Annotated in this window: 90 protein-coding genes, 3 pseudogenes and 1 riboswitch (2 of these 94 only partly in view); of the genes and pseudogenes, 45 read left to right on the top strand and 48 right to left on the bottom strand. The window is 69.0% G+C overall.

The window, feature by feature from the left end; translation table 11 throughout:
• Both GT347_RS12715 and GT347_RS12720 read right to left on the bottom strand, forming a co-directional pair.
• Positions 1-1,141, bottom strand: the 5' portion of a protein-coding gene (locus GT347_RS12715; RefSeq protein ID WP_229722910.1) for a two-component system sensor histidine kinase NtrB. Its footprint begins 881 nt before the window's first position; the window shows 1,141 of its 2,022 coding nt (coding positions 1-1,141); its start codon is at positions 1,139-1,141; its stop codon lies beyond the left edge, outside the window.
• A gap of 98 nt (positions 1,142-1,239) precedes the next feature.
• On the bottom strand, positions 1,240-2,061 hold the full coding sequence (locus GT347_RS12720; RefSeq protein WP_160552294.1) for a carbon-nitrogen hydrolase family protein: 822 nt from the start codon (positions 2,059-2,061) through the stop codon (positions 1,240-1,242).
• Positions 2,062-2,216: 155 nt separating this feature from the next.
• Here GT347_RS12720 and GT347_RS12725 point away from each other — a divergent pair, with 155 nt between their 5' ends.
• A complete protein-coding gene (locus GT347_RS12725; RefSeq protein ID WP_160552295.1) occupies positions 2,217-3,230 on the top strand; it encodes a hypothetical protein in 1,014 nt (337 codons plus the stop codon).
• A 10-nt stretch (positions 3,231-3,240) separates the two neighbouring features.
• Here the strand turns inward: GT347_RS12725 and GT347_RS12730 are convergent, their stop codons facing one another.
• Positions 3,241-7,485 carry a YhdP family protein gene (locus GT347_RS12730; RefSeq protein ID WP_456119754.1) on the bottom strand — a complete coding sequence of 1,415 codons (4,245 nt, stop codon included), beginning with the start codon at positions 7,483-7,485 and terminating at the stop codon, positions 3,241-3,243.
• A gap of 95 nt (positions 7,486-7,580) precedes the next feature.
• On the opposite strand from GT347_RS12730, the gene glnE reads away from it, so the two are divergent.
• The 3 genes from glnE (at position 7,581) to GT347_RS12745 (ending at position 12,416) form a co-directional block, all read left to right on the top strand.
• Entirely contained in the window at positions 7,581-10,367 is a 2,787-nt protein-coding gene (gene glnE / locus GT347_RS12735) for a bifunctional [glutamate--ammonia ligase]-adenylyl-L-tyrosine phosphorylase/[glutamate--ammonia-ligase] adenylyltransferase (RefSeq protein ID WP_160555330.1), read from the top strand.
• Between the two features lie 31 nt (positions 10,368-10,398).
• The gene (locus GT347_RS12740) at positions 10,399-11,526 is read left to right on the top strand and encodes a septal ring lytic transglycosylase RlpA family protein (RefSeq protein WP_160552297.1); all 1,128 of its coding nucleotides are present in this window, start codon (positions 10,399-10,401) and stop codon (positions 11,524-11,526) included.
• A 116-nt stretch (positions 11,527-11,642) separates the two neighbouring features.
• Positions 11,643-12,416, top strand: a complete 774-nt coding sequence (locus tag GT347_RS12745; RefSeq protein ID WP_160552298.1) for a ferredoxin--NADP reductase — start codon at positions 11,643-11,645, stop codon at positions 12,414-12,416.
• Positions 12,417-12,428: 12 nt separating this feature from the next.
• On the opposite strand, the gene GT347_RS12750 is transcribed toward GT347_RS12745, so the two are convergent.
• The 6 genes from GT347_RS12750 to metH form a co-directional block, all read right to left on the bottom strand.
• Complete coding sequence (locus tag GT347_RS12750) at positions 12,429-13,349, bottom strand: YihY/virulence factor BrkB family protein (RefSeq protein WP_160552299.1); 921 nt, start codon at positions 13,347-13,349, stop codon at positions 12,429-12,431.
• 95 nt (positions 13,350-13,444) lie between these two features.
• Positions 13,445-14,017 carry an outer membrane lipoprotein gene (locus GT347_RS12755; RefSeq protein WP_160552300.1) on the bottom strand — a complete coding sequence of 191 codons (573 nt, stop codon included), beginning with the start codon at positions 14,015-14,017 and terminating at the stop codon, positions 13,445-13,447.
• A gap of 35 nt (positions 14,018-14,052) precedes the next feature.
• Positions 14,053-14,292 carry a hypothetical protein gene (locus GT347_RS12760; RefSeq protein ID WP_160552301.1) on the bottom strand — a complete coding sequence of 80 codons (240 nt, stop codon included), beginning with the start codon at positions 14,290-14,292 and terminating at the stop codon, positions 14,053-14,055.
• A gap of 129 nt (positions 14,293-14,421) precedes the next feature.
• Positions 14,422-15,723 (bottom strand): type II toxin-antitoxin system HipA family toxin, encoded by a 1,302-nt coding sequence (locus GT347_RS12765; RefSeq protein WP_160552302.1) that lies wholly within the window; start codon positions 15,721-15,723, stop codon positions 14,422-14,424.
• A complete protein-coding gene (locus tag GT347_RS12770) occupies positions 15,720-16,025 on the bottom strand; it encodes a helix-turn-helix domain-containing protein (RefSeq protein WP_229722861.1) in 306 nt (101 codons plus the stop codon). Before GT347_RS12770 ends, GT347_RS12765 begins: the two co-directional genes overlap by 4 nt.
• Positions 16,026-16,196: 171 nt before the next feature.
• Complete coding sequence (metH, locus tag GT347_RS12775; RefSeq protein ID WP_160555331.1) at positions 16,197-18,914, bottom strand: methionine synthase; 2,718 nt, start codon at positions 18,912-18,914, stop codon at positions 16,197-16,199.
• A gap of 56 nt (positions 18,915-18,970) precedes the next feature.
• Positions 18,971-19,052, bottom strand: a riboswitch (S-adenosyl-L-homocysteine riboswitch).
• Positions 19,053-19,148: 96 nt separating this feature from the next.
• On the opposite strand from metH, the gene GT347_RS12780 reads away from it, so the two are divergent.
• Positions 19,149-20,207 (top strand): pirin family protein, encoded by a 1,059-nt coding sequence (locus GT347_RS12780; RefSeq protein WP_160552304.1) that lies wholly within the window; start codon positions 19,149-19,151, stop codon positions 20,205-20,207.
• On the opposite strand, the gene yjjJ is transcribed toward GT347_RS12780, so the two are convergent.
• Positions 20,208-21,524: a type II toxin-antitoxin system HipA family toxin YjjJ gene (yjjJ, locus tag GT347_RS12785; RefSeq protein WP_160552305.1), complete on the bottom strand. Its 1,317-nt coding sequence runs from the start codon at positions 21,522-21,524 to the stop codon at positions 20,208-20,210. It lies immediately after the preceding gene.
• A gap of 184 nt (positions 21,525-21,708) precedes the next feature.
• On the opposite strand from yjjJ, the gene GT347_RS12790 reads away from it, so the two are divergent.
• The 3 genes from GT347_RS12790 (at position 21,709) to GT347_RS12800 (ending at position 24,100) form a co-directional block, all read left to right on the top strand.
• Complete coding sequence (locus GT347_RS12790) at positions 21,709-22,185, top strand: FKBP-type peptidyl-prolyl cis-trans isomerase (RefSeq protein WP_160552306.1); 477 nt, start codon at positions 21,709-21,711, stop codon at positions 22,183-22,185.
• 7 nt (positions 22,186-22,192) lie between these two features.
• Positions 22,193-22,543: an SUI1 family translation initiation factor gene (locus GT347_RS12795; RefSeq protein WP_160552307.1), complete on the top strand. Its 351-nt coding sequence runs from the start codon at positions 22,193-22,195 to the stop codon at positions 22,541-22,543.
• A 210-nt stretch (positions 22,544-22,753) separates the two neighbouring features.
• Positions 22,754-24,100 carry a methyl-accepting chemotaxis protein gene (locus GT347_RS12800; RefSeq protein ID WP_160552308.1) on the top strand — a complete coding sequence of 449 codons (1,347 nt, stop codon included), beginning with the start codon at positions 22,754-22,756 and terminating at the stop codon, positions 24,098-24,100.
• Positions 24,101-24,109: 9 nt separating this feature from the next.
• Here the strand turns inward: GT347_RS12800 and GT347_RS12805 are convergent, their stop codons facing one another.
• The 3 genes from GT347_RS12805 to GT347_RS12815 are packed head-to-tail and all read right to left on the bottom strand — an operon-like array spanning position 24,110 to position 27,372.
• A complete protein-coding gene (locus GT347_RS12805) occupies positions 24,110-24,853 on the bottom strand; it encodes a general secretion pathway protein GspB (RefSeq protein ID WP_160552310.1) in 744 nt (247 codons plus the stop codon).
• A gap of 6 nt (positions 24,854-24,859) precedes the next feature.
• Complete coding sequence (locus GT347_RS12810) at positions 24,860-26,503, bottom strand: AAA family ATPase (RefSeq protein ID WP_160552312.1); 1,644 nt, start codon at positions 26,501-26,503, stop codon at positions 24,860-24,862.
• A 5-nt stretch (positions 26,504-26,508) separates the two neighbouring features.
• The gene (locus GT347_RS12815; protein WP_160552314.1) at positions 26,509-27,372 is read right to left on the bottom strand and encodes a hypothetical protein; all 864 of its coding nucleotides are present in this window, start codon (positions 27,370-27,372) and stop codon (positions 26,509-26,511) included.
• A gap of 152 nt (positions 27,373-27,524) precedes the next feature.
• Between GT347_RS12815 and GT347_RS12820 the strand changes: the two genes are divergently transcribed.
• Positions 27,525-28,277, top strand: a complete 753-nt coding sequence (locus GT347_RS12820) for a DUF2076 family protein (RefSeq protein WP_160552316.1) — start codon at positions 27,525-27,527, stop codon at positions 28,275-28,277.
• Positions 28,278-28,467: 190 nt separating this feature from the next.
• The gene (locus GT347_RS12825) at positions 28,468-30,519 is read left to right on the top strand and encodes a PhoX family protein (RefSeq protein ID WP_160552318.1); all 2,052 of its coding nucleotides are present in this window, start codon (positions 28,468-28,470) and stop codon (positions 30,517-30,519) included.
• A 70-nt stretch (positions 30,520-30,589) separates the two neighbouring features.
• On the opposite strand, the gene gap is transcribed toward GT347_RS12825, so the two are convergent.
• From gap to GT347_RS12840, 4 genes and pseudogenes are all read right to left on the bottom strand, one after another.
• A complete protein-coding gene (gene gap / locus GT347_RS27515; protein ID WP_229722911.1) occupies positions 30,590-31,591 on the bottom strand; it encodes a type I glyceraldehyde-3-phosphate dehydrogenase in 1,002 nt (333 codons plus the stop codon).
• Positions 31,592-31,780: 189 nt separating this feature from the next.
• Positions 31,781-32,176, bottom strand: a pseudogene (locus tag GT347_RS27520) (GNAT family N-acetyltransferase); the annotation flags it as partial.
• 20 nt (positions 32,177-32,196) lie between these two features.
• Complete coding sequence (gene tkt / locus GT347_RS12835) at positions 32,197-34,248, bottom strand: transketolase (protein ID WP_160552322.1); 2,052 nt, start codon at positions 34,246-34,248, stop codon at positions 32,197-32,199.
• Positions 34,249-34,324: 76 nt separating this feature from the next.
• The gene (locus GT347_RS12840; RefSeq protein ID WP_160552324.1) at positions 34,325-35,614 is read right to left on the bottom strand and encodes a cytochrome-c peroxidase; all 1,290 of its coding nucleotides are present in this window, start codon (positions 35,612-35,614) and stop codon (positions 34,325-34,327) included.
• A gap of 147 nt (positions 35,615-35,761) precedes the next feature.
• Between GT347_RS12840 and acpA the strand changes: the two genes are divergently transcribed.
• From acpA to GT347_RS12855, 3 genes are all read left to right on the top strand, one after another.
• Positions 35,762-37,909, top strand: a complete 2,148-nt coding sequence (gene acpA / locus GT347_RS12845; protein WP_160552326.1) for an acid phosphatase — start codon at positions 35,762-35,764, stop codon at positions 37,907-37,909.
• 130 nt (positions 37,910-38,039) lie between these two features.
• Positions 38,040-38,750, top strand: a complete 711-nt coding sequence (locus GT347_RS12850) for a nucleotidyltransferase family protein (protein WP_160555332.1) — start codon at positions 38,040-38,042, stop codon at positions 38,748-38,750.
• 27 nt (positions 38,751-38,777) lie between these two features.
• Positions 38,778-40,172 (top strand): aminopeptidase P N-terminal domain-containing protein, encoded by a 1,395-nt coding sequence (locus GT347_RS12855; RefSeq protein WP_160552328.1) that lies wholly within the window; start codon positions 38,778-38,780, stop codon positions 40,170-40,172.
• Positions 40,173-40,178: 6 nt separating this feature from the next.
• On the opposite strand, the gene GT347_RS12860 is transcribed toward GT347_RS12855, so the two are convergent.
• Entirely contained in the window at positions 40,179-41,624 is a 1,446-nt protein-coding gene (locus GT347_RS12860; protein ID WP_160552330.1) for a glycosyltransferase family 2 protein, read from the bottom strand.
• 132 nt (positions 41,625-41,756) lie between these two features.
• On the opposite strand from GT347_RS12860, the gene GT347_RS12865 reads away from it, so the two are divergent.
• Entirely contained in the window at positions 41,757-42,347 is a 591-nt protein-coding gene (locus GT347_RS12865; RefSeq protein WP_160552332.1) for a cytochrome b, read from the top strand.
• On the opposite strand, the gene GT347_RS12870 is transcribed toward GT347_RS12865, so the two are convergent.
• A complete protein-coding gene (locus tag GT347_RS12870; protein ID WP_229722862.1) occupies positions 42,334-43,494 on the bottom strand; it encodes an MFS transporter in 1,161 nt (386 codons plus the stop codon). The two genes, GT347_RS12865 and GT347_RS12870, sit on opposite strands and share 14 nt — an antisense overlap.
• Positions 43,495-43,573: 79 nt before the next feature.
• Positions 43,574-45,523, bottom strand: a complete 1,950-nt coding sequence (locus tag GT347_RS12875) for a bifunctional metallophosphatase/5'-nucleotidase (RefSeq protein ID WP_229722863.1) — start codon at positions 45,521-45,523, stop codon at positions 43,574-43,576.
• Between the two features lie 204 nt (positions 45,524-45,727).
• On the opposite strand from GT347_RS12875, the gene GT347_RS12880 reads away from it, so the two are divergent.
• The 3 genes and pseudogenes from GT347_RS12880 to GT347_RS12890 all read left to right on the top strand — a co-directional run bounded on the left by GT347_RS12880 (position 45,728) and on the right by GT347_RS12890 (position 49,285).
• A complete protein-coding gene (locus GT347_RS12880) occupies positions 45,728-48,037 on the top strand; it encodes an NADP-dependent malic enzyme (protein ID WP_160552338.1) in 2,310 nt (769 codons plus the stop codon).
• Between the two features lie 395 nt (positions 48,038-48,432).
• Positions 48,433-48,746: pseudogene (locus GT347_RS12885) on the top strand (ribonuclease domain-containing protein).
• Between the two features lie 107 nt (positions 48,747-48,853).
• Entirely contained in the window at positions 48,854-49,285 is a 432-nt protein-coding gene (locus tag GT347_RS12890; RefSeq protein WP_160555333.1) for a barstar family protein, read from the top strand.
• 245 nt (positions 49,286-49,530) lie between these two features.
• Here GT347_RS12890 and rsmA read toward each other — a convergent pair whose 3' ends face one another.
• The 3 genes from rsmA to GT347_RS12905 are packed head-to-tail and all read right to left on the bottom strand — an operon-like array spanning position 49,531 to position 54,167.
• A complete protein-coding gene (rsmA, locus tag GT347_RS12895; RefSeq protein ID WP_160552340.1) occupies positions 49,531-50,295 on the bottom strand; it encodes a 16S rRNA (adenine(1518)-N(6)/adenine(1519)-N(6))-dimethyltransferase RsmA in 765 nt (254 codons plus the stop codon).
• Entirely contained in the window at positions 50,292-51,674 is a 1,383-nt protein-coding gene (locus GT347_RS12900) for a peptidylprolyl isomerase (RefSeq protein ID WP_160552342.1), read from the bottom strand. The genes rsmA and GT347_RS12900 overlap by 4 nt, the downstream gene beginning before the upstream one ends.
• A gap of 60 nt (positions 51,675-51,734) precedes the next feature.
• Positions 51,735-54,167, bottom strand: coding sequence for an LPS-assembly protein LptD (locus GT347_RS12905; RefSeq protein WP_160552344.1), 2,433 nt, complete (start codon positions 54,165-54,167; stop codon positions 51,735-51,737).
• Between the two features lie 132 nt (positions 54,168-54,299).
• On the opposite strand from GT347_RS12905, the gene GT347_RS12910 reads away from it, so the two are divergent.
• Both GT347_RS12910 and GT347_RS12915 read left to right on the top strand, forming a co-directional pair.
• On the top strand, positions 54,300-55,394 hold the full coding sequence (locus GT347_RS12910) for an aminoglycoside phosphotransferase family protein (RefSeq protein ID WP_160552346.1): 1,095 nt from the start codon (positions 54,300-54,302) through the stop codon (positions 55,392-55,394).
• Between the two features lie 11 nt (positions 55,395-55,405).
• Positions 55,406-56,116, top strand: a complete 711-nt coding sequence (locus tag GT347_RS12915) for a 16S rRNA (uracil(1498)-N(3))-methyltransferase (RefSeq protein ID WP_160552348.1) — start codon at positions 55,406-55,408, stop codon at positions 56,114-56,116.
• Positions 56,117-56,122: 6 nt separating this feature from the next.
• Here GT347_RS12915 and GT347_RS12920 read toward each other — a convergent pair whose 3' ends face one another.
• A complete protein-coding gene (locus tag GT347_RS12920; protein WP_160552350.1) occupies positions 56,123-57,610 on the bottom strand; it encodes a M20 family metallopeptidase in 1,488 nt (495 codons plus the stop codon).
• Positions 57,611-57,713: 103 nt separating this feature from the next.
• On the opposite strand from GT347_RS12920, the gene GT347_RS12925 reads away from it, so the two are divergent.
• Entirely contained in the window at positions 57,714-58,535 is an 822-nt protein-coding gene (locus GT347_RS12925) for a DUF72 domain-containing protein (RefSeq protein WP_160552352.1), read from the top strand.
• Positions 58,536-58,547: 12 nt separating this feature from the next.
• Here GT347_RS12925 and GT347_RS12930 read toward each other — a convergent pair whose 3' ends face one another.
• The 3 genes from GT347_RS12930 to metX form a co-directional block, all read right to left on the bottom strand.
• Positions 58,548-59,138 carry a bactofilin family protein gene (locus GT347_RS12930; RefSeq protein WP_160552354.1) on the bottom strand — a complete coding sequence of 197 codons (591 nt, stop codon included), beginning with the start codon at positions 59,136-59,138 and terminating at the stop codon, positions 58,548-58,550.
• Positions 59,139-59,317: 179 nt separating this feature from the next.
• Positions 59,318-59,908, bottom strand: a complete 591-nt coding sequence (gene metW, locus GT347_RS12935) for a methionine biosynthesis protein MetW (RefSeq protein ID WP_160552355.1) — start codon at positions 59,906-59,908, stop codon at positions 59,318-59,320.
• Complete coding sequence (metX, locus tag GT347_RS12940; RefSeq protein WP_160552357.1) at positions 59,905-61,038, bottom strand: homoserine O-succinyltransferase MetX; 1,134 nt, start codon at positions 61,036-61,038, stop codon at positions 59,905-59,907. The genes metW and metX overlap by 4 nt, the downstream gene beginning before the upstream one ends.
• A 565-nt stretch (positions 61,039-61,603) precedes the next feature.
• Here metX and GT347_RS12945 point away from each other — a divergent pair.
• A pseudogene (locus GT347_RS12945) lies at positions 61,604-62,160 on the top strand (RNA recognition motif domain-containing protein).
• 63 nt (positions 62,161-62,223) lie between these two features.
• On the opposite strand, the gene GT347_RS12950 reads toward GT347_RS12945, so the two are convergent.
• From GT347_RS12950 to GT347_RS12965, 4 genes are read right to left on the bottom strand one after another with little or no spacing between them, the layout of a single operon-like run.
• Positions 62,224-63,009 (bottom strand): SDR family oxidoreductase, encoded by a 786-nt coding sequence (locus GT347_RS12950; protein WP_160555334.1) that lies wholly within the window; start codon positions 63,007-63,009, stop codon positions 62,224-62,226.
• A gap of 16 nt (positions 63,010-63,025) precedes the next feature.
• The gene (gene lptC, locus GT347_RS12955; protein ID WP_160555335.1) at positions 63,026-63,649 is read right to left on the bottom strand and encodes an LPS export ABC transporter periplasmic protein LptC; all 624 of its coding nucleotides are present in this window, start codon (positions 63,647-63,649) and stop codon (positions 63,026-63,028) included.
• 59 nt (positions 63,650-63,708) lie between these two features.
• Positions 63,709-64,299, bottom strand: coding sequence for a KdsC family phosphatase (locus tag GT347_RS12960; protein ID WP_160552359.1), 591 nt, complete (start codon positions 64,297-64,299; stop codon positions 63,709-63,711).
• Positions 64,300-64,308: 9 nt separating this feature from the next.
• Positions 64,309-65,325 carry a KpsF/GutQ family sugar-phosphate isomerase gene (locus GT347_RS12965; protein WP_160552361.1) on the bottom strand — a complete coding sequence of 339 codons (1,017 nt, stop codon included), beginning with the start codon at positions 65,323-65,325 and terminating at the stop codon, positions 64,309-64,311.
• Positions 65,326-65,394: 69 nt separating this feature from the next.
• Between GT347_RS12965 and GT347_RS12970 the strand changes: the two genes are divergently transcribed.
• A complete protein-coding gene (locus GT347_RS12970; RefSeq protein WP_160552363.1) occupies positions 65,395-67,377 on the top strand; it encodes a monovalent cation:proton antiporter family protein in 1,983 nt (660 codons plus the stop codon).
• Positions 67,378-67,387: 10 nt separating this feature from the next.
• Here GT347_RS12970 and GT347_RS12975 read toward each other — a convergent pair whose 3' ends face one another.
• The 6 genes from GT347_RS12975 to rpmH form a co-directional block, all read right to left on the bottom strand.
• Complete coding sequence (locus GT347_RS12975; protein WP_160552364.1) at positions 67,388-70,024, bottom strand: EAL domain-containing protein; 2,637 nt, start codon at positions 70,022-70,024, stop codon at positions 67,388-67,390.
• A gap of 121 nt (positions 70,025-70,145) precedes the next feature.
• Positions 70,146-71,558, bottom strand: coding sequence for a tRNA uridine-5-carboxymethylaminomethyl(34) synthesis GTPase MnmE (mnmE, locus tag GT347_RS12980; RefSeq protein WP_160552365.1), 1,413 nt, complete (start codon positions 71,556-71,558; stop codon positions 70,146-70,148).
• Between the two features lie 74 nt (positions 71,559-71,632).
• Positions 71,633-73,357: a membrane protein insertase YidC gene (gene yidC / locus GT347_RS12985; RefSeq protein ID WP_160552367.1), complete on the bottom strand. Its 1,725-nt coding sequence runs from the start codon at positions 73,355-73,357 to the stop codon at positions 71,633-71,635.
• Positions 73,354-73,629, bottom strand: coding sequence for a membrane protein insertion efficiency factor YidD (yidD, locus tag GT347_RS12990; protein ID WP_229722912.1), 276 nt, complete (start codon positions 73,627-73,629; stop codon positions 73,354-73,356). The genes yidC and yidD overlap by 4 nt, the downstream gene beginning before the upstream one ends.
• Positions 73,630-73,658: 29 nt before the next feature.
• Positions 73,659-74,105 carry a ribonuclease P protein component gene (locus GT347_RS12995; protein WP_160555336.1) on the bottom strand — a complete coding sequence of 149 codons (447 nt, stop codon included), beginning with the start codon at positions 74,103-74,105 and terminating at the stop codon, positions 73,659-73,661.
• 44 nt (positions 74,106-74,149) lie between these two features.
• Positions 74,150-74,284, bottom strand: coding sequence for a 50S ribosomal protein L34 (rpmH, locus tag GT347_RS13000; protein ID WP_006299042.1), 135 nt, complete (start codon positions 74,282-74,284; stop codon positions 74,150-74,152).
• 314 nt (positions 74,285-74,598) lie between these two features.
• Here rpmH and dnaA point away from each other — a divergent pair, with 314 nt between their 5' ends.
• From dnaA to GT347_RS13035, 7 genes are all read left to right on the top strand, one after another.
• Positions 74,599-76,026 (top strand): chromosomal replication initiator protein DnaA, encoded by a 1,428-nt coding sequence (dnaA, locus tag GT347_RS13005; RefSeq protein WP_160552371.1) that lies wholly within the window; start codon positions 74,599-74,601, stop codon positions 76,024-76,026.
• A gap of 77 nt (positions 76,027-76,103) precedes the next feature.
• Positions 76,104-77,225 (top strand): DNA polymerase III subunit beta, encoded by a 1,122-nt coding sequence (gene dnaN / locus GT347_RS13010; protein WP_160552373.1) that lies wholly within the window; start codon positions 76,104-76,106, stop codon positions 77,223-77,225.
• A gap of 115 nt (positions 77,226-77,340) precedes the next feature.
• Positions 77,341-79,956: a DNA topoisomerase (ATP-hydrolyzing) subunit B gene (gene gyrB, locus GT347_RS13015; protein WP_160552375.1), complete on the top strand. Its 2,616-nt coding sequence runs from the start codon at positions 77,341-77,343 to the stop codon at positions 79,954-79,956.
• 123 nt (positions 79,957-80,079) lie between these two features.
• Entirely contained in the window at positions 80,080-80,625 is a 546-nt protein-coding gene (locus GT347_RS13020) for a Csu type fimbrial protein (protein WP_160552377.1), read from the top strand.
• Positions 80,625-81,335 (top strand): fimbrial biogenesis chaperone, encoded by a 711-nt coding sequence (locus GT347_RS13025; RefSeq protein WP_160552379.1) that lies wholly within the window; start codon positions 80,625-80,627, stop codon positions 81,333-81,335. Before GT347_RS13020 ends, GT347_RS13025 begins: the two co-directional genes overlap by 1 nt.
• 8 nt (positions 81,336-81,343) lie before the next feature.
• Positions 81,344-83,647: a fimbria/pilus outer membrane usher protein gene (locus tag GT347_RS13030; RefSeq protein ID WP_160552381.1), complete on the top strand. Its 2,304-nt coding sequence runs from the start codon at positions 81,344-81,346 to the stop codon at positions 83,645-83,647.
• Complete coding sequence (locus GT347_RS13035; RefSeq protein ID WP_160552383.1) at positions 83,644-84,090, top strand: Csu type fimbrial protein; 447 nt, start codon at positions 83,644-83,646, stop codon at positions 84,088-84,090. Before GT347_RS13030 ends, GT347_RS13035 begins: the two co-directional genes overlap by 4 nt.
• A gap of 19 nt (positions 84,091-84,109) precedes the next feature.
• On the opposite strand, the gene GT347_RS13040 is transcribed toward GT347_RS13035, so the two are convergent.
• On the bottom strand, positions 84,110-84,463 hold the full coding sequence (locus GT347_RS13040) for a DUF3892 domain-containing protein (RefSeq protein WP_160552385.1): 354 nt from the start codon (positions 84,461-84,463) through the stop codon (positions 84,110-84,112).
• Between the two features lie 166 nt (positions 84,464-84,629).
• Here GT347_RS13040 and GT347_RS13045 point away from each other — a divergent pair, with 166 nt between their 5' ends.
• Positions 84,630-86,702 (top strand): NAD(+) synthase, encoded by a 2,073-nt coding sequence (locus tag GT347_RS13045; protein ID WP_407704154.1) that lies wholly within the window; start codon positions 84,630-84,632, stop codon positions 86,700-86,702.
• Here GT347_RS13045 and GT347_RS13050 read toward each other — a convergent pair.
• Together GT347_RS13050 and GT347_RS13055 are read right to left on the bottom strand one after the other, a co-directional pair.
• A complete protein-coding gene (locus tag GT347_RS13050; protein WP_160552387.1) occupies positions 86,699-87,304 on the bottom strand; it encodes a hypothetical protein in 606 nt (201 codons plus the stop codon). The genes GT347_RS13045 and GT347_RS13050 overlap by 4 nt on opposite strands.
• Before the next feature lie 96 nt (positions 87,305-87,400).
• Positions 87,401-88,450: an NAD(P)-dependent alcohol dehydrogenase gene (locus tag GT347_RS13055; RefSeq protein WP_160552389.1), complete on the bottom strand. Its 1,050-nt coding sequence runs from the start codon at positions 88,448-88,450 to the stop codon at positions 87,401-87,403.
• A gap of 340 nt (positions 88,451-88,790) precedes the next feature.
• Here GT347_RS13055 and GT347_RS13060 point away from each other — a divergent pair, with 340 nt between their 5' ends.
• Complete coding sequence (locus GT347_RS13060) at positions 88,791-92,210, top strand: prealbumin-like fold domain-containing protein (RefSeq protein ID WP_160552391.1); 3,420 nt, start codon at positions 88,791-88,793, stop codon at positions 92,208-92,210.
• Between the two features lie 49 nt (positions 92,211-92,259).
• Positions 92,260-93,171 (top strand): cation diffusion facilitator family transporter, encoded by a 912-nt coding sequence (locus GT347_RS13065; protein ID WP_160552393.1) that lies wholly within the window; start codon positions 92,260-92,262, stop codon positions 93,169-93,171.
• A 7-nt stretch (positions 93,172-93,178) separates the two neighbouring features.
• On the opposite strand, the gene pdxR is transcribed toward GT347_RS13065, so the two are convergent.
• Positions 93,179-94,690, bottom strand: a complete 1,512-nt coding sequence (gene pdxR, locus GT347_RS13070) for a MocR-like pyridoxine biosynthesis transcription factor PdxR (protein ID WP_160552395.1) — start codon at positions 94,688-94,690, stop codon at positions 93,179-93,181.
• 103 nt (positions 94,691-94,793) lie between these two features.
• Here pdxR and gabT point away from each other — a divergent pair, with 103 nt between their 5' ends.
• A complete protein-coding gene (gene gabT, locus GT347_RS13075; protein ID WP_160552397.1) occupies positions 94,794-96,080 on the top strand; it encodes a 4-aminobutyrate--2-oxoglutarate transaminase in 1,287 nt (428 codons plus the stop codon).
• Positions 96,081-96,090: 10 nt separating this feature from the next.
• Positions 96,091-97,569, top strand: a complete 1,479-nt coding sequence (locus tag GT347_RS13080; protein WP_160552398.1) for an NAD-dependent succinate-semialdehyde dehydrogenase — start codon at positions 96,091-96,093, stop codon at positions 97,567-97,569.
• 7 nt (positions 97,570-97,576) lie between these two features.
• Here GT347_RS13080 and GT347_RS13085 read toward each other — a convergent pair whose 3' ends face one another.
• Positions 97,577-98,740, bottom strand: coding sequence for a hypothetical protein (locus tag GT347_RS13085; RefSeq protein ID WP_160552399.1), 1,164 nt, complete (start codon positions 98,738-98,740; stop codon positions 97,577-97,579).
• A 137-nt stretch (positions 98,741-98,877) separates the two neighbouring features.
• Between GT347_RS13085 and GT347_RS13090 the strand changes: the two genes are divergently transcribed.
• A complete protein-coding gene (locus GT347_RS13090) occupies positions 98,878-99,072 on the top strand; it encodes a heavy-metal-associated domain-containing protein (protein WP_160552401.1) in 195 nt (64 codons plus the stop codon).
• A 1-nt stretch (position 99,073) separates the two neighbouring features.
• Here GT347_RS13090 and GT347_RS13095 read toward each other — a convergent pair whose 3' ends face one another.
• Complete coding sequence (locus GT347_RS13095; protein WP_160552403.1) at positions 99,074-100,090, bottom strand: recombination-associated protein RdgC; 1,017 nt, start codon at positions 100,088-100,090, stop codon at positions 99,074-99,076.
• 216 nt (positions 100,091-100,306) lie between these two features.
• Between GT347_RS13095 and GT347_RS13100 the strand changes: the two genes are divergently transcribed.
• On the top strand, positions 100,307-100,888 hold the full coding sequence (locus GT347_RS13100; protein ID WP_160552405.1) for a Spy/CpxP family protein refolding chaperone: 582 nt from the start codon (positions 100,307-100,309) through the stop codon (positions 100,886-100,888).
• Positions 100,889-100,952: 64 nt separating this feature from the next.
• On the opposite strand, the gene GT347_RS13105 is transcribed toward GT347_RS13100, so the two are convergent.
• Positions 100,953-101,354, bottom strand: coding sequence for a hypothetical protein (locus GT347_RS13105; RefSeq protein ID WP_160552406.1), 402 nt, complete (start codon positions 101,352-101,354; stop codon positions 100,953-100,955).
• A gap of 245 nt (positions 101,355-101,599) precedes the next feature.
• On the opposite strand from GT347_RS13105, the gene GT347_RS13110 reads away from it, so the two are divergent.
• The 7 genes from GT347_RS13110 (at position 101,600) to GT347_RS13140 (ending at position 109,249) form a co-directional block, all read left to right on the top strand.
• Positions 101,600-102,169, top strand: a complete 570-nt coding sequence (locus GT347_RS13110; protein ID WP_160552408.1) for an acyloxyacyl hydrolase — start codon at positions 101,600-101,602, stop codon at positions 102,167-102,169.
• Positions 102,170-102,288: 119 nt separating this feature from the next.
• Complete coding sequence (locus GT347_RS13115) at positions 102,289-103,053, top strand: endonuclease/exonuclease/phosphatase family protein (RefSeq protein ID WP_160552410.1); 765 nt, start codon at positions 102,289-102,291, stop codon at positions 103,051-103,053.
• On the top strand, positions 103,050-104,333 hold the full coding sequence (gene clsB / locus GT347_RS13120; RefSeq protein WP_160552411.1) for a cardiolipin synthase ClsB: 1,284 nt from the start codon (positions 103,050-103,052) through the stop codon (positions 104,331-104,333). The genes GT347_RS13115 and clsB overlap by 4 nt, the downstream gene beginning before the upstream one ends.
• The gene (locus tag GT347_RS13125) at positions 104,323-105,366 is read left to right on the top strand and encodes a lysylphosphatidylglycerol synthase domain-containing protein (protein WP_160552419.1); all 1,044 of its coding nucleotides are present in this window, start codon (positions 104,323-104,325) and stop codon (positions 105,364-105,366) included. The genes clsB and GT347_RS13125 overlap by 11 nt, the downstream gene beginning before the upstream one ends.
• Positions 105,367-105,404: 38 nt before the next feature.
• Positions 105,405-106,712 carry a putative DNA modification/repair radical SAM protein gene (locus GT347_RS13130; protein WP_160552421.1) on the top strand — a complete coding sequence of 436 codons (1,308 nt, stop codon included), beginning with the start codon at positions 105,405-105,407 and terminating at the stop codon, positions 106,710-106,712.
• Between the two features lie 22 nt (positions 106,713-106,734).
• Positions 106,735-108,213, top strand: coding sequence for a UdgX family uracil-DNA binding protein (locus GT347_RS13135; RefSeq protein WP_160552422.1), 1,479 nt, complete (start codon positions 106,735-106,737; stop codon positions 108,211-108,213).
• Positions 108,214-108,520: 307 nt separating this feature from the next.
• Entirely contained in the window at positions 108,521-109,249 is a 729-nt protein-coding gene (locus GT347_RS13140; protein WP_160552423.1) for a TraB/GumN family protein, read from the top strand.
• A 4-nt stretch (positions 109,250-109,253) separates the two neighbouring features.
• Here GT347_RS13140 and bla read toward each other — a convergent pair whose 3' ends face one another.
• Positions 109,254-110,114, bottom strand: coding sequence for a class A beta-lactamase (bla, locus tag GT347_RS13145; protein WP_160552426.1), 861 nt, complete (start codon positions 110,112-110,114; stop codon positions 109,254-109,256).
• A 325-nt stretch (positions 110,115-110,439) separates the two neighbouring features.
• Positions 110,440-111,363 (bottom strand): LysR family transcriptional regulator, encoded by a 924-nt coding sequence (locus tag GT347_RS13150; RefSeq protein WP_160552428.1) that lies wholly within the window; start codon positions 111,361-111,363, stop codon positions 110,440-110,442.
• 119 nt (positions 111,364-111,482) lie between these two features.
• On the opposite strand from GT347_RS13150, the gene GT347_RS13155 reads away from it, so the two are divergent.
• Complete coding sequence (locus GT347_RS13155; protein ID WP_160552430.1) at positions 111,483-112,460, top strand: Bug family tripartite tricarboxylate transporter substrate binding protein; 978 nt, start codon at positions 111,483-111,485, stop codon at positions 112,458-112,460.
• A gap of 30 nt (positions 112,461-112,490) precedes the next feature.
• A complete protein-coding gene (gene dgoD, locus GT347_RS13160; RefSeq protein ID WP_160552431.1) occupies positions 112,491-113,654 on the top strand; it encodes a galactonate dehydratase in 1,164 nt (387 codons plus the stop codon).
• Between the two features lie 7 nt (positions 113,655-113,661).
• Here the strand turns inward: dgoD and GT347_RS13165 are convergent, their stop codons facing one another.
• Both GT347_RS13165 and GT347_RS13170 read right to left on the bottom strand, forming a co-directional pair.
• Positions 113,662-114,654, bottom strand: coding sequence for a Bug family tripartite tricarboxylate transporter substrate binding protein (locus GT347_RS13165; RefSeq protein WP_160552434.1), 993 nt, complete (start codon positions 114,652-114,654; stop codon positions 113,662-113,664).
• A gap of 38 nt (positions 114,655-114,692) precedes the next feature.
• A protein-coding gene (locus GT347_RS13170) for a hydroxymethylglutaryl-CoA lyase (RefSeq protein WP_160552436.1) crosses the window boundary here: on the bottom strand, positions 114,693-115,076 show its end. It continues 621 nt past the right edge of the window; 384 of the gene's 1,005 nt are visible here — the last part of the coding sequence; its start codon lies beyond the right edge, outside the window — the gene reads right to left on this strand; it ends in the stop codon at positions 114,693-114,695.

A 115,076-nucleotide genomic window follows, 5' to 3' on the forward strand; every position in this document is an offset into this window, starting at 1 on the left:
CGCGCCGCATGAAGACCGATTCCACGCCCTCCTGCGGCGGCGGCGGGGCGTCGCCCGAGATGCGGTAGGCCTGGCGCCGGCGGTTCTCCTCGGCGCGTTCGGGCGGCCAGTAGGGCAGGTCGCCGTCGTGGCCCAGCAGTTCGTGCGAATCGAAGCCCACCATCTTGCAGAAGGCCGGATTGATGTAGGTGATGCGGCCCTGCAGGTCGCGCGCGCGCAGGCCGGTGACCAGCGAATCTTCCATCGCCTTGCGAAAGGCCAGGGCCTCGGCCAGGTCGTGCTCGGCCTGCAGGCGGCGCCGGTTGTCCTTGGACAGCAGCACCAGCACCGATACCAGGGCGATCGACATGAAGGTGACCAGCGCCGTCAGCACATTGGGGAACACGCTGGGCGCGCCGTGCCAGCTGTCCATGCGCAGCACCAGGGCGGTGCCCGGCAGGTCGAGCAGCTGGTGCGCGGTGAACAGTCGCGTGCCGCGCCTGGTCGAGCCATGGCGCGCGGCCAGGCGGGTGCCGTCGGGCTCGGTGAAGGAGATGTCCTGGTGGCGGATGATGTTGGGCCCGACCAGGTCCGACAGGATCTCCTGCAGCGCGAAAGTGGCCACCACATAGCCCGCCGGCTGCAGGCCGCGCTGCACCGGCACGCAGAGTTCGACCACCTCGAAGCCCAGGCCGTCCTGGCGGCGCATGAAGTAGCTGGGCGAATACATCGGCGTGCCGGTGCGCCGCGCGGTGGCGCAGGTGAGCGATTCCTCGATGCTGCTGAGCCTTTCGGACTCGCTGCGCAGCGGCGGCGGCCGGTAGGGGCTGTCGATGCCCGAGAGCAGGCGCAGCGAGCGGTCGCGCGACTCGATGCGCACCAGCTCCCGGCGTTCGCGCAGCAGCTGCCGGGCGGCATCGCTCCAGGCCTCCGGCGGCGCGGCGGCGCTGGCCGGGCCGGCCGAGGACTGCAGGGCCTGAAGGCTCTGCATGTCGCGGCCCAGGCCCAGGCGGATGTCGGCCACCGCATCGGCCACGTCGCGCTCCACCCGGCCCTGCACCTGGCTGGCCTCGTAGCGGCCGGCCAGCCAGACCAGGGTGACCAGCATGGACACCACCAGCACGATCAGCACCGGCCACAGCGACCAGCGGCGCCAGGCCATGGGCCGGCCGACCGGGAAGAACACTCCCGGCTTCAGACGCGGCAGGCTGATCGGCGAGAAGTTCATGGTGGCAGGCGCGGCCCGGCGATCGGCCATGCCTACAGCCGGCGGTGGGCCAGCGCCGGCAGGCGCCCGCGCACCGCGGCGAGTTCGGCGATATCGAGTTCGGCCGAGGCGACGCCCGCGCCGTCCTCGCCGCGTTCGGCCAGCAGACCGCCCCAGGGCCCGATCAGCATCGAATGGCCCCAGGTGCGCCGGCCGTTGGCATGCACGCCGCCCTGGGCCGCGGCGGCGACGAAGGCCAGGTTCTCCACCGCCCGCGCGCGCAGCAGCAGCTCCCAGTGCGCCTGGCCGGTGACATGGGTGAAGGCCGAGGGCACCAGCAGCAGATCGCAGCCGGCGGCCGAGTACGCGCGGTAGAGCTCGGGAAACCGCAGGTCGTAGCAGATCGACAGTCCCACCCGCCAGGTGTGGCCGTCGCGCGAGGGCAGGTCGAACCAGGCCGGTGCGGCGCCGGGCAGCAGGGTGCGGGATTCGTCGTAGGCCTTCTGGCCATCGTCGAAACAAAACAGGTGCATCTTGTCGTAGCGCGCCACCGCCCGGCCTTCGGGGTTGAACACGGCCAGGGTGTTGGACACCCGTGCCGGCTCGCCGGTGCTCACCGGGAAGCTGCCGCCGGCGATCCACAGGCCGAGCTCACGCGCCGCCTCGGAGAGGAATTCCTGGATCTCGCCGCCCTCGCCCCAGGTCTCCTGGATCGCCAGCTTGTCGGTGTCCTGCTGGCCGAACAGGCAGAAGTATTCGGGCAGCACGGCCAGCTCGGCGCCCTGGCGCGCCGCCTGTTCGAGCAGGCCGCGGGCGCTGGCGAGATTGGCCGGCAGATCGGGGCCGGAAACCATTTGCAGGGTGGCGACTTGCATGGCGAACTCGGTGGGGTGGAAGGGATGGGGCGGCAGGCGCGATTGTCGCGCGCGCCGGGCGTGGGGCCTTTCGGCTGCACGGGCGGCCTTGCGCGCGCGGGCCGCGGCCCTGCCGCCGGGGCAGCACACCATGGCCGATTTCGCTGCAGCACACCATGCATCCATTGCCACCACCCCGGACTCTCAGCGTGTGGCCCGCCGGCCATCCCGCGCATACGACGATCGACCGCACGGCCCGGGCGGCCCGCCGGCCGACGACCCCGGCAGCAGCGCACCACGGCCTGCCGCGCGTGCTCGACTGCCTGCTGGGCCTGTGTCCGCGCCGGCCGCGCGGCACGACGGCGCCGGCCCGGTCGCCCGACCTGGCGACGATCCCGGTGCCGGCGGCGTCCATCGAACTCAAGGACTTCAGCCCGCCAAGCGGCCCGGCGCCGCAGACCCGCTCCATCCAGGCCACGCGCCTGCGGGCACCGGCGGGCGATGCCATGTACCGGCTGCTGCCCGCGGGTTTTCGCGAGCGCGACGAACTGCTGGCCTACAGCCTGCCGGGCGTGGATGGCCGCAAGCGCTATCACGAGCAGCAGAAACCCACGGCCCCGGCCGGACTGGAGATGCTCAACATCCTGACCATGGACTTCAGCGGCCAGGACTTCCGCACCCTCGGCAGCCGCGGCGAACTCGACACCTTCGTGCTCGCCCGGCACGGCCAGCCCGCCGCCCGCAACTACCGGGACGAGGACCTGCGCGACTTCCACAACCAGCCCCACGCCGGCCGCACGGAACTCCGCCTGGCCACCGGCAGCCTGCAGCCCGACGGCTCGATGGTCTTCGGCAAGCCCTGCGGCAACGAGCTGGTGCCCGCGATCAATGCCTCGTCCTCGGTCGGTCTGCGTTTCCTGGTGCGGACGGCCGATGGCCAGCCGCAGCGGCATGCGGTGGTGGTGCGCTGCAACGGCGGCCCGCTCTACGAGTTGACCGATCCGCGCCAGCGTGTGCCGCGCTACCGCTCGGCAGGTTCGATGCTGACCGCCATCAAGGCCTGGCTGCACGAACTGGGCCTGCCCGGAGAAACCACCCAGCCCTTCAGCCTGTTCTACCGGGCGCCCCGGCCGGCCTCGCCCGAGCCGGCGGGCCCTGCAGCGACCCTGGCGCGCGCTGGCCGGTTCTGAGCTGCCTGGATCAGGGCGTGGCCGCGGGCCGGGCCACCTTGACGATGTGCGGCGTCGTCCAGCCGCCGGTGATGTCGAACTCCTGCGTGGCCGCCTCAATCAGCGGGCCGCGCAGCACCGCCTGGGCCAGGAAGGTGCTCAGGCCGATGGCCGGATTCACCATGGCCGCCAGCAGCGAGGCGGTGCCGGCATTGATCTCGGGCACCACCACCACCCGCAGGTTCTGGGTCTCACGGCGGATGTCGGCGCTGCCGTCCATCTGCACGGTGGCGGCCACGCCCTTCATCTCCAGCTGGTCGGTATGGGCGATGCCGTCGGCGATCTGCACGTCGCCGCGCACATGGTCGAAGGCGAAGCCCTCGCTGAAGACGTCGCGGAAGTCCAGCGTCAGGCGGCGCGGCAGCGACTGCAGCGAGAGCACGCCCAGCAGCTTGGCCAGGCCGGGATCGGCCTTGAGGAACTGGCCGCTGGCCACATCCAGGTGCAGCTTGCCGTCCATGGAGGCGTAGTCCGGACTGAAGGGCGAGCCCTGCCAGTCGACCTGGCCGCTCAGCTGGCCGACGCCGCGCGCGATCACGCCGGGCATGCCGAGCCGGCCGAGCAGCGCGCCGCTGTCGCGCAGGTCGAGGCGGAAATCGAATTCGGTGCGGCGTGGCGTGCCCGGCGCGCGCCGGCCCCAGCGGCCGGTGGCGGCGAAGGTGGCTTCGGGCATGGCCAGCTGGAGCTTGTCCAGGCGCCATTCGGCGTCGCGGTTGACCGCCTGCACTTCCAGGCGGCCGAGGCGGCGGTCCTTGAGCTGGAAGTCGTCCACCACGATGTCCAGCGCCGGCAGCGGGCCGGCGGCGGCGGACGAGGCGGGCTGCACGCTGCTGTCGGTGAGGGATTCCACATCCTGCGCCGCCGTCTCCGGCACCTGCAGCCGCGCCAGCCGGGCATAGACGCGGGCCGGCGCCGCATCGGCCGCCTGGCGGTATTCGAGGTAGCCGCCGAGTTCGCGTGCGTCGACATTGGCTCGCCACAGTCCGGCCTCGTGCGAACCGCCGACCACCACCTGGTGCAGGGTGCGCCCGGCGGCGGTGAACTCGTCGGCACGCAGGGCCAGGGTGTCGGGCAGGTAGTCGGCGGATTCCGAACGCTGCGTGGCGGCGGCCGCATCGGCCGTGCCGGTGCCGGTGCCCGCCTGCTCCGCCACCCTGCGCAGCACGGCCCGCCAGGCATCCACGTCCAGCTGCGCCAGATGCACATTGGCGGCCACGCCTTCCGTGGGCAGCGGCTGCTCCTCGCCCGGCTGCAGGCCGATGGCCAGGCTGCCGGCGATCACCCGCGGCTTGTCGCCTTCGAGCGAGCGCAGGTAACGCACGGCCACCACATCGCCCAGGTCCATGGTGAGTTCGTCGCGCCGCGTGGCCTCGCCCGGCGCGGCCGGCAGCAGCCGGGTCTGGAAACGCAGCGGCAGGCTGGCTTCTGCGCTCTTGCCCAGGGGGGCGGGCAGGTCCAGCGCCAGGCCCTGCAGGCTGCTGCTGACGCTGACCTGGGGATGGCCGTCCTCGCTCTCCACCGTCACGCTGTAGCTGGTGCCGCCCTGCGCCGCCGCCGCCAGCCGGGGCACGGCGCCCAGCTCCGGCGCATCGCGCAGGCCCTCGGCCGTCAGCGTGCCCCGGGCCTGCAGGGACAGCCGGTGCAATGGGGCGCCCTGGCCATCGACCGCGCCAGGCACCGGCTGCAGGCCGCCTTCGACCTGCAGATCGCCGCCCAGCATGCGCGCCTGCGTGCCGAAGAGCGAGAAGCCGCCCTCGCTGAAGGCCACCGTGCCGCGCGCCTGGCCCAGCAGCGGCAGCTGCGGCGCCAGGCGCAGGTCGTTGCCGCCCAGCACCACCTCGCCGCGCACCCGGCTGTCGTGCAGCGCGGCGACCGGCAGCGACAGGCCCAGTTGCAGCTCGGCATTGCCGTCGGCCGTGGCATGCGAAAGGGCGTGGCGTGTCATGCCGGCCAGCGGCGCCGCGTCCACGATGGCCAGCATCTCGGCCAGCGGACCGCGCGCCCGCGCCTGCACATTCACCACCGTGCGCGACAGGTCGGGAATACGCACGTCGGCGCGCAGCACCTGCACTTCGCCGGCCAGCAGGGGAGGCGTCTTCGCACTGCGCGGCGCCGGCGGCTCGGCCCCGCGCGCACCGGTCGCCCGCATGGATTCGGGGGACTCCAGCCGTCCCGAGGCATTGCGGATCTCCATGCCGCGGCCTTCGAACACCAGCTCGCCCGCCAGCCGCACCAGGGCCGGCCAGGGCAGCGCGCCTTCATGCTCGATCTCGGGCGGGGCATAGGCGTAGGTCACGTCGCGCAGCCTGGCGGCGATGCGGAACTGGCCCAGCTTGGGATCGTCGAAGGGCATGTGCCGCAGGTCGCCCTGGACGCGGAAATCGGCCGAGGTGGCCACGCCGGCGCTGACCGATTCACGCACGTAGTCGCGCGCCTCGGGGGCTATCGATTGCGGCAGGTAGCGCCAGACGCGGGTGCCGTCGGCGCGTGTCATGTGGCCGGTGAGGTCGAGCACGCCGGGCAGGCGCTGGGCGGGATCGGCCTCGTCGCCGCTGCGCCAGCTGGCCTGCAGCGCGCCGGCGGCGTCGGCGTTGGCGAACTCCGCATGCGGGACCTGCACCGCCAGGCGGCCGTCGGCGCCGTGCTGCCAGCGCAGCTCGGCCCTCAGGCTGTCCAGCGGCACGACCGGGTCGGCGAACACACCCGGCACATCGAGCGCACCCGAGCGCACCGCCAGGCTGGCCTTGCCGCCCGTCTGGTCCAGATCGAAATCGAGGTCCGCGCCGCGGATGCCGGGACGGCCCAGGGGCGGATGCACATGGCGGTGGCCGTGCGGGTCCTGCGCCCGCAGGGCGGCCTCGACGGCGGCGGCGGCGGCCAGGTGATCGGCGTCGGGCGGGATGCTGGAGACACTCAGGCCGGTGACGCGGCCGCGCGCCGCATAGCGGGTGGCCGCGCCCTCCCCGCCTTCCCAATGCGCCGTCAACGATTCGACCAGGCCTTGCGGCGCCCGCTCGGCCAGCAGGCGCTGCGCCTGGGCGCCCAGCGGCAAGCCGCTGGCGATGCGGGCCAGCTCGGCCAGGTCAAGCCGGTCGGCGCCGATCTCGGTGCGTCCCGGCGCGGCGTTGAGGTGGCGCAGGGACAGGTTGCCGCCGGGCCATGCATCGCCGTCCGTGGAGACGAAGGCCAGCCGCTCGGTGGCTAGCTCGAAACCCGCCTCGTCACGCCGGCCGGACAGGCGGGCGCTGAACTGCCGCAGGGCCAGCGGCGCGGGGGCTTCGGCAAAACGCAGGGCCAGGTCCTGCAGCGCGACGTCGGCCGTCACGCCGGAAACGGCGCCGGCATCCAGATCCGCCCAGGCTTGCAGCGAACCCTTGCCGGCCGCCTCGGACAGGCCGAAGAGCGGCGCGGGCGATGACAGCGAACCCAGGATGCCGGCCAGCTGCGCATGCAGCCGGCCCAGGTCCACATCCGGCATCCCGGCATAGAACGGCCCCTGCCAGTCGCGCCACTGCCCGGGTCGCAACGACAGCAGCGGCTGGCTGAACTGGCCGACGAGCGTGACACGGCCGCCCAGTTCGGCCGGCGGCGTCGCGGCGATCCGCATGGCATGGCGCCAGCCGCCGTTGCGCAGCAGCAGTTCGATGTCGGTGAGGGATTGCGGCGCGGCAGCGCCGGCTTCGTCGGTCCAGCGCAGGGTGCCGTGGCGCACCACCACCTCGGTCTGCGAGAACAGCCAGTCGGCGCCGCGGCCGCCGCCGGACGGGTCCGGGTGCAGCTCCTGGCCGGCGACGAAAAGCCGGCCATCGGCCGTGCGGCGCACATCGAGTTCGGGGCCCTCGAGATAGAGCTGCTCGAATCCCAGATGCAGCAGCGAGCGCGGCGACAGCGCGGCCACCACCAGCGGCAGCCTCAACGCGGTTCGGCCTTCGCGGTCCAGCACGGTCACGTCCGACAGCGCAAAACTCGGCACCAGCCAGCCCGAACGCGCGGTGATCGTGGCGATGCGCACGGGCGCCCCTACAAGGCGCGAGGCCTGCGCCTCGATGCGGGGACGGTAATCGGCGATTCGCGGCACAATCCAGCCGTGGATCACGCACCATGCGGCCACCAGAGACAACCAGGCGGCCAATAACGACCAGAAGATCCCGCTTGCCACGGCAGATGCTGCCCTCCAGGCCCGCGCAGGGTTCTTCTTATCGGTCGGTTCAGTCATGTAGATGGGCAGTCGCTCGGCATGTCGGAACCGTTTTTTTAGACACTCACGCGTTAGTCGTCGTCAAAAAAGTGCATGGCATGTCCTCAGGAATTATGACCGCCCGATCCGAGCTGGCACCCACGGTGCAAGACGCCGTCGCGCCGTCGGACAGAACGCACGACAGCGACCAGGCCGGCTATTCGCGCTTCGTGCAGCGCCTGCGCCGGCGTTATGCCGACTCCCTGCACCTGCTGCAGGCCGGCGAACCCACCCGGGCCAGCATGGCCGAGGCCCTGGCCGCCCTGCGCGCCCAGGGCGAGGAATGCGGCGCGGCCTTGCGCATCCTGCGCCAGCTGGTGCTGGAGCGCCTCGCCACCCTGGACTGCGACGAACTCGCTCCTTTGGCAGTGGTGATCCGCGGCATGACGGAGCTGGCCGAGCTGGCGCTGGACGCCGCCTGCGCCGAAGCCTTCGCCCAGCTCGACGCCCGCCACGGCGCCCCCACCAACCCCGACGGCAGCCGCTGCGAGTTCTGGGTGGTCGGCATGGGCAAGCTGGGCGGGCGCGAACTCAATGTCTCCAGCGACATCGACCTGATCTACGTCTACGAAGCCGAGGGCGACACGCCCGGCGGCCCGGAAGGCCGCGGCCGCATCACCCACCACGAGTACTTCGCCGGTGTCGTCAAGCTCATCACCCAGCTGATCGGCGACGTGACCGAGCACGGCTTCGTCTTCCGGGTCGACCTGATGCTGCGGCCCAACGGGCGCTCCGGCCCGGCCGCCGTCTCGCTGCCCGCGCTGGAGGAGTACTTCGTGGTGCAGGGCCGCGAATGGGAGCGTTTCGCCTGGCTCAAGAGCCGCGTCGTGGCCCCGCGCGCCTGCCTGGGCGGCACGGCGGTGACCGCGCTGCGCCAGGTGGTGCTGCCCTTCGTCTTCCGCCGCTACCTCGACTACAGCGTGTTCGACGGCCTGCGCAGCCTGCACCGGCAGATCCGCGAACACGCCACCCGCCGCAGCGCCGGCAAGCCCGAACGGGCCAACGACGTGAAACTCTCGCGCGGCGGCATCCGCGAGATCGAGTTCACCGTGCAGCTGCTGCAGCTGGTGCGCGGCGGCCAGTTTCCCGAACTGCGCCACCGCGCCACACTGGAGGCACTGCGCCGGCTGACACACGCCGGCCTGATGGACGCCGAAACCTCCGGCGCCCTGGCCGAGGCCTACACCTTCCTGCGCCGGGTGGAGCACCGCATCCAGTACCTGGACGACCAGCAGACCCATGCCCTGCCCCATGCCGATGCCGACCTCGACTGGGTCGCGCGCAGCATGGGCTACCGGGAGACCTGCCCCTTCCTGCACGCCCTGGACGCCCACCGCGAACGTGTCGCCCAGGAGTTCGACACCCTGCTCGGCGGCAATGCCCCGGGCGGCTGCAACGGCAAGGGCAGCTGCTCGCGCGGCGCCAGCGCGCCGCCGGATTTCGACACCCTGCTCGAACGCCTGCCCGAGCGGCTGCGCGAACGCATCCGAGAGTGGCGCGACCATCCACGCATCAACGCCCTGCGCGAGGAAGACCGCGGCCGGCTGATCAAGCTGATCCAGCGCACCGCGCAATGGCTCAACGACGGCTCCGTCACCGAAGCCTCCGCGGTGGAGATGGTCGAATGGATGGAGCCCCTGCTGCGCCGCCAGAACTACCTGGCCCTGCTGCTGGAGCGCCCGCCGGTGCACCGCCGGCTGCTGCAGCTGCTGGGCGCGGCCAAGTGGCCGGCGCGCTACCTGCGCCAGCATCCGGGCGTGATCGACGAACTGGCCGGCCCCTTCCTGCTGGCCGAGCGCTTCGACGCCGCCGAATACGAAGGCGAGCTGGAACGCCGCCTGACCTCGGTGCAGAACACCGCCGAGGACGACGACGAGACCCTGCTCAACCTGCTGCGCCGCGCCCACCACGCGGAAGTCTTCCGCACGCTGGCACGCGACATCGAAGGCGTGATCGGCGTCGAACAGGTGGCCGACGACCTGAGCGCGCTGGCCGATGCCACGCTGCGCATCACCGCCCGCTGGTGCTGGCAGCGCCTGAAGAACCGCCACCGCGACGACGCCGAGCCGCCCTTCGCCGTCATCGGCTACGGCAAGCTCGGCGGCAAGGAGCTGGGCTACGGCAGCGACCTGGACATCGTCTTCGTCTACCACGACGAGGACGAGCGGGCCGGCGAGGTGTACTCGGCCTTCGTGCGCAAGCTGATCAACTGGCTGACGGTGAAGACGGCCGAGGGCGACATCTACGAGATCGACACCGCCCTGCGGCCCAATGGCAACTCCGGCATGCTGGTGACGAGTTTCGAGGCCTACGCCAAATACCAGCAGCAGCGCGGCAGCAATACCGCCTGGACCTGGGAACACCAGGCCATGACCCGGGCGCGCTGCGTGCTGGCGCCGTCCATGTCGGACGACGGCTTCGACTGGCGCGCGCGTTTCGACGCGGTGCGCGAGGCGGTCATCACCGCGCCGCGCGACGACGCCGCGCTGGCGCGCGAGATCGTCGCCATGCGCGAGAAGGTGCGCGCCGCCCATCCGGTGAAGGCCGGGCGCTTCGACGTCAAGCACAGCAAGGGCGGCATGGTGGATGCCGAGTTCGCGGTGCAGTACCTGGTGCTGTCGGCCTCGGGCCGCTGCGCCGAGCTGCGCGACAACGTCGGCAACATCGCCCTGCTGCAGCGCGCCGAGGCGGCCGGCCTGCTGCCCGAAGGCGTGGGCCAGCGTGCGGCCGATGCCTACCGCGACCTGCGCCGGGCCCAGCACCATGCGCGGCTGAACGAGGCCTCGCCGCAGTTCGCGGAGGATGCGATGTCGGCCGACCGCGATGCGATCCAGGCCTTGTGGAGCGCCGTCTTTGGCTAGTGCGCGCTGGCCGTACCGCTCCGCTGGCCTGATGGCGGCGGTGCTGGCGGCCCTGCTGGCCGGCTGCGCCAGCAAGCCCGGCGGCGGAGCCCGGCCGGGGCGCGACGGGCCGGACGCGAATCCGCCGACCAACCTCTCTTCGGTGCCCGATGCCGAGCCGCGCAGCGAAGCCATCCGCGCCGGCGGCCCCAACAAGCCCTATGTGGTGCTGGGCCGCGCCTACAGCCCGCTGGACCCCAACGCCAGCTACCGCGAAAGCGGCCTGGCCTCCTGGTACGGCCGCAAGTTCCACGGCGCCTCCACCAGCAGCGGCGAGCCCTACGACATGTACGCCATGACGGCGGCCCACACCACCCTGCCCATTCCCAGCTACGCCCGGGTGCGCAACCCGGCCAACGGGCGCGAGGTGATCGTGCGGGTGAACGACCGCGGCCCCTTCCACGACGGCCGCATCATCGACCTGAGCTACACCGCCGCCTACAAACTCGACCTGCTGCGCGGCGTGGCGCCGGTGGAGGTGGAACGCATCACGCCGGTGGAGATCGCCTCGGGCAGCTGGCGGCGGGGCAACACGGGCACCGCCTTGGCCCAGGCGGCGCCGCCACCGCCCGCTCCGATGGTGCAGGTGCCCTCCTCGGCCGTGGCTTCGGTCGCCTATGCGCAGCCGGCACCACCACCGCCGCCGGCGCCTGCACAGTCACTGACCGTCTACACGCCCCCGGCCGTCGAGCCGGGCGACACAGCCGGCTTCACCGCCGTGCCCCTGCCGGCCGAAGCCCGCAGCGCCGACCAGGACGGCGCCAGCCCGCCGCCCCCACGCAGCATCGTCGTGACCACCCTGCCGGCCCTGGCGCCGGCAAGCCCTGCGGCGGCAAGCCCCGCACCTGCCCCGGTCGCCGGCCCTGCCGACATGGCCGCAGCACCGCCGCCCGCCGAATCCGGCTTCTGGGTGCAACTCGGCGCCTTCGCCCGCCCCGAGGGCGCCAGCGCCCTGGCACGCCGCGCCGGCGATGCCGGCACCACCGTCTCCGTCCTGCAGGACGGCGCCTTGAAACGCGTGCAGGCCGGCCCCTATCCCAGCCGCGAAGCCGCCCGCGATGCGGCCCGCCGCCTGGGCGAGGCGCTGCAGCTCGCGCCGGTCGTGGTGGAGCGCCACTGAACCCCTCACGGCGGCACGGCCATATGCATATGGGTGATGACCCGGAGGCAGGCGGCTAACATCGGCGGTTTCGCCGCGCCTTTTCTGCGGCTTCTCCCCATCACAGCAGACCGCATATGAGCGCTTTCAACGAAGAACGTGTTCTCAGTGTCCACCACTGGACCGACCGTCTTTTCACCTTCACCACCACGCGCGATGCCTCGCTGCGTTTCTCCAACGGCCACTTCACCATGATCGGCCTGAAGGTGAACGACAAGCCGCTGCTGCGCGCCTACAGCATCGCCAGCGCCAACTACGAGGAGCACCTGGAGTTCCTCAGCATCAAGGTGGACGACGGCCCGCTGACCTCGCGCCTGCAGCACATCCAGGTGGGCGATTCGATCATCGTCGGCCGCAAGCCCACCGGCACCCTGCTGTGCGACTACCTGCTGCCCGGCAAGCACCTCTACCTGCTGGGCACCGGCACCGGCCTGGCGCCCTTCCTGTCGATCATCCGCGACCCGGAAACCTACGAGCGCTTCGAGAAGGTCATCCTGGTGCACGGCGTGCGCCAGGTCGACGAGCTGGCCTACCACGACATGGTCACCGAGCACCTGCCTCAGCACGAGTTCCTGGGCGAGATGGTGAAGAACCAGCTGCTCTACTACCCGACGGTGACGCGCGAGAGCTACCGCAACATGGGCCGCATCACCGAGCTGATGGAGAACGGCAAGATGTTCGCGGACCTGGGCCTGCCTCCGCTGAACCCGGCCGACGACCGGGTGATGCTCTGCGGCAGCCCGGCCATGCTCGCCGACCTGAAGCACATGCTGGAAACGCGTGGCTTCAAAGAGGGCAACACGTCGAAGCCCGGTGACTTCGTCATCGAGCGAGCCTTCGCCGAAAAGTAAGCCGCAGCCAAGTCAGGCCGGGTGATCCCCCGGCTCGGCCAGCGCCTGCGCGCATCCGGCGGAAAACAGCAGCACCGCCGACGAGAAATAGATCCACACCAGCACCACCACCAGCGACCCCGCCGCGCCATAGGCCGACACCACGGCGGCGGTCGACAGGTAGAAGGCCAGCACATGCTTGCCCACCGCGAACAGCGCGGCGCCCAGGCAGGCCCCCGTCACCAGGAAACGCATGGGCGGCTTCGGTCCGCCCGACATGCGCATCAGCCCGGTGTAGAGCAGCGCGGTGAAGACGAAGGACAGCGACTCGTTGGCCAGCTTGAGCACCGGCGCCAGCACATGCCAGCGCGCCACCTGCACCTCGACCATCTGGAAGGCCGTGGTGACCACCAGCGACACCAGCAGCAGGAAGCCGAAGGCCAGCACATAGGCCACGCCCCGCAGCCGCAGCTTGGCGGTGTTCCACCAGGGTGTATCGGGCGGCTTGCGGCCCTGCAGCCACATGCGTTCCATGGCGGACTCGAGTTCGGCGAACACGCCGGTCGCACCGATCACCAGCAGCACCGTGGCGATCAGCGATGCACGCAGGCCCTGGGACGGCTGCCTGGCGCTTTCCATGGCCTGGCGCACCACCTCCGCGCCACGCTCGCCGACCACACTCTGGATTTGCGAGACCAGGCTGTTCTCCAGCAGGTTGCGGTCCACCCACCAGCCGAACACCGCCACGATCAGCACCAGCAGCGGCGCCAGGCTCAGCATGCCGTAAAAGGACATGGCGGCGCTCATGCGCAGGCCTTCGGCCTCGGTCCACAGCACGGCGGCCTTCCAGAGCGGCGTGACGACGGTCCGCACCGGCCACCACAGCACCTTGAACAGGATCCACAGCCGCCCCGCCAAGGTGGTCGGCGACTGGGTGGAGGGGTGCGCGAACATGGAGCGAGCATGAACCGCCTCGGGCCGGGCCCAAGGCGGACGATCCCCGCTGAATCGGTAGGCGGATGCCGACGCCTCGCGACGCCGACGCCCGCTCAGTAACGGCCGGTGGAGTACTGGCCCTGCGGCTCGTTGACCGTCTGGTAGGCCGGATCGCGCGCCGCCTGCGTGGAATAGGTGTGGCCCTGGCCCAGGCGGAAGCCGTTGCCCTCCACCGTCACCCGTTCGCCCACAGGCACCGGAGCGGTGTGGTTGTAGGTACGCACGGTGCCGTTGTCCATGCGGACCTTGATCTGGTAGGTCGTCGTGGTGCGGGTCCGTTTCTCGACCGTATTGCCCAGGTACGCGCCACCACCCGCGCCCAGCAGCGTGGCCGCCATGCGCCCGTTGCCATGGCCGACCTGGTTGCCCAGCACGGCCCCCAGCACGCCACCGGCGACCGCGCCCACACCGCTGGCCGGCGCGGCCTGCTGGATCGGCGTGACGGATTCGATGCGGCCGCAATCGGCACAGACCGGCGCACGGGCCACGGGCGCCGCGGCCGGCTGCGCATAGCTGCCGGTATAGCCCGTGCCCGAACTACGCGGGGCCGGCGCGGGCGCGGTGACCACCGGGCGGGATGCGGCGACGGCCGGCGGCGCGGTGACCACCGGTGCGGCGGAAGCCACGACAGGCGCCTTCTCCGAAAGCACATCTTCCCGCGTCAGCGCCTGGGCCGATGGATTGCCCGCCGCCGAAGCCAGCGACTGAGGCTGCGCAGCATCGTCGCGATGTACGTTTTGCCACAACAAGGTGCCCCCAGAGCAGCCACCGCCACGGTCAGCACGCCGACGGCAGCCCACAGCGGGCGGTTGACCGGACCGGATGTCGCGCCGGGCGGCGGGGCACTCACGGGGGCGTGGCGGTTGGGCTGGCCGGGGGAGGTGTCGAAGACGGGGTCCATGATGAGAGTCCTTTCGCTGCGGGGCGTTGCCCCTGAAGGGGCCAACGCGCCGATGGGCACCACGGTACACAGGACGGCGGTACCGTCTGTATAGGCTTTGTAAGAGTGGGTAAGGATCGGCCAGGCCCCCTATTGGGTCAATGCGAGGCCGCCGCCCAGTCTTTCGCCCACGCTGCGGCGCACCGCGTCCGGCGCGGATTCCAGCACTGCGGGCCATTCGGCCTGGGCCTGCCGAACCAGCAGCCGTGCCTGACGAAGGTGATTGGGCACGCGCCTCAGGCCTGCCGCCTTCAGCAACGCTTCCAGGTCTCCCCAGCCGAAGGCGCGCAGTTTTTTGTCGATCGCACGATTCACGCCGTAATCTCCCGGCGCCACCGCGTCGAACAGCGCACTGACGCACACCGGGTCGTACAGGGGCGACAGCTGCGGCTGGCGGCCATCCGGATACACCAGCGCCCAGTTCTTGAAATGCGCGTCGGTATTGCCCATCAGCACGAAGGCCACAAAACGGCCGATGAATTCCCGCACGTCCACCACAGGACGCAGCGACAGCGTATCGAGCAGCGCCAGCATGTTGGCGTAGTCGCCCACCAGGTCGCGGCCGTACTTGTGCCGGGGCTCGTATTGCAGCACCTGGGCGAACTCCTCCATGTGCACCCGCAGTCCGTCCGGGCCCCGGTCGAAGCGCTCCACCGCCAGGATCTGCTCGCACGGCAGCGTTTCGGGCAGATCTGCATCCGCGCGGGAGATGACTGTGGCCCGTGCGCAATCCAGCCCCAGGGCCGCGCAGAGCCGGTAGCCAGTGGCTTCGTTGGCGACCAGGTCGGGATGGCGGACGCTGGGAAGCTTGAGGATGGTGGAGCCTGCCGCGCCGTGCTTCTTCACCACGTAACGTCGGCCGTCCTGGATCGCCGAAAACTTGGTCACCACGCCGGGCAGGGAGGCGGCATCCTCCACCGGATATTCGACGAAGCCGGGCTCCAGCACGTCCAGCCCCAGCGCGGTATGCCAGTGCCGCACCGTATCGGGAATGCCCTCCTGCGCGGGGACCGGCTCCACTTCGATCGCCCCCATCAGGTCGTGGCCGGCGGCGGCCAGCAGTTCGAACTCGTCGTCCGGGCCGCAGTGGCGCTCGGCCGCCAGCCGCTCCCGGTTGTGGCCTTCGGGCAGCAGGTTGGCGAACCAGGTCGGCCAGCGTCCGTTGTTGCGCACCAGGCGCTCGTCGCGGGTGGATTGCAGGATCGCGCGGGTGGCCGCATCGTCCCGGCCCTGGTAGGCCAGCGAGAGCGTGGGCCGCTGCGCATCCTCGATGTATTCGCGGTCGAAGGAGGCGCGCAGGATGTCGCCGTACTGCGAGAGATAGCCGATGGGCCGCCGGCTGCGGTCCGGCAGATGCAGGTACATCCGCAGGTATTTGATCGAAGTGCTCACGGCTTGCGGCGCGTGATGTGGTCGACGACGGAAAGCGGCGCACTGGCGCCCGGTGGCTGGCCCAGCAGCCGTCCACCCGAGCGCACGAAAGCCTGGACCTCGGCCTGCAAGGTGCTGGGCACCAGCATCAACTCCATGCCCAGCGCGCGCGCCATTTCTTCCACGCTCGACAGCCGCGGATCGACAGCGCCGGACTCGGTCTTGTTTACCGTCATGCGGGTCAGGCCGGCGGCATCCGCGAGCTGCTCCTGACTGAGTCCTGCTGTTTTCCGGGTACTCGACAGGTCTTGGACAATGCTCATGGGAACGTGCTTTTCGACAATTTTGCTAACGAACATTAGCAATCAGCTGCCGGTCGCGCAAGCTCCATGCACATCAAAGCAATCATTTATAAAATAAAGATCACTATAGTTATCTTAGACGTTGGCGGTGTTCGGCCTTACGGTCGAACGCGCCTCGCGCCAGAGGCCGGCTCAGCTCAGATTCGGCGCCAGCATCCGCGCCACTTCCGCCTCTTCCAGGCCCCGCCTTTTCGCGATGTCCTGCACCTGGTCTTCCCCGATCTTGCCCACGTTGAAATACGTGCTCTCGGGATGCGCCAGGAAGAAGCCGCTGACACTCGCCGCAGGCGTCATCGCCAGCGAATCGGTCAGGCCCATGCCGATCTCATCGCAGCGCAGCACGTCGAACATGGCGCGCTTGACGCTGTGGTCCGGGCAGGCCGGGTAGCCGGGCGCGGGGCGGATGCCGCGGTACTCTTCCTTGACCAGGGCCTCGACCGACAGGGACTCGTCGGCCGCGTAGCCCCACAGGTCCTTGCGCACCCGCTCGTGCAGGTATTCGGCGAAGGCTTCGGCCAGGCGGTCGGCCAGGGCCTTGAGCATGATGGCGGAGTAGTCGTCGAGGTCGTCGGTGAAGAACTTCTCCTTCTTCTCCACGCCCAGGCCGGCCGTCACGGCGAACATGCCGACGTAGTCCTGCCGGCCGCTGTCCCGGGGCGCGACGAAGTCGGCCAGGCAGCGGCTGGGGCGCATCACGCCGTCCACCGCCTGCTTCTCGGTCTGCTGGCGCATGCCGTACCAGGTGAGTTCGGCCTGGCTGCGGCTCTCGTCGGTGTAGAGCACGATGTCGTCGTCGCCCACGGTGTTCGCGGGCCAGAAGCCCATCACCGCGCTGGCCTGCAGCCAGCGGCCTTCGATCAGCCGTTTCAACATGCGCTGGCCGTCGGCATACACCCGCACGGCTTCGGCGCCGACGACCTCGTCCTTGAGGATCTGCGGGAAGGGGCCGGCCAGGTCCCAGGTCTGGAAGAAGGGGCCCCAGTCGATGTACTTGGCCAGTTCGGTCAGGTCGAAATTCCTGAAGACACGGCGGCCGATGAACTTGGGCACGGCGGGGGTGTAGCCGGACCAGTCCAGCGGGGTCTTGTTGGCGCGCGCCTTCGAGAGCGGCCACATCGGCGTCTGCTTGCGGTTGGCGTGCTGCAAACGCACCTTGTCGTAGTCGGCGTTGATCTCGGCGATGTACTGGGCGGCCTGGTCGGACAGCAGGCTCTGCGCCACGCTCACGCTGCGCGAGGCGTCGGGCACGTAGACGACGGGGCCTTCGTAGTGCGGCGCGATCTTCACGGCCGTGTGCACCCGGCTGGTGGTGGCGCCGCCGATCAGCAGCGGGATCTTGGCCATGCGGAAATGCGGGTCCTTCTGCATCTCGCCGGCCACGTACTGCATCTCCTCCAGGCTGGGGGTGATGAGGCCGGAGAGGCCGACGATGTCCGCGCCCTCCACCTTGGCGCGCGCCAGGATCTCGTGGCAGGGCACCATCACGCCCATGTTCACCACCTCGAAGTTGTTGCACTGCAGGACCACGGTGACGATGTTCTTGCCGATGTCGTGCACATCGCCCTTGACGGTGGCGATGATGATCTTGCCCTTGCTGCGCACGTCGCGGCCGGCGGCTTCGTCGAGGCGCTTTTCCTCCTCGATGTAGGGCAGCAGGTGGGCCACGGCGGACTTCATCACCCGCGCCGACTTCACCACCTGCGGCAGGAACATCTTGCCGGCGCCGAACAGGTCGCCGACCACGTTCATGCCGTCCATCAGCGGGCCTTCGATCACATGCAGCGGGCGGCCGCCCTTGGCCAGGATGTTGCGGTAGACCTCCTCGGTGTCCTCGACGATGAAGTCGGTGATGCCGTGCACCAGGGCGTGCGACAGGCGCTGCTCCACGCTGACCGGCGCTTCGGGCGTGCCGCGCCATTCGAGTTTCTTGCTCTCGTCCTTGGCGCCGCTCCTGGCGGTTTCCGCGACCTCGACCAGGCGTTCGCCGGCATCCGGGCGGCGGTTGAGCACCACGTCCTCGACCCGCTCGCGCAGCACCGGCTCCAGGTCGTCGTACACGCCGACCATGCCGGCGTTGACGATGCCCATGTCCATGCCCGCCTGGATCGCGTGGTAGAGGAACACGGTGTGGATGGCCTCGCGCACCGGGTCGTTGCCGCGGAAGGAGAAACTCACATTGCTGACGCCGCCCGAGACCTTGGCGCCCGGCAGGTTCTGCTTGATCCAGCGCACCGCCTCGATGAAGTCGACGGCGTAGTTGTTGTGCTCCTCGATGCCGGTGGCGACCGCGAAGATGTTGGGGTCGAAGATGATGTCCTCGGGCGGGAAACCCACCTCGTCGACCAGGATGCGGTAGGCGCGTTCGCAGATCTCGATCTTGCGGGCGAAGGTGTCGGCCTGGCCCTGTTCGTCGAAGGCCATGACGACGGCGGCGGCGCCGTAGCGGCGCACGAGTTTGGCCTCGTGCTTGAACTTGTCCACGCCCTCCTTCATGGAGATGGAGTTGACGATGCCCTTGCCCTGCACGCAGCGCAGGCCGGCCTCGATGACCTCCCACTTGGAGCTGTCGACCATGATGGGCACGCGGGCGATGTCGGGCTCGGAAGCGATCAGGTTGAGGAACCGCACCATGGCGGCCTTGCTGTCGAGCATGGCCTCGTCCATGTTGATGTCGATGACCTGGGCGCCGTTCTCGACCTGCTGGCGGGCCACCGCCAGGGCCTGTTCGAACTCGCCGTTCAGGATCATGCGGGCGAAGGCCTTGGACCCGGTGACGTTGGTGCGCTCGCCGACGTTGACGAAGAGCGATCCCGCGCCGATGCGCACCGGCTCCAGGCCGGAAAGCTTCATGTCGGGGACGGGGGTGGCGGAAGACGTCATGGAACTCACCTGAGGGGTCGCGGTACTACAGGTGAGCGTCGTTGCGGCGGAACCGGGTTTCCGAGCCTGACGGGGCGCTGGGCCGCCGCTGCAACGCTCCTCGGAAACAACAGGGCATTTTAACGGCGAGGCACCCGCGAACGGCGAAACGGTTGAAATAGCCGCCACCGCGCCGCAACTGCGGTGCAGAAAGCGATGCCCACCATGTCCGTCACCGACACCTCCGCTCCCACCCTGCCCGCCGTGCTGGCCCTGCGCCCGCTGGGCGCGCCGCCCTGGGAGACCGCCGACCCCTTCCTCTTCTGCGTGCACCACGACGACGAGTACCCGCGCGCCAACGGCCGCATGGGGCCGGATGCGTCCCTGGCCGGCCGCGCCATCGGCCAGGACTTCAGCCGCAAGGACGGCTGGAGCATGTACCACGGCCAGCAGGTCCCGGGCTTTCCCGGCCATCCGCACCGCGGCTTCGAGACGGTGACCATCGTGCGCCGCGGCCTGATCGACCATGCCGACTCGCTGGGCGCCGCCGCCCGCTTCGGCCGCGGCGACGTGCAGTGGCTGACCGCCGGCGACGGCGTGGTGCATTCGGAGATGTTTCCGCTGCTCGACGATGCCCAGCCCAACCCGCTGGAGCTGTTCCAGATCTGGCTCAACCTGCCCGCGAAGAGCAAGCGCTCGCCGGCCCACTTCACCATGTTCTGGGGGCCGGACATTCCGAGCCTGATCGCCACCGATGCGGCCGGCCGCAAGACCGGGATCTCGGTGATCGCCGGCCATCTCGACGGCGCGGCCGAGCCGCTGGCGCCGCCGCCGGATTCCTGGGCCGCGCAGGCCGATGCGGATGTCGCGATCTGGACCTTGCGGCTCGAACCCGGCGCCCGCTGGACGCTGCCGGCCGCGAAAGCCGGCATCAACCGCCGCCTCTATTTCTTCGCCGGCCAGGGCCTGCAGATCGAAGGCCAGCGGGTGGACCGGCATGCGGTGGCCGAGTTGCGTCCGGACGCCTCGCCCGAGCTGGTCAACACCGGCGACGAAGTCATCGAATGCCTGCTGCTGCAGGGCCGCCCCATTGGCGAGCCGGTCGTGCAGTACGGCCCCTTCGTGATGAACAGCCAGGCCGAGATCGCCCAGACCATGGCCGACTTCCGCCGCACCGGCTTCGGCGGATGGCCCTGGCCGGACGATTCGCCCACGCACGGCCGCGATCCGGCGCGTTTCGCGGTGCATGTGGGCGGGCGCCGGGAGACGCCGCCCGAGGCCTGATCAGCCGAGGAAGGCGAGATTGGCGGCGGCAATCGCGCGGAAGTCCGCCGAGATGCGTTCGTCGGTAGCCGCCGCCCGCCAGAAGCTGCGGGCCAGGGCCAGCGCGGCCGGCCACTGGTCCAGCGTGGCGCTGGTGGGCCGGGGCTGGCGGGCGGCGAAGTCCTGCGCCACCAGCTCGCCGCCGATCGGTGCGTACAGCATGGGCAGCATGTCGTAGGTGGGCGACAGGGCCCAGTCGTCGCGGTCCAGCAGCAGGGAGATGTTGCCGTAGTGCCGGTCGGTGTTGGCGATGAGCTGGCCGTAGGCCTCCAGCAGCCGCAGGTGTTCGGCGTCGCCGGGGCGCAGCAGGCCGCGCGCAGCCATGCGGGCCGCGGTGGCGGCCCAGTTGTCCATCTCGCCGATGTATTCGGCGTCGTAGGCCAGCAGGGAGACCATGCCGATGCGGCCTGCCCGCGTGCGGTCGAAACGCTCGGACTCCAGGAACACCCGGCCGCCGCCCATGCAGATCTGCGTGCGGGCGGCCGGCAGGCCGGCGCTGGCCAGGGTGTACAGCGCCAGGTGCTCGCAGACCAGCAGGTCACGCACCCGCTGGTCGACCGGCGTGGCGCCGGCCGGCGAGAACTTCACCAGCACATGGCGGTCCACCGAACGCACGCAGAACTTGGGCTGTTCGCCGCCGGCCGAGGAGCCGGGCAGGGTGCCGGACATGGCGCGTTCGGCCAGCGCGGGGTAATCGGCCGGCGAGTCGGCCCGGGCGGCGCGCGCGGCCAGGGTGTGGAAACGCTGGAAGGCCGGCTCGCCCACGATCAGGTTGCCGGGCAGGTCGTCGCCGAAGAGCACCAGGGCGCGCAGCACGTCGTCCTCGCTCCAGTGGCGCGGATCGTTGCCCAGGGCCAGTTCGGGATGGGCATTGGCGAAGGTGCGGCCCATGAAGCCCTGGGGCCGCATGTCGGCCAGGAACCAGGGCAGGCCGTCGTGGCGCTGGCTGACGCCGTCGGCCTCGTCCACCCAGGTGGCGCCGCCCTCCAGCGGCACGAGGCTGGCGAAGGGCGTGGCGGCGCCCTGCCCGTCGATGCGCACCACCGGCACCGCGTCGCCCACGCCGGGCACCCGGCGCGGCAGCACATAACGCTGGCTGCGCGCCGCACCCACCTTGCGCACCGTGCCGGCCTGCAGCAGCGGCGCCAGCGCGCGCGACACCGTTGGCTGGCTGGCGCCCAGCTGCTGCTGCAGTTCCGCGCTGGACAGCACGCCGCCCTGGCGGCGCAGGGCGGCTAGGATGTCGTTTGCCGTGCGGGGAGCGAGCTTGCTTGCCATGAATTGATTTATGAATAGATAATTTTAGGAGAAATTTCTTTCATATCAATGATCTACCTTTATTCATGAATAGATACTGGATAGATCAGGCGTGGCAGTTGCGGGGACAGGCGAACGCCTTTGGCAGCCAGGCCATGCGCTTCGCGGGACAATCGCGGATTCCACCCTTTCCTGCTTCAGCAAAATGAAAATCGCCAAAGACTCGGTCGTCACCCTCCGCTTCACCGTCACAGACGCCAAGGGCCAGGTGCTCGACAAGGGCAGCGAACCCATGGCCTATCTGCACGGCGGCTACGGCAACACCTTCCCCAAGATCGAGGAAGCGCTCGAAGGCCAGGAAACCGGCTTTTCCACCACTCTCTCCCTGGCCCCGGCCGATGCCTTCGGCGAGCGCGACGAATCCCTGGTGCGCACCATCCCCAAGAGCGAGTTCCCGCCCGGCGTGAAGGTCGGCGGCCAGCTGCGCGGCAGCAACGACGAAGGCGGCGAGCAGGTCTACCGCGTGGTCAAGATCAAGGGCCCCGAGGTGCTGCTCGACGGCAACCATGCGCTGGCCGGCCAGGCCCTGCGTTTCGGCCTGAAGGTCGAAGGCGTGCGCGCCGCCACGGCCGAGGAACTGGCCCACGGCCACGTGCACGGCGAGCACGGCCACCAGCACTGATCGTTCGATGGCGCTCGTCTATTCCACAGAAGCCGGTCGCGTCTGCCCCGATTGCCGCCAGCCGATGGCCGGCTGCACCTGCCGCCAGCAGGCCCAGGAGCAGGCCAGGCGCGGCGACGGCACCGTGCGCCTGGCCTACGAGACCAAGGGCCGCGGCGGCAAGGGCGTGACCGTGCTGCGCGGGCTGGCGCTGGATCCCGAGGAGATCGCCAAACTCGGCAAGACCCTGCGCAGCGCCTGCGGTGCCGGCGGCGCGGTCAAGGACGGCGGCACGCTGGAGATCCAGGGCGACCACCGCGACACCGTCTCGCGCCTGCTGGAACAGCGCGGCATCGCTTTCAAACGCACAGGCGGCTGAGCGGCACCTGACCGAAAAGCGCATCCGCCACGCGCGCATGCCGCGCCCACTGGGGCAGGAATACGCCAGAAGCCGCCTGGCGGATTCAATGCGTTGCGCCCATGCCGCGCGCGGCCTTGGCGACGTCACGGGAATGCTGCAAATTGTTGCAATCCCCGTTAACGTCGGCGTTCGGCGCAATCCGCGCCCTCCCCCCCCCGGACCCAAGCCATGAAAAACCAGCGTGTCAAATCGCAGGGCGTACTGGGCAGCCTGCTGAACGCCGTTTCGATGCGTCGCCAGCTCGATGCGCTCTACCGCAACCAGGCGGTGATCGAATTCAGCCCCGAGGGCGTGATCCTCGCGGCCAACGGTGTTTTCGAGGAGACCATCGCTTATTCCGAGGCCTCGCTGAAGGGCCAGCACCACCGGCTGCTGGTGGATCCGGGCGAGGCGCAGTCGCGCGATTACGCACAATTCTGGGAGCGGCTGCGCTCCGGCGAGGCCTTCGTGGGCCGCTGCCGGCGCATCCGCGGCGACGGGCGCGACATCTGGCTGCAGGCCAACTACAGCCCGGTCGTCACCCGCAGCGGCAAGGTGACGCGGGTCGTCAAGTACGCGATGGACATCACCGAGCAGGTGCTGCGCGAAGCCGAGGCGCAGAGCCAGCTGACCGCTGTCGGCCGCAGCCAGGCGGTGATCGAGTTCGCGCTCGACGGCACCATCCTGCGCGCCAACCGCAACTTCCTCGACACCCTGGGTTATGCCGACGAGCGCGAGATCGTCGGCAAGCACCACCGCATCTTCGTGCTGCCCTCGGAGCGCAACTCCCTGACCTACACCCAGTTCTGGCACGAGCTGGCTTCCGGCCATTTCCACCAGGGCCAGTTCTGCCGCCAGGCGCGCGACGGCCGCGAGATCTGGATCGAGGCCAGCTACAACCCGGTGATGGACGAGACCGGCCGGCCCTTCAAGGTGGTGAAGTACGCCACCGACATCACCGCCCGCTTCGAGGCCACCCGCACGCTGCAGGGCGCCTTCGAGCAGCTCACCGCGCTGGTGCAGCAGAGCGCCGAGAAGGCCGCCGAGGCGCACCGGCAGACGCAGGACGTGCTGTCCACCGCCGTCAGCGGCACCGCCGCCACCGAGCGTGCGGTGGAGGCCATGGGGGCGATCCGCCAGGATTCGCAACGCATCTCCGACATCGTCGGCCTGATCGACGGCATCGCCTTCCAGACCAATCTGCTGGCGCTCAATGCGGCGGTGGAAGCCGCGCGGGCCGGCGAGCAGGGCCGGGGTTTCGCGGTGGTGGCGGGCGAGGTGCGCACCCTGTCGCAGCGCAGCGCGGGGGCGGCGCACGAGATCAAGTCGCTGATCGCCGATTCCAGCCAGCGGGTGCGCGAGGGCGACAGCCATGTGCAGGAAACCGGCAAGGTGATGGCCGGCATCCGCAGCTCGGCCTCGCAGGTGTCGGACATCATGGGCGGCATCGCCGAGGCGGCGCAGACGCAGCACGCCCGCATGGGCGCGGTGCACCAGGCGATGTCGCTGCTGGAGGCGGCCGTCGTCCGCAACTGAGCGCCAGGCTCAGTAGGGCGCGCTCCAGCGCTGGCCGTGGCCGCGCAGCACCACCTGGTGCGGCGCGATGGATTCCAGGATCACGCCGGGGGCGGCCAGATCGCCCTCGTGCAGCACCTGGCCGTTGACGATCACCATGCGGTAGGCCGGATTGCTGGAGTAGCTGGCGCCGGAGACGCTGAGCTGCGGCAACTGCTGGCGGGCGGAGGCGGGCAGGTCCTGCAGTTGCGGCACCGGGGCTGGCGCTGCGCTTGCTGCAGGGGTCGGGGCTGGCGCCGGTGCCGCAACGGGGGCCGGCGTTGCGGTCGGCGCAGGCTTTGCGGCTGACGCGGCGGGCGCCGGGGGAGGCGGAGGCGCGAGCACATCGACCGGCTGCGCCTCCACCACCGGCGGCGGCACCGCAGGCGGGGGCGCGGGCGCAGGAACCGGCGCGGTCACCGCAGCGACGGGCGCCACCGGTGCAGGTGCCACAGGTGCCACAGGTGCGACAGGTGCGGCAGGCACGGCCGCCGCAGGCGCCGGCGGCACGGGCACGGCGGCCGGCGATGCACCGCCCGCCCGGCCCGTCCACCAGACACCGGCACCCACCGCCGCCAGCACGGCGACCAGGGCCACCGCGCCCGCCAGCGGCAGGCGCGAACGTTCTTCGGCGAGCGGCGCCACCGGCACGGCCTGCGGCGTATGCAGCCCCGGCACGGCGCCACGGCCGCGTTCGGCATCGGCGCGCCGCAGGGCATCGAGGATCAGGGACATGGGATTTCAGTTTCCTTGCAGACGCGGCTCTTGCACGCCGCTGGCGCGGTTGAGCCGCATGGCGGTGAGCGGTCCGGCCATGCCGTCGGGCGGCAGGCCGTGGGCCAGCTGGAAGCGGGAGATGCGTTCGGCGCGCGGCATGGCCGCGGGCAGATCGGGCAGGGCCTGGGCCAGGCGGGCGTCGAGGGTCGTGCTGTCCTTGGCCGAGGCCCGCCACAGGGTCAGCAGCTCGCCGCGCCACCAGCGCGCCAGTTCGGCGGCGGTGACGCTGCGCGGCTGGCCGTCCAGTTCCAGGATCACGCCCCTGGCATCGAGCCCGCGCAGCAGCACATAGGCCTGGCGCCGGCTGCTGCCGACGCTGAAATGCAGGGTGAGCACGGCGGGCCTGTCGAGCTGGTGCAGCAGGTCCAGGCCGGCGCGGCTGGCGCGGAAGCAGCGCAGGTCGCGGGCGGCGAGCGTGTTGCAGTTCACGGCGGCCGGCGGCAGGCCGGCATCCCAGGCGCCGGCCAGTTCGCGCAGGGCGGTGTCTTCGCTGCCGGCCAGGCCCGGCAGGACGGCGGCGAGGCGGAAATCGGAAGCCGGCGGCGCAGTGGCGGCATCGGGCGCCGCTGCGGTGGCAGCAGGCTCGGGAACGCCGGCCGCCGAGGTCGGCACCGCTTCGATCGCCGGCGCAGCGGCCGCCGCGGCCGGGCTCGCCGCCGCGACGGCATGGGGCCGGTTGGTCCACACCGCGAAAGCCGCCGCGCAGGCCAGGCCGGCGACCGCCACCACGGTCGCCCCGGCACGCAGCATCCGCTGCCCGGCCGGACGTGCCGCACGCTGCGGCATGGCGCCGAAGACTTCGAGCGCCGCACGTCCGAGCATGCGGCGGTCCACGCTGCGCACGCCCGCCGAATAGGCGCCCAGCAGCGCCCGGTCGCACAGCAGGTTGATGCGGCGCGGCACACCGCCGGTCAGCTGGTGGATGCGGGCGAGCACCCGCCGGTCGAACGGCAGCGCGCCGCTCCAGCCGGCCACCGCGAGGCGGTGGCTCACATAGGCCTCGACCTCGGGCAGCGACAGCGCATCCAGATGGAAACGCGCCACCACCCGCTGCGCCAGCTGCTCCAGCTCGGGCCGCGCCAGCAGCTCGCGCAGCTCGGGCTGGCCGATCAGCACGATCTGCAGCAGCTTGCGTTCGGTGGTCTCCAGGTTGGTCAGCAGGCGCAGCTGCTCCAGCACGTCGATCGACAGGTTCTGCGCCTCGTCGATCACCAGCACCGTGTTGCGCCCGGCCGCGTGCGAGGCCAGCAGGAAGGCATTGAGCGGATCGATGCAGTCCTTGATCGTCTCGGCCGAGCCCGGCGCGGCCGGCGCGTGCGGCACCCCGAACTCGTCGTTGATGGTGCGCAGCAGCTCGATCGCGCTCTGCTTGGGGTTGTAGACGTAGGCGACCTGGCAGTGCTCGGGCATCTGCTCCAGGAAGCAGCGGCAGACCGTGGTCTTGCCGGTGCCGATCTCGCCGGTCAGCAGCACGAAGCCGCCGCTGGCGCCCAGGCCGTAGAGCAGATGGGCGAGCGCCTCGCGGTGGCGCTCGCTCATGAAGAGATAGCGCGGGTCCGGCGCGATGGAGAACGGCGCCTGCTGCAGGCCGAAGGCGGATGCGTACATGGCGGCTAGCTCCGGGCGCGGGGCGCGATGGGTGAGATGGCCGCGCCCACCAGCAGTATCAGCAGCCGCCGCAGGCCCCACAGGAAGACCAGCGGAATCACCACCGTCTGCAGGATGAACACGGCCAGCAGGCGCAGCAGGTGGTCGGCCGCGTGGGCGGCGATATCGCGGGCGCGGGCGGCGACTTCGGGCGCCTTGGCGGTCCAGGCGGCGGCTTCGGCGGGCAGGTCGCGCAGGGTCTTCATCCAGCGGCCGAACCAGCCGGTGTCGGCCTGCGGCGCGGCCGCCGGCGTGGGCTCCAGCAGGTCGGGCGCGCCGGCCGTGCCGCCCAGCGCGGCCTGCGCCTGGGTGTATTCGCCCGCCAGGAAAGCGCGGTAGACCAGTTCGTTGCCCGCCGCGATCACCGGCAGCCCGAAACGCAGCAGCAGCAAGCCCACCAGCAGCGGCGCCAGCCGGGCCGCCGCCGGGCGCCGCTGCCAGCGCAGCAGCGCCCAGGCCGCCACCACCAGGCTGAGCGCCAGCGACACCGACCAGTGCGACGCGATCGGCAGCAGCAGCCACTGCACACCGAAGGCCAGGCAGGCCGCCAGCATCAGCGTGGAGAACTGCTCGACCAGCTCGCTCACCGGCTGCAACGCCTGCCCCGGCGCCAGCACCACGCCGACCCCCGCCGGCTCCACCGCCACCTGCGTGCCCTGGGCCACCGCCAGCACCGCATGGATGGCGCGCGCGGTGGCATAGGTGGCGACGGCGCGGGTGAGCCCTTGCTCGGTATCGCGGCGGGCCGCCTGGTCGGGCGGAAACACCCAGGCCAGCAGCAGCACGGCCAGCAGGACGGTGGCAAGAAAGGCGGGACGTAGACGTTGCATGCGCCAAGGATAAAGCGAGGCAGTGACAGCCGGTGCCGGGCGCGCCGCTTAGGCCGGGCTTAAACGCCCTGTCCGCGAAGCCGAAATACACACGCGCGGCCATTCGCGGGTTTATCGTGGCGTCCACGCTTTTCGACCGAAGGAGCCGATTCATGACCCCCCAAGAACACACATTGCTGGACACCTTCCTGGCCCGCCTGCAGGCCGCCGGCCCGGTGGCCAAGGACGCGGAGGCCGACGCGCTGATCCGCTCGCGCCTGGAAGGCCACCCCGACGCCGGCTACCTGCTGGTGCAGCGCTGCCTGCTGGTGGAGCGGGCGCTGGCCGAGGCCAACACCCAGATCGCCGCCCTGCGCCAGCAGGCGCAAGCCTCCGGCGGCGGCAGCTTCCTCGGCGGCGGCGTGCCGGAAGGCTTCGGCCGCCAGCCCTCGCAGGCCTACAACCCCGAGCCGCGCTGGGATGCCCGCCAGGACGCACCGCCGCCGCAGGCCCCGGTGCAGGCCCAGCCGCAGGGCTGGCGCGATCGCCTCTTCGGCGGCGGCGCCGCGCAGCAGGCGGCACCCGCTGCCGCCGGCCCGAGCTTCCTCGGCACCGCGGCCACCACAGCCGCCGGCGTGGCCGGCGGCATGTTCCTCTTCAACGGCATCGAGCACCTGCTCGGCGGCAACCACGGTGGCGGCCTGGGCAACAGCAACAGCCTTTTCGGCGCCAACGATGCGGGCTCGCTCGGCGGTCCGATGACGCAGAACATCACGGAGAACGTGTTTCTGGAAGACGACCGCGCAGGCGGCGACAAGCGCCAGGGCTTTCTGGACGGAGACCTGGACGACAGCGGCGGCAACGCCGACAACTGGGCCGACAACGATGCCGGCAACTACCCGGACGACGGCGACAACTTCATCTGATCCTGTCGCCGACCGGTCGGCCCACCATGCCCGCGAGGTTCCGCCTCGCGGGCATTTTTCTTGGGCTTCAACCCTCCGCCGTCATCCGGATTTCACGGCTTCGTCATCGTTCACAAATACGGTACATGCGCTTGAAGAACCGCATACAAAACAGCCGCGCATTCCTACCCACGTGAACGACGACGTATCCATGACCAAGATCCACGAAGCCTCCGCTACTTCCGCTCATTCCGCTCCCACCCGCCGCGCCGCCCTGCGCCTGTTCGGCGCCGCCCCGATGCTGCCCCTGGGCACCGTGGCCTTCCTGTCCGGCTGCGGCGGCGGCAACGATGCCGTCGTTGTGCCGCCCGCAGGCGGTGGCGTGCCGGTGCAGGCCGCCAACTTCCAGTCCGCCGAATTCATGGCCATGGCCGCGCCCAGCCTGGCCACGCCCGCCGCGATGGCCACGACCACGGTCGGCTCCACGATGCGGATCAGCTACGACAACGGCAGCACCACCGATTTCGCCCTGGCCTACCAGCCCTTCTTCATGACCGGCGACATGGTGCCCAACGGCAGCGGCGGCACCATCCTGGCCGGCGGCTATGTGGATGCCTACAACCAGCCGATCATGGACAACTCGGTGGCCGGCAAGTCGCGCCAGTTCTTCTCCGACTCGCCCGACGGCACCTCGCTGCTGACCCTGGCCAACCCCACCGTGCCGGGCATCAAGGGCAAGGCCGTGTTCGCGGTCGTGCAGTTCGAATACACCACCCGCGACCAGTCCGGCGCCGGCACTTACGGCACCCTGCCCTCGCCGATCGCCGTGCTCACGCTCGATCAGGACCAGGCCACCGGCAAACTCACCCTGGTGAAGTACCACAACGTGGACATGTCGGCCGCCCACGGCCTGTGGATCACCTGCGGCGCCAGCCTCTCGCCCTGGAACACCCACCTGTCCAGCGAAGAGTACGAGCCCGACGCCTACGTCGCCGCCAGCACCACCATGTTCAAGGCCTTCAGCAAGAACGTGTTCGGCAGCGAGACGGTCGCCAATCCCTACCACTACGGCCACCTGCCGGAAGTCACCGTCAACCCCGACGGCACCGGCACCTGCAAGAAGCATTACTGCCTGGGCCGCATCTCGCACGAGCTGGTGCAGGTGATGCCGGACAACCGCACCGTCATCATGGGTGACGACTACACCAACGGCGGCTTCTTCATGTTCATCGCCGACAAGGAAAAGGACCTGTCGGCCGGCACGCTGTACGTGGCCCGCTACGACGCCGGCTACTCGATCGACCCGGCCGCCGCCGCCACCAGGATCAACTGGATCAAGCTCGGCCACGCCACCAGCGCCGAGATCGAACGCCTGGCCAACACCCTCAAGGCCACCGACATCCTGGAAGTCGTCTACGCCGTGCAGAACGGCAGCAACGACGCCGTGCCGCTGACCCCCGCCGGCACCATCGACAGCAGCTTCACGCTGATGTACTGCGACGGCAAGGCCAACTGGGTGAAGTTGAAGCCCGGCATGGAGAAGGCGGCCGCCTTCCTGGAGACCCACCGCTACGCCAACCTGAAGAACGGCTCCATGGCCTTCACCAAGATGGAAGGCACCACCGTCAACATCAAGGACAAGATCGCCTACTCGGCCCTGCAGAACATCCAGGACTCGATGGTCGTCAACGGCAAGGGCTGGCTGGCCCGCAACAACATCGCCCTGCCCACACGTCTGAGTGCAGGCGGCGTGATGGCCCACAACCTGGCAGGCGCGCAGAAGGACAGCGACGCCGCCGCCATCAACAGCGAATGGGTGCCCACGCAGACCCGCGCGCTGCTGGTCGGCGAGGACATCACGGCCGACGCCCTGGGCAACACCTCCAACCCCAACAAGATCGGCAACCCCGACAACCTGAAGTTCTCCGAGAAGATGCGCACCCTCTTCATCGGCGAGGACAGCAGCAGCCACGTGAACAACTTCCTGTGGGCCTACAACGTGGACACCAAGAAGCTGTCGCGTGTGATGTCCATCCCGGCGGGCGGCGAATCCACCGGCCTGCATGCGGTCGACGAGATCAACGGCTGGACCTACATCATGAGCAACTTCCAGCACGCCGGCGACTGGGGCAGCATCCACAGCGTCGTGCAGCCCACGCTGGACCCGCTGATCCGCGCCAACTACAAGGACCGCTTCGGCGCCTCGGTGGGCTACCTCACCGGCGCGGCCACGCAGTTCTCGGTGGGCGCCCGCAAGGCCTGACGACCAGGGGCTGCGGCCCCATGAAAAAAGCCCCGCATCCGCGGGGCTTTTTCGTTGAGGCGCGAGCCGCTTACTTGGCCGCGACCACGCGCACCATCTCCAGGCACTTGTTCGAGTAGCCCCATTCGTTGTCGTACCAGGACACCAGCTTGACGAAGGTGCCGTCCAGCGCGATCGATGCGTCGGCGTCGAAGATCGAGGTGCGGGTATCGCCGCGGAAGTCGGTGGCGACCACCTTGTCCTCGGTGTAGCCCAGGATGCCCTTCAGGGCGCCTTCGGACTGGGCCTTGATCTCGGCCTTGATCTCGTCGAGCGTGGCCGGCGAGTTCAGCTCGGCGGTCAGGTCGACCACCGACACGTCGGAGGTCGGCACGCGGAAGGACATGCCGGTCAGCTTCTTGTTCAGCTCGGGGATCACCACACCCACGGCCTTGGCGGCGCCGGTGGAGGACGGGATGATGTTCTCGAGGATGCCGCGGCCGCCGCGCCAGTCCTTGTTGCTCGGGCCGTCCACCGTCTTCTGGGTGGCGGTGGTGGCGTGCACCGTGGTCATCAGGCCGCGCTTGATGCCCCACTTGTCGTGGATCACCTTGGCCAGCGGGGCCAGGCAGTTGGTGGTGCAGGAGGCGTTGGAGATGATGTCCTGGCCGGCGTAGGTCTTGCAGTTCACGCCGAAGACGAACATCGGGGTGTCGTCCTTCGACGGTGCCGAGATGATGACCTTCTTGGCGCCCGCGGCCAGATGCTTGCCGGCGCCGGCCTTGTCCAGGAACAGGCCGGTGGATTCGATGACGATGTCGGCACCGACCTCGTTCCACTTCAGGTTGGCGGGATCGCGCTCCTGGGTCAGGCGGATCTTCTTGCCGTTGACGATCAGGGTGTTGCCCTCGACCGAGACGTCACCCTTGAAACGGCCGTGCACGCTGTCGTACTGCAGCATGTAGGCCAGGTAGTCGGGCTCCAGCAGGTCGTTGATGCCGACGATCTCGATGTCCGAGAAGTTCTGCACGGCCGAGCGCAGCACGTTGCGGCCGATGCGGCCGAAGCCGTTGATACCGATCTTGATGGTCATGTCTAAGAGTCCTTCAGGGATGATGGGAAACCAGGGGGCGGAAATGAATTCCGGCTTCAGCAATGACAGTTGCAGCACGTCCTGCGGCTGTTCGTTCCAGACCAGGGCCTGGCGCAGCGTGCCTTCCACTTCGAAACCCAGGCCGCGCGCCAGGCGCAGCGAGGCGGTGTTGGTGGGATGGATCTCGGCGCCGATGCGGTTGATCTGCATCGGCCCGAACAGCCAGTCCAGCACCACGACCAGCGCTTCGCGCATATAGCCCAGGCCCCAGGCGAAGCTGGCCAGCGCATAGCCTACCGAGCAACGGCGCCAGGCCGGTACCCATTCGTGCATGCCGCAGGTGCCGATGAAGGCGCCGTCGGACTTGCGCTCCATGCCCCAGCGCAGCGAAGGCGTGGGCGCGCGGCGGTCGGCGGCGAAACGGCTGACCCAGCCGTGCGAGTCTTCCAGATCGCGCATCGGCTCGCAGAACATGTAGTGCATCGCCCGGCTGTCGCCATGGATGCCCAGCAGGGCCGGCGCGTCGGCGTGCACGATCTCGCGCAGCACCAGACGCTCGGTCTGCAGCACGGGGAAGTCGCTCATGCCGGCGGCGCCTGCCGTGTTCAGCGGGACTTTTGCGAGAGCACCTTGCGCACCGTGTCCGCCAGGTTCTCGGCGGTGAAGCCGAACAGCGGGAACAGCACATTGGCCGGCGCCGATTCGCCGTAGCGGTCCAGGCCGATGACGGCGTCGCAGCCGTATTTCCACCAGCCGTCGGTGACACCGGCTTCGATGGCCACACGCGGAATGCCGGCCGGCAGCACGGACTTCTTGTAGGCCACGTCCTGGCGGTCGAACACGGTGGTGCTGGGCACCGAGACGACCCGCACGGCGATCTTGGCGCGCGCCAGGATCTCCTGCGCCTTGATGGCCAGGTGCACTTCGGAGCCGGTGGCGACGATCACCGCCTGCGCCTTCTTCTTGATGCCGACATCCGAAGGCTCGGACAGCACATAGGCGCCGCGGCTGATGTCGCCCAGGTCGCGCTTGGGCAGGTAGGGCAGGTTCTGGCGCGAGAGCAGCAGGGCGCTGGGGCGCGTCGTGTTCTCCAGCGACACGGCCCAGGCCACGGTGGTCTCGGCGGTGTCGGCCGGGCGCCAGACGTCCAGGTTGGGGATCAGGCGCAGGCTGGCCGCATGTTCCACCGACTGGTGGGTGGGGCCGTCCTCGCCCAGGCCGATGGAATCGTGGGTGAAGACATGGATGACCCGCTGCTTCATCAGCGCGGCCATGCGGATCGCATTGCGGCTGTAGTCGCTGAAGGTCAGGAAGGTGCCGCCGTAGGGGATGTAGCCGCCGTGCAGGGCCACGCCGTTCATGATCGCGGCCATGCCGAATTCACGCACGCCGTAGTTGATGTGGCGGCCGATGACCGGCAGGCCGGCGGCCGTGTTGCCCAGCACCACGGCACCGGTCTCGTCGATGCGCAGCGGCGGGGTGCTGCTGGTGTTGGTGAGGTTGGAGCCGGTCAGGTCAGCGCTGCCGCCGAGCAGTTCGGGAAGCGCGGCCGTGAAGGCTTCCAGCGCGATCTGGCTGGCCTTGCGGCTGGCGACGGTCTCGGCCTTGGTGTGCGCGGCCACGGCGGCATCGACCGCGGTCTGCGCGAAGTGCTTGGGCAGTTCGCCCTTCATGCGGCGGGTGAATTCGGCGGCCAGGGCGGGATGGGCGGCCGTGTAGGCGTCGAAACGCTTCTGCCATTCGGCTTCGGCCTTGGCGCCGGCTTCCTTGGCGTCCCAGGCGGCCTGGATGTCGGCCGGGATGTCGAAGGGCACCGAGGTCCATTCCAGGGCGGCGCGGGTCAGTTCGATCTCGGCGGCGCCGAGCGGCTCGCCGTGCGCCTTGGCGGTGCCGGCGCGGTTGGGCGAGCCCTTGCCGATGGCCGTCTTGCAGACGATCAGCGTGGGTGCGGTGGCCGAGGTCTTGGCGCTGGTCAGCGCGGCGGCAATGGCTTCGGCATCGTGGCCGTCGACCGGGCCGATGACGTTCCAGCCGTAGGCGCGGAAACGCGCCGGGGTGTCGTCCACGAACCAGGGCGAGACCGGGCCGTCGATCGAGATGCCGTTGTCGTCGTACAGGGCGACCAGCTTGTTGAGCTTCCAGGCACTGGCCAGGGCGGCGGCCTCGTGGCTGATGCCTTCCATCAGGCAGCCGTCGCCCAGGAAGGCGTAGGTGTGGTGGTCGACGATGGCGTGGCCGTCGCGGTTGAATTCGGCGGCCATCAGCTTCTCGGCCAGCGCGAAGCCGACCGCGTTGGTGATGCCCTGGCCCAGCGGGCCGGTGGTGGTTTCCACGCCGGCGGTATAGCCGAACTCGGGATGGCCGGGCGTCTTGCTGTGCAGCTGGCGGAAGTTCTTCAGCTCGGCCACCGGCAGGTCGTAGCCCGACAGGTGCAGCACCGCGTACAGCAGCATCGAGGCATGGCCGTTGGACAGCACGAAGCGGTCGCGGTCGAACCACTGCGGGTTCGAAGGGTTGTGCTTGAGGTGGCGGGTCCAGAGCGCGGCGGCCATGTCGGCCATGCCCATGGGCGCGCCCGGGTGGCCGGAGTTGGCCTGTTGAACTGCGTCCATTGCCAGGGCGCGGATCGCGTTGGCCAGTTGCGAGGAAGAGACCATGGGAGGGGGTTCCGGCTGTTGGGAGATCGTCGAAGAGCCGGCGATTTTACCCGCCGGGCCCAGGCCGGCGCACGAATCAGGGCGGATGCCAGCCGTCGTTCAATGTTTTCAGGAAGACGACCACGTCGCGGATGTCGGCCTCGCTCCATACCGGACGCTGGCCGGGGCGGCGGCCGTCGAAGGGCGCGTCGGTGTTGAGGTTGGCGTGGTACCGGGCGGGCAGGTCGTCGAACTTGGCCGGTTTGCCGTCCTTGCCGCGCGGATAGAAGCGCCCGGGGTGGGTGTCGCGCTGCACATAGAAGCGTAAGACTTCGTCGAGCGAATGGAACACGCCGTTGTGCATGAAGACCTGGCGGGTGGCCACGTTGCGCAGCGAGGGCGTGCGGAACAGGCCGCAGTACTCGGGCCGGTCCTTCAGGTCGGTGCGCAGCGGGCCGCACAGGCCCAGGTCGAAATAGGCGGGGTCGGCATTGGCCGGGATGGCCGCATTGCGCGGCACGCCGATGGCGATCAGGCCGAAGTCGGAGAACAGCGGAAAACCGCCGTCCGGCGTGATGCGGCTGATGTGGCAGGAGGCGCAGTTGCCCTTCTTCTCGTCCTCGAACAGCGCCAGGCCGCGCGCCTCCTGCGGCGTGAATTTCGCCTGCTTCCGCAGCACCGCATCGAACTTGCTGTCGAAGGGATAGAACTCCTCCGGCGTCTCCTGGAACACCTCCAGCGCCATGCCGGCCCAGCGGAAGGCCTTGGCCTCGTCGTCGAAGATGTCCTGGCCGAAGGTGGCGCGGAACTGCCCGGCGTAGGACGCCTGGCGCAGCTTGGCGACGACGGCGGCGGGCGATGCGTTGGCCATCTCGTAGGCGGACAGCAGCGGCACCGCGGACTGGGCATGGGTGGAATCGGCGCGGCCATCCCAGGTGTGGCCGCCGGTGGGGCCGGCGTCCACGCTGTCGTCGCCGTCGTTGTCGAAATGGTGTTCGCTGAAGGCGGTGACGGTCTGCACATAACGCAGCGAGGGCACGGCACGCACGCCGGGCTGCTGGCCGTCGGGGCCGCCGAGCTGCACCGACAGCGCGTTGGGCGGACCGTATGCGTGCTGCGGACTGTGGCAGCTGGCGCAGGACATCTGGCCGGAGGCCGACAGGCCCTTGTCCGAGAACATCGCCCGGCCCACGGCGGCCATCTCGGCGGCGCTGGGCTGGCGCGCCAGGGTCAGGGCGTAGGTGGCATCGGCCGATGGCGGCTTGGCCTGCGCGACGGGTGCCGCAGGGGCGGCCGGTGCGGCCGCGGGTTCAGCCGGCCGCTGGCAGCCATGCAGCGCCAGGGCGAACAGGACGGGAAGAAGGGAAAGCAGGCGGCGGTTCGGCATGGAGCGCCGCAGGCTATGACGGTTTCATGGCAGTTGCGTGACAGCCGTTGCGGGCAACAGAACGGATACAAAAGGCCATGAATGTGTCATGTCTGCGAAGGACCATGCGCGCCGGCCCATATTCAACATCCAACAGGTCCAGAGCCCATGAACTTCCAAGCCCCTTCGCGCCTCCTGCCCATCGCGGCACTGGTCGCAGGCCTCTCCGCCTGCGGCGGCAGCAACTCGCCCACCGTCGTCAGCACCACCAGCGGCGTGGTCACCGGCAGCTACTACCAGAACGCCCTGGTCTGCCTGGACGCCAACAACAACAGCCGCTGCGACACCGGCGAGACCAGCGCCCGCACCGATGCCAACGGCGCCTTCAGCCTGACGGCCAACGGCACGGCCGCCACCGCCGTGGTCGCCGAGATCGGCACCGACGCCAAGCGCTACGACCCGGACACCAAGGCCACCACCGCCGTGACCTCGGCCCTGGTCTTCCGTGCACCGGCCCAGGCCAATGGCGTGGTCAGCGCGCTCAGCACCGAACTCGTCGCCCTGATGGACCGCGGCCAGGACTTCGCCACCGCCAAGGCCACGCTGGCTGCCCGCCTGGGCGTGTCGGCCGACCTGCTGCTGGCCAACCACAACACCATGACCGATGCCGTCGCCAAGGGCACGATCAAGGGTGAGATCGACCAGATGACCGTGCGCATCGCCGCCGCCGTGGCCGCCGCCGGCACCGGCGACCGCGTGGCCGCGCTCTCCAAGAGCCTGGCGGTGGATGCGGATCTGTCCAACGTGAAGACCGTGGTCGTGATCTACGCGGAAAACCGCGGCTTCGACAACCTCTACGGCCTCTACCCCGGAGCCAACGGCGTGCCCGGCGTGAACCCCACGTCGGACGGCGTCATCACCGCCCAGAAGGACTTCGACAACTCCACCCTGGCCACCCTGCCGCCGGTGTGGAGCGGCGTCACCGCCAGCGGCCAGACCCCCGTCATCACCCAGGCCGAGACCGTGGGCTGGGCCAACAAGCCCTTCCAGATCGACGCCGCCGCGGGCATCCAGGCCACCGGCAAGGTGGTGCCGCAGTCGGTCATCACGCGTGACCTGGTGCACCGCTTCTACAACAACCAGATGCAGATCAACGGCGGCGCCAACGACAAGTTCGCGGCCTACTCCGATGCCGGCGCCCTCTCCATGGGCTACTACGACGGCAGCAAGATGCAGATGTGGAAGCTGGCGCAGGAAGGCGTGCTGGCCGACAACTTCTTCATGGGTGCGTTCGGCGGTTCCTTCCTGAACCACCAGTACCTGATCTGCGCCTGCGCGCCGGAGTACCCGAACGCCGACACCGCCACGGCCAAGCCGACCATCTCGGCCATCGACACCGACGCCAACGGCAACTTCGTGCGCCTGACCCCGGCCAGCAACAACCCGACCAGCGTGCTCAACGGCGCGGCCACCTACAGCGCCGACGGCACCATCACGCCCAAGGACGCGGCCGGCAAGTTCTATGCGGTCAACACCATGCAGCCGCCCTACCAGCCGAGCAGCAACGCACCGGCCTCGACGGACAGCACCCGCCTGTTCGCCACCACGACCAGCGCCACCACCCTGCCGCCGCAGACCGCCGCCAACATCGGCGACCTGCTGACCGCCAAGGGCGTGAACTGGGCCTGGTACGCCGGCGCCTGGAACAGCACCCTGGCCAACGCCACCTCGGCCACGCGCACCAGCTTCGCCAGCCCGCCGAACTTCCAGTTCCACCACCAGCCCTTCAACTACTTCGCCGACCTGGACCCGAGCACCCACGCCGCCGACCGCGTGGCCCACCTGCGCGACTTCGACACCCAGTTCCTGGCCGACGCCGCCGCCGGCACCCTGCCCGCCGTCACCTTCTACAAGCCGCAGGGCAACCTGAACCAGCACGCCGGTTATGCCGACGTGGCCTCGGGCGACCAGCACATCTACGACGTGATCCAGAAGCTCAAGGCCAGCCCGCAGTGGAAGAACATGGTCGTGGTCGTCACCTATGACGAAAACGGCGGCTTCTACGACCACGCCAAGGTGCCGAAGGCCGACCGTTGGGGTCCGGGCACCCGTATCCCCGCGCTGATCGTCTCGCCGTATGCACGCAAGGGCTACGTCGACAAGACCCAGTACGACACCGCTTCCATCCTGCGCCTGATCACCCGCCGCTTCGGCCTGAGCAAGCTGCCGGGCCTGGTGCAGCGGGACAATGCGCTGATCGCCAACGGCTTCGTGCCGATGGGCGACCTGACCGCCGCCCTGGACTTCTCGCAATAACGATAAAGCGCTACGCGGGACCCCGGTCCCGACAGCCTGAGGCCCGCGACCCCGCGGGCCTTTTTTGTGCCCGGATAATGTTGGCGTGCCCTTCACGCCCGCCGACATCCCCCACCTTCAAGCCCCCGCCATGCTGCTGGCCGCCGGCCGCGGATCACGCATGCGGCCGCTCACCGACCGCTGCCCCAAACCCCTGCTGGAACTGCGCGGCAAGCCGCTGATGCAGTGGGCGCTGGAAGCCATGGCGCGTGACGGCATCGAGCGTGTGGTGGTCAACACCGGCTGGCTGGGCGAGTTGATTCCGGCGCGGCTGGGCGATGGCTCGGCGCTGGGACTGGCGCTCGAATATTCCGAGGAGACCCGCGACTTCGGCGATGCCCTGGAGACGGCCGGCGGCATCGCCCGCGCCCTGCCGCGGCTGGGCGAGGTCTTCTGGCTGGCCGCGGGCGATGTGTTCGCGCCCGACTTCGTCTTCGATCCCGCGGCAGTGGCACGTTTTACGGCCGGCGACGCCCTGGCCCATCTCTGGCTGGTGCCCAACCCGCCGCAGCATCCGCGCGGCGACTTCCACCTGGCCGAAGACGGCCGCGCCAGTTCGCCACCCGCCGACGACCCGGCCCCGCGCCTGACCTATTCCACCATCGGCCTGTTCCGCGCCGCCCTGTTCGCGCCGCCGTGGTGCGACATCCCCGCCGGCAACCCGAACGGCGTGGCTGCACCGCTGGCTCCCCTGCTGCGCGCCGCGATGGCGCAGGGCCGCATCACCGCCGAACGCTACGACGGCCGCTGGGCCGACGTGGGCACACCCGAGCGCCTGGACCAGCTCAACCGATCCGACTGAACATCCCACGAACGGAAGCCACCGCACATGACCGAAGCCTTCGACCCCTCGATCTACGCCGCCCGCCGCGCCCGCCTGGCCGCCCAGCTGGGCGCCGACGGCATCGCCATCGTGCCGACCGCGCCGGAGCGCCCGCGCAACCGCGACAGCGACTTCCTGTTCCGCCACGACAGCTACTTCTACTACCTCACCGGTTTCACCGAGCCCAACGCCTGGCTGGTGCTGGCGGGCGATGGCCGCAGCACCCTGTTCTGCCAGCCCAAGGACGTGGAACGCGAGATCTGGGACGGCCTGCGCCTGGGCCCCGACGCCGCGCCGGAAACACTCGGCGTGGACGAAGCCGTGTCGGTCGCCGAACTCGACAGCCGCCTGCCGCGCCTGCTGGAGAACCGCGACACCGTCTGGTACCCCTTCGCCACCCATGCCGGGCTGGAGACCCGCGTCGACGGCTGGCTCTCCAAGGTGCGTGCGCGAGTACGCATGGGCGCCCTGGTGCCGGAGCAGCAGCGCGACCTCTGCGGCCCGCTCGACGAGATGCGGCTCTTCAAGGACGCCTACGAGATCGACGTGATGCGCCGCGCCTGCCGGATCAGCGCCGAGGCCCATATCCGCGCCATGCAGGCCAGCGCCCGGCTGCTGCGCCAGGGCGTGGACCTGCGTGAATACCACCTGGACGCCGAGCTGCTGCACGCCTTCCGCATGGGCGGCTCGCAATACCCCGCCTACAGCTCCATCGTGGCGGCCGGCGGCAATGCCTGCGTGCTGCACTACCGCGCCGATGCCGCGCCGGTGCGCGACGGCGAGCTGGTGCTGATCGACGCCGGCTGCGAACTCGACGGCTATGCCAGCGACATCACGCGCACCTTCCCCGCCAACGGCCGCTTCAGCGGGCCGCAGCGCGCGCTCTACGACCTGGTGCTGCAGAGCCAGTACGCGGCGGTGGATGCCACGAAGCCCGGCGCGCGTTTCAACGACCCGCACGAGGCCACCGTCAAGGTGCTGGCGCAGGGCCTGCTGGACCTGGGCCTGCTCGATGCCGGCAAGGTCGGCGGCGTGGACGACGTGATCGAGAAACGCGCCTACTTCCGCTACTACATGCACCGCACCGGCCACTGGCTGGGCATGGACGTGCACGATTGCGGCAGTTATGTGGAGCCGAGCGAGGCGCACACGCTGATCGAGCGGCGCGATCCGCTGTCGGGCGAGATCGTGAAGAGCCGGCCCAGCCGCATCCTGCAGCCGGGCATGGTCACCACCATCGAGCCGGGCCTCTATGTGCGGCCGGGGGAGGATGTACCCGAGGCCTTCTGGAACATCGGCATCCGCATCGAGGACGATGCTCTGCTGACAGCTTCCGGCAACGAGCTGCTGACCCGTGGCGTGCCCGTGGACGGCGACGAAATCGAATCCTTGATGAAGTAGCCCCGGTTACTCCCCCAGCTGCGCATTGCGCTGCTGCCGCCCCCAGCCGCCGCGCCCGGTCAGGAACATCACCCAGCCCAGCGCAGCGCCGGTATGGCGCAGCAGCTGGAAGGTGAAGGGCTCGGCCAGCGCCGCCAGCAGTCCGCGCGCGAAATCCACCCGCTGGCCGCCGCCGGCCCAGCGCCGGTACAGGTGGATGGACCAGAGGTGGAACACCAGGTCGATCGCCAGCTTGATGCCGATCACCGCGCCGGCGGCCGCCAGCAGGCTGATGCGGCCGCTGGCCAGGTCCCAGACCAGCAGGCCGAAGGCGGTGAGGCCGAACAGGGGCTGCAGGGTGTCGATGGCCTTGACCGGCAGCATCAACGTGCCCATCCAGCCGTAGCGCCGGTCGCCCACCATCTCGCGGTAGCGCAGCTGGGTCTGCAGGAAACCGCCGAACCAGCGGCGGCGCTGGCGCAGGAAGGCGCCCAGGCTGGCCGGCGCATCGGTGCGGGCGCGGGCATCGCCCAGCACCCGCACACGCCAGTCCAGGCCCTTGTGCACGGCGTGCCGGCGCATGCGGTGGGTGAGTTCGTAGTCCTCGACCAGGCTGGCCGCATCGAAGCCGCCCACCTCGATCAGCTCGGCGCGGCGGTAGGCGGCGAAGGCGCCGGAGACCAGCAGCAGGCTGTCCATCCGCATCCAGGCGAAACGCGAGAGGAAGTTGCGCAGGTACTCATAGGTCTGGAACCACTGGAACAGCCGGCCCTGCCAGCCGGCGCGGCAGACGGGGGTGATGACGCCGGTGGCGATCATCAATTCAGGCTCGGCCGCGAAGGCCCGGCGCACGGCGGCGATGGCGCCGGGCTCCAGCAGGGTGTCGCCATCGACGGTGAGCACGATGTCGCAGTCGGCCAGCGGCAGCGCGGCGTTCAGCGCGACGGCCTTGCCGCCGTGGGGCAGCGGCAGCCAGCGCAGCGAGGGATGCAGGCTGCCCGCGCCGCTGCTGCGGCCCGGCTGCGTGGACGGCACGCCGTAGCGGCAGGTGAGCAGCGCGGCGGTGGCGTCGGTGGAGCCGTCGTCCACCACCACGATGCGCTCGGGCGGGTCGGTCTGGCCCAGCAGCGCGGACAGGGTCACCGGCAGCACCGCCGCCTCGTTGTGCGCCGCCACCAGCACCGCCACCGTGGCCGTGCCGCGCGGGGCCGGCAGGGCGGCGGGTTCGCGCGGCGGCAGGCGCAGCATCCAGGTCTGCGTGGCGACGAAGACCAGCAGCAGTGTGTCGTAGCTCACATAGGCCACGCCCACCGACCAGGCCAGCACGCCGCCGTGCGAGAAGGCCATGGCGAACAGCGCCACCCACACCAGCAGCACCGCGCCGTGGATGGCGAGGCTGCGCCAGGGCGTGGGACCGAAACCGGCGGCGGGCTGGGCGCGGGCACGCGCGAGACGGAGCGGATCGTCGGGCATGGAGGGGGGAGGGTTGGTGCTGCGGAACAACCGGTGCGCGCCCCCGGCCACCGGGCGCCATCGCAGCGATCTGAGAGCTTACGCGGCAAAAGGTTCGGCGGATTCCGCGGTCAGCCACTACAGTGCGGTCCCATGTCCCCGGCACCCTCCTCCACCCTCTTGCAGGCCGGCTACACCCGGCCCGCCATCGTGCTGCACTGGCTGATCGCGGCGGCCATGGTGGCCAACGTGGCCATCATCCTGTCGGTCGAGCACCTGCCCGACGACTGGGTGCGGCCCGCCGTCGACACCCACAAGTCGTTCGGCATCACCGTGCTGGGGCTGGCGCTGCTGCGGCTGCTCTGGCGCATCGGCCATAGGCCGCCCGCGCTGCCCGGCGCCTGCGCCCGTTGGGAGGTGGTGGCCGCGCACATCGTGCATGTGCTGCTCTACCTGGTGATGTTCTGGATGCCGCTGTCGGGCTGGCTGCACGACTCGGCCTGGAACGAGGCGGCCACGCATCCGATGAAACTCTTCGGCACCATCGGCTGGCCGCGGGTGGGTTTCATCGAGAACCTGGCGCCGGATGTGAAGGAGCCGCTGCACACCCTTTTCGGCCAGCTGCACACCTGGGGCGCCTATGTGCTCTACGGACTGCTGTTCCTGCACATCGCCGGCGCCCTCAAGCACCAGTTCTTCGACCGCGAGGCGGTGCTGCGCCGCATGTGGTTCAAGCGCGCCTGAGGGCCAGCCCTTCCGACATCGCCCAGCGCAGCAGCGCCAGCACGCAGACCGCCGCGCCGACGATGCAGACGCCGTCCCATTCGGCCGCCGAATAGGCCCAGGCGCCCAGCGCCGAACCCGCCGCGCCGCCCAGGAAATACGAGGACATGTAGCAGGTGGTCAGCCGGCTGCGCGCCGCTGGGTCCAGCGCATAGATCGCGCTCTGGTTGGAGATGTGGGTGCCCTGCACGCCCAAATCCAGCAGCAGGATGCCGCCGACCAGCGCGATCTGCGAATGCCCGCCCAGCCACAGCAGGCCCCAGCCCAGCACCCCCAGCAGGATGAAGCCGCCGGTGGCCTGGCGGTTGTAGCCGGCATCGGACAGCCGCCCCGCCGCCTGCGCGCACAGCGCGCCCGCCGCCCCGATCAGCCCGAAGAGCCCGATGGCGGCCTCGCCGTAGCCGTACTCCTTCTTGAGCAGGAAGGCCAGCGTGGTCCACAGCGCCGCGAAGGCCGCGAAATTGAGCCCGCCGATCAGCGCCCTGCGCCGCAGCACCGGCTGCTGCCCGAACAGGCGCGCCACCGAGCCCAGCAGCGCCGCATAGCTGCCGGTGGACGTCGGCGCGATGGCCGGCAGCAGCCGCCAGCACAGCAGCGCGAAGACCGCCATCAGGCCCGAGGCCAGCAGGTACACCGCGCGCCAGCCGGCGCCGTCGGCGATCAGGCCGGCGAAGGTGCGCGCCAGCAGGATGCCCAGCAGCAGCCCGCTCATCACCAGGCTCACCGTGCGGCCGCGCCGCTCGGGCGTGGCCAGGTGCGCGGCCAGCGGCACCAGGATCTGCGCCGTGACGCTGGTGAACCCCACGCAGACCGAGGCCGCCAGCAGCAGCGAGAAACCCGGCGCCAGCCCCATGCCCAGCAGCCCCGCCGAGGTCAGCGCCGCCGTGCCGGTGATGAGCTTGCGCCGCTCCAGCCGGTCGCCCAGCGGCACCAGGAAAACCAGGCCGCAGATGTAGCCGATCTGCGAGCAGGTCACCAGCAGGCCGGCATGGCCGATGCTGACGTGGAAGACCTGCACGAAGAGCGCCAGCAGCGGCTGCGCGTAGTAGTTGCTGGCGACGGAGAGGCCGCTGCCGACCGCCATCAGGGCGGTCAGCGCGGGGGTCATGCGGGGGGCGGCGGTGGATGTCATCGCCCCGGACGATAGCCGCTGCGCCGCTTTCCTGCCGGCGCGGCGGCTGGCCGGGTCAGGGCTGCACGTAGGACTTGGTGCTGTAGAAGCCGTCGGCCAGCTTGTTGAGGATGGGCAGTCCGCTGGTGCCGTCCTTGGCCTGTTTGTCGATGTAGGTCTGGAACACATCGGCGTCGAGCACGCCGATGTCCAGGCGGCGAGCGGCGGGAACGTCGCGCAGGGTGGTGTAGCCGTCGCCGCCGGTGGCGTTGAAGCTCAGCACGAAGAGCTTGTAGGTCTTGCTCAGGTCCAGCGCACCCCAGCTGCCGGTGGTGGCGGAGGTGGCGGTATAGACCTCCAGGTTGCTGGCGCGCGAACCCTTGGCCTTGGTCGCATCGACGTCGTAGCGCAGGCCGCCGGTGTACGGGTAGGGACCGCTGGTGCCGCCAGGGCCGTAGACCGCTTCCAGGCCGTCCTCGATCATGGCCTTGGCCTCCGCGCCGGTGACATCCAGCCGGTTGAGCATGTTGCCGAAGGGCAGCACCTCGATCACATTGGCCGCGGTGACGGTGCCTTGCAAGGGCACACGCACGCCGCCGCCGCTCTGCAGCGAGATGTCGGCACCGCCGTAGTTGGCCCGGGCTACTTCCAGGTAGGCCTGGGCGACCAGCTGCTGGATGTCGCCGCCGCGGCGGCTCACCTCGCCCAGCGCGTTGCAGCTGGCGCTGGAGCGGCCGTAGTCGGTGCTGGCCGAGTTGCCGGGCACGCGGCGCGAGCACAGCTCCGTGGGCACGCTCGCGACCGTCGTGCGGCTGAAGGCCGCGATCTTGTCCTTGAAAGGCTGCAGCACGGTGGCGGCGGTGGCGTTGGGCGTGGCCACGGTGAGGAAGCCGCTCTTGGCGATGTCCGACAGGATGGCGGCCTTCTGCGTGGCGGTCGCAGCCGTGCCGCCCACGGTGAAGCTGTCGCCGATCAACACGTGCGGAGTGCCGCTGCAGCTGGTGACGTCGCCCTTGGCGTCGAAGGACACCTTGAGCTCGCCGACCACCTGGCTGTACTCCCAGGCATGCACCAGGCAGACCTGCTTGCCGTCCTTGTCGGTCAGCTTGGTGGGATAGGCGCCGGCGGGCGAGCCCACGCCGTAGGTGCTCAGGCTGTCGGGGCCGAGCAGGGTGTGCGAGTCGCCGCCCACCACAACATCGACGCCGCTGAGCTTGGCGATGACGGTCTTGTCGTAGTCGTAGCCGATGTGGCTCATCAGGATGATCTTGTTGACGCCCTTGGCACGCAGCGCATCGATCTCGCGCTGGGCGGCGGTGGCTTCGTCATCGAAGGTGGTGCCGGCGTCGGGGCTGGACGAGGCCTTGGTCTTGCCGGCGATGGTCAGGCCGATCAGGCCGATGTTCTGGCCGCCGCGCTGCACGACGATGGACTTGTTGACGGTGCCGGTGGCGTTGGCGGTGGCCAGCGCCGAGGTGGCCGCGAAATTGACGTTGGCGCTGAGAACCGGGGTCTTGCACGCTCCCTTGTGCAGCAGGTCGATGAAGCCCTTCAGGCCGCTGTCGCCCTTGTCGAACTCGTGGTTACCGAGCGTGAACGCGTCGAAGCAGACCGTGTTCATCATGGCCGCATCGGCCTCGCCGTCGGCGCCGGCGCGGTTGAAGTACAGGGTGCCGGTGAGCGCGTCGCCCGCATGCAGCTTGAGCACGTTGGCCGACTGCGCGGCCAGGGTCTGCATCGCGGCGGTCACGCGCGGGAAGCCGGCTGCGTCGGCCACGACGGCCACGGGGGCGGCACCGGTGGTGGCCTGCAGCTGCAAGGTCTTGCTCTTGCTGTCGAGGTTGGAATGGTGGTCGTCGATGTGCAGGATGGTCAGCTCCAGCGGCTGCGCGGTCGGCACTGTCTGCGAGACGTCGTTGCTGGAGCCGGCCGGGGTGCCGGGTGCGACGATGCTGTTGCCGCCACCGCCGCAAGCGGCGAGCGAGATCGAGAAAGCGGCCGCCCAGGCGGTGGTTCGTAAAGACACTGTCACTAGAATTCCTTTGCTTGTAACAAGAGGAAATGCTGGCCGTAAACCATGAAACGCGAATGACACCGGGCGCGCGGGCCGGCTGCGGTAGTGCTTACAACGGGCCGACCTACAATCGTCTTTCATTCGCGTGAGCGGCAGTCACCAGCCGCCGACCCGGTTGGTCGATTCCAGCCGCGCATCAGGAAAGACGGATCCCGCATGGCCACTACGCCCCCGACCAACATCGAAGAACGCCGCGCCGAACTGCGCCGTGCCGCGCTCGACTATCACGAGTTCCCCAAGCCGGGCAAGATCGCCATCGCCGCGACCAAGCAGCTGGTCAACCAGCGCGACCTGGCCCTGGCCTACTCGCCCGGCGTGGCCGCGCCCTGCGAGGAAATCGTCAAGGATCCGAACAACGCGTTCAAGTACACCGCCCGCGGCAACCTGGTGGCCGTCATCTCCAACGGCACCGCGGTGCTGGGCCTGGGCGACATCGGCCCGCTGGCCTCCAAGCCGGTGATGGAGGGCAAGGGCGTGCTCTTCAAGAAGTTCGCAGGCGTCGATGTGTTCGACATCGAGATCGACCAGAAGGACCCGGTCAAGCTCGTCGAGGTGATCGCCGCGCTGGAGCCCACCTTCGGCGCGATCAACCTGGAAGACATCAAGGCGCCCGACTGCTTCTACGTGGAGCGCGAGCTGCGCAAGCGCATGAAGATCCCGGTCTTCCACGACGACCAGCACGGCACCGCGATCACCGTGGCCGCCGCCATGCTCAACGGCCTGAAGGTGGTGGGCAAGGACATCGGCGTAGTCAAGCTGGTGGCCTCTGGCGCCGGTGCCGCTTCGCTGGCCTGCCTGACGCTGTTGCTGAAGGTCGGCCTGAAGCGCGAGAACGTGTTCGTGACCGACCTCGCGGGCGTGGTCTACGAAGGCCGCACCGAGCTGATGGACGAGGACAAGATCCTCTGGGCCCAGAAGACCGAACTGCGCACGCTCGGCGAAGTGATCGACGGCGCGGACGTGTTCCTGGGCCTTTCCGCTGGCGGCGTACTCAAGCCCGCCATGGTGGCCAAGATGGCGGCCAACCCGGTGATCTTCGCGCTGGCCAACCCCAACCCCGAGATCAACCCCGACGACGCCCACGCGGTGCGCGGCGATGTGGTGATGGCCACCGGACGCAGCGACTATCCGAACCAGGTCAACAACGTCCTGTGTTTCCCCTACATCTTCCGCGGCGCGCTGGATGCGGGCGCGACCACCATCACCGACGAGATGGAGATCGCCGCGGTGCATGCCATCGCCGAGCTGGCCCAGGCCGAGCAGAGCGAAGTCGTGGCCGCCGCCTACGTGGGCGAGCCGCTGGCCTTCGGCAAGGATTACCTGATCCCCAAGCCCTTCGATCCGCGCCTGATGATCAAGATCGCGCCGGCCGTGGCCCAGGCCGCCGCCGACAGCGGCGTGGCCCTGCGCCCGATCCAGGACATGGACGCCTACCGCGACACGCTGCAGAGCTTCGTCTACGCCTCGGGCACGACGATGAAGCCGATCTTCCAGGCGGCCAAGGCCGCCACGAAAAAGCGCGTGGCCTATGCCGAGGGCGAGGAAGAACGCATCCTGCGCGCCGCGCAGATCGTGGTGGACGAGAACATCGCCCGCCCGACGCTGATCGGCCGGCCGGCCATCATCGCCCGCCGCATCGAGCAGTTCGGCCTGCGCCTGGCCGAGGGCCGCGACTACGACGTGGTCAACGTCGAGCATGACGAGCGCTACCGCGACTTCTGGCAGACCTACCACCGCATGACCGAACGCAAGGGCGTGACGGTGCAGATCGCCAAGATCGAGATGCGCCGGCGCCTGTCGCTGATCGGCTCGATGCTGCTGCACAAGGAGCAGGTCGACGGCATGATCTGCGGCACCTGGGGCGGCACCCACATGCACCTGCAGTACATCGACCAGGTGATCGGCAAGCGGCCGGGCGCCAACGTCTATGCCTGCATGAACGGCCTGCTGCTGCCCGAGCGCCAGGTCTTCCTGGTCGACACCCACGTCAACTACGACCCCACCGCCGAACAGCTGGCCGAGATCACCGTGATGGCCGCGGAAGAGATGCTGCGTTTCGGCTTCAAGCCCAAGGCCGCCCTGCTCTCGCACAGCAACTTCGGCAGCAGCAACGAGCCCAGCGCGGTGAAGATGCGCCGCACGCTGGACCTGCTGCGCCTGCAGGCGCCCTGGCTGGAAGTCGACGGCGAGATGCACGGCGACGTGGCGCTCGACGGCGCGCAGCGCATGCAGGTCATGCCGCACAGCGCGCTGACCGGCGACGCCAACCTGCTGGTGCTGCCCAATATCGACGCGGCCAACATCTCCTACAACCTGCTGAAGACGGCCGCCGGCGGCAACATCGCCATCGGCCCGGTGCTGCTGGGCGCGGCCAAGCCGCTGCACATCCTGACGGCGAGCGCCACCGTGCGCCGCATCGTCAACATGACGGCTCTGACCGTCGCCGACGCCAACGCCGTGCGTTGAGCTCACGCTTACCAGGCCTTACCAGGTGAGCGCACGCTCACCGTAGGCGAGGCCTGGATCGGCCGCATGACCGCTGGTGCGTCGGTCCATACTTGCGCGGGCGAGCGCTTTCGGTCACACTAGCGGATTGAAATTTTGGGGGTTAACCCGGTATTTATCGCCTGTTTCGGGGATGAAAACCGGTCGATCAGACAAAATTTCCGGCTAGTGATTTCCGAAAGGTACTGTGCATGTTGCGAAGGTTGGCGCAAATTGCGTTTGACCTGCGGGCCGGCGCCCGCAGCACGGTTGGTTCAGCACCTCCACACGGATTCACCGGGTTTGCCGCAGCGACGCTGCTTTGCGCCTTTGCTTTCACAGGGCTGTTCACCACGACGGCAGCGGCGCGAACGCCGGTGCCACAGGCGCAATCGGCCCCGCAGGCGGGAACGGTCGGCCTGGCTGAACTTCCCCCGAAGGACAGAAGACGTATGGCTTGATCCGCTCCGGCGGCCCCTTCCCTTTCGAAAAGGATGGCGTGGTGTTCGGCAATCGTGAGAAGCAGCTGCCGCTCTATCGACGCGGCTACTACCGCGAATACACGGTGGTGACGCCACAGTCGCGCGATCGGGGAGCCCGGCGCATCGTCTGCGGCGGAGAAGCCCGCAATCCCGAACGCTGCTACTACACGGCCGATCACTACACAAGTTTCCGGGAGATCGTCCAATGATGCTCTTCCAGCCCATTCCGGTGGATAACCGGGCCGATACCCCAGCGAGTCTCGACGACCGCGCATTACAGAATTCTGGCCCCTTGAAGAAAGAAAGAGCAACGGAGATGGACACGCCACTTCGTACGAAAGAACACAACGACACGCCCCTTCGCGGCGTGCGTAGCAACATCGTGCAATCCATCCGCGCGCATCGGGTGTCGGATCTGCAGGAGGCGGCCCTGTCCATGGGCCAGCACTTCCTGTATGCCAACCTGGCCGAGGCCCAGTCCAAACAGGACGTGCTGGATCTGATCGCCAACCAGTTCACCTTCCCGTCGCACTTCGGCAAGAATTTCGACGCGTTGTACGACTGCATGACGGATCCGTTGCATAAATCGGGCCCGCAGCCCGGCTTCATCGTGGTGCTCGAACAGATTCCCGCGCATGCCAAGTTCGACAAGGAAGCGCGCGAACAGCTGCTGGACATCTTCCGCGATGCGTCGGACTACTGGGGCGACCGCAAGGTGGCGTTCCGGTGCTTCTATTCTTTTCTGTAGCCCGTTCTGCATCCACCAGCCAAGCAGAACGGGCGAACGAGGCTACGGCGCCCGAGGCCGTCTCCGGTATCGCGATCGATGCCGAATCAGAGGAAAAGATGCCGACCGACAAGCTCGTCGATGTGTCGCCGCTGGCGCTGCGCATGAGCAGCCCGTTCAACTCGGGCTACTGGCTCAACGCGGCCTGAGAAGCGCCTTCGCCGGGTGCGCCCGGCCCATGAAAAAACCCGCCTCGGCGGGTTTTTTCATTTGGCGACCGCCTGGGCCAGGGCCACGTATTCGTCGACCGATACCTCTTCGGCGCGGCGGGTCAGGTCGAAGGAATGGGCGTGTTCCCGGGCTTCCAGCCAGCGGCCCAGGGTATGTCGCAGCAGTTTCCGGCGCTGGCTGAAGGCCACCTGCACCAGTTCTTGCAGCAAAGGCTGGTTCACGGCGGCAGGCTCGGCGCGCGGGACCATGCGGACCACCGCGCTGTCGACCCGGGGCGGCGGATCGAAACTCTCCGGCGGCACGAAGAGCACGTCTTCCATGGCATAGCGCCACTGCAGCATGACCGACAGCCGGCCGTAGGCCGCCGTCGAAGGCCGGGCGACCATGCGGTCGATGACCTCCTTCTGCAGCATGAAGTGCTGGTCTTCCACCACGCCGACATGGTCGAGCAAGTGGAACAGGATGGGCGTGGAGATGTTGTAGGGCAGATTGCCCGCAACACGCAGCTTGGGCACCTCCATGCGGGCGGCCAGGGCGGTGAAGTCGACCTTCAGCACATCGGACTCGACCACGTCGAGCTGGCTGTGCAGGCGCAGGCGGATGGCCAGGTCGCGGTCGAGTTCGATCACCGTCAGGCGGCCCAGGCGCTCGACCAGGGGCTGGGTCAGCGCCGCCAGGCCCGGTCCGATCTCGACCATGGGCTGGCCGGGCTTCGGATCGATCGCATCGACGATGTCCTCGATGATGCCGCGGTCCGACAGGAAATGCTGGCCGAAGCGCTTGCGCGCGATGTGCTTCACTGCGGCACTTCTCGCAGTTCGACGTAGGCCCGGCCGCGCACTTCCTGCGCCCAGGTGGTGTAGGCCTCGTCGAGCTTCTTCTCGCGGGCGGCGGCACGCACCATGTCGCGCTGTTCGCGCTGGGTCAGGGTGTGCTTGCGGCGCTCCAGCAGCTGGATCAGGTGCACACCGAACCGGCTGACGATGGGGTCGCTGATCTGGCCGGGCTGCAGGGCCTCGATGGCTTCCTCGAACTCGGGCACGAACTGGCCGGGGTTGGCCCAGCCCAGGTCGCCGCCCTGCTTGGCGCTGCCGTCCACCGAGTTCTCGGTGGCCAGCACGGCGAAGTCGGCCTGGCCGTTGTTGACGCGGCGCTTGTAGTCGGCCAGGCGCTGGATGGCGGCGGCCTCGGTCAGCTGCGGCGTGGGGCGCAGCAGGATGTGGCGCGCGTGGTTCTGCATCACCTCGGTGGGAACGGCGCTGCCGTTGATCCGTTCCGCCACCTTCAGGATGTGGAAGCCGGCAGGCGAGCGGATCGGGCCGACGATGCCGCCGACCGGCAGGTCCTGGGTGGCTTCCAGGAACAGGTTCGGATAACGGTCGGCCGGACGCAGGCCCAGCAGGCCGCCGTTGCGGCCTTCGGGCGCGTCGGAGTTCTCGCGCGCCAGCACGGTGAAGTCGGCGCCGCCCTTGGCGCGGTCGGCGATGCCCTGGGCGCGTGCCTGCAGGCTGGCGATCTGCTGCGGCGTGGCGTTTTCCGGCACCAGCACCAGCACGTGCTGCAGGTTGATCTGCGCGGTCTCGGCGGCGTCGCCGCCCTGCTGGTCGCGGATGAACTGGTCGATGTCCTGGTCGGTCACCCGCACGCGGGATTCGACGTCGCGCTCGCGCAGGCGCAGCAGCGTCAGCTGGTTGCGCAGGTCGTGGCGGAAGCGGTCGAGCGAGATGCCGTCGGCGGCCATGCGGCGGTGCAGGCCGGCCAGGTCGGTGTTGTTCTGGCGGGCGACGTTCTCCTCGGCCTGGTCGACGGTGGCTTCGTCGATCTTGATGCCGGCCTCGGTGGCCTGCTGCAGCTGCGCCTTCTCGTTGATCAGGCGCGAGAGCACCTGGCGCAGCAGCTGGTCGCGCGGCGGCTGGGCGGCGCCCTGCTGCTGGATCTGCTGGGCGGTGCGGTCGGCCCGCATGTTGACTTCGCTGTTGGTGATCGGCTCGGAGTTGACGATGGCGACGATGTAGTCGGCCTGCTGCACCTGCGGCGCGGCCGCCGGCGGCGGCGTCAGGCTGCCCGGTGCCGTCAGGCTGTTGGACAGGCGCAGGCCCTGGGCGTTGGCGCCGGTCCCCAGCAGCGCGCAGAGCACGCCGATGGCCAGGGACAGGAAACGGGCATGGTGATTCTTCATGGTGGTGGACGCTCGTCCGTGACGATGGTTGATGGGCTGCCGCCGCAAGGCCGCGGCCACTTAGTCGTAGTTGCTGAACCGGCTCGGGGTGGCCACCTGTTCGTTGAGGAACTGGTAACGCGGGATGTTGCGACGCAACACTTCGAGGGGACTGGATCCGACTCGGGAGAAGCCGAAAAATTCGATCTGGAACAGCACGCGTTTGGTGGCGGTGGTGGTGCTGCTCTGCAGGCGTTCGAACACCACGCGGGCCACCCAGCAGTCGCCTTCGTACTCGACGCCGGCGACGGCATCGACGAGTTTGCTGTCGTACATACTGTAGTTCACCCGGCCGACGCTGTAGAAACGGCCCGGCCCCTGGCCCCGGCCGCGGCCCAGGTCTTCGCCGAAATCGCCCCAGAGGTCGTTGATCGGCCACTGCCAGCCGACGTCGATCAGTTCGCTGGTGCCGCGCTGCAGCCGGTAGGCGGCGCTGATCAGGCGGTAGTTGCTGGGGTTGTAGCGGCCGCCGACGCTGGAGCGGATCGAGCGGTCGGTCTTGGGGTTGTACTGGACGGTGGAGTCGAAGGCCCACTTCTCGGTCCAGTTGACCGAGCCGCCGACCATGATGTCGCTCAGGCGGTCGGTGGTGGGCGTCTCGCCCGGCAGGATGACGTTCTGGTCCTTGAAGCGCAGGCGCTGCGCGATGCCGAACTTGGCCGCCTCGGCGCCGGTGGCCGCGTCGATCAGGCGGCTGGTGACGCCGAGCGTCAGCAGGTTGTTGTCGGAGATGCGGTCGTTGCCGACGAAGGCGTTCTCGGTATAGATCGAGGCGAAGTTGAAGTCGCTGCGCGCCGTGTCGTAGTTGGGCAGGTTGTTCTGGTCGCGGAAGGGCGTGCGCACGTAGAAGGCGCGCGGCTCCAGGGTCTGGATCAGGCTGCGGCCGAGGAAGCTGGTGTCGCGCTCGTAGACCAGGCCGCTGTCCAGGCTGAAGGTGGGTACGGTGACCGAGGCCTGCGTCTGGTTGGTGGAAGCCAGGGCGTAGTCGAACTCGTAGTGGCGGCTGTGCAGCTGCACCTTGGGCGTGACGAACCAGCCGGGCGCCAGGAAGGGCCGGCTGATCTGGCCCAGCAGGTATTCGCGGCGCGCATTGGGCTGGTTGGTCAGCGCGGGGTTGGATTCGAACTGGGTGTAGTCGCCTTCGAGCGAGTAGTCGAAACCGTTGCTGTCGAGCTTGCTGTAGCGCGCCACCAGCTGCGGCAGGCGGTCGTAGGGCGGCACGATGGGCGAGCTGACGTCCTGCAGCACCTGCCACTTGAGCGAGCGGGCGTTGACGTAGAAGTCGCCCTTGCCCCAGGTCAGATTCAGGTCGGTGGGCAGCAGACGCTGAGTCAGCGAAGGACTGGTGCGCGGGAAGTCTTTCCAGTAGTTGTCGTCGCTCGCGCGGTTGATGTTGACGCCCACGCCGAGGTTGCCGATGGCCGGGATGCCGGTTTCCAGGGATCCGCTGTGGGTGGCCGCGATGCCCCAGCGGTCGTTGTTGTCGCGCAGCTTGTCCTCGGGCATGTAGTCGCCCCGGATCTGGCCGCGGTAGCCGTTCTCCAGGTAGCGGAACTCGCCGGCCAGGTCGATGCCGCGCTTGCTCAGCAGCGAGGGGTACAGCGTCGCATCGCGGTTGGGTGCGATGTTCCAGTAGTACGGCAGGATGGTCTCGACGCCGCTGGTGCTGTTGAGCCCGATCACCGGCGGCAGCAGGCCGGACTGGCGGGCTTCGGTCAGCGGGAAGGGCATCGAGGGGATGGCCGGCGTGCTCACGCCCTTGAAGCTCAGCACCGCGTCCTGCGCGATGCCCTGGCCGCTGCCCTGGTCCACCGCGATGGAGCGGGCGGTGATCATCCAGTCCGGCATCCAGCTCGGGCCCGGCCGGCGCTGGCAGGTGGTGTAGGTGACGTCGTGGATGACCATGTGCTGGTCGTCGATGAAGTCGATGCGCGAGGAGTCGCCGTAGGCCTTGGTGCCCAGGAAGCGGTAGCTGGCGCGGTTGAAGAAGCCCTGCATCGCATCGACCTGCAGTTCCAGCTGCGGGCCGGTGAAGACGTCGCCGGCGCGGTTGATGTAGACGTTGCCCAGGGCCTTGGCCAGGTCGTCGGGCTGGGTGTAGTCGAGCTGGTCGGCGCGGATCACCATGTCGGCGCGGCGCATCTCGGCGTTGCCTTCGACGGTGGTGCGGTAGTCGGTCTGGCCGACGGTGTGGTCGCCGGTCACGAAACTCGGCAGCCGGGGCCGTTCGGCCTCGGGGATCTTGTCGCGCAGCAGGGGTGTCCGGCGCAACATCAGGGGTGCGTCGGCCGCGGCGGCGTCGGCGGTCTGGGCCCAGGCCGCGGCGCCCTGCAGCAGGGTGGCGGCGATCAGGCTGCGACTGGCCCAGGCCGTGGCGCGCAGGGAGAACGAAGCGCGTGCCGCACGCAGCCGGGGCTTGGTGCGGGCGGACTGGGCAGATGTCGGGCTATGCATCGGAGCGGCAGGGCCGTGGCGTTTCAGGCGTACAGCAGGAAGAATCGGGAATCGGCGGGAAGCAGACGCGAAAGAACACGTCGACGGACGACGAAGCCGCCTGCGCGGACGGCTTTGTAGAATCGATTATCCATGACCCCAACCCAAACCCCGCCGGCATCGCCCGCCGCCATCGACTGGGCGGATCCGGCCCGGGCCGAGTCCTTCGCCCGCTGGCTGGCCGCCGTCGCCCCCGCCCACGGCCTGCTGCCGGCCAGCCTGCGGCCCGCCTCGGCCGACGCGAGTTTCCGCCGCTACTTCCGCATCGACGCCGCTGGCGAGCCCGCCGGCAGCGCCATCGTGATGGACGCCCCGCCGGACAAGGAAGACAGCCGCCCCTTCGTGCAGGTCGCCGAACTGATGGCGCAGGCCGGCGTGCATGCGCCGCGGGTGCTGGAGTGGGATCGTGAGCACGGCTTCCTGCTGCTCGACGACCTGGGCAGCCGCACCCTGCTCGAAACCCTGGATCCGGCCGACAGCGCAGCCGCCCTGCCCCGCTACCTGCAGGCGACCGAGGCGCTGATCGCCTGGCAGCTGTCCTCCCGCCCGGACGTGCTGCCGGTCTACGACGAGGCTCTGCTGCGCCGCGAACTGGCGCTGTTTCCGGACTGGTACCTGGGCCGCCACCGCGGTGTCGTGCTGGAGGGCCAGGAGGCCGCCACGCTGGCGTCGGCCTTCGACCAGATCGTGGCGCGCAACCTGGCCTCGCCCTCGGTCTTCGTGCACCGCGACTTCATGCCGCGCAACCTGATGGTGAACGACCGCGATCCCTCGGCGCCGCTGGGCGTGCTGGATTTCCAGGACGCGGTTTACGGCCCGATCACCTACGACATCGCCTGCCTGATGCGCGATGCCTTCCTGAGCTGGGACGAGGACATGGTGCTCGACGTCACCGTGCGCTACTGGCAGGCCGCGCGCAAGGCCGGGCTGCCGGTGGGCGACGATTTCGGCGCCTTCTACGCCGATGTCGAATGGATGGGCCTGCAGCGCCACCTGAAGGTGGCCGGCATCTTCGCCCGGCTGACGCTGCGCGACGGCAAACCCAAATACCTGGCCGACACGCCGCGTTTCCTGGCCTACATCCGGCGCACCTGCGACCGCTACCGCGCGCTCGGGCCGATGCTGAAGGTGCTGGACCGGATCGAGGGCACGGAGGCGGCCACCGGCTTCGCCTTCGGCCGCGTCTGAGTCCGCGGCCCATGCCACGCATCTTCTGCCCGCAGCCGCTGGCCAGCGGCGCCGCCTTCGACCTGCCGCCCGGCCCGGCCCGCCATGTGCAGGTGCTGCGCCTGCAGCCCGGCGACACCATCACCCTCTTCGACGGCCGCGGCGGCGAATACGAGGCCACGGTGCGGCGCATGGGCCGCAGCGACGTGGGCATCGAGGTCGGCAGCTTCGACCCGGTCGAACGCGAGGCGCCGCGCACCATCCACCTGGCGCTGGGCATGCCGGCCAACGACCGCATGGACTGGCTGGTGGAAAAAGCGGCCGAACTGGGCGCCGCCAGCATCCAGCCGCTGATGAGCGCCCGCACGGTGCTGCGCCTGTCGGGCGAGCGCGCGGAGAAGAAGGCGGCGCACTGGCAGGCGGTGGCGGTGGCGGCCTGCGAGCAGTGTGGACGCAACCGGGTACCGGTGGTGCATCCGCTGCTGACGCTGTCCGACTGGCTGGGCCAGCATGCCCCGGCGCCCGCGGTGCGGCGCTATCTGCTGTCGCTGTCGGAGCCCTCGCAGCCGCTGCGGGCCGAGGCGCAGGACGAGGCCTGTTTCCTGTCGGGCCCTGAAGGCGGCCTCACGCCGCAGGAAGAGGAAGCCGCGATCGCCGCCGGCTTCCAGCCCGTACGGCTGGGGCCGCAGATCCTGCGCGCCGAAACGGCGCCGCTGGCGGCGCTGATGCGGCTGCTGGGCTGAGCGCCCTCAGGGCATGCGTGCGATGACCTCGGCGACCGCCGCGGTCAGCCGCTTGGCATAGGGCACGTGCAGGAACTCGTTCGGACCGTGCGCATTGCTGCGCGGGCCGAGCACGCCGCAGACCATCATCTGCGCCGTCGGGAAACCCTGGCTCAGCAGGTTCATCAGCGGAATGGTGCCGCCCTGGCCGATATGGCCGCAGGGCGCGCCGAAATGCGCCAGCGAGGCGGCGTCCAGCGCCTGCTCGAACCAGGGCGCGGTGTCGGGCGCATTCCAGCCGGTGGCGCCGCCGCCGTTGAAGGTGACCTTGGCCTGGTAGGGCGCGTTGTCCTCCAGCAGGCGCTTGAGTTCCTGCACCGCATGGCCGGCATCGATCAGGGGCGGCAGCCGCAGGCTGAGCTTGAAGGCGGTGAAGGGCCGCAGCACGTTGCCGGCGTCCTGCAGCGCCGGGAAGCCCTCGGCGCCGGTCACCGACAGCGTGGGCCGCCAGGTGCGGTTGAGCAGGGCCTCCACCGGGTCGGACGTCGTCGGCAGCACCTGCAGCGTGGAGCCGCCGCAGTCGTAATGCGCCCAGGGAAAGCGCTTGGTGACTTCCTCGCCCAGGATGGCGGCGGTGGCGCGGGTCTGCTCCAGGCGCGCGGGCGGGATCTCGCAGTGGAAGCTGGCGGGCAGCAGCCGGCCGGTGGCGCTGTCTTCCAGCCGGTCGAGCAGATGGCGCAGGATGCGGAAGGACGAAGGCACCAGGCCCGAGGCATCGCCCGAATGCACGCCCTCGGTCAGCACCTCCACCCGCAGCGTGCCGCCGGCCATGCCGCGCAGGCTGTTGGTGAGCCAGAGCTGGTCGTAATTGCCGGCGCCCGAATCCAGGCAGACCACCAGGCCGACATCGCCCAGGCGCGGGCGCAGCATGTCGACATAGGGCAGCAGGTCGTAGGAGCCGGATTCCTCGCAGGTCTCGATCAGGCCGACGATGCGCGGATGGGCCGCGCCCTGGCGCTTCAGGGCCTGCACGGCGGCGATGGAGGCGTAGACGGCATAACCATCGTCCGCGCCGCCACGGCCGTAGAGCTTGCCGTCCTCGTACTTGGGTGTCCAGGGGCCGAGGTCGCTGCGCCAGCCGTTGAATTCGGGTTGTTTGTCCAGGTGGCCGTACATCAGCACCGTCTGGGTGCCGGTGCGCGGCGTGCCTGCATCGCCGCTGGAGGCGGCCACCTCGAAGAACAGCACCGGCGTGCGGCCGGGCAGGCGCACGATCTCCAGCGTCAGGCCCTCGACCTTCTGGCGCCCCACCCATTCAGCGGCGTCGCGTACCACCCGGTCGATGTAGCCGGCCGCGGCCCAGTCCTTGTCGAAACCGGGGGACTTGGCCGGCACCGCGATGTAGTCGCTGACCTGGCGCACGATGTCGCCGTCCCACTGGGCGGCGATCTCGGACTGGAGCCGGGCGGAATCGAGCAGCCCGGCGGGCATTTCACGGTGCAGTGGTGCGTTCATGGGGGAATGTCCTTCTTGGCTGGGCGCCATTTTCCGGCGCCAATCGGCAACTCTACGCCCATCATGGAATCCCCACCGCACACCTGAGGAAGCCGCCCCGCCCATGGAAACCAGGCATCGCATACGCACCGGCATCGGCGGATGGACCTTCGAGCCCTGGCGCGGCGGCAACTTCTATCCCGAGGGCCTGCCGCAGAGCCAGGAGCTGCACTGGGCCAGCCGCCGGCTGCCGGCCATCGAGATCAACGGCACCTTCTACAGCAGCCAGAAGCCCGCGACCTTCGCCAAATGGCGCGACGAGACGCCAGCGGGCTTCATGTTCTCGCTCAAGGCCTCGCGCTACTGCACCCACCGGCGGGTGCTGGCCGAAGCGGGGGAGTCGGTGCAGCGCTTTGTCTCCAGCGGCATTGCCGAACTGGGCGAGAAGCTGGGGCCGGTGGTCTGGCAGATGATGCCGACCAAGGCCTTCGATGCGGACGACATGGACGCCTTCCTGAAGCTCCTGCCGCGCCGGCAGGACGGCATCGCGCTGCGCCATGTGCTGGACGTACGCCATGCCTCCTTCCGCGACCCGGCCTTCATCGCCCTGGCGCGCCGCCATGGCTGCGCGGTGGTGTTCACCGATTCGGACAAGTTCCCGTCGATCGCGGACGTCACGGCGGACTTCGTCTACGCACGGCTGCTGATGGCCTCGGCCGACCAGCCGACCGGCTACGACGATCGGCAGCTGGACCACTGGGCCGATTGCGCCCGCAGCTGGAGCCAGGGCCACCGCCCCGCCGGACTGGACGCGGTGACCGAAGAAGACAGCGCCGCACCGGAAGGCCGCGACGTGTTCGTCTATTTCATCAACGGTGCCAAGGAGCGTGCACCCGCGGCGGCCGGCGCGCTCCTGCAGCGGCTCGGCCTGGCGCCGCTCATCTGAGTGTCCGGCGTGTCAGGCGGCGACCACCCGCTCCAGCCGCGCCGGGGAGCTTGTCGCGATGATGGCGCTGGCCGCGGCCGCGGGGCCGAACTGCACCTCGCCGCCGAGCTGCCCGCCCTCCTCGATCACCACGCTGCCGTAGCGCACATGGCCGGTGACCTTGCCGGTGGCGCGGATCACCAGGCGGGTGCGTGCATTGAGCGTGCCTTCGAAGCTGCCGCGGATCTCGGCGAAATCGACCTCGGCCGAACCCTTGAAGGCGCCCTCTTGCTCGACCTGCATGACACGGGAATCCATGGTCGCCTCGACCAGGCCCTCCACCACCAGGGTGTCGCAGTCGGTGATTTCGACGCCCTTGAGCTTGATGCGCGGGCCGACGGTGAGTTTGCTGGGATTGCCCTGCTCGGTCTTGTCGGGCGCCGCGCTCGTCGCCGATGCGGCGGCCGGCTCTCGCACCGTGGCCGTCGTGGCCGTAGCGCTCAGGGGATGGCCGGCCGCAGCGCCGGAAGGCATGGTGACGGAGGCCGCGCCGCTCACATTGCTACGGGCCAATGGTGCGTCGGACTCGCGTTTGTTTCCGAAAAAGTTCGATTGCAATGCCATGGGTACTCCGAGGTAGAAGGGAATGGCAATGCTAGGGAGCACTTACGCGCAAAGCTTCAAGGGAAATCGCAAGATAGGTAACGTCGTTTAACAGAGGCCAAAGCCCGTCCTGCACCGCGTTTCACCCGGCGGCGGCACGATATGAAGCTCCCAAACCGCAAAAGTCCCGACGCATTCATTTACCCGGGCATGGCCTCGAAGCGGAATACGGCTGTGCCCGCGCGTGCGTTTGGCAACCACCGCACCTCGCGGCCGTCCTGCAGGCCGAAGGCGTCGAGAATGCGCAGCTGGTTGCGCCGCGCCAGCGCATCGAAATCCTTGAAGGTGCCGACGCGGATGTTGGGCGTGTCGTACCACTGGTAGGGCAGGCGCCGGGTGACGGGCATGCGGCCGCGCAGGATGGCCATGCGGTTGGGCCAATGGGCGAAATTGGGAAAGGCCACGATGCCGATGCGGCCCACCCGGGCGGTCTCGCGCAGCATGGTCTCGGCATTGCGCAGGTGCTGCAGGGTGTCGAGCTGCAGCACCACGTCGAAGGCACGGTCGTCGAACAGGTCGAGGCCGTCTTCCAGGTTGCGCTGGATCACGTTGACGCCGCGCCGCGCACAGGCCAGCACATTCGCGTCGTCGATCTCGATGCCGTAGCCGGTGCAGCCGCGCTCGCGCGCCAGCAGATCGAGCATGGTGCCGTCGCCGCAGCCCAGGTCGAGCACCCGGGCGCCGCGCGGGATCATCTGGGACAGCAGGCGGTAGGTGGAGATATCGCTCATGCGGCCCCCACTTCGGCGGCAACGCGGCCGAAATAGGCGCGCACCAGGTTCAGGTAGCGCGGGTCGTCGAGCAGGAAGGCATCGTGGCCGTGCGGCGCGTCGATCTCGGCGTAGCTCACGTCCAGGCGGTTGTCGAGCAGGGCCCGCACGATCTCGCGGCTGCGCGCGGGGGCGAAGCGCCAGTCGGTGGTGAAGCTGGCCAGCAGGAACCTGGTCTGGCAGCCGGCCAGCGCGTCGGCCAGCCGGCCGCCGTAGGCCGCGGCCGGATCGAAATAGTCCAGCGCACGGGTGATCAGCAGGTAGGTGTTGGCGTCGAAATACTCGCTGAACTTGTCGCCCTGGTAGCGCAGATAGCTCTCGATCTGGAACTCGACGTCCTGCGTGGTGTATTTGTAGGCCACCGCATCGCGCAGCTCGCGGCCGAAGCGGGTGTTCATCACGTCGTCGCTGAGGTAGGTGATGTGGCCGATCATGCGGGCGATGCGCAGGCCGCGCTTGGGCACCGTGCCGTGTTCGTAGAAGTGGCCGCCGTGGAAGTCGGGGTCGGTGACGATGGCGCGGCGCGCCACCTCGTTGAAGGCGATGTTCTCGGCATTGAGGTTGGGCGCGCTGGCGATCACCACCGCATGCGCCACCCGGTCGGGATACTGGATCGGCCAGGACAGCGCCTGCATGCCGCCCAGGCTGCCGCCCATGACGGCGGCCAGCCGGGTGATGCCCAGGCGGTCGAGCAGCAGGGCTTGCGCCTCGACCCAGTCCTCCACCGTGACGACCGGGAAGTCGGCGCCGCGCGAACGGCCGGTGGCCGGATCGATGTCGGCCGGCCCGGTCGAGCCGAAACAGGAACCCAGGTTGTTGATGCCGATCACGAAGAAGCGGTCGGTATCCAGGGGCTTGCCGGGACCGACCATGTTGTCCCACCAGCCCTCGGAGCCCGGCTGCCCCTCGTAGACGCCGGCCACGTGATGCGACGCATTGAGCGCATGGCAGACCAGCACCGCGTTCGAGCGCGCCGCGTTGAGCGCGCCGTAGGTTTCATAGGCCAGGGTGTAGCCGGAAATGCTGGCGCCGCTGCGCAGGGCGAGCGGGCCATCGAAGTGCATGGCCTGGGGCTGGACGACAAATGACATGACGGAGGATCGAGGGGGCCAACGGAGAAACCGGCTTCGCTGCAACGAGGCCGGATCCGTGGGGCAACGGGCCGGTCCGTCTTTAGCAGGATTTGTTAAGCGCCCGCAAGCTGGAGCAAATCGGCGCGTGGGATAAGTATAGCGGCGCACCAGGGCGGAGCCTGCCTGCAGATTCGTGAGTGCCAGCCACCCACTGCCGCAATGCGGGAATATATACAAGGGCCCGCAAGCGCCCCTGTTTGCCGATTTGCGCACCATCACGCATCACTTATGCATGCGAGGATGCGAACCGCGCACCATGAATGCGAGTATTCCATTGCGGTGCATGGCCGGTTGAATGTGATTGCCCGCCTCGGCCCGTCCCTGGGTTATCCCGGAGCAGATACGGCTATAGGTAAAACGGCGTAATAACTGCTTGCCTTTTTAAGGAAGCTATGAACCATAATGTGCTTGCGAGCGTGTAGCGTTCGGTTCGCGGTGTTTCGTCGGGTTTGCGTAGTCGGTTGCTGATTGCGTTGCAGACTCCATCGCTTTTTTATCTCTTGTGTTTTTAGGAGTCCCTTCAATGGGCAACAAACTCTACGTCGGCAACCTGCCGTACTCGGTTCGCGACGACGACCTGCAACAGGCTTTCAGCGAATTCGGTGCCGTCACCAGCGCCAAGGTCATGATGGAACGCGACACCGGCCGCTCCAAGGGCTTCGGCTTCGTGGAAATGGGCAGCGACGAGGAAGCGCAAAAGGCCATCGAAGGCATGAACGGCCAGCCCCTGGGCGGCCGCAGTGTCGTGGTGAACGAAGCGCGCCCGATGGAAGCACGCCCCCCCGTAGCGGCGGTGGCGGCTACGGCGGCGGCGGCGGCGGCAGTGGTGGTGGTGGCGGCGGTTACGGCGGCGGCGGTGGTGGCGGCTACGGCGGCGGCGGTGGCCGCAGCGGTGGTGGCGGCGGCTACGGCGGCGGCGGTGGTGGCCGCAGCGGCGGCGGTGGCGGCAGCGACGGCGGCTTCCGCAGCCCGTACGGCTCCGGCCCCCGTGGCGGCGGCGGCGGTGGTGGTGGCGGCTACGGCGGTGGTGGCGGTGGCCGCAGCGGCGGTGGCGGCGGCTACGGCGGCGGCGGTTACTGAACCCCTGCGTTTTTGCGCAAAACAAAAGGCCCTTCGGGGCCTTTTTGCTTTCTCAGGGCGGCTTTACTCGCTGCGCCGGTGTTTGCGCGGGCGGCCTGCCAGGAGCCGGTCGAAGATCGACGTCGGCAACAGACGCAGGACAGAGGCCACGATGCCCATCTGCCAGGGGATCACGCGCCGCGCCGCGCCCGCCGCGATCACGGGAACGGCCTTGGCGGCGAAGGCTTCGGGTGTCATCAAGAAAGGCATGCCGTAGCGGTTCTGCCGGGTCAGCGGCGTATCCACATAACCCGGACAGATCGTGACCACCCGCACGCCGCTGCCGCGCAATTCGCCGCGCAGGCTTTCGCAATAGGCGATCGCCGCGGCCTTGCTGCCGCAATAGGCGCCGTGGCCCGGCAGTCCGCGGATGCCCGCCACGCTGGCCATGCCCACCAGCCGTCCGGCGCCGCGCTGCACCATGGGCGCGACGAAGGCGTGGAAGGTGGCGGCCATGCCGACCGTGTTGACGGCAAGGCTCTCGGCCAGCACGTCGATGTCGGCACGCTCGGCGGTATCGATGCCGATGCTGATGCCCGCGTTGGCGATCACCACGTCCGGCAGGCCCTGGGCGGCGATGCAGGCCCGCGCGGCCGCGACGATGCTGTCGATGACGGACACATCGGCCCGGTAGCTGGCCCAGCGGCCGGCTTCAAGACCCTGCTCGCCGGCCCAGGCGTCGATCTGCTCCTGGCGCCGCGCGACCAGCGCCAGCCGCCAGCCCTGCCGGTAATACCGAAGGGCGAGCGCCTGGCCGATGCCGCTCGATGCACCGGTGATGAAGACGAGCGGCAGAGCCTGCTGTTGGATCACGGCGGCCTCCGGCTCAACGCGCAGCAGCGCCCTGGCGCGGCTGCAGCGTGCCGTGCACGCGGCCGCGCAACACCATCACCTGCTGCAGGTTGTCGTAGTCCATGGCGTCGCCGGTGAAGACGTCGTCGCCGCGGGTGAGGATGACCGGGCGGTCCGAGCGCACCCGTTCGATGTTGGTATAGGCATGCAGGAATTCGCCGCGGAACTGCATGCGCGGCAGGGCCTGGCCGGAGCGGCCTGTCGTCGGCTCGCGGGTGACGACGGCATTGCCGATCAGCTGCACCTCCGAGCCGTCGCCGTTGGACAGGCCGCGTTCCGCCGTGGCGACGGTGATGGCCCCGGTTTCGCTGATGGCGCGGATGCGGGGCTTGTCGATCTCCAGCGTGTCGGTGTCGGGATAGTGGCGGCCTTCCACACCGAAGATCTCGCGTTGCAGCCGGCCGGTTTCATCGAAGGTCCGCACGGCGAAGTCGCGCATGAAATAGTCGGCGTCGTGGCGCGGCGGACGCACGACTTCCGGCGCCTGCACCGAGGGCGCGTTGCGCACCAGGTAGTAGCTGCCCAGGGCCAGCAGGCTCATCAGCAGGATGGGCAGGTAGATCGACAGCCGGTCGAGCACGCCGCGCAGCAGCGCCATCGGACTCGGCCGCGAACGGGCCTGCTGCGCGGGCAGGATGGCGGCGCCGCCGGTGGGCTTCATCCGGCGAAGGCCTGCAGCAGCGCGTCGTAGCGGCCGGTGGCGGCCAGCAGCAGATCGCAGCATTCACGCACCGCGCCGTGGCCGGCCGCGGCGGTGGTGGTGTAGTGCGCCACCGCACGCACCTCGGCATGGGCGGTGGCCGGCACGCAGGCGAAAGCGGCGCGGCGCAGTACCGGCAGGTCGGGCCAGTCGTCGCCCATGGCGGCCACCTGGTGCCACTTCAGGCCCAGGGCGGCCAGCGTGGCCTCGGCGGCGGGGCGCTTGTTCTCGGTGCCGAAATGCACGTGTTCGATGCCCAGGGCCGTGAGGCGCGCGCGCAGCGGACGCGAATCGCGCCCGGTGATCACCGCCGGGACGATGCCCGCCTGCTGCAGCAGCTTCAGGCCGTGGCCGTCGAGCGTGTTGAAGCGCTTGATCTGTTCGCCGCCGATGCGCGGGTCGTCCTCGGGATATTCGGCGAAGTACAGGCCGCCGTCGGTCAGCACGCCGTCGACGTCGAAGAAGGCCACACGCACGTCCTGCGCACGCAGCAGCAGTTCGGGCGCCCAGCGCTGTATGGGGGAGAGGCCAGGCAGTGTGTTGTCCATGTTCTTGTTCTAGACGACCTTCGAGCGCATGAGTTCGCCGATGTGGACGACGCCCTGCAAGAGGCCATCGGTGTCGGCCACCAGCAGGGTCGTGATGCGGTGCTGCTCCATGCGTTCGGCGGCGTCGGCCGCCAGGGCGCTGGCGGCGATGGTGCGGGGATTCTGCTTCATGACGTCGGCCGCGCGCAGGGCGCGCAGGTCGGCGCCGGTCTCGACCAGGCGGCGCAGGTCGCCGTCGGTGAACACACCCAGCAGCCGGCCGGCATCGTCGGTGACGGCGGCCACGCCCAGGCCCTTGGCGGACATCTCGTGCATCAGCTCGGCGAAACCGGCGTCGGGCCTCACGGTCGGCACCGCGGCGCCGGTGGCCATCACGTCGCTGACATGGGTCAGCAGGCGCCGGCCGAGCGAGCCGCCGGGATGCGAGCGGGCGAAATCCTCGGCGCGGAATCCACGGATGTCGAGCAGCGCCACGGCCAGGGCATCGCCCATCGCCATCTGGGCGGTGGTGCTGGCGGTGGGCGCCAGCTGCAGGGGGCAGGCTTCCTGGGCGACGGCGGAGTCCAGCACGATGTCGGCGTGGCGCGCCAGCGAGGAGCGCATGTTGCCGGTGATGGCGATCAGCGTGGCGCCCAGGCGCTTGACCAGCGGCAGCAGAACCGTCAGCTCGGCCACCTCGCCGCTGTTGGACAGGCCCAGCACCACGTCGTCGCCGGTGATCATGCCCAGGTCGCCATGGCTGGCCTCGGCCGGGTGCACGAACATCGCCGGCGTGCCGGTGGAGGCCAGGGTGGCGGCGATCTTGCGCGCCACATGGCCGCTCTTGCCCATGCCCATCACCACCACGCGGCCGCGGCAGTCGAGGATGGCGCGCACCGCCTGCACGAAACGGTCGTCGAGCCGGCTCTTGAGGCCCAGCACGCCGGCGGCCTCGATGTCGAGCGTCTGGCGCGCCAGGCGCAGTGCCTCGGCGGCATCGAATCGGATGGCGGTGCCGGGCGCGGCAGGAAGTGGGACGACAGTCATCCGGCCGATTTTATCGGCTGGCTTCGGGCCGGGCGCCGGTACGGGCTTGGCGCTTGCTAGCATGTGACGATGTCCTCGCTCGCCCTGACGCTGCTCTTCCTGGTCGCCGCCGTGGTGGGCGTGGTCGCCTGCCGCAGCCTGCGCCTGCCGCCGATGCTCGGTTACCTGGCCGCGGGGGTGCTGATCGGGCCGCATGCCTTCGCGCTGGCGCAGGATTCCGAAGGCGTGCGCCATCTGGGCGAATTCGGCGTCGTGTTCCTCATGTTCGTGATCGGACTGGAGTTCAGCCTGCCCAAGCTGCGCGCCATGCGCCAGCATGTGTTCGGCCTGGGCCTGGCGCAGGTGGCGCTGACCATGGCGGTGGGCACCGCCGGCGGGCTGATCGCCGCGCGCCTGCTCACCGCTTTCGCCGGCCTGGACTGGCGTGCCGCCCTGGCCCTGTCGGGCGCGCTGGCCATGAGCAGCACGGCCATCGTCGTCAAGCTGATGGCCGAGCGCATCGAACTGGAAAGCGAACATGGCAAACGCGTGATGGGCGTGCTGCTGTTCCAGGACCTGGCCGTGGTGCCGCTGCTGGTGATGGTGCCGGCGCTGGCCGCCTCGCCGGAGCAGCTGCTGCCGGCCCTGGCCATCGCCATGGTCAAGGCGGTCGTGCTGGTGGGCATCCTGCTGGCGGGCGGGCAGCGGGTGATGCGCTGGTGGCTGACCAAGGTGGCGCGGCTGCGCAGCGAGGAGCTGTTCATGCTCAACCTGCTGCTGATCGCGCTCGGCCTGGCCTGGCTGACCGAGCTGGCCGGCCTGAGCCTGGCGCTGGGCGCCTTCATCGCCGGCATGCTGGTGTCGGAGACCGAGTTCAAGCACCAGGTGGAGACCGACATCCGGCCCTTCCACGACGTGCTGCTGGGTCTGTTCTTCATCACCGTGGGCATGATGCTGGACTGGCACATCCTGCTCGACCAGTGGGCGCTGGTGCTCCTGCTGCTGGCCGCGCCGCTGGCCCTCAAGCTGGTGCTGGTGATGGGGCTGGCGCGGGCCTTCGGCGGCACCACCGGCGTATCGCTGCGCACCGCGCTCTACCTGGCGCAGGCCGGCGAATTCGGCTTCGTGCTGCTGCAGCTGACGCAAGCCCACCAGCTGATGCCGCCCGAGCTGCTCAACCCGGTGCTGGCGGCCATGGTGCTGTCGATGCTGGCGGCGCCCTTCATCATCCTGTCGGCCAACCGCATCGTGATGAAGCTGGTGGCCAGCGACTGGCTGCAGCAGTCGCTGCAGATGACCAGCATCGCGCGCAAGTCGATCAACGCCAACCGCCACGTGATCATCTGCGGCTACGGCCGCTGCGGCCAGAACCTGGCGCGCATGCTGGAGCGCGAGGGCATCGCCTACATCGCGCTCGACCTCGACCCCGACCGGGTGCGCCAGGCCGCCGCCGCCGGCGACTCCGTGGTCTTCGGCGACGCCGCCCGGCTGCAGGCGCTGATGGCCGCCGGCCTGGCGCGCGCCAGCGCCATGGTCATCACCTATCTCGACGTGCCCTCGGCCCTGAAGGTGCTCGACCATTCCCGCTCGCATGCGGCGCAGGTGCCGGTGATCGTGCGCACCCAGGACGACCGCGACTTGGAGCGCCTGCAGAAGGCCGGCGCCACCGAAGTCGTGCCCGAAGCCATCGAAGGCTCGCTGATGCTGGCCAGCCATGCGCTGGCCCTGGTGGGTGTGCCGATGCGCCGGGTGATCCGGGTGGTGCAGGACCAGCGCGATGCTCGCTACGACCTGCTGCGCGGCTATTTCCACGGCATCGACGATGCGCCGCAGGACGGCGATACCGAACGCCTGGCGCCCTTCACCCTGCCGGAGGGTTCGCAGTCGGCCGGCCGCAGCATCGGCGCCCTGGCGCTGCACACCATCGGGGTGCGGGTGGTGAGCCTGCGGCGCGCCGACGGCCGGCAGACCGAACACGCGGGCGACAGCCTGGTCGAGGCCGGCGACACCCTGGTGCTGTCGGGCCGCGCATCGGCGCTGGCGATCGCCGAAGAGCTGCTTTCGCGGCGCTGAAGCCGCCGCCTCAGGACTCCGGCAGCTGGTCCACCGGCACCGGCCGGCCGAACAGATAACCCTGGAACAGCTCGCAGCCGTTGGCCATCAGGTATTCGCGCTGGCCCTCGGTCTCCACGCCCTCGGCCACCACCGTCAGGCCGAAGCTGCGCGCCAGCTGGATGATGGTGCAGGCGACCGCCGCATCGTGCGGATCGACCAGCACGCCGCGCACGAAGGACTGGTCGATCTTCAGCTGGTCGAAGGGCAGCTTCTTGAGGTAGCTGAGCGAGGAGTAGCCGGTGCCGAAGTCGTCCAGCGACAAGGCCAGCCCGTGGCTGCGCAGCGCGGCCATCTTGGCGATGGTGTCCTGCACGTCGTGCAGCAGCAGGCTTTCGGTGATCTCGAGCTTGAGCAGGCGCGGGTTGGCGCCCTCCTGCTCCACCACCGACAGCATCTGGCTGACGAACTGCGGATGGCGGAATTCGCGCGCGCTGACGTTGACCGAGATCGTGAGGTGGGCCCGCCGCGGATCGCCCGCCCACACCGCCAGCTGCCGGCAGGCCATGCACAGCACCTGCCGGCCCAGGGTGACGATCAAGCCGGTGCGTTCAGCCACCGGGATGAATTCGGCCGGCGACACCATGCCGCCCGGCGGCCGCGGCCAGCGCACCAGGGCTTCCACGCCGGACATGCGGCCCTTCCTGTCCACCACCGGCTGGTAATAGACCAGCAGCAGCTGCCGGGCCAGCGCCTGGCGCAGGTCGCTCTCCAGCCGCATGCGCACCAGGGCGCCCTCCTGCATGCTCGGATCGAAGAAGCAGTAGGTGTTGCGGCCGGCCGCCTTGGCCTCGTACATGGCCAGATCGGCGCGTTTGATGAGTTCGTGCGCCAGCAGCTGGTGGTCGGCGAACACCGCGATGCCGATGCTGGGCGTGCTGACCACGTCGCCGTCGTCGATCGAATAGGCCCGGCCCAGCGTGGCCAGCACCGCCTGCGCCAGGGCTTCGGCCTGGGCGCTGGCCGCGGCGATATCGGAGGGCAGGCCCTGCACCAGCACCACGAATTCGTCGCCGCCGAAACGCGCCACCGTGTCGTGCGGCCGCACGCAGCCGCGCAGCCGGCTGGCCACCTGGGTCAGCAGGCGGTCGCCGCCGGCCGGGCCCAGGGTGTCGTTGGCATCCTTGAAGTTGTCCAGGTCCAGCAGCAGCAGCGCGCCGCAGCGGCCCAGCCGGGTGCTGTCGCCCAGCGCCTGCTCCAGGCGGTCGAGCAGCAGGCGGCGGTTGGGCAGGCCGGTGAGGTCGTCGATGAAGGCCAGCCATTCGACCCGCGCCTCGGCGTGTTTGCGGGCGCTGATGTCGCGGCCCACGCCGCGGTAGCCGCGAAAGACACCCTCGTCGAACACCGGCCGGCCGCTGATCGACATCCACTGGCTGTCGCCGCCGTCGTTGCGCAGCTCGAGTTCGAAGTCGTGGAACTCCTGGTGCGACTCCAGCAGCTTGCGGTGCGCACGCCAGTGGTTCTCGTTGAGGTTGAGGGTCTCCATCTCCCAGGGATGCATGCCGAGCTGCAGCGGGTTGGGTAGATAGCCTTCGCTCTGCCCGACCATGCCTTCGGTGCGCGCCAGGCGCAGCTCGCTGTCGGTCTCCCAGTACCAGCCATAGGACAGCGCGGTCAGGTCGCGCCAGCGCGCCTCGCTCTCGCGCAGGCGCTTTTCGGTGCTCATGCGCTCGGCGATGGTGCGGCTCACCAGCGACAGCTGCGCCACCGTGCTGACCAGCGGCTCCAGCAGCTCGATCTGCTGCTGGGCATAGCCGCCCGGCCGGTTGGCCAGGCCGACGAAGGCCACCACCCGCCCGGCCGCGCGCACCGGCAGGCCCAGGAAAGCCTCCAGCGGCGGATGGCCCGGCGGCAGGCCGAGCGGTCCGTGCTGCTCGGGCGAGACGTTGAGGGCCACTGCCCGGCCCTTGTCGGTGCCGGCCTCCAGCAGGCGATCGAGGTCGGCGAAGACGGTGCCGCTTTCCAGCCGGTCGGCCAGGCGCGCGCGCTCCTCGTTGTCCGAGCGGGTGTCGGCGATCGCCTGGCAGCGCAGGCGCGGCGCGCCCTCGCCTTCGGCCACCACTTCGCCCAGGAAACCGTAGGCGCTGTGGCTGAGCGACATGAAGCTGCTGAGCAGGCGATCGAAGGCCAGCGGCTGCGTGGGCGCGGCCATGAAGGCGGCCTGCGCCTGCGAGATCGACTGCAGCACCCGGTTCTGGCTGGCCAGCCGGGCATTGACGGTGTTGCGCTGGCTGTCCTGCTGGCGGCGCTGGGCGATGCGCATGATCCGCGTCGGCAGCGTCAGGGCGAAACGGCCCGCGGCGTCATGCACCCAGGAACCGACAAACCCCTGGCGCAGGGCCCGCAGGCCCACCACCTCCTGGCCGGGCTCCACGCCGATGAGCAGCGCGGCGCCGCCGGCCGCCCGGCGCAGATCGAAGGCCGTGCCGTCGGGCAGGCGGTGGCGCAGGGCGACGACCTCGAAAGCCTGTTGCTGGAGAAGCCCCCGAGCCTGTGCGACGGAAGTGGCCCGCAACACGTGCCAGTCCAGGCGCTGGCGTTCGGCGACATCCAGGACACGCTGGAACAGCGCGTCGTCAGGGTCGACCAGAAGAACGGAATAGGGCATTGCGGGGGATGGGTGCACTCCGGCTCAAGGAAACCGGTTGTTGCGTTTGAAGAATATTATGCGTTGCGAATGGCCGCGTGCCCATGGACCGAATCCATCGGATTTCGGCCGTGTGCGTTTCCTATTTGCCGATGCAGAAACGCGAAAAGATGACGCCGAGCAATTCGTCCGCGCCGAATTCGCCGGTGATCGCATTGAGCGCGTTTTGCGCCAGCCGGAGTTCCTCGGCCAGCAGGTCGAGCGCCGCGTTGCCGTGCGAGAGCCGGCGGTCGGCCTCCTGCAGGTGCTCGTCGACCTGGCGCAGCGCCTGCAGGTGGCGCTCGCGCGCCAGGTATAGGCCTTCGGGGGCGGATTGCCAGCCGGCGATCTCCAGCAGCTGGCGCCGCAGGGCTTCCAGGCCGTCGCCGGTACGGGCCGACAGGGCGATGCCGGCCTCGGGGGCGGCACCGTCCGCCGCATCCTGCTTGTTCCAGACATGCAGCACCGGCAGCTCGCGGCTGGGCAGGCGTTCCTGCATGGTGCGGGCGATGGCGGCGTCGCCGGCTTCGTAGCCGGCTTCGCCGCGCCGCGTCAGGTCGTGCAGGAAGAGCACCGCGTCGGCGCGGGCGATCTCGTCCCAGGCGCGGGCGATGCCGATGCGCTCGACCTCGTCCTCGCTGTCGCGCAGGCCGGCGGTATCCACCACATGCAGCGGCACGCCTTCGATCTGGATGGTCTGCGTGACCTTGTCGCGGGTGGTGCCGGCGATGGGTGTGACGATGGCCAGCTCGGCGCCGGCCAGGGCATTGAGCAGGGAGGACTTGCCGGCATTGGGCTGGCCGGCGATCACCACCGTGATGCCTTCGCGCAGCAAGGCGCCCTGGCGCGCCCGCTGGCGCACGGCTTCGAGCCGGGCGCGCAGGCGGTCGAGCTGGCCCTGGGCATCGGCCTGCTGCAGGAAGTCGATCTCCTCTTCAGGGAAGTCGAGCGTGGCTTCGACCAGCATGCGCAGGTGGATCAGCGCATCGCGCAGCCCGGCGATCTCCTGCGAGAAGGCACCCGAGAGCGAACGGCCGGCGCTGCGGGCCGCGGCTTCGGTGCTGGCGTCGATCAGGTCGGCCACCGCCTCGGCCTGGGCCAGGTCGAGCTTGTCATTCAAGAAGGCGCGTTCGGTGAACTCGCCCGGCCGGGCCAGGCGCAGCCGCGGCAGCAAGGGCCGGCCGCCGGCCACATCGGCCTGCGCCGCCGCTTCGAGGCAACGCGCCAGCAGCAGCTGCAGCACCACCGGGCCGCCGTGGCCCTGCAGCTCCAGCACATGCTCGCCGGTATAGGAATGCGGCGCCGGGAAACGCAGCGCCAGGCCGTGGTCGATCGGCTGGCCCGCCCCGTCGCGAAAAGGCACATAGCAGGCCTCGCGCGCCGGCAGCGCCCGGCCGCACAGCGCCAGGGCCAGCGGCGCCAGGTCGGCCGGGCTGCTGATGCGCACGATGCCGACACCGCCGCGCCCGGGAGCGGTGGCGATGGCGGCGATGGGGTCCTGGCGATCTGCTGACATGGGCGGGGATTGTGCGTCGGGAATAAAAAAAAGCCGCCGGACGGATCCAGCGGCTCGTTCGCGGGGCGCGGCCCTTATTTGGTGACGCCGAGTCTCTTGTTGATCACGTACTGCTGCGTGATCGACAGGATGTTGTTCGTCAGCCAGTACAGCACCAGGCCGGCCGGGAAGAAGAAGAACATCACGCTGAAGGCCAGCGGCATGATCCACATCAGGCGCGCCTGGACCGGGTCCGGCGGCGTGGGGTTGAGCGCGGTCTGCAGCAGCGAGGTCAGCGTCATCAGCAGCGGCATGATGAAGTAGGGATCGGGCGTGGACAGGTCGGTGATCCACAGGATCCACGGCGCGCCGCGCATCTCGACGCTGGACAGCAGCACCCAGTACAGCGAGATGAAGACCGGGATCTGGATCACGATGGGGAAGCAGCCGCCCATGGGGTTGACCTTCTCCTCGCGGTAGATCCGCATCATCTCCTTCTGCATCTCCTGGGGCTTGTCCTTCAGCCGCTCGCGCATGGCCTGGATCTTGGGATTCAGGGCCTTCATCTTGGCCATGCTGGCGTAGGCCTTGGCGTTGAGCCAGAAGAAGGCCGCCTTCAGCAGCACCACCAGGGCGACGATGGACCAGCCCCAGTTGTGCAGGAAGCCGTGCAGCTTGTCGAGCAGCCAGTACAGCGGCTTGGCCAGGATGGTCAGCCAGCCGTAGTCCTTGACCAGCTCCAGGCCGGGCATCAGGGCTTCGAGCTTGTTCTCGTCCTGCGGGCCGGCGAAGAGGGTGGCGTCCACCGTCTTCGAGGCACCCGGGGCCAGCTGGCCCAGCGAGGTGATCATGCCGACGGCGTAGAGGTTGTTGTCCACCTTGCGCATGAACAGGTCGCGCTGGATGCCGTTGCCCAGCAGCCAGGCGGTGGCGAAGTAGTGCTGCACCATGGCCACGTAGCCGGTGTCGGACTGCTTTTCGATGTCGACCTTGTTCTCTTCGATCTTCTTGAAGTCGACCTTCTGGTATTTCTTCTCGGTGGTGTAGATCGCCGGGCCGGTGAAGGTCGAATAGAAGGAGGGCATGTGGTCCATGCCGAAGAACTGCAGCGCCTTCGGGGCGGGGATCTTCTGCGCCTCGGTATTGCCGTCGCGCACCAGCTGCAGGTAGAGCTGCGGGCTGACCGGGGCGGCGCCGACGTTCTGCACTTCCTGCTTGACGTCGATGGCGTAGCTGCCGCGGGTCAGCGTGTAGGTCTTAACCAGCTTCACGCCGCCGACTTCGGGCGATTCGAAACGCACCTGCAGGGTGTTCTGGCCGTCGGCCAGGGCACGCGGGCCGGGCACGGCCGTCATCACCGTCTTGTGGGTGGGGAAGGCGCCGCCGATCAGGCCGGTCTGGGCGACGTAGACATGCGTCGGGTTGTCTTCCAGCAGGGTGAACTTCTGCTGGTGGTGCTCCATGTCCAGGTGTTCGAGCAGGTCGCCCTGCACCAGCGTGCCGCCGGCCGCGTCGAAGACCAGGCGGTAGACGTCGGTGCGCACCTCGATGCGTTCGGACGGCGTGGTGGTGACGGCCGGCGGCAGCACCGTGCCGCCCGCGGTGACCGCGGCGCCGGAGGCGGCGGGCGTGGAAGCCACGGTCGGCACCGAGGAGGCGCCTTCCTGCTTGCCGGCGGCCGGGCTGGGCGTGGTCGCGACCGAGGTGGTCGAGGGGAAGAAGGTGGGTGCGTGGCCGTTGTAGATCTGCCATTTGTCCCACAACAGGACCATGGAGAAGCCAAAGATCACCCACAGGATGGTGCGGCGGATGTCGGTCATGAGGTTTTCTTTGCGGGAGAGAGAAGTCCGCCCAGGCGCGTGAAGAGCCGCGGCGGCGATTCGGGAACGGGGTCGCAGCCGCCTGCGCACCAGGGCTGGCAACGCGCGATGCGCGCCGCCATCAGATAAGTGCCGGCCGCCGCGCCATGCCGCTCCAGCGCCTGCAGCGCATAGACCGAGCAGCTGGGCTCGAAGCGGCACTGGTTGCCCAGCCAAGGCGACAGCAGCAGCCGGTAGCCGCGCACGGCGGCCATCAGGGCGCGCCGCGGCAGCAGCGCCAGGGTGCGGGCGGCGGAGGATTTCATGCGGGACGCGGCTTGCCCAGCCGTTCGAGCAGCAGCTGCAGCTCCTGGCGCACGGCCGCCTTCAGCACATCCGACGAGGCGCTGAGGAACTGCTTGCGGTCGAAGGTGCTCTTCAGGCGCAGCACATAGGCGGCCTGCGGCAGCTGGCCCTGCGCGGCGGTGCAGATCGTATAGATCTGGCGCTTGATCGCATTGCGGGTCACCGCCCGCTTGGCCCAGCGCTTGGGCACCATGGCCCCCACCCAGGTCTGGTCGGCGGGCGCGAACAGGGGCGGCGCCACGAAGGCCCCGCCTTCCGGGCAATCTTGCGGGTTATCCACAGCAGGCGCGACGACACCGGCCGATCCGAGGACCAGCCGGTGCAATGCGAAGTGCGAGGTGCGGGCGACAATGCCGCCCGCGAGGACGGCCTGGAACTGCGGCCGAGTCTTCAGCCGCAACACACGATCACCATGGGACACCAGCGGACGAGAAATCCGCGCGGCCCTTAGACGGCCAGGCGCTTGCGGCCCTTGGCGCGGCGGGCGTTGATGACGGCACGGCCGCCGCGGGTCTTCATGCGGACCAGAAAACCGTGGGTGCGCGCACGGCGGATCTTGGAAGGCTGGTAGGTGCGCTTCATGGCAAATTTTCCTAGGCAAAGATGAGTTGAGGCGGCCGCGGATCGCCATGGGAGGTCTGGAGGCCGCGAGCCGTGTCCCCCACGCACTCCGAAAAGATGCTGCCGTAAAGCCGGGGGCCGGTGATTTCTTCCATCCCCCGAAAAAGAGTTTTCAGGGAAACCCAAGATTATCGCTGAGACTGGCCCGATCTGGCAAGCCGTCCGCCCGGCAAGGCGGGACGGACCGGTCGGCGGGGATGTGGACAAGGTCTTGATAATCTAGAATCTGGCGGTTTCGCACCTCGTGCCTGTCCACAGAGCACCCACACCCATCCATGATTCCGGGACTTCCCGCCGGCTCCGCGCCGGCCGCTGCTGACAACGCGGGCCAAAGCCTCTGGCAGGCCTGCGCCGAGCAACTGGCACAAGAGCTGCCGGAACAGCAGTTCAACACCTGGATCAAGCCCCTCGTCGCCCATGTGGCGGAGGACTTCTCCAAGGTCACGCTCTACGTGGCCAACCGCTTCAAGCTCGACTGGATCCGCGCGCAGTACTCGGGCCGCATCGCCCAGTTGCTCGAACACATCTACGGCCATCCGGTGCCGGTGGAGCTGACCATCGCCGCCCGGGAGGCGCCGGTGCGCGTGGCCGCCCCGCTGCCGCCGCCGGCCCAGCCGGAAGTGCAGGTGGCGGAACCCGTGCCGGTGGCCGAGACGGGCGACAACGGCCAGCCCGGCGGCTTCCGCAGCCGGCTCAACCCCGCGCTCACCTTCGACACCCTGGTCGAGGGCACCGCCAACCGCATGGCGCGCGCCGCCGCCATGCATGTGGCGGGCACGCCGGGCCATCTGTACAACCCGTTGTTCATCTACGGCGGCGTGGGCCTGGGCAAGACCCACCTGGTGCATGCCGTGGGCAACAAGCTGCTGGCCGACAAGCCCGACTCCAAGGTTCTCTACATCCATGCCGAGCAGTTCGTCTCGGATGTGGTCAAGGCCTACCAGAGGAAGACCTTCGACGAGTTCAAGGAGCGCTACCACTCGCTCGACCTGCTGCTGATCGACGACGTGCAGTTCTTCGCCAACAAGGACCGCACCCAGGAGGAGTTCTTCAACGCCTTCGAGGCCCTGCTGGCCAAGAAGTCGCACATCGTGATGACCTCGGACACCTACCCCAAGGGCCTGGCCGACATCCACGAGCGCCTGGTCTCGCGTTTCGACTCGGGCCTGACGGTGGCCATCGAGCCGCCCGAGCTGGAAATGCGCGTCGCCATCCTGATCAACAAGGCCCGCAGCGAAGCCGCCGAGATGCCCGAGGAAGTCGCCTTCTTCGTGGCCAAGAACGTGCGCTCCAACGTGCGCGAACTCGAAGGCGCGCTGCGCAAGATCCTGGCCTATTCGCGCTTCAACCAGAAGGAAGTCTCGATCCAGCTGGCGCGCGAAGCCCTGCGCGACCTGCTGTCGATCCAGAACCGCCAGATCGGCGTGGAGAACATCCAGAAGACCGTCGCCGACTACTACAAGATCAAGGTGGCGGACATGTACTCGAAGAAGCGCCCGGCCAGCATCGCCCGCCCGCGCCAGATCGCGATGTACCTGGCCAAGGAACTCACGCAAAAAAGCCTGCCCGAGATCGGCGAACTGTTCGGCGGACGCGACCACACGACCGTGCTGCACGCGGTGCGCAAGATCGCCGCGGAGCGCCAGCAGATCACCGAGCTGAACCAGCAACTGCACGTGCTGGAGCAGACGCTGAAGGGCTGAGCCCAAACACAGGTCAAAATGCGGTGTTTGCCCGCTGCAACACCGTCGGCAGGGATTGAAATGGAGAAGAGGTTGTCATGATCGTTTGGAAGGCACCGCAAGAAAAGCTGCTGTCGGCACTGCAATCGGTGGCGGGCATCGTGGAGCGTCGTCACACGCTGCCGATCCTGGCCAACGTGCTGGTGCAGAAGACCGGCCCGCAGCTGCAGCTCACCACCAGCGACCTGGAGATCCAGATCCGCACCCAGGCGGAACTCGGCGGCGATGAAGGCAACTTCACCACCACCATCGGCGCACGCAAGCTGATCGACATCCTGCGCACCCTGCCCTCGGACCAGACGGTGTCGCTGGAATCCTCCGGCGGCAAGCTGATCCTGAAGGGCGGCAAGAGCCGCTTCACGCTGCAGTCGCTGCCGGCGGAAGATTTCCCGCTGGTGCAGGAAGCGGCCAACTTCGGCCCCTCCTTCAGCGTGCCGCAGAAGACGCTCAAGTCGCTGCTGGCCCAGGTGTCCTTCGCGATGGCGGTGCACGACATCCGGTATTACCTCAACGGCATCCTCTTCGTCGCCGAAGGCAAGCAGCTGGCACTCGTCGCCACCGACGGCCATCGCCTGGCCTACGCCTCGGCCACGCTGGACGTGGAAGTGCCCAAGCAGGAAGTCATCCTGCCGAGGAAGACCGTGCTGGAACTGCAGCGCCTCTTGTCCGACGGCGGCAATGCCGAGAACCCGCCGGCCATCACCATGCAGTTCGCCAACAACCAGGCGCGCTTTTCCTTCGACGGCATGGAGTTCGTCACCAAGCTGGTCGAGGGCAAGTTCCCCGACTACAACCGGGTGATTCCGAAGAACCACAAGAACAGCATCACGCTCGGCCGCGCGCCGCTGATGTCCACCCTGCAGCGCACCGCCATCCTGACTTCCGAGAAGTTCAAGGGCGTGCGCCTGAACCTGGACCCCGGCACCCTGCGGGTGGCCAGCAACAACGCCGAGCAGGAAGAAGCGGTCGACGAACTCGACATCGACTACGGCGGCGACTCCATCGAGATCGGCTTCAACGTGGGCTACCTGATCGACGTGCTGGCCAATATGTCGCAGGACATGGTGACCTTCGAGCTGTCGGACTCCAACAGCTCGGCGCTCATCACCATCCCCGGCAACAGCGAATTCAAGTACGTGGTCATGCCGATGCGGATCTAGCCGCAGCACCATCAGCCCGCCAGCCCCCGACCCGCGCGACCCGCGGGTTTGGTGCTTCTAAGACACCCGAGAAATGCCGCGACAGCGAGCGGCAAACGACCAGCGGAAGCCCGATATGAGCGCAGAAAACAGCAACCCGCCCCACACCGAACCCGTCTACGAAGCCGAGGTCGAGAACGCGGTACCGGTCGAGATCGCAGCACCGGACGGCAGCTATGGCGCGGGCTCCATCACCATCCTCGAAGGCCTGGAAGCCGTGCGCAAGCGCCCCGGCATGTACATCGGCGACACCAGCGACGGCACCGGCCTGCACCACCTGGTCTTCGAGGTGGTGGACAACTCGATCGACGAGGCCCTGGCGGGCTACTGCGACGACATCGTCGTCACCATCCATTCCGACAACTCGATCAGCGTCACCGACAACGGCCGCGGCATCCCCACCGGCATCAAGTTCGACGACAAGCACGAGCCCCGGCGCAGCGCCGCCGAGATCGCGCTGACCGAGCTGCATGCCGGCGGCAAGTTCAACCAGAACAGCTACAAGGTCTCGGGCGGCCTGCACGGCGTGGGCGTGTCCTGCGTGAACGCGCTCAGCAAGATGCTGCGCCTGACGGTGCGCCGCGAAGGCAAGGTGCATTCGCTGGAATTCAGCCGCGGCTTCGTGCAGAACCGCCTGCTGGAGCAGCAGCAGGGCGTGGAAGTCTCGCCGATGAAGATCACCGGCGACACCGACAAGCGCGGCACCGAGGTGCACTTCCTGCCGGACACCGAAATCTTCAAGGAAAACCACGACTTCCATTACGAGATCCTGGCCAAGCGCCTGCGCGAGCTGAGCTTTTTGAACAACGGCGTGCGCATCCGCCTGAAGGACGAACGCAGCGGCAAGGAGGACGACTTCTCCGGCGCCGGCGGCGTGCGCGGCTTCGTGGAGTTCATCAACAAGGGCAAGACCGTCCTGCACCCCACCTCCTTCTACGCCGCCGGCGAGAAGCCGGCCGAGACCTATGGCGGCATCCCCGGCACCCACATCGGCGTGGAAGTGGCGATGCAGTGGAACAGCAGCTTCTCCGAACAGGTGCTCTGCTTCACCAACAACATCCCGCAGCGCGACGGCGGCACCCACCTCACCGGCCTGCGCGCCGCGATGACCCGGGTCATCAACAAATACATCGAAGAGCACGAGTTCGCCAAGAAGGCCAAGGTCGAAGTCACCGGCGACGACATGCGCGAAGGCCTGTGCTGCGTGCTGAGCGTGAAGGTGCCCGAGCCCAAGTTCAGCAGCCAGACCAAGGACAAGCTGGTCTCCAGCGAAGTGCGCGCGCCGGTGGAAGACATCGTCGGCCGCCTGCTCACCGACTACCTGCTGGAGCGCCCCAACGACGCCAAGATCATCTGCGGCAAGATCATCGAAGCCGCCCGTGCCCGCGAAGCCGCCCGCAAGGCGCGCGACATGACCCGCCGCAAGGGCGTGCTCGACGGCATGGGCCTGCCCGGCAAGCTGGCCGACTGCCAGGAGAAGGATCCGGCCGGCTGCGAGATCTACCTGGTCGAGGGCGACTCCGCCGGCGGCAGCGCCAAGCAGGGCCGCGACCGCAAGTTCCAGGCGATCCTGCCGCTGCGCGGCAAGATCCTGAACGTGGAGAAGGCCCGCTACGAGAAGCTGCTGACCTCCAACGAAATCCTGACCCTGATCACGGCACTCGGCACCGGCATCGGCAAGGCAACCGGCATCGGCGGCACGGCCGGCGTGGACGACTTCAACGTCGCCAAGCTGCGCTACCACCGCATCATCATCATGACCGACGCCGACGTGGACGGCGCCCACATCCGCACCCTGCTGCTGACCTTCTTCTACCGCCAGATGCCCGAGCTGGTGGAACGCGGCCACATCTACATCGCCCAGCCGCCGCTCTACAAGGTGAAGGTCGGCAAGGAGGAGCAATACCTCAAGGACGGCAGCGAACTCGACAGCTTCCTGCTGCGCGTGGCCCTGAAGGACGCCCGTGTGGAAACCGGCGGCGCCACCACCCGCACGCTCGAAGGCGACACCCTGCGTGAACTGGCCGCCAAGCACCAGGTCGCCGAAGGCGTCATCGCGCGCCTGGGCGGCTTCATGGACGTGGAGGCCCTGCGCGCCATCGCCGACGGCGTGGCCCTGGACCTGGACACGGTCGAATCGGCCGAAGCCAGCGCCGTCAAGCTGCAGGTCTACCTGCGCGAGCTGCAGACCACCGGCGTGCCGGCGGAAGTGGCCGGCGAATTCGACGTGCGCACCGACAAGCCGGTGCTGCGCATCAGCCGCCGCCACCACGGCAACGTCAAGAGCAGCGTGATCACCCAGGACTTCGTGCACGGCGCCGACTACGAGGCCCTGGCCCTGGCCGCCGCCACCTTCAACGGCCTGCTGGCCGACGGCGCCCTGGTGCGCCGCGGCGAAGGCGAGCGGGCCAAGGAAGAAAAGGTCGGCGACTTCCGCAGCGCCATGCGCTGGCTGCTGTCCGAAGCCGAACGCGCCACCGCGCGCCAGCGCTACAAGGGCCTGGGCGAGATGAACCCCGAGCAGCTGTGGGAGACCACCATGGATCCAAACGTGCGGCGCCTGCTGCGGGTGCAGATCGACGATGCGATCGAGGCGGATCGCGTCTTCACCATGCTGATGGGCGACGAGGTGGAGCCGCGCAGGGAGTTCATCGAGACGAATGCCTTGCGGGCGTCGAATATCGACGTTTGAGCTTGCAAGCCCATGGCCCGAAGTAGCCACTCGGCCGGAAGTCAGTGACGGCAAACATCCCTAAAGTCAAAGCGCCCGCCCGTGCATGGTGCACGGCCGGCCACTCGACCAAAGGAGTTCGCCATGCACACCACACACGCCCCTGCATTCGCCACGCGCTCTTTGTTGACCGCGCTGGTCCTCGTTGCCGTCGGCGCGGCGACCCAGGTTCAGGCTGCCGGCACAGCGAACGACAACCTGTCCGTCGTTGCCACCGTCGCGGCCACCTGCACCATCACGGCCACCGGCGGAACCCTGAACTTCGGCCCCTATGACCCGGTGGGCAACAACGCAGCGACGGCGCTGACCGGCACCGGCAGCGTCTCCACCACCTGCACCACCGGTTCCGATGTCAAGGTGACCCTGGGAGAAGGCCTGAACAAGGACTCCGGCTCGACCGCCTCCTCTCCCCTGCGCCGCATGACCGACGGCAGCAGCCACTACCTGACCTACACGCTGTTCTCGGACGCGGGCATGGGCACCGTCTGGGGCAATGACACCAACACCGGCCTGAGCACGACCGGCACCGGCGCGCCCAGCTCGCTGACGGTCTACGGCAGCATCCCGGCCGGACAGAACGTGCCCGCCGGCTCCTACGCCGACACCGTCATCGCCACCGTCACCTTCTGATGCGGGGCCGCCGTCCGTGCGCGGCGGCGTGGGGCCTGTGCCTGGTGCTGGCGGGGTCGGCGGGGGCCGGCTCGCTGGCCGTGAACCCGGTGCGGCTGACGCTGGCGACAGGGCAGACCGCAGCCGCGCTGACGGTGCGCAACGACGGCGCCGCACCGGCGCTCGTCCAGCTGGAGACGCTGGACTGGTCGCAGCAGGACGGCAGCGAGGTGCTGGCACCGAGCCGCGAACTGCTCGCCACGCCGCCGATCTTCACCGTGGCCCCGGGCGCTTCCCAGGTGGTGCGGGTGGGCTTGCGCTCGGCGGCGGTGCCCCGGGCGGTGGAGCGCAGCTTCCGCCTGCTGCTCAAGGAGATTCCACCGCCGCCCCAGGCCGATGCGCGCGGGCTGCAGATGGCGCTGCACCTGAGCCTGCCGGTCTTCCTGCAGCCGGTCGGAACGGCCAAGCCGATCCTGCAGTGGGAAGCCGCGCGACAGGGCGCGCAACTGCGGCTGAGCGCGCGCAATGCGGGCAACACGCATGTCCAGATCAGCAAGGTCGCGCTGCAGGGCATCGATTGGCCGCCCAAGACCGCCGCGGCGTACCTGCTGGCCGGCCAGCGGCGCGAATGGCTGATCGCGCGCGAAGTGCCGGTCGGCAGCGAACTCCTGCTGACCGCCCAGACCGATGCCGGCGATCTCTCCGCCCGCCTCGTCGTTGCTGCACCTTAGGGCGCCGGGTGCTGCGCGCGCGGATCGTCACGCCGCTGGCGGGCTGCATGGCGCTGTGCCTGGCGCCCTGCGTTGCCGCCCCCGCCGCGGCACCGGTGGAACTGCTGCTGGCCGTGCGCCTGAACCAGGTCGATACCGGCGAAACCGCCTTGCTGCTGCAGGAGCCCGACGGCCGGCTGCTGGTGCGCGATGCCGACCTGCGGCGCTGGCGGCTGCTGGTGCCCGATGCGCCCGCGCAGCAGCAGGACGGCCAAGCCTTCCACCACCTGGACGACATCGCCGGCGCATCCTGGCAGCTCGATGCCGCCAGCCAGACGCTGTCGCTGCAGGCCGATGCGGCGCGCTTCGAATCCACCACGCTGAATCTGGACCGGCGTGACAGCGTCCTGCCCGGCCCGATCGCCACCGGCATGTTCCTGAACTACGACTTGTCCGCCACACGCGCCGGCCAGCAGAAGCAGGGCGGCGCCCTGCTGGAGCTGGGCAGTTTCCAGCCGGCCGGCGTGGGCCTGGGCAGCTTCGCCGTGCGCAGCGGCGATCTCGCCGGCCCTCGCCTCTTGCGCCTGGAAACCACCTGGACCCATGACCTGCCGGCCCGGCGCGCCAGCCTGAGGCTGGGCGACATGGTCGGCCGCGGCGGCGCCTGGGGCCTTCCGGTGCGCATGGGCGGTGTGCAATGGGCGACGAATTTCGATACGCAGCCAGGCTTCGTCACCTTCGCGATGCCGACCCTGTCCGGCCAGGCCGCCCTGCCCTCGACGGTGGACCTCTACGTGAACGATGCACTGCAGGCGCGGCAGGACATCCCCGCCGGCCCCTTCAGCCTGCAGCAGGCGCCGGTGCTGACCGGCCAGGGCGAGGCGCGCATGGTGGTGCGTGACCTGCTGGGGCGGGAGCAGACCATCGTCACGCCCTACTACGCCAGCACACGCCTGTTGCGCGCCGGCCTGCACGACTTCTCCTATGAACTGGGCCGGGTGCGCCAGGATTTCACGCTCGCCAGCAACCATTACGGCGCGGCCGCGCTGGCGCTCACCCATCGCCTGGGGCTGAGCGACGAGCTGACCGTCGAAGCGCGCGGCGAATGGCAGGCCGCGCATCGAGGTGCCGGCCTGGGCGCCGCCTGGGCATGGCCCGGTGGCGGCACGGTGCACGGCGCACTGGCGGCCAGCCGGGGCGAGCCGGGCGGTGGCTATCTGCTGGCAATAGGGGCGGAGCGCCAGACACGCCGCTTCGGCGCGGGGGTCGATCTGCAATGGACCACGCCCGGCTTCGGCCAGCTCGGCCAGTTGCCCGAGCAGCGCGCGATGCGTCAGCGGGTGCAGGCCTATACCAACCTCGCGCTGGGTCATGGCAGCTTTTCGCTGGGCTATGCGCTGCAGACGCCGCGTGACCGGGAGGCGGTGCGCCTCTGGAGCGCGGGTTATGGCGTGAGCCTGGGGCCGCTGGGCTTTCTGGCGCTGTCGCTGCTGCGCAGCGCCGGCCCGCAGGGGCGCACCGTCGCCACCCTCAGCTACACGCGGGTGCTGGACGGCCAGAGCATGAACGCCAGCGCCATCGCCCAGGATGGCGGCGCGCAGGGCCTGCTGCAATGGCAGCGCAGCGCGCCGGCGGGTGTCGGCACCGGCTATCGCATGCGGGCCTACAGCGGGCAGGACCCACGCGTCGAGGCCGGCACCACCGTGCAGCGCGACGCCGGCACCCTGCTGCTGGATGGCGCCCTGGGCTCGGGCCAGACGGCGGTGCGGGCCAGCGCGAACGGAGGTGTGGTGTGGATGGGCGGCGGCCTGCGCCTGGCACGCCAGCTCGACAGCGGCTTCGCGCTGGTGGAAGTGCCGCATCAGGCCGGCGTGGGCGTCTATGCCGACAACCAGCTGGTGGCGCACACCGATGCGGACGGCATGGCCCTGCTGCCGCGGCTGCGGGCCTACCAGCGCAACCCGGTGCGCATCGAGCAGGCGGACCTGCCGCTGGACGCGCAGATCGGCAGCCTGCAGATGCAGGCGCTGCCGGCGTTCCGCAGCGGCACGGTGCTGCGTTTTCCGGTACGCCGCATGCGCGGCGCCACGCTGACGGTGACGCGGGCGGATGGCCAGCCGCTGCCGGCCGGCGCCAGCGCCGGGCTCGACGGCCTGCCCGGGGTCTTTCCCTTCGGCGATGAGGGCCGGCTCTACCTCGAAGGACTGGAGGACCGCAACCGCGTGCATGTCCAGGGCCCGGGGGTGGACTGCGTTTTCGACCTGTCGCTGCCGGCGGATTCCGGGCCGGTGCCTGAACTGGGTGTCTACCGATGCCTCGCGCCCGTTCCATGATTCGCCGTGGATGGGCCATCCGCCTGTGCCTGGCCGTGGCGATGGCGCTGCTGCCGCCGGCCGGCGCGCTGGCGGCCAGCTGCAGTGTGTCGAGCAGCGGGCTGTCTTTCGGCCCCTACGATCCCTTCGCTCCCGGCGCGCTCGACGGCGCGGGCGACATCGCCGTGCAGTGCGATGCCGACACCGCCTACAGCATCGCGCTCGGCCCCGGCAGCGGCAGTTATGCCGCTCGCCAGATGCCGGGGGCCGGTACCGCGCTCGCCTACAACCTGTTCGTGGCGGCCTCGCGCCTGGCCGTCTGGGGCGACGGCAGCGCGGGAACTTCCCTCGTCTCGGGAAGCGTCGCCGGCGCGCACTACACCGTCTACGGCCGCATACCGGCGGCACAGAACGTGCCGGCGGGTGCTTATGCGGACCAGCTCGTCATCACCGTCAGCTACTGAGGCCCGACCGGGGCCGCGCCTACCGATGCGCCAGGAACCGCGCCGACTGCCGCATGTCCAGGCTGCGCCCTTCGCGGATCAGCCGGAAGCGCCGGCTGCATTCGGGCAGCCGCACCAGGTGGTCGGTCCAGACGCCTTCGATCTGCGCCTGCAGATAGGGCACGCGGCCCGGTTCCCGGCGCACGTCGACGTAGATGCGCTCGTCGGTGGCGGCATCCAGCACGTAATAGCGGCTGAGCTTGCCGCGGATCTGCGTGATGGCCAGCTCGACCGGGATGCGGCATTCGAATGCGCTGTGGCCCAGGTGCGTGATCAGGTGATGCGGTGCTTCCGGATGCGGCCTCTGAATGCAGTTCACTTCCAGTTCGATCATGTTGCTCCTGTACTGCCACTCGACAAAAGAGTGAGTGCACGCTTGTTTCGAGAGCTGCGTATGCTAGTGGCCGACATCTCTCGCGTAAAGTGTTTTTATCGTCGAGCGGCAAGGGCTGCCGGATGGACGTAAAGTGCAGCGCGTCGTGATCCCCTGACGAAAGCACGTGTTGACCAGCGCCGATCTGCCCTTTCACCATCCCTACCGCCACGGCTTCGCACGGCTGGCGGTCGCCGTGCCGCGCAACCGGGTGGCCGACCCGGTCTTCAATGCCGCCGAAACCATCCGCCTGTACGGCGAAGCGGCGGCCCAGGGCGCGGCCGTGGTGGCCTTTCCCGAGCTCGGCCTGTCGGCCTATACCTGCGAGGACCTGTTCCACCAGGCCGCCCTGCTCGATGCCTGCGAAACAGCGCTGCAGCAGGTGGTGGAGGCCTCGCGCCATATCGCCGCCGTGGCCATCGTCGGCCTGCCCTTGCGGGTGGAGCACCGGCTCTTCAACTGCGCGGCCGTGGTGCAGGGCGGCCGGCTGCTGGGCGTGCTGCCCAAGACCTATCTGCCCAACTACGGCGAGTTCTACGAAGGCCGGCAGTTCAACGGCGCGGACACCGCCCTGGCCACCGAGATCGAACTCTGCGGCGCCACCGTTCCCTTCGGCAGCGACCTGCTCTTCCAGGCGCGCAACCTACCCCTGCTCAAGATCCACGTGGAGATCTGCGAGGACGTCTGGGTGCCGATTCCGCCCAGCAGCTACGCGGCGCTGGCGGGGGCGACGGTGCTGGTCAACCTGTCCGCATCCAACATCACCATCGGCAAGTCGGCCTACCGCCACCAGCTGGTGAGCCTGCAGTCGGCGCGCTGCCAGGCGGCTTATCTCTACTCGTCGGCCGGCATCGGCGAATCCACCACCGACCTGGCCTGGGACGGCCAGGCGCTGATCTATGAGGCCGGCGAACTGCTGGCCGAGAGCGAGCGTTTCTCCAACCGCTCGCACATGATCCTGGCCGACGCCGACCTGGAGCGCCTCTCGCGCGAACGCATGCGGCAGAACAGCTTCGGCACCTCGGTGCAGAAGCACCGGCAGCAGCTGGCGGGCTGGCGCACCGTCGTCTTCGACCTGGCCCTGCCCGAGTCCGTGCCCGGCGGCCTGCTGCGCAAGGTGGAGCGCTTCCCCTATGTGCCCAGCGACGCCGCCAGCCGCGACGAACGCTGCCACGAGACCTTCAACATCCAGGTGCAGTCGCTGGTGCAGCGGCTCGAAGCCAGCAAGATCGACAAGGTGGTGATCGGTGTCTCGGGCGGGCTCGACTCCACCCACACCCTGCTGGTGCTGGCCCAGGCCATGGACCGGCTCGGCCTGCCGCGCCGCAACATCCTGGGCTTCACCATGCCCGGCTTCGCCACCAGCAAACGCACGCTGATGCAGGCGCACGAGCTGATGACTTCGGTGGGCTGCACCGTGCGCGAGATCGACATCCGCCCCAGCTGCACCCAGATGCTGGCCGACCTGGGCCACCCCTTCCACAACGGCGAGCCGGTCTACGACATCACCTTCGAGAACGTGCAGGCCGGCGAGCGCACCAGCCACCTGTTCCGGCTGGCCAACTTCCACGGCGCCATCGTGGCCGGCACCGGCGACCTGAGCGAGCTGGCGCTGGGCTGGTGCACCTATGGCGTGGGCGACCACATGTCGCACTACAACGTGAACGCCTCGGTGCCCAAGACGCTGATCAAGCACCTGGTGCGCTGGGTGGCCGACACCGGCATGCTGGGCGAACGCGGCAGCCAGACCCTGCGCGACATCCTGGCCACCGAGATCAGCCCCGAGCTGGTCCCCACCGATCCGAACGCCGTTGGCAGCCAGCCGGGCCAGAAGACGGAAGACACCATAGGCCCCTACGAGCTGCAGGACTTCCACCTCTACTACACGGTGCGCTACGGATTCCGGCCGAGCAAGGTGGCCTATCTGGCGTACGTGGCCTGGCATGACCGGGACCAGGGCAGTTGGCCGCAGGACCTGCCCGACGAACGCCACCAGTACTCGCTGGCGGAGATCCGCAAGCACCTGCGCACCTTCGTCTGGCGCTTCTTCCAGACCAGCCAGTTCAAGCGCTCCTGCGTGCCCAATGCGCCCAAGATCGGCTCGGGCGGCTCGCTCTCGCCGCGCGGCGACTGGCGGGCGCCGAGCGACGGCGAGTCGGCCGTCTGGCTGGCCGACCTGGAGCGTATTCCCGAGGCCTAGAACCCGCCGCGGAGCTGGTGGCGCACCAGCGCGATCATTTGGTCGAGGTTCTGCCACGCCAGTTGCTCGCGTTCGCCGGGCCAGGCAGCAGGGCGCAGCTCCAGCGGGCCGACGGGCACGAAGCTGCCGTCCGGGCGCAGCCTGCCCCGCAGGTCGCCGATCGCCAGGCCGCGCCGCTGCACCAGATCGCGGATATGCAGCAGGCTCGCCAGGGTGTTCCCGCTGAGCCAGGGCGATTGCAGCAAGCTGTGCAGCATCACGTGATCGAGCCGCGCGAAATCGACACCGGGGGCTCCGCGCTCGCGGCTCCTGGCGGCATTGCCGCGCAGGTGCCGCTGCCCATGCATGCGCGGCGCAAGCTGCTCGATGGCCGCGAGCCTTCGCCACAGGCCCCCGGCCAAGCCGCGGACCGAGGAAAACGCGGCGCGGCCCGCACTCTGCGCCGCCATGGCGATGAGGCCGCCGATATCGCCGTCCACCGGAGGCCGCACGCCATCGGACGATGGCTCCGACCGGTGCCAGGCCGGCTCGGCATCGCGCGGGATCGGCTGTGCCCGCTGGTGGAAACGGCCTGTCGCCTGAGGGGGCTGCTGGGCAAACATGAACGCGCCTTCCTTGCAAAAACGCGAATCATCATTTCCGGCGGGGAAAGGCCACGCGGGCAGACACGAAGGCCTGCCCGGCAGATGCGAAGCGGATCAGCCGATCGTGGCCATGTCCACCACGAACCGGTACTTCACGTCGCTCTTGAGCATGCGTTCGTAGGCGGTGTTGATCTGGTCCATGGCGATGGTCTCGATGTCCGACACGATGCCGTGCTTGGCGCAGAAGTCGAGCATCTCCTGCGTCTCGCGGATGCCGCCGATCAGCGAGCCGGCCAGGCGGCGGCGCTTCAAGATCAGGCTGAAGACGTTGGGCGAGGGATGCGGCGAATCGGGTGCGCCGACCAGGGTCATGGTGCCGTCGAGCTTGAGCAGCGCCAGGAAGGCGTCGAGGTCGTGCGGCGCGGCCACGGTGTTGAGGATGAAGTCGAGCTTGCCGGCCTGCGCCGCCATCTCCTCGGCGTTCTTCGAGACCACCACTTCATGCGCGCCCAGTCGCAGCGCATCGGCGCGCTTGCTCTCGGAGGTGGTGAACAGCACCACATGCGCGCCCATGGCCGCGGCGATCTTCACGCCCATGTGGCCGAGGCCGCCCAGACCCACGATGCCGACCTTGCTGCCCGGACCGACATTCCACTGACGCAGTGGCGAATAGGTGGTGATGCCCGCGCACAGCAGCGGCGCGACGGCGGCCAGCGATGCCTCGTCGTGGCTGATCTTCAGCACGAAGCTTTCGCGCACCACCATGGCGCTGGAATAGCCGCCGTAGGTGTTCTCGCCGCCGAACATCGGGCCGTTGTAGGTGCCGGTGAAGCCGTTCTCGCAGTACTGCTCGATGCCCTCGGCGCAGGGCTGGCAGTGCTGGCAGCTGTCGACCATGCAGCCCACGCCGACGATGTCGCCGACCTTGAACTTGCTCACCAGCGAGCCGACCGCGGTGACGCGGCCGACGATCTCGTGGCCCGGCACGGAGGGGTAGAGGGTGTTGTGCCATTCGTTGCGCGCGGTGTGCAGGTCGGAATGGCAGACGCCGCAGAACAGCACGTCCAGCGCCACGTCGAGCTGGCCCGGCGTGCGGCGTTCGATGGTGTGGGGCGCCAGGGGTGTGGTGGCCGACTGGGCGGCGTAGGCGAGGGCTTGGGACATGGGAGGTCGCTCCGGAAGAACGGATGGAAGAAAGAGGCGCCACCATAGCCATTCGCAGCACTCGGCGCACAGGACCCAGCGCTAATTCAGACAGTTCTGACTGGCTTTCGCCAGACCACTGCCGGCAGCGCCCAGGGATGGCAGAAAAGTGCGGGATGCCGCAAGGAGTGCTGGCGGGACTGATGGTGATTTCCCCTGTCGCGCCATGACACAGGCGATCGCCTGGGTCAGAAGATGGAGCTAGTCCGAAAGGGCTGCGCTTCTTGTCATGGGTGCAACGCGTGCGGCCAAAGCACCTCACTAGGGTGAGGGAGCACTTCCATTTTTCGATGCGCGCGCAATGAGCACCCTCATTTTTCTTTTCTCAACTCTTCTGCACAGGTTGACCACCGCGATTTATTCGGGAAGAAACCTGCGCTGGGCCGCTGCCTGGCTGTCAGCGGCCATGGTGGTGCCTGTCTGGGCGCAGAGCGCGCCCACGGTCCGCATCACCACCATCGCCACGAACGGGGTGGGCAATTTCGGCTATGGCCTGACAGGCATCACCGGAGGCGCCGCCGAGAACATCCATGTCGCAAGCGCCGGTGTGCCCGTCCCTGGAGTCACCCATACCGGCACCACGGGGGTGGCCGCATCGGTGGACCAATCCAATCCGCAGCCGGGATGGCCGCTCCAACCGGTTTCGGTGTCTTGCGTCGATACCAACGCGACGAGCAGCGGCAACGCGGCGGGTAACCTGGCGACCGTCTCCGGCCACATAGCGACGCTGCCCGCAAACGTCATGGTGCAGAACGCCAGGATCCAGTGCACCTTCATCAACACCATGCCGGCCTATACCGCGCTGACCTCCAGCGGCCCGGTCAGCGCCAACGCGGCGGACACGGTGGCCTATGCGATCAATCTGGTGAACATCGGACCGGTGCCCACCACCATGGCACTCACGATCCAGGATCAGCTTCCCCCTGGCGCCGTCGCCACCGGTGCCAGTCCCGGCGCCGGCATCCAGAGCGTGGATTGCGGCACCTTGCCCAGTGCTCCGGGTGCATTGCTGACCTGCCGTCTCGCGACGTCGCCCACCGGCATCGCCCTGGGCGCGACCGGCAGCTTCTCGCTGTCGGTGACGATGCCGTATGTCAACACCGTCGTGCCCGTCGTCAATCACCTGAGCGCCAGTACCGATGCCGTCGGCGTGCCGGCCGTGGCGCCGGGTCCGGCCTGCGTCCAGGATGCGAAAACCAATTGCAGCAGTACGACCGTCATCGTCGGCCTGGCGCCCCTGCAGGCCGCGATGCGCTTTTCGCCGGAAGTGATCGGACCGTACGGTCCGGTGTTTACCACCATGACGGTGACGGTGACCAATCCGAACCCGGTCGATGTGGTCTGGACTGCCCTGGGCGTACCCTATCCGGTGGATGTCTTCAACAGCGACGAGCTGACCTCGAAGACGACCTGTCCGGCCGGCTGGGTGAAGCCGTATCAGACCTACGATGGAATGATTGCCCACTCGGGTGGCGTGGAACTGCACGACGCGACGATCCCCGCCCACGGCAGCTGCCAGATGATCACCGACCTGACCTCGGTGAGGCCCGGCCAATACACCACCACCATCGCGGCCAACACACTCGCCTCCTACAACGCGCCGGCGACGCCGACCGCCACCAGCGCACAGTTCGAGGTGCGCGAGTTTCCGTACGTGCTGCCGGCAGCGCAACCGGTCAGCTGTCGCACCAGCGGATTCGTCTTCAATACCGCCTATGCATCGGACAGTTCCTTCAAGCCCCTGTACGCGCAGGACGATCACTGGATGGTGGGGGTCGGAACCGCCGCCGGGCCCTCCAGCGTCGCCGTCTGGAAACCCGCCGTCGTGGCGTTCCCGAAACTGGCAGTTGGCACCTGGGCGGTCTCACCTTTCTCCAACGCCAACTGGATCTCCGCGCTCAGCAATGCAGCCCATGTCGGCGAATTCGTCTATTACCGTTATGACTTCACCCTGGCCGGCAATATCGATCCCGCCACTTTCGTGCTCGGGCTCAACTTTCTGGCGGACGACCGTGTGGTCTCGATCTATGCGAACGAGGTCGTCAACTCCTTCCAAGGCAGCGGCTATTTCTCGATCGCCACCCAGGGCGTCGCGAATGTCTCCCAGGGATGGAAGCCCGGCGCCAACAGCCTTTTCGTCAAGACCTCCGACAACTACAACCTCACGGCCCTGATGGTTCAAGGCCGGATCAACGCGGTCTGCGCTTCCTCGACCGTCACCATCAAGACCGTGTCGGAAGGGGGGACCGGGGCCTTCAGCTACAGCGGCAGCAATGGCTTCACCAGCCAGGACATCACGACCACCGCGGCGGGCGTGGCGGTGACCGGCGCACCCACCCGGCTGGGTGCCCTGAACGTGGCCACCAAAATCACCCAGGCGGCGAAACAGGGTTTCAAGCTGCGCAGCGCAAGCTGTAGCGGCCTGCCGGGCGGCGGCACCGCCACCCAGACGCCCGACGGCAGCCTGCAACTCAACGCTGCGGCGGTGGTCGAAGGCGGCAACATCGTCTGCACCTTCATTAATGCCGCTGAAGCGCCTTCTTCCGCCAGCGGCGGCAGCGGCCGGGTCTTTTCGGACAATGGCATGGAAAGCGGCATCGCCAACGACGCAGTGGCCAATGGCGGTGAACGCGGCTTGCCCGGCGTGGAGGTGAGCCTGACCGACTGCGCCGGCAAGAGCCTGGCCAAGGCCACCACCGACGGCGACGGCGCGTACCGCTTGCCTGCCCCTGCGGAGATCGCCACTGGCGCTGCGCTGTGCGTGGAAGTCGCCAGATCGCCCGCCCGCACCTCCACCGGCGCCTCCATCGGCGGCACAGCCCTCCAGCCCGGCGTGGCCTTCGCCGCCGCGCCCAACACCCTCACCCTGGCTTCGGACACCAGGACCGACCGGATCGCCTTCACCTGGACCGGCACGCCGCCCGAGGGCCTGAATTTCGCCAGCGTCCCCCTCAGCACCTTCCTGCAGCCGGGACTCAGGAACGGCCTGCCCGGCAGCCATGTCGGCCACGGCCACATCTTCACCGCCGGCACGCTCGGCCAGGTGAGCTTCTCGGTGGCGGATTCCGTCTCCAGCCCGGCCAGCGCCGGCTGGAGCGAGCAGATCTTCGCCGACCCCGGCTGCACCGGCAGCCTGCAGGGCGGCGCCGCCAGGCTGTTTCCGCCGGCGGTCCCCCAGCCGGTCACGCCCGGGCAGGTCGTTTGCGTCGTGATGCTGCAATCCGTGCCGCAGCAAGCACCGCTGGGCAGCCACAACCGCGCCACCGTCGATGCGGCGTTCAGCTTCACCAACGCTGCGTCTTCGCTGTCGGCCCGCTATTCGGTCGATGACCTCACCACGGTGTCCAGCGACGCGCTCGGCCTGCTCAAGGAAGTGCGCAATGTCAGCCAGGGCGTCGCCGCGTTCGGACTGAGCAATCAGGCCAAGCCGGGGCAGACGCTGGAATACCGGATCACCTACACGAACAAGGCCGCGGAGCCTTTGCGGGGGCTGGTCATCAACGACAACACCCCTGCCTACACCAGCTTTGTCGGCGCCTCTGTCGGCAGCACGCCGGCCTCCCTCACCGGCTGCCACAAGATCACGCCGGCCGACGCCAGCGCGGTGGACTGCACGCAGGACCAGAAGCCCGGCGGCAAGGGCGGCCTGAGCTGGACCTTCGACGGCGAGCTGTCGCCCGGCGCCTCGGGCGCCGTCCTGTTCCAGGTCATCCTGGACTGATGCGGCCGCCGGCCGGGGCCGGGCGCGCGGCACGCGACAATGCCGCTCCATGCCCTCGCACCCAGACCACGCCCCGACCCCGCCCAGCCACGCCGACGCCGCCGTGCGCGCGGCCGCCGGCACCCGCAGCACCTGGGTCAGCGTGGCGGTCAACCTGGGGCTGGCCTCGCTGCAGTTCGCCATCGGCATCTTCTCGGCCTCGCAGGGCCTGATCGCCGACGGCCTGCATTCGCTGACCGACCTGCTCAGCGACATCATCGTGCTGGTGGCCGGCCCGCAGAGCCGCAAGGAGGCGGACGCGGAACACCCCTACGGCCACCAGCGCTTCGAGACCGCCGCCACGCTGGCGCTGGGGGTGCTGATGCTGGTGGTGGGCATCGGCATGGTGGCCTCCGCCGTCGTGCGGCTGGAGGCGCCCGAGGCGGTGCCGCCGGTGCATGCGGTGGCGCTGGGGGTGGCGGTGCTGGCGCTGGTCGCCAAGGAGGGGCTCTTCCGCTACATGCTGGCCATCGCCGAGCGGCTGCGCTCCACCCTGCTGGTGGCCAATGCCTGGCATGCGCGCTCGGACGCGGCGTCCTCGCTGGTGGTGGGCATCGGCATCGTCGGCAATCTCTGCGGCTATCCGCTGCTCGACCCGATCGCCGCGCTGATCGTCGGCGGCATGGTGGCCCACATGGGCTGGAAGTTCGGCTGGGGTGCGCTGCAGGACCTGATGGACCGCGGCGCGGACGCCGAGGCCCTGGCCGCCATCACCGCCACGCTGGCCGCCACGCCCGGCGTGCGCGGCGTGCACGACCTGCGCACCCGCCGCATGGGTGACCTGCTGGCGGTGGATGCGCATCTGGAGGTCGACGGCGCGCTGACCGTGGCCGCCGCCCACGAGATCACGGTGGAAGCCCGCCGACGGGTGATGGCCGAGCACAAGGTGCTCAGCGTCATGACGCACCTGGATCCGGTCTGACCGCGCCTCAGGCCGGCACGGCCTGGCGGATGCAGCGCACCACGATCTCGAAGGGCGCCAGCATCTGCTCCTGCGGCACGCTGGCGAAGCCCAGCAGCAGGCCGCTGCGGCGCCTGCGGCCCAGGTAGTAGCGCGACAGCGGCCGCACCAGCACGCCCTGCGCGGCGCAGGCCTCGGTGACGGCCACGTCGTCCATGCCCTCGGGCAGGGCCAGCACCAGGTGCAGGCCGGCGCCGGTGTCGTACTCGTGGATCCAGTCGGCGCCCAGCCACTGCTGCACCAGGGCGATCAGGAAGGCCCGGCGCGCCGCATACACCAGGCGCATCTTGCGGATGTGGGCGGCGTACAGGCCGCTGTCGATGAACTCGGCCAGCGCCGCCTGCATCAGCATGTGGCCGCCGCGGTAGAGCTCGGACTGGGCGGTTCGGAAGGCCGTCGCCACCGAGGCCGGCACCACCATGTAGGCGATGCGCAGGCCCGGGTAGAGCGTCTTGCTGAAGGTGCCGACGTAGATCACCTGCGCGGCGGGCGCGTTCGGCAGCAGGCCCTGCAGCGAGGCGATGGGCTGGCCGGCGAAGCGGAATTCGCTGTCGTAGTCGTCCTCCACCACCCAGGTGCCGTCGCGCGCCGCATGGGCCAGCAGATCGAGCCGGCGCGACATGCTCATCACCGCGCCCAGCGGGTACTGGTGCGAGGGTGTGACGAAGGCGAAGCGCGGCGCCTGCGCGGCGGGCCGGTCGCCCGGCGGCGGCCGCATGCCTTCGGCATCCACCGGCAGGGGCTTGAGCCGGATGCCGTTGATCTCCAGCACGCTGCGGGTACCCCAGTAGCCCGGCTCCTCCACCCAGGCGGTGTCGCCGGGATCGCCCAGCACCCGGGTGATCAGGTCGATGGCCTGGTGCACGCCTTCGGTCACCACGATCTGCTCCGGCTCGCACACCACCGACCGCGCCTGGCGCAGATAGACGGCCAGGCTGCGGTGCAGCGCCGGATGGCCGCCGCCGGCCGCATAACTCAGCATGGCCGGCGACTGGCTGCGCGCCAGCCGCGCCACGATCTTGGCCAGCTTCTGCTGCGGCACCTGGGTGATGTCGGGCAGGCCGGGCATGAAGGCGCCCCACTGGCGGGTCTGCGCCAGGGCCTTGTCGATCACCTGGCGGCCGCGCCGCGAAAGGCGCGCGGCGACCGCCGGCGCACCATGGGTGCTGGCCATCGCGGCGCGCGGCAGCGAAGGCGGGTCGGGTATGCGGTCGGCCACATAGGTGCCGCTGCCGGTCAGGCCCTTGGCATAACCCTCGGCCATCAGCTGCTCGTAGGCATGCATCACCGTGTTGCGCGAGATGCCCAGCTGCGCCGCCAGGTCGCGCGAGGGCGGCAGGCGGCTGGCGGCCGGCAGGCTGGCGTCGTGGATCGCGCCGCGCAGGCATTCGTAGAGCATGCGGTTGATGGCGCCGTCGGGCCGCGCCTTGCGCTCGGCTTCCAGCCGCTGGGCCAGCAGGTCGACACTGATCGGTTTCAATTGGCACCATCCATCCGGTGAAAGCGGAACTGGATTATAGGACCGCTTGGGCCTGTAATCGGGGCCGCATCCTTCCCCTCATTCCACCCTGACGAGCATCGCCATGAACAACCAGCAAATCGAACAACGCCGCATCGCCGCCGCTCCCCGTGGCGTGGGCGTCATGTGCAACTTCTACGCGGACCGCGCCGAGAACGCCACCGTCTGGGACGTGGAAGGCCGCGCCTACACCGACTTCGCCGCCGGCATCGCGGTGCTCAACACCGGCCACCGCCATCCCAAGGTGATCGCCGCCATCCAGGCGCAGCTCGACCGCTTCACCCACACCTCCTACCAGATCGTGCCCTACGAAAGCGCGGTGTCGCTGCTGGAGCGCATCAACGCGGTCGCGCCCATCGCCGGCCCCAAGAAGAGCGCGCTCTTCACCACCGGCGCCGAGGCGGTCGAGAACGCCATCAAGATCGCCCGTTCCTACACCGGCCGCCCGGGCATCGTGGCCTTCGGCGGCGGCTTCCACGGCCGCACCATGATGGGCCTGGCGCTGACCGGCAAGGTCGCGCCCTACAAGATCGGCTTCGGTCCCTTCCCGGGCGATGTCTACCACCTGCCCTTCCCCAACGCCGTGCACGGCGTGAGCGTGGCCGACAGCCTGGAGGCGCTGACCCAGCTCTTCAAGTGCGACATCGAGGCCAGCCGCGTGGCCGCGATCATCATCGAGCCGGTGCAGGGCGAAGGCGGCTTCAACATCGCGCCAGCCGAACTCATGGTGAAGCTGCGCGAGGTGTGCGATGCCAACGGCATCCTGCTGATCGCCGACGAGGTGCAGACCGGTTTCGGCCGCACCGGCAAGATGTTCGCGATGGAGCACCACACCGTGAAGCCCGACATCGTGACCATGGCCAAGAGCCTGGCCGGCGGCATGCCGCTGTCGGCTGTCTGCGGCCGCGCCGAGGTGATGGACGCACCCGCGCCCGGCGGCCTGGGCGGCACCTATGCCGGCAACCCGCTGGCCGTGGCCGCCTCGCATGCGGTGATCGATGCGATCCAGGAAGAGAAGCTGCTGGAGCGTTCGGTCAAGCTCGGCGCCCGCCTGCAGGAATACCTGGCCGACTGGCGTGAACGCAGCCCGCTGATCGCCGATGTGCGCGGCCTGGGCTCGATGGTGGCGATGGAGTTCGTCGGCACCGACGGCAAGCCCAGCGCGGCCCTGGTCGCCAAGGTGCAGCAGGAAGCCCTGTCGCGCGGCCTGCTGCTGCTGAGTTGCGGTGTGTACGGCAACGTGATCCGTTTCCTCTACCCGCTGACGATTCCCGAAGACCAGTTCGAAGCCGCCCTGGTGACCCTGGGCGAGGCCCTGGCCGTCGCGCTCGAAACCACCGTCGCCGCCTGAGGAACACGCCATGGACATGAAGACCTCGCCGCTGGCCCTGCTCAACGACCCGAGCCTGCTCAAGACCGATGCGCTGATCGACGGCCAGTGGGTCAAGGGCGCCGCCCGCTTCGATGTGAACGATCCGGCCACCGGCCTGAAGCTCGCCGACGTGCCCAACCTGGGCGCAGCCGATGCCGAGTACGCGATCAACGCCGCCAACGCCGCCTGGCCCGCCTGGCGCGCCAAGACCGGCAAGCAGCGCCACGCCATCCTGCTCAAGTGGTTCGAGCTGTTGATGGCCAACCAGGAAGACCTGGGCCGCATCATGACCGCCGAGCAGGGCAAGCCCTTCGCCGAGGCCAAGGGTGAGGTCAGCTACGCGGCCAGCTTCGTCGAATGGTTCGCGGAAGAAGCAAAGCGCATCAACGGCGAGGCCCTGCCGCAGTTCGACAACAACCGGCGCCTGCTGGTGCTCAAGCAATCCGTCGGCGTCTGCGCCGCGATCACGCCCTGGAACTTCCCCCTGGCCATGATCACCCGCAAGGTCGCACCCGCGCTGGCCGCCGGCTGCCCCGTCGTCATCAAGCCAGCCGAGCTGACCCCGCTGACCGCGCTCGCCGCAGCCGAACTGGCCGTGCGCGCCGGCATCCCGGCGGGTGTGCTCAACCTGCTGACCGCCGACAGCGAGAACTCGATCGCCATCGGCAAGGTGCTCTGCGCCTCGGACATCGTGCGCCACATCAGCTTCACCGGCTCCACCGAAGTGGGCCGCATCCTGATGGCGCAGAGCGCGCCCACCGTCAAGAAGATGTCGCTGGAACTGGGCGGCAACGCACCCTTCATCGTCTTCAATGACGCCGACATCGATTCGGCCGTGGAAGGCGCCATCGCCAGCAAGTACCGCAATGCCGGCCAGACCTGCGTCTGCGCCAACCGGCTGTATGTGCAGGACGGCGTGTACGAGCAGTTCATCGAGAAGTTCTCGGCCAAGGTCAAGAGCCTGAAGGTGGGCAACGGTTTCGACGAGGGCGTGGTGCAGGGCCCGCTGATCGAGCCGGCGGCCATCGCCAAGGTGCAGAAGCATCTGGACGATGCGCTGGCCAAGGGCGCGCGCATCACCGCGGGCGGCGAGAAGATGGAAGGCCAGTTCTTCCAGCCGACCGTGGTGGCCGATGCCACGCCCGACATGCTGTGCGCCCGCGAAGAGACCTTCGGTCCCTTCGCTCCGGTCTTCCGTTTCAAGGAAGAGCAGGAAGCCATCGACGCGGCCAACAACACCGAGTTCGGCCTGGCCAGCTACTTCTACAGCCGCGACGTGGGCCGCATCTTCCGCGTGGCCGAGGCGCTGGAGTACGGCATGGTGGGCATCAACGCGGGCGTGATCGCCACCGAGCACGTGCCCTTCGGCGGCGTCAAGCAATCGGGCCTGGGCCGCGAGGGTTCGCACCACGGCATCGACGACTATGTCGAGCTGAAGTACCTCTGCCTGGGCGATATCCAGCAGTAGTACAGCCTCAGTCGTCGGTGTCGCCCGCCCCTTGCGGGCTGCTTGCCGGTCCCGCATAGGCCGACAGCCCGAGGGACTGCCGCAAGGTATCGATGCCCCTCTGGAACTCGTCGGCCGGCGTGTCCGAGTCGAGCTTGGCCAGGATGCCGGCGCGCAGGATGGCCCGCGCCGCATCCACACGCCTGGCCATGCCGGGCTGCGGTGGCGGGGCCACCTCGTTGCCGAGCAGCGTCGTCGATTCCTTGAGGTCGTGGCAGAAGGAATGCAGCAGCACGAGATTGCGGCGCAGGCTGGCGATCTCGCCATTGCTGTGGGTCTTGCCGGTGGTCTTGTCCACCTCGGTTTCGTAGCTGCGCATGACCTGGCTGAAGTAGGCCGCGTGCCGGTGGGGATTGACGTCGGGATCGATGCAGACATCCAGGTAGCGCCGGTAGACCTTGGCGCGATAAGCCTTGTCCGCCAGCCTGGCGGTGAGCCCGGTGAGTTGCGCGGCGATGGCTCCGTATTCGGCGATGGGCGGGGCGCCATCGACCAGCTCCCGCAACTCGGACAGCCGCATCTCGGTCTGCGCCAGCAGGATGAAGGAGCTCCATTCGGGGCGGTCCTGCTTGAGCTGTTGCGCGCTCTTGACCAGGATGCGTGCGTAGCGCATCACGTGATCGAGCTTGGCGGCGAAGTCGGCGAGCTGGCCGGCATCCGGCCGCAGGCCGGTGTGCTCGTCGATGCGGCGGCTGAATGCGGTCGTCACCCGCTTGTGGAAATCCTCGCGCAGCGGGCCGGCGTGGGGATCGTCGGGGTCGAGCACCTCACCCATGCACATGCCCATGTACTGCCTGAACAGCTGGTCGGGATGGCGGATCAGGTAGGCGGGTCCGCCCGTCGGGGCCTTGGTGCTGGCGGTGACGCTCGCCTTGCGCAAGGCCATCGGTGTGGCCGCGCTGGCGGTCTCGGTTTCGATATCGGTGTTGGTGTTGGTATCGGGCTGCTGGAAGTTCTCGGCGAACGCGTCGGGATGGATGGGCGGCGGGTCGCCCAGCTGGTGACCCAGTCCCTGCAGCACGCCGTCTCCGGTGCCTTCGTTGCGGGTGACACGGGGCATCCCCGCCGCGAACGCCAGGCCCGCCGTCAGGGCGAGGAATCGCGTGAGCGAGCTTGCGAAATCGATCTTCATGCCAGGCCTCCATCCTCGGGTTGTGATGACCCGGCCAGATTAGGTGGCGCCGTCAGGGGCTTCTGCGGAGCATGGCGAACGGCCGGCCGTGACCGCGCAAAATGGCCATCTCATCCCAGCACGTTTCAGGAGCCCCCATGCAGGAGCAATTCAAGGTCGAAGGCATGAGCTGCCAGCATTGCGTCAAGGCCGTCACCCAGGCCATCCAGGACCTCGATCCCGACGCGCAGGTCAAGATCGACCTGCCCAGCGGCCGGGTCGATGTCAGCGCCGCCAGCCCGCGCGAGGAGATCCGCCAGGCGATCCAGGAGGCGGGCTACCAGGCGGCCTGAATCAGAAGGGCGCGTCGTCGTCGCTGTGCGGGGCCTGGGCTTCGGCCGGCGTCACCTTCGAGGAGGTGACGGCTGCCGTCGGCGTGGCCGCCGGGGCGCCGTCCAGCGCCGCGGGCATGCCGCCGGCCGGCATTTCGCCGCCCAGGGCTTCCAGCAGCTCGGGCAGCAGCTGGCCCAGCTCGCCGGTGGAGATGGCCGCATCGGCATCGAAGCCGTCTTCCTTCTTGTTGGCGCCGCCGCCTTCGAACACGCCTTCGAGGAAGGTGATCTTTTTCAGCTGCAGGCCTTCGGTCAGCACGAAGGCGACGCGGTCCTGCCAGGTCAGCGCCAGGCGGGTGGGCAGCTTGCCCTGCTCGATATGGCCGCGGATCTCCTCGATGTCCAGCGGATGGCGGGCGTAGCGCACCACCGCCTTGGATTCGTCGGAAGCCTTCAGCTCGCATTCGCGGTCGACGGAAAAGCCCGCGGGCGGCTCCTGGCTGATCAGCCAGTCCGACATCGCGGCCTGCGCGCTCTGCTGGGTGTAGAGCGGCACCACGGTGATGCCGGGCAGGGCATCGACCAGGGCGGTCACCACCTCGTCGGCACGGGCGTTGGCAGAGGTGCCGACCACCAGCCAGCCGTCCTGCGGATCCAGCCACACCGGCGTGGCGCCCTGGCGGGTGAAGGCCATGGGCAGCAGCTGCAGCAGAACGTCTTCCTTGAGTTCCTTGGCTTCCTTGCGGCCGGGCTTGCGGCCGGTTTCCTTCTCGATCTGGGCGATGCGCTCCTCGAGCTTGCGGCGCACCACGGTGCCGGGCACGACCTTGGCCTCGACCATGAACTTCATGATCCATTGGCCGCCGATGGATTCGACCAGCGGCGCATGGGCTTCGCCACGCGGCTCGACCCAGCCGGCCGAACGTTCCTGCGAGGCGCCGCAGGGCGCGAAGCGGGCCTTGTCCAGGCCTTCTTCCAGTTTCAACAGGGCATCGCCCTCGGGTGGGGTGATGCGGTAGACGATGAGGTTCTTGAACACTTTGCGGACTCGCTGGCAGCGGCGCCGCCCGCCAGGGACGGCCCCATGAAAAACGCGGCTCGATCGCCGCTTGCCGCCTATTGTCGGTGCAGCGCGGGAGGTCCGGGATTTACACGCGCCTCACCTGCGTCGCACGCTGGCATTACATGCGCGCCGGACACTGGCTACCAACCTGATGCCCGGTATGGCAGCAGGGGTCTTCGAAAGGAAACTCTCATGCAAACCGCAATCCGCACCATCCTCCTGACCGGCCTGCTGGCCAGCGCCGGTATCGGCTCCGCCTTCGCCCAGACCAGCCCCGCACCGGCCACCCAGACGGCGCCCTCGGCCGGCCCGCGCGGCGAACACCGCGGCGGCCCGGAAGGCCGCTTCGATCCGGCCCAACGCGAAGCCCGCATGCAAAAGCATTTCGCGGAACTCAAGACCAAGCTGCGCATCACGCCGCAGCAGGAAGGCGCCTGGACGGCCTTCACCACCGCCATGCGTCCGCCCGAAGGCGGCATGCGCGGCATGAAGGGCGAACGCGAGGAATTCGCCAAGCTGACGACGCCGCAGCGCATCGACCGCATGCGTGAAATGCGCGCCGTCCGCCAGGCCGAGGCCGACAAGCGCGGCGACGCGATCAAGACCTTCTACGCATCGCTCAACCCGGCCCAGCAGCAGACCTTCGATGCGCTGCCGCCGCCGCACTTCGGTGGCCATCGTTTCGGCCCCGGCGGACATGAAGGCCATGGCCCGCGCGGTCCGCGCGGACCGATGGGCCAGGGCGAAGCAACGCCCCCGCCGCCGGCACGCTGATATGGCCGGCACCAAGTAAAAAAGGGACCTCGCGGTCCCTTTTTTTATGTGCAAGCCGAAGGGCTTACGGACGGGCGGTCTTCTCGCCGGTGGCGATGCCCTGCTTGGTGTGCACGGCAGCACGGGCGCCCGGCACGCCGGCATCCTTGGTGGTCGTGCCCATGCCGCTGACGGCGGGGTTCTCGGCGGCCGGGCGGCCGTTGGGCTGGCCGGTCGGGCCGGTGGTGCTGGCTTCGCCGGCGGCGACCGTCTTGTTCTTGCTCATCTTGTTGGCCATGGTCGCCTCGCTCTTGACTTCGGCACGGGTGGTGTCGGAGGTCATGGGCGACTTGTCGGGGCCGTTGATCTGGCCCTGCACCTTGGTGGTGGCGGCGCCGCCGGCGGTGGTGGTGGGCACCTGGGCCGATGCGATGGAAGCCAGGCCCATCAGGCCGGCGATCAGGACGGTGGATTTGATTGCGTTCATGGTGCGAGTTCCTTCGTGTTGTGTGCCCGGCGAACCGGACGGACTGACTTCAAGTCCCTGCTGTTTTGCCGTTGTGTCGGGACTTGTATCTACAGTACGTAGCGCCCCGGCCACAAAGCGAAGGAAGGTGCGCCCGAGGGTTGTAGGACTTCGACGCGACGAGCCCATCGCATTTTTGGCAAGATGGCAATGCTGCCTACACTTGGTCGCACTACTTTTCTTTGCCACTGCTTTTGCGGCACGCCATGATCCATTTTTCCCTTCTCTCCATTGCCTCGGCCCTGGCCCTGGCAGCCGTCGCCCCACTGGCCCATGCGGACGCTTCCGCATCCAACGGCATCTATCTCCAGTACGGCAAGGCCGGCAGCGACAGCAACACCAATGCCTACACCCTGGGCGTGACCAAGCCCATGGACTGGTTCGGCTCGCGCACCCTGTGGGGCACGCAGGCCACCGGCTTCTGGGACCTGTACGGCACCTATCACGTGTCCGACCGCAACAACGGCGGCGAGTACAAGACCTGGCTGGCCGGCCTGACCCCGACCTTCCGCCTGCGTTTCGACGAAGGCCGCTCCAACTGGTTCGTGGATGGCGGCGTGGGTGTGTCCTATACCGACGTGCTCTACCGCAGCAATGCCGGCAAGGAGTTCAGCACCCGCTTCAACTTCGGCAGCCACGTGGCACTGGGCTACACCTTCGGCGCGCAGCGCGAACAGGAAATCTCGGTGAGCTTCCTGCACTACTCCAACGCCAGCATCAAGAAGCCCAACCCGGGCGAGAACTACGTGCAGCTGCGCTACGCGCATTCGTTCTGATCGCCTGAGGCGCGCGGAGCGGCGCGGGGAAATCGGGTCCCGTCCTACGGTCCCCGCCCGGTGCCGCCCGGAGAATGCATCGTCAGAATGGGCGCTTTCGCCCGCAGGGACGCGCATCCATGGCCGCAGAACAAGAGCCGTTCACCTTCAAGGTGCTGACGGTCAACATCCACAAGGGTTTCACCACCTTCAACCGCCGCTTCATGCTGCATGAGCTGCGCGATGCCGTGCGTTCGGTCTCGGCCGACGTGGTGTTCCTGCAAGAGGTGCTGGGCACGCATGCCAAGCATTCGGACCGGCACGCCAACTTTCCGCAGAACCCGCACTACGAGTTCCTGGCCGACGAGATCTGGCACCAGTTCGCCTATGGCCGCAATGCGGTCTACGACAACGGGCACCACGGCAATGCGCTGCTGTCGAAGTTCCCCATCGTCCACTACCAGAACCACGATGTGTCCATCGCCGGCCCGGAGCGGCGCGGCGTGCTGCACTGCGTGCTGCGCATTCCCGGCCGAGAGACCGATGTGCATGCGATCTGCGTGCACCTGGGCCTGGCCGAGAACCACCGGCGCCAGCAGCTGATGCGCATCAACGATCTGGTCAACAACGACATCCCCAAGGGTGCTCCGGTGGTGCTGGCCGGCGACTTCAACGACTGGCGCGGCCGCGCCCACGAGATCCTCGACAAGGGCTGCGGCCTGCACGAGGTCTTCATCCAGGCCAACGGCGAAGCCGCCCGCACCTTCCCGGCCAAGATGCCGGTGCTGCGGCTGGACCGCATCTATGTGCGCAATGCCGATGCGCATGCGCCCATCGTGCTGCCCAAGAAGCCCTGGTCCACGCTGTCGGACCATGCGCCGCTGGCCGCGGAACTGACGATATGAACGCCGAGGAGGTGTCGGCGGACGCGGGCAAGGGTGGTCGCCGCCTGCGCTGGATCGCCGGCAACGACATCCAGCTGCTGGAGAACGGCGAGGAGTTCTTCCCCCGCGTCTTCGAATGCATCGCCAACGCCCAGCGCGAGGTGGTGCTGGAGACCTTCATCCTGTTCGAGGACAAGGTCGGCAAGGCGCTCCATGCCGCGCTGCTGAAGGCAGCCCGGCGCGGGGTGAAGGTGGATGTGATGGTCGACGGTTTCGGCTCGCCCGACCTGTCGCGCGAGTTCCTCGAATCGCTGACCTCGGCCGGCGTGCGTTTCCGGGTCTACGACCCGGGCCAGCGCATCCTGGGCAAACGGGTCGGCTGGCTGCGCCGCATGCACCGCAAGATCGTGGTGGTCGATGGCGAGCGAGCCTTTGTCGGCGGCATCAACTATTCGGCCGACCACCTGGCCGACTTCGGGCCCGAGGCCAAGCAGGACTACGCGGTGGAGATCACCGGCCCGCTGGTCGGCCATATCCACCGCTTCGCCCTGCATGCGATCGCCATCGGCGGCCAGGGCCGGCGCTGGTTCCGCCGGCGCATCAAGGCCGTGCATTCCGAGGCGATCGCGGCCACCGGCCCGGCCGATGCCTTCTTCGTCACCCGCGACAACCACCGCCACACCAACGACATCGAGCGCCAGTACCGCGCCGCCATCCGCGCCGCGCGGCAGCGGGTGGTGATCGCCAATGCCTATTTCTTTCCCGGCTACCGGCTGATCCAGGAGATGCGCCGGGCGGCGCGGCGCGGCGTGCAGGTCGATCTGATCCTGCAGGGCCAGCCCGACATGCCCATCGTGAAGATCGCCGCCAGCATGCTCTACCACCACCTGCTGCATGCCGGCGTGCGCATCCACGAGTACTGCGACCGGCCGCTGCATGGCAAGGTGGCGGTGATGGACGACAGCTGGGCCACAGTCGGCTCCAGCAACCTCGATCCGCTGAGCCTGTCGCTCAATCTCGAATCCAATGTGGTGATCCGCGACAAGGCCTTCAACCACCATCTGTACGAACGCCTGGCCCACCTGATGCAGCACAGCTGCAAGCGCGTGGAGCGCGAGAACCTGGCGGCCGAATGGAGCGCCTGGCGGCTGGTGCGCAGCTTCTTCGTCTTCCACTTCCTGCGCTGGTATCCGATCGCGGCCACCTGGCTGCCCAATCCGCGCAAACGCGCCATGCCGGTGCAACTGCCGACCACCGGCGAGACGGCCGCCCCCGTGCCGACACGTACCGATGCCGCCTGAGACCACCCGCGCGTTCGCCTGGTCCGACCCGCGCAGCTGGCAGCAGCAGCCCTGGTGGCCCTGGACCAAACGCATCGTCAGCCTGGCCTTCTTCCTGCTGGTGGCCTGGCTGATCGTCAGCCGCGCCCGCACCATCGAATGGGGCAGCGTGTGGTCGTCCCTGAAGGCCATACCGGTTGGCGTGCTGGGCCTGGCCGGGCTGCTGACGGTGCTGACCTATGCGGTGTACTGCTCCTTCGACCTGATAGGCCGCTACTGCTCGCGCCACAAGCTCTCGCACCGGCTGGTGCTGTTCATCACCTTCATCAGCTATGCCTTCAACCTGAACCTGGGAACCATCGTCGGCGGGGTGGCCTTCCGCTACCGGCTGTACGGGCACTACGGGCTGCATGGCGGGCAGATCACGCATGTCACGGCGTTGAGCATGGTGACCAACTGGATCGGCTACTGCGCGCTGGCCGGGCTGGTCTTCCTGCTCTGGCCGCTGCCGATGCCGCCGCAGTGGGACCTGGGCAGCGGCGATGTGCGCTGGCTGGGTGCGGTGGCGCTGGCCATCGCGGTGGCCTATGTCGCGGCCGCCGCCTGGCGTGGCGGGCGCGACGGGCGTGACCTGGTCATCCGTGGCCGCAGGATTTCGCTGCCGGGATGGCGCATCGCGATGCTGCAGGTCGTGCTGTCGTCCATCCACTGGATGCTGATGGCCAGCATCATCTTCGTGCTGCTGCAGGGCAAGGCCGCCTATCCGACGGTGCTGGCCACGCTGCTGGTGGCGGCGATCGCCGGGGTCATCGCACATATCCCGGCCGGCCTGGGCGTGACCGAGGCGGTGTTCGTGGCGCTGATGGGGCACCAGGTGGACCATGGGCCGCTGCTGGCCGCGCTGCTGGGCTATCGCGGCATCTACTACATCGCCCCGCTGGCGATCGCCGCGGTGGCGCAGCTGGTGGTGGAATTGCAGCGGCGGCGCGACGCACAGGCCGAGGACGACACCGAAGCCGCTCCACCCCAAAGCCCCGCGCCGCATACGTCTTGACACCTGGAGCCGGTCCGCGACTGTATATTCGTACAGTCATGCAGACAGCCCCCATCTCCCCGCCGCCGAATACACATCCGCTGCAGCGCAAGCTGGCCATCCTGGCCGATGCCGCCAAGTACGACGCTTCCTGCGCCTCCAGCGGCACCAGCAAACGCGACTCGCGCGGCGGCACCGGCATGGGCTCCACCGAAGGCTCGGGCATCTGCCACAGCTATGCGCCGGACGGCCGCTGCATCTCGCTGCTGAAGATCCTGCTGACCAACTTCTGCCAGTACGACTGCCTCTACTGCGTCAACCGGGTCAGCAGCAATGTGCCCCGCGCGCGCTTCAGCGCCGAGGAGGTGGTGCGGCTGACGCTGGATTTCTACCGTCGCAACTGCATCGAGGGCCTGTTCCTGTCCAGCGGCATCATCCGCAATCCGGACTACACCATGGAGCAGGTGGTGGAGGTGGCGCGAAGCCTGCGCGAGGACCACGACTTCCGCGGCTACATCCACCTGAAGACGATTCCCGACGCCTCGCCCGAACTGCTGCAGCGGGCCGGCCGATATGCCGACCGGCTCAGCATCAACATCGAGCTGCCGACGGATAGCGGGCTGACCGAACTTGCGCCCGAGAAGGATGGCATGGCGATCCGCCGCTCGATGGCACGGCTGCGCACCCATATCGACGATGCCAAGGACGCCGCGCGCGAAAGCCGGGTGGTGCCGATCCGCAGCCTGCCGTCCGCCGCGCCGCTACGCGCGGCCGCGCCCCGTTTCGCGCCCGCCGGGCAGAGCACGCAGATGATCGTCGGCGCCGACGCGGCGGACGACAGCACCATCCTCGCCACCAGCGCCACGCTGTACGGCTCCTACCGGCTGCGCCGGGTGTATTACTCGGCCTTCAGTCCCATCCCGGATGCCTCCTCCGGCCTGCCGCTGGCGGCGCCGCCGATGATGCGCGAGCACCGGCTCTACCAGGCCGACTGGCTGATGCGTTTCTATGGCTTCTCGCACGACGAGATCATCCAGCCCGATGCCCAGGGCCGCGCCCTGCTGGCGCTGGACGTGGACCCCAAGACCGCCTGGGCGCTGGCCCACCGCGAACGTTTTCCGGTGGACTTGAACCGGGCGCCGCGCGAGATGCTGCTGCGGGTGCCCGGCCTGGGCGTGAAGGCGGTCGAGCGCCTGCTCGCCGCCCGCCGGGTGCGCCGGTTGCGGGCCGCCGACCTGTCGCGACTGCATGTGCCGCTGGCCCGGGTGCTGCCCTTCGTGCTGACGGACGACCACAAACCCAGCCGCGCGATGGAAGCCACTCCCGTGCGGCGCAGTTCGGCCGAGCTGCAGGCCAGCCTGTTCTAGCCCGCGCAGCGGCGCCCCCGCCATGCAGAGCCGCCGAACCATCCTGCTGCCGGGCGAGACGGACTTCGATGCCTTTCGCCGCCATGCCCGTGCACTGATCGCCGAAGGACTGCCGCCCGAAGCCGTCGAATGGCAGGTCGCCGGCCGGCAGGAGGGCGATCTTTTCGGAGGCGGCGCAGAGGTGCCGTCCGAAATACCCGCCGCAAGCCAAGGCAAGGGGCCGGGTGTGCCGCCTGCCTTTGTCGTGCTGTGCAAATCGACCATCCTGCACAGCGACGCAGGCCGCTTCGGTCTGCTCTACCGCCTGCTCTGGCGACTGGTGCACGAACCCGCGCTGCGCCATGACCCGCTGGACGCCGACATGCTGCGCGCCCAGCTGCTGGGCAAGGCGGTGCGGCGCGACCAGCACAAGATGACCGCCTTCGTGCGCTTTCGCACGGTGACGCGGCCGGACCAGCCGGACCTGCATGTCGCCTGGTTCGAGCCGGAACACCACATCGTCGAGGCGACCGCGCCCTTCTTCGCCCGGCGTTTTCCGAACATGCACTGGGCCATCCTCACGCCGCGCCGCAGCGTGCGCTGGTTCCCGGCCGAAGGCGGGACGGCCGGCCGGCTGGAACTGGCGCCGGGCTGCCGGCGCGAGGATGCGCCGCCGGCCGACGCGGGCGAACAACTCTGGCTCACCTACTACGCCAATATCTTCAACCCCGCGCGGCTCAAGCTCTCCATGATGCAAAAGGAGATGCCGCGCCGCTACTGGCACAACCTGCCCGAGGCGGCGCTGATCGGCGAGCTGGCCGCGCAAGCGATGGAGCGCAGCGGCCACATGATCGAGCAGCCCGGCACCAGCACCACCCGGCGCATCCAGCGCCTGCCGGCGGCGGCCAGCAAGGTGCAGGCGAACATCGCCATCCACCGGCTGGACGATCTCAAGCCCGCCATGGATCGCTGCCGCGAATGCCCCATCGGCCAGTTCGCCACCCAGTCGGTGCCCGGCGCCGGCCCGGCCCCTGCGCGGCTGATGGTGGTGGGCGAGCAGCCGGGCGACCACGAAGACCTGCGCGGCCAGCCCTTCGTCGGCCCCGCCGGCCGGCTGTTCGACCGCGCGGTGGCCGAACTCGGCTGGCAGCGCGAGCGGCTCTACGTCACCAATGCGGTCAAGCATTTCAAGTACGAGCTGCGCGGCAAACGCCGCATGCACAAGACGCCTGGCCAGCTCGAAGTGGCCGCCTGCCACCACTGGCTGGAAGAGGAACTGCGCCTGGTGCAGCCGCGCGCCATCCTGGCGCTGGGCGCGACCGCCGCCCGTTCGGTGCTGGGCCGGCCGGTGGCGGTGACGCAGGAACGCGGCCAGTGGCTGAGCGATGCGACCGGCCGGCCGGTGCTGGTCACCCTGCATCCGTCCGCCCTGCTGCGGGCGGATCCGCAGCAGGGCGAAGCCAACTTCGCCCTGTGGCTGGACGACCTGCGCCAGGCCACCGAACACGCCCTGGGCGACTGAAAAACCGGCTGTCCCCAAACCCTGGGGATAAAGATCTGGAAACCGCCGAGTTATCCACAGCAAAACGCGCCGGAGCGATTCCGTCCACAAAGCCGTACAGCGGGGACAGGGCTCGCCGCACATGGTTTGCGGCGACGCAAGTGCTTGTCCCGGCTGGAGAATCCGGGCTTGTCCCCAAAAACGCCGTTCTTCTACTACTACGACTAACTTAATAAAGAGATATAGAGAAGAACTTGCCCGAAACTTCGACGCGGCAAAGCGTCTGCCCGATCCCCGGCCGCGACCGCGCACGAACAAGCCTGAAAACATGATTTTTGAACTCGACGGAGGCCGCATCCGGGTGATGGGCACGCTGCACCTGCTGCCGCCTGGCCGTCAGCTGCCGCCCTGGGTGCGTTCCGCCTACGACTGGAGCGAGGCGGTGTTCGTGGAACATTCGGCCAGCGATTTCCTGCGGCTGGCGCAGCCGGAGGCCCTGCCGGTGGAACAGCAGGCATCCGCCGGCCTGCTCAAGCGCCTGCGGGACATCGCCGGCCCCTCCCCCATGGCACTGGAACGCATGCACCGCGGCGCCGCCGTGGTGATGGCCCTGGCGAGCCGCCTGTCCGGCCGGCCCGGCGCCGACATGGCGCTGCACGACTGGGCGCAGCAGGACGGCAAGCCTTTCGGTTATGTGGAGCAGGCCTCGGAAGTGCTGGCCGTGCTGGACGGCATCGCCGAATCCGACTGGCTGGAGGGCATCGCCGCCGAACTCGCACGGCCGCAGACATCCGCGCAGCAGCTGCAGGGCTTTTACGACGCCTGGCGCAAGGGACGGCTCGAACAGATCGCAGAGGCCAGCGAACAGGGTCTGCTGTCTCGGCCGGCCATCCGCCAGCGCATGCTGCTGGAGCGCAACCGCGCCTGGGCCGCGCGTTATGCAGCGCCGCAGCAGCGCTGCCTGATTGCCGTTGGGGCGGCCCACCTGGTGGGCGCGGGCAGTTTTCTGGAAACCCTGGCCCAGGCCTCCGGCGGCGGGATGCGCCGGATCGTCTGACCGCTCAGCGGCGTACCGCCAGCGCCAGGCGGGTGGCCTCGACGATGACTTCCTCGCGCGCCTGCGCGTCGGCCTGGAACTGCGTGAAGTAGATCGCCAGCACCAGCGGCGGGCCGTCGGCCGGCCAGATGACGGCGATGTCGTTGGTGCTGCCATATTCGCCGGTGCCGGTCTTGTCGCCCACCGGCCAGTTCTCCGGCACGCTGGCGCGGATCCGGCCGTTTCCGGTGGTGTTGCCCAGCAGCCAGGATTTCAGCAGCTCGCGTTCGCGCGCGGGCAGCGCCTGGCCGAGCACCAGCTTGTGCAGGTTGCGCGCCATGTCCCGCGGCGTGCAGGTGTCGCGCGGATCGCCGGGGATGGCGCTGTTGAGTTCGGGCTCCCAGCGGTCGAGCCGGAAACTGTCATCACGCAGCCAGCGCGCGAAGGCGGTGACGCCGGCCGGTCCGCCGATCTCGCGCATCAGCAGGTTGGCGGCCACGTTGTCGCTGTACTGCACGGCGGCGGCGCAGAGGTGGCTGATGGTCATGCCCTGGTCGACCAGCCGGCCGGTGACCGGCGCGTAGGTCTTCAGATCGGCCTGCCCGTACATCACACGGCGGCCCAGCAGGCCGGGATCGCTGCTGGCCCGGTTCAGCACCGTCGCCGCCAGCAGGGCCTTGAAGGTGCTGCAGGCCGGAAACCGTTCGTCCGCCCGGTAAGAAAGCAAGGGCCGGCCCGCCGAAGTCAGCGCCAGGCCCAGCCGGCCACCGTAGGCCGATTCCAGCTCCGCCAGCCCGACGACCGGATCGTCGCCCTGCGCATGGGCCGTGCCCAGCCAGGGAAGGCTCAGCGCGGCGGCCAGGCAGGCGCGGCGGCGGGTGTCCAAAAGAGTCGATTCGTGCTGAGTTTTCACGCGTGTTCGCACTGGGACAGGAAAACCGCGAGCCTAACGGACGGCGCGCCGCAAAAGTCTGTGGAGAACCTTCTGATAAACCGGGACTTGTCCACAGGACGGAGCCTTCGACGATTTCCATCCACAAAGCCGGACAGCGGGACAAGGGCTCCGCGCACATGCTTGGCGGAGATGCAAGTGCTTGTCAGCATTGAAGAATGAACGCTTGTCCCCAGAAGAGGGCCGAGCTTACTACTACTACTATCCTTATTAAAGTCATTAAAGAAGAAGTAGAGCGCAAGCCAAAAGCGCCAGGGCGCTAGGCCGGCAGGCGTTCGCGCTGCTCCGCCGCGAAGGCCTCGGCCAGGAAATCGATGAAGGTCCGGATACGGCTGGCCGACTGGTGACGGTGGGGATAGACGGCGTAGATGTCCGCCGATGGCGCCTGGTAGCGCTGCAGCACCTGCTGCAGGCGGCCGCTGCGCAGGTGTTCCACGATGTCCCATTCGGCGCGCAGCACGATGCCGTGGCCTTCCAGCGCCCAGCGCACCGCGATATCGCCGTCGTTGGTGCTCATGGCGCTGTGCACCTTCACCGTGGTTTCCTGGCGGCCGAGCCGCAGGCGCCAGACGCCATAGGCATCGTCGCCATGGCGGATGCCCAGGCAGTCGTGCTCCGCCAGCTCGCGCGGCGTCTGCGGAATGCCGCGCCGTGCCAGGTAGGCGGGCGAGGCGCAGAGCAGCCGGCGGTTGGGCGCCAGCAGTCGTGCATGCACCCGGGCGTCGGGCGGCTCGCCGAAACGCACGCAGATGTCGAAGCTGTCCTCGGTGAGCGGCGGCGGGTTCACCGACAGCTGCAGCTGCACCTCGATCTGCGGATGCAGCGAGCAGAAACGCGAGACCAGCGGCGCGATCTGGTTGCGGCCGAAACCCAGGGTGGCGTTCACCCGGATCAGGCCGGCGGCCTGGGTGGCAGATCGGGTCAGCTGGCGCTCCATGGCCTCGATGTCTTCGAGGATGCGCCGGGCGTTCGACAGGTAGAGCGTGCCTTCGGCGGTCAGGCCGATGCGCCGGGTGGTGCGGTTGAGCAGCGTCACGCCCAGGCGCTTTTCCATGCCGGCCAGCCGCCGGCTGACGACCGGTGCGGTCACGCCGAGTTCACGCGCGGCTGTGGCCAGGCTGCCGCAACGCACGATCAGGGTGAAGAACTCCATCTCCGCCGAGGCGGTGGCATGGGCTTTCATTGTTGTCTCCAGAGGCAGGAATGCCTTGCATTCTGCGGCGATCCGGGCGCGTGGCGCGCTCCTACAGTTGGCCGGCCGTCCGCAGAGACGCCTCACCAATCGTGTTGCAGGAGACAAGAATGAATGCATTTTCCGGGCTGAGCCGGCGTGCGCTGCTGGGCGCCGCCGCCGCCCTGCCGCTGGCCGGCTGGGCGCAAGGCCCCGGCTATCCGAACAAGCCGGTTTCCATCCTGGTGCCTTACGCGCCGGGCGGCACCACCGATTTCGTCGCCCGGGTGGCGGCCACCTACATGGCGGCGGTGACCAAGGGCACCTTCCTGGTGGACAACCGCCCCGGCGCTAGCGGCACCATCGCCATGGCCTATGTAGCCAAGGCGGCGCCGGACGGCTACACGCTCTACATGACGGAGATGACCTCGACGGCGGTGGGCGCGCTGTTTCCCAAGCTGAGTTTCGATCCGGACAAGTCCTTCGTGCCGATCGCCATCCTGGCCGAGACGCCTTATGTGCTGGTGGTCAACGAGAAGGTGCCGGCGGCCACGCTGCAGGAGTTCATGGCGTACGCCCGGGCCAACCCCGGCAAGCTCAGCTACGGCTCGGGCGGCGTGGGCAGCGGGCCGCACCTGGCGGGCGAGTTGTTCAAGAGCCTGGCCAAGCTCGATATCCGCCACGTGCCCTACAAGGGATCGGGCCCGGCGCTGCAGGACCTGCTGGGTGGGCAGATCGAGATGCTGATCACCGCCGCGCCCACCGTGGCCTCGCTGGCCGGCAAGGTCAAGCCGCTGGCGGTGGCGCGGGCGAGCCGGCTGGCCATCCTGCCGGCGCTGCCCACTTCGGCCGAGGGCGGGCTGCCGGATTTCGTGGTGAGCAACTGGTTCGGCCTGTCCGCGCCGCACGGCACGCCCGAGGCGGTGATCAAGACCCTGAGCGCGGCGGCGGCCGAAGCTTTCCAGAACCCCGAGGCCCTGCAGAAGCTGGGCAAGGGCGGCGCCGATCCGCTGGTGATGGGCGCGGACCAGGCACGCGCCAAGGTCGAATCGGAAACCGCCAAGTGGAGCGCGCTGATCAGGACCGCCGGCATCAAGAACGACAACTGAACCCCTTTCCTTTCCCACTCCGGAAGTCTTATGAAGATCACCCAAGTCGAGCCGCTGCACGTCGGCCAGTTCATGTTCGTGAAGGTCTCCACCGACGAGGGCATCGTCGGCTACGGCGAGGCCGGCACCTGGGGCCATATCGAGGCGGCCGGCGCCTGCATGCTGCGTTTCGGCGAATACCTGGTGGGCCGCGACCCCTCGGCCATCGAGCACCACTGGAACGTGATGCACCGCTTCAGCTACTTCCAGGGCCTGGCGATCAATGCCGCGATCTCGGCGATCGACATGGCGCTGTGGGACATCAAGGGCAAGGCGCTGGGCGTGCCGATCTACCAGCTGCTGGGCGGCGCCGTGCGCACCAAGGCGCGCATCTACGGCCACATCTACGAGCATTCCATCGAGAAGATGCTGGAGGAATGCCAGGTGAAGATGGAGGCCGGCTTCACCGCCTTCGGCCACCTCAACCCCTTCCTCGACGAAGGCCACGACCAGGTCTACTTCAAGACCCATGTGAAGAAGATGCGCGAGGCGATCGACAACACCGAGCGCATGCGCGAGGTGGTGGGCGACCGGGTGGACCTGCTGATCGAGGTGCACCGCCGCCTCACGCCCGCCGAGGCGGTGGTGTTCGCCCGCGGCATCGAGCACACGCATCCGATGTTCATCGAGGACCCGATCCGCCCGGAGAGCGCCGATGCGATGGCCCGGGTGGCCGAGAAGATCCACATCCCGATCGCCACCGGCGAGCGTTTCTCGACGATCTACGAGTTCCAGGCGCTGATGGCGCGCGGCGGCGTGGAATATGCGCGGGTGGACCTGTGCCTGTGCGGCGGCATCACCGGCGCCCGCAAGGTCGCCGCGCTGGCCGAGGCGCACAACGTGCAGGTGGTGCCGCACAACCCGCTCTCGCCCATCGGCCTGGCGGCCTGTCTGCAGCTGGATGCGGCGATCCCCAATTTCGCGATCCAGGAATACGCGACCGGCTTCGAGGCCGGCATCTTCGAGTCACGCCCCGAGCACCTGGGCAGCAACATCGTGGACCAGGTGCCGCTGCCGCTGAACGGCTTCGTGGACATTCCCAGCGGCCCCGGCCTGGGCATGAACCTGCTGCCGGATGCGCAGAGGATCCGGCCGCCGCTGTCCAAGCCGATCAGCATGCGGCCGCATTTCGACGGCTCGATGGTCGACCAGTAAGGCGCGTTCAGTCGGCCTCGATGTGCGCGGCCTTGACCACTTCCTGCCAGGCGGCCGTTTCCTGCTTCACTTTGGCGTCCATCTGGCGCGGGTTGAGGTAGTCGGCGGTGGCGCCCTGCTCCTGGGCCTTCTGCTGGAAGGCCGGCGAGGCGACCACCTTGGCGATCTCGGCGGAGAGTTTGTCGATCAGCGGCTTGGGTGTGGCGGCCGGTGCGTAGACACCGAACCAGGAAGTGGCGTCCAGCTTGGGCAGGCCGGCCTCGGCGGTGGTCGGCACATCGGGCAGGCTGGCCAGGCGGGTCTTGCCGGTGGTGGCCAGCACCCGCAGCTTGCCGGACTGGATGTGCGGGATGAAGGGCGGCGCGGTGCCGAAGGTGATGTCGACCTGGCCGCCGAGCAGGTCCTGCAGCGCCGGGCCCGTCCCTTTGTACGGCACATGGGTCATCTTGATGCCGGCCTGCTGTTCCAGCATGGCGCCGGTGGCGTGCTGCAGCGAGCCGTTGCCGGAGGATGCGTAGTTGAGTTTGCCCGGGTTGGCCTTGGCATAGGCCACCAGCTCGGCCATGGTCTTGACCGGCAGGTCGCCGCGGATCACCACGATCTGCGGGGCCGAGATCACATTGGCCACGGCGGTCAGGTCTTCCGCCTTCCAGGCCGGGGCCTGCTTGCTGACCAGCGGGGTGATGACGTGGTAGCCGGAGTACTGCATCAGCAGGGTGTAGCCATCGGCCTCGGCACGCTTGACCGCTGCCGCTGCGATGCCGCCGTTGGCGCCGCCGCGGTTGTCCACCACCACCGTCTGGCCGAGTGCGGTGCCCAGGGGCGTGGCCAGCATGCGGGCGGAGATGTCGGTGGTGCCGCCGGCCGCGGTCGGCACGATCAGCATCACCGGATGGTTGGGATAGCCGGCCGCGCCGGGCTGGGCCTGGGCGGTGCCGAGGCAGGCAAGGGCCACGGCGGCGAGCAGGCTGCGGCGGACGGTGTTTTTCTGGAAGCGCATGTGGATCTGTCTCTGTTGGTTTTGGAAAAGCGGTGGAATCAGGAAACGGCGGTCTGCGGCTGGTCGCGGGCCAGGGCGCGGTCGCGCCAGCTGGCGAAGTCGGCCGGCGGCGCATGCAGGTCCAGGCGCTGGCCGGCCTTGAGCAGCTGGCTGGGCACGTCGTGGCCGACCAGGCCCGGCAGGCGGGCGGCGGCCAGCAGCAGCAAGGGCAGGTCGCAGCCGGTGTCGTAGCCCATCAGCTGCAGGGCGTGCACGATCTCCTCGGTGCAGACATTGCCGCTGGCCCCTGGCGCATAGGGGCAGCCGCCCAGGCCGCCGAGCGATGCGTCGAAGCGGTCTGCGCCGGCGGCGATCGAGGCCAGCACATTGGCCAGGCCCATGCCGCGGGTGTTGTGGAAATGCAGGGTCAGGCCCGCTTGCGG

Source organism: Xylophilus rhododendri (assembly GCF_009906855.1).
Taxonomy (GTDB): domain Bacteria; phylum Pseudomonadota; class Gammaproteobacteria; order Burkholderiales; family Burkholderiaceae_C; genus Xylophilus; species Xylophilus rhododendri.

What these genes read in the sequence shown, in the direction of transcription:
- GT347_RS12975 (WP_160552364.1), bottom strand. Translation starts at nt 70,024, where the DNA reads ATGCCCTATTCCGTTCTTCTGGTCGACCCTGACGACGCGCTGTTCCAG.
- GT347_RS12855 (WP_160552328.1), top strand. Translation starts at nt 38,778, where the DNA reads ATGACCGAAGCCTTCGACCCCTCGATCTACGCCGCCCGCCGCGCCCGC.
- GT347_RS13085 (WP_160552399.1), bottom strand. Translation starts at nt 98,740, where the DNA reads ATGAAGATCGATTTCGCAAGCTCGCTCACGCGATTCCTCGCCCTGACG.
- GT347_RS12920 (WP_160552350.1), bottom strand. Translation starts at nt 57,610, where the DNA reads ATGAACGCACCACTGCACCGTGAAATGCCCGCCGGGCTGCTCGATTCC.
- GT347_RS13025 (WP_160552379.1), top strand. Translation starts at nt 80,625, where the DNA reads ATGCGGGGCCGCCGTCCGTGCGCGGCGGCGTGGGGCCTGTGCCTGGTG.
- GT347_RS12925 (WP_160552352.1), top strand. Translation starts at nt 57,714, where the DNA reads ATGGAAACCAGGCATCGCATACGCACCGGCATCGGCGGATGGACCTTC.
- GT347_RS13020 (WP_160552377.1), top strand. Translation starts at nt 80,080, where the DNA reads ATGCACACCACACACGCCCCTGCATTCGCCACGCGCTCTTTGTTGACC.
- GT347_RS12825 (WP_160552318.1), top strand. Translation starts at nt 28,468, where the DNA reads ATGACCAAGATCCACGAAGCCTCCGCTACTTCCGCTCATTCCGCTCCC.
- GT347_RS13155 (WP_160552430.1), top strand. Translation starts at nt 111,483, where the DNA reads ATGAATGCATTTTCCGGGCTGAGCCGGCGTGCGCTGCTGGGCGCCGCC.
- GT347_RS13135 (WP_160552422.1), top strand. Translation starts at nt 106,735, where the DNA reads ATGCAGAGCCGCCGAACCATCCTGCTGCCGGGCGAGACGGACTTCGAT.
- GT347_RS12780 (WP_160552304.1), top strand. Translation starts at nt 19,149, where the DNA reads ATGTCCGTCACCGACACCTCCGCTCCCACCCTGCCCGCCGTGCTGGCC.
- GT347_RS12965 (WP_160552361.1), bottom strand. Translation starts at nt 65,325, where the DNA reads ATGACTGTCGTCCCACTTCCTGCCGCGCCCGGCACCGCCATCCGATTC.
- GT347_RS12750 (WP_160552299.1), bottom strand. Translation starts at nt 13,349, where the DNA reads ATGTTCGCGCACCCCTCCACCCAGTCGCCGACCACCTTGGCGGGGCGG.
- GT347_RS13035 (WP_160552383.1), top strand. Translation starts at nt 83,644, where the DNA reads ATGATTCGCCGTGGATGGGCCATCCGCCTGTGCCTGGCCGTGGCGATG.
- GT347_RS13055 (WP_160552389.1), bottom strand. Translation starts at nt 88,450, where the DNA reads ATGTCCCAAGCCCTCGCCTACGCCGCCCAGTCGGCCACCACACCCCTG.
- GT347_RS12865 (WP_160552332.1), top strand. Translation starts at nt 41,757, where the DNA reads ATGTCCCCGGCACCCTCCTCCACCCTCTTGCAGGCCGGCTACACCCGG.
- GT347_RS13105 (WP_160552406.1), bottom strand. Translation starts at nt 101,354, where the DNA reads ATGAACGCAATCAAATCCACCGTCCTGATCGCCGGCCTGATGGGCCTG.
- GT347_RS12905 (WP_160552344.1), bottom strand. Translation starts at nt 54,167, where the DNA reads ATGCATAGCCCGACATCTGCCCAGTCCGCCCGCACCAAGCCCCGGCTG.
- GT347_RS13090 (WP_160552401.1), top strand. Translation starts at nt 98,878, where the DNA reads ATGCAGGAGCAATTCAAGGTCGAAGGCATGAGCTGCCAGCATTGCGTC.
- GT347_RS13080 (WP_160552398.1), top strand. Translation starts at nt 96,091, where the DNA reads ATGGACATGAAGACCTCGCCGCTGGCCCTGCTCAACGACCCGAGCCTG.
- tkt (WP_160552322.1), bottom strand. Translation starts at nt 34,248, where the DNA reads ATGGTCTCTTCCTCGCAACTGGCCAACGCGATCCGCGCCCTGGCAATG.
- GT347_RS12760 (WP_160552301.1), bottom strand. Translation starts at nt 14,292, where the DNA reads ATGGACCCCGTCTTCGACACCTCCCCCGGCCAGCCCAACCGCCACGCC.
- GT347_RS13050 (WP_160552387.1), bottom strand. Translation starts at nt 87,304, where the DNA reads ATGTTTGCCCAGCAGCCCCCTCAGGCGACAGGCCGTTTCCACCAGCGG.
- gabT (WP_160552397.1), top strand. Translation starts at nt 94,794, where the DNA reads ATGAACAACCAGCAAATCGAACAACGCCGCATCGCCGCCGCTCCCCGT.
- GT347_RS12805 (WP_160552310.1), bottom strand. Translation starts at nt 24,853, where the DNA reads ATGTCCCTGATCCTCGATGCCCTGCGGCGCGCCGATGCCGAACGCGGC.
- dgoD (WP_160552431.1), top strand. Translation starts at nt 112,491, where the DNA reads ATGAAGATCACCCAAGTCGAGCCGCTGCACGTCGGCCAGTTCATGTTC.
- GT347_RS12890 (WP_160555333.1), top strand. Translation starts at nt 48,854, where the DNA reads ATGGACACGCCACTTCGTACGAAAGAACACAACGACACGCCCCTTCGC.
- metX (WP_160552357.1), bottom strand. Translation starts at nt 61,038, where the DNA reads ATGTCATTTGTCGTCCAGCCCCAGGCCATGCACTTCGATGGCCCGCTC.
- GT347_RS12810 (WP_160552312.1), bottom strand. Translation starts at nt 26,503, where the DNA reads ATGTACGCATCCGCCTTCGGCCTGCAGCAGGCGCCGTTCTCCATCGCG.
- GT347_RS13130 (WP_160552421.1), top strand. Translation starts at nt 105,405, where the DNA reads ATGCAGACAGCCCCCATCTCCCCGCCGCCGAATACACATCCGCTGCAG.
- GT347_RS13115 (WP_160552410.1), top strand. Translation starts at nt 102,289, where the DNA reads ATGGCCGCAGAACAAGAGCCGTTCACCTTCAAGGTGCTGACGGTCAAC.
- dnaN (WP_160552373.1), top strand. Translation starts at nt 76,104, where the DNA reads ATGATCGTTTGGAAGGCACCGCAAGAAAAGCTGCTGTCGGCACTGCAA.
- gyrB (WP_160552375.1), top strand. Translation starts at nt 77,341, where the DNA reads ATGAGCGCAGAAAACAGCAACCCGCCCCACACCGAACCCGTCTACGAA.
- GT347_RS12790 (WP_160552306.1), top strand. Translation starts at nt 21,709, where the DNA reads ATGAAAATCGCCAAAGACTCGGTCGTCACCCTCCGCTTCACCGTCACA.
- GT347_RS12870 (WP_229722862.1), bottom strand. Translation starts at nt 43,494, where the DNA reads ATGACCCCCGCGCTGACCGCCCTGATGGCGGTCGGCAGCGGCCTCTCC.
- GT347_RS12860 (WP_160552330.1), bottom strand. Translation starts at nt 41,624, where the DNA reads ATGCCCGACGATCCGCTCCGTCTCGCGCGTGCCCGCGCCCAGCCCGCC.
- GT347_RS12840 (WP_160552324.1), bottom strand. Translation starts at nt 35,614, where the DNA reads ATGCCGAACCGCCGCCTGCTTTCCCTTCTTCCCGTCCTGTTCGCCCTG.
- GT347_RS13100 (WP_160552405.1), top strand. Translation starts at nt 100,307, where the DNA reads ATGCAAACCGCAATCCGCACCATCCTCCTGACCGGCCTGCTGGCCAGC.
- GT347_RS12795 (WP_160552307.1), top strand. Translation starts at nt 22,193, where the DNA reads ATGGCGCTCGTCTATTCCACAGAAGCCGGTCGCGTCTGCCCCGATTGC.
- acpA (WP_160552326.1), top strand. Translation starts at nt 35,762, where the DNA reads ATGAACTTCCAAGCCCCTTCGCGCCTCCTGCCCATCGCGGCACTGGTC.
- GT347_RS12960 (WP_160552359.1), bottom strand. Translation starts at nt 64,299, where the DNA reads ATGGACAACACACTGCCTGGCCTCTCCCCCATACAGCGCTGGGCGCCC.
- GT347_RS13110 (WP_160552408.1), top strand. Translation starts at nt 101,600, where the DNA reads ATGATCCATTTTTCCCTTCTCTCCATTGCCTCGGCCCTGGCCCTGGCA.
- GT347_RS12800 (WP_160552308.1), top strand. Translation starts at nt 22,754, where the DNA reads ATGAAAAACCAGCGTGTCAAATCGCAGGGCGTACTGGGCAGCCTGCTG.
- GT347_RS13060 (WP_160552391.1), top strand. Translation starts at nt 88,791, where the DNA reads ATGAGCACCCTCATTTTTCTTTTCTCAACTCTTCTGCACAGGTTGACC.
- GT347_RS12915 (WP_160552348.1), top strand. Translation starts at nt 55,406, where the DNA reads ATGCCACGCATCTTCTGCCCGCAGCCGCTGGCCAGCGGCGCCGCCTTC.
- yidC (WP_160552367.1), bottom strand. Translation starts at nt 73,357, where the DNA reads ATGACCGACATCCGCCGCACCATCCTGTGGGTGATCTTTGGCTTCTCC.
- GT347_RS12770 (WP_229722861.1), bottom strand. Translation starts at nt 16,025, where the DNA reads ATGAGCATTGTCCAAGACCTGTCGAGTACCCGGAAAACAGCAGGACTC.
- GT347_RS12970 (WP_160552363.1), top strand. Translation starts at nt 65,395, where the DNA reads ATGTCCTCGCTCGCCCTGACGCTGCTCTTCCTGGTCGCCGCCGTGGTG.
- metW (WP_160552355.1), bottom strand. Translation starts at nt 59,908, where the DNA reads ATGAGCGATATCTCCACCTACCGCCTGCTGTCCCAGATGATCCCGCGC.
- GT347_RS13040 (WP_160552385.1), bottom strand. Translation starts at nt 84,463, where the DNA reads ATGATCGAACTGGAAGTGAACTGCATTCAGAGGCCGCATCCGGAAGCA.
- glnE (WP_160555330.1), top strand. Translation starts at nt 7,581, where the DNA reads ATGACCGCCCGATCCGAGCTGGCACCCACGGTGCAAGACGCCGTCGCG.
- metH (WP_160555331.1), bottom strand. Translation starts at nt 18,914, where the DNA reads ATGAAGCTTTCCGGCCTGGAGCCGGTGCGCATCGGCGCGGGATCGCTC.
- rpmH (WP_006299042.1), bottom strand. Translation starts at nt 74,284, where the DNA reads ATGAAGCGCACCTACCAGCCTTCCAAGATCCGCCGTGCGCGCACCCAC.
- dnaA (WP_160552371.1), top strand. Translation starts at nt 74,599, where the DNA reads ATGATTCCGGGACTTCCCGCCGGCTCCGCGCCGGCCGCTGCTGACAAC.
- GT347_RS13140 (WP_160552423.1), top strand. Translation starts at nt 108,521, where the DNA reads ATGATTTTTGAACTCGACGGAGGCCGCATCCGGGTGATGGGCACGCTG.
- GT347_RS13065 (WP_160552393.1), top strand. Translation starts at nt 92,260, where the DNA reads ATGCCCTCGCACCCAGACCACGCCCCGACCCCGCCCAGCCACGCCGAC.
- lptC (WP_160555335.1), bottom strand. Translation starts at nt 63,649, where the DNA reads ATGGCGCTGCTGCGCGGCGTGCTCGACCGGCTGTCGATCTACCTGCCC.
- GT347_RS12900 (WP_160552342.1), bottom strand. Translation starts at nt 51,674, where the DNA reads ATGAAGAATCACCATGCCCGTTTCCTGTCCCTGGCCATCGGCGTGCTC.
- clsB (WP_160552411.1), top strand. Translation starts at nt 103,050, where the DNA reads ATGAACGCCGAGGAGGTGTCGGCGGACGCGGGCAAGGGTGGTCGCCGC.
- mnmE (WP_160552365.1), bottom strand. Translation starts at nt 71,558, where the DNA reads ATGTCAGCAGATCGCCAGGACCCCATCGCCGCCATCGCCACCGCTCCC.
- yjjJ (WP_160552305.1), bottom strand. Translation starts at nt 21,524, where the DNA reads ATGGCAAGCAAGCTCGCTCCCCGCACGGCAAACGACATCCTAGCCGCC.
- GT347_RS12820 (WP_160552316.1), top strand. Translation starts at nt 27,525, where the DNA reads ATGACCCCCCAAGAACACACATTGCTGGACACCTTCCTGGCCCGCCTG.
- GT347_RS12725 (WP_160552295.1), top strand. Translation starts at nt 2,217, where the DNA reads ATGCATCCATTGCCACCACCCCGGACTCTCAGCGTGTGGCCCGCCGGC.
- GT347_RS13165 (WP_160552434.1), bottom strand. Translation starts at nt 114,654, where the DNA reads ATGCGCTTCCAGAAAAACACCGTCCGCCGCAGCCTGCTCGCCGCCGTG.
- GT347_RS12930 (WP_160552354.1), bottom strand. Translation starts at nt 59,138, where the DNA reads ATGGCATTGCAATCGAACTTTTTCGGAAACAAACGCGAGTCCGACGCA.
- GT347_RS12720 (WP_160552294.1), bottom strand. Translation starts at nt 2,061, where the DNA reads ATGCAAGTCGCCACCCTGCAAATGGTTTCCGGCCCCGATCTGCCGGCC.
- GT347_RS12880 (WP_160552338.1), top strand. Translation starts at nt 45,728, where the DNA reads ATGGCCACTACGCCCCCGACCAACATCGAAGAACGCCGCGCCGAACTG.
- GT347_RS12745 (WP_160552298.1), top strand. Translation starts at nt 11,643, where the DNA reads ATGAGCGCTTTCAACGAAGAACGTGTTCTCAGTGTCCACCACTGGACC.
- GT347_RS12740 (WP_160552297.1), top strand. Translation starts at nt 10,399, where the DNA reads ATGGCGGCGGTGCTGGCGGCCCTGCTGGCCGGCTGCGCCAGCAAGCCC.
- GT347_RS13150 (WP_160552428.1), bottom strand. Translation starts at nt 111,363, where the DNA reads ATGAAAGCCCATGCCACCGCCTCGGCGGAGATGGAGTTCTTCACCCTG.
- GT347_RS12730 (WP_456119754.1), bottom strand. Translation starts at nt 7,485, where the DNA reads ATGACTGAACCGACCGATAAGAAGAACCCTGCGCGGGCCTGGAGGGCA.
- GT347_RS12815 (WP_160552314.1), bottom strand. Translation starts at nt 27,372, where the DNA reads ATGCAACGTCTACGTCCCGCCTTTCTTGCCACCGTCCTGCTGGCCGTG.
- GT347_RS12850 (WP_160555332.1), top strand. Translation starts at nt 38,040, where the DNA reads ATGCTGCTGGCCGCCGGCCGCGGATCACGCATGCGGCCGCTCACCGAC.
- GT347_RS13125 (WP_160552419.1), top strand. Translation starts at nt 104,323, where the DNA reads ATGCCGCCTGAGACCACCCGCGCGTTCGCCTGGTCCGACCCGCGCAGC.
- GT347_RS12910 (WP_160552346.1), top strand. Translation starts at nt 54,300, where the DNA reads ATGACCCCAACCCAAACCCCGCCGGCATCGCCCGCCGCCATCGACTGG.
- gap (WP_229722911.1), bottom strand. Translation starts at nt 31,591, where the DNA reads ATGACCATCAAGATCGGTATCAACGGCTTCGGCCGCATCGGCCGCAAC.